Origin of the sequence: Mucilaginibacter metallidurans, assembly GCF_003286435.2 — a bacterium.
GTDB lineage: Bacteria > Bacteroidota > Bacteroidia > Sphingobacteriales > Sphingobacteriaceae > Mucilaginibacter > Mucilaginibacter gossypii.
Genome location: NZ_CP043449.1, coordinates 57672 through 173014, shown reverse-complemented (window position 1 = coordinate 173014; position 115343 = coordinate 57672). Strand labels below are relative to the sequence as shown.

The following is a 115343-nucleotide window of genomic DNA, read 5'->3' as shown; positions in this document are numbered from 1 at the left end:
GTTTTTGTAATGGGCATAGCTACCGACGAGGAAGTAAGGGAGCTAATGTACATGAAGGCCAAGCATCCGGAAGTGGAGGAAGCCCTGAAGCAACTGGAAACTGACATGGAAAAACTTGCAGGTGAAATGGCTATTGCACCGCCTCCGCATATGTGGGAAAAGATAGAAGATGAGATAGACGGCCTTATCCACCAGGGAAATCCGGCACAACCAATTAAATTCCGCACTTCAGGCGATGGCCATAATAAGCATAAAAAAACATCTCCCGAAGATCAGTTCATCCCTATTGAATCGGAATCGAACCATATGCGCCTGCATAAATCCTGGCGCTGGATCTTTGCAGCGGTGTTTGTAATAGGGAAGATCTTTTTAGGCTTCGCGATATATTTTTACCTTGAAAACCGACAAAGCCAGCAACAACTGCAGGAGTTAAAAACCGAGGTCAGGGAATTGAAGAAGAGGTAGAGATTAGAGGTTGGAGATCAGAGGTTAGGTTTTCTTTTTAAAATATTTGAGGCATCCCGCGGGATGCCTTTTTTGTTGTTTATTAGAACATCCCTTCCTAACTTTAACTTATGGAAAACGACTATCTAACCAGTGTAAAAAAGCAGTTTGCTTATTACAAATCACTCGGCGAAAAAACGTTTGAACAGCTTACCGACGAACAATTATATTGGCAATACAACCCCGAATCAAACAGCATTGCCATGATCGTGAAGCACATGTCAGGCAATATGATTTCCCGATGGACTGATATTTTTACTACTGATGGCGAAAAACCCACCCGTAACCGGGAAGCTGAATTTACCCCTTCTACCCCCACCCGCCAAACAATTACCGAAACCTGGGAACAGGGATGGCAATGCCTTTTTGATACGCTTGACAAACTAACCGCCGACGATCTCGGTAAGATCGTCTATATCCGCAACCAGGGCCATACAGCTATGGAAGCCATTAACCGGCAGCTGGCCCACTACCCCTACCATGTTGGCCAGATCGTTTTTTTAGGTAAGATGCTTTGCAATGAAAACTGGCATTCATTATCCATTCCCAGAGGGCAGTCTGAAAATTATAATGCAGATAAGTTTGCTCAGGAAAAGCGCAAGGTTCATTTTACGGACGAGAAATAGCTTATTCAACCCATGAATTAAAAACCCGTCCTCTGGGCTGTTAAAACGATATTTTTGAATGTAGAGACGCATAATTGCATCTCCTGCTTGCAATTTATGCTACCTGATACGCTTTTGAAATCGGCCTGTCCTCTGAGAGACGCAATTATGCGTCTCTACAAAATTCATTTTTAAACAATTCCCGGCATCTCACGCTTGAAATCGCAGCTTTAAACATTTTCAAATAAATTTCCGCAACCGATTAATTGCATTTATATTTGCAATCAAACGGTTGCAAAAAAGATTTTATGAGAAGAGATGTATTTCAGGCCATTGCCGATCCTACCCGCAGGGCCATCATTAGTTTGCTTGCTTTGCAGGCTATGACACCCAATGCCATTGCCGAACATTTTCAAAGCAGCCGGCAAGCTGTATCCAAGCATATTCAAATCCTGAGCGAATGCCAGCTGGTTAATCAAAAACAAACCGGCCGCGAAATTTACTATCATTTTAACGCTCAAAAAATGAAAGAAGTGGATGTTTGGATGGACCAGTTCCGTGCCCTGTGGGAAACCCGTTTTAGCCAGTTAGATAACGTGTTACAAAACCTAAAAAACAAACAGTCATGACAAATAACGAAACTGTATTCACTAAAGACCTGCAAAACAAAAGGCTTAATGTGGTAAGAACTTTTGACGCGCCACTCAATTTAGTATGGCAGGCATGGACCGAAAGTGAGATCCTTGACCAATGGTGGGCACCTCATCCCTATCGTACCGAAACCAAAACGCAGGATTTTAGGGAAGGCGGCTACTGGCTGTACCAGATGGTTGGCCCAGAGCATACTGAACATCCAACATGGTGCAAGGAAGAGTATAAAACCATCGTAGTTCCGCAAAAAATTGCCAATGCTGTTTCCTTTTGTGATGAAAATGCTGTAACCAATACCAATTTCCCTGTTATGAACTGGGAAAAGAACTTTACAGGCGAGGGTGAGCATACTACCGTTAACATCGATATCTATTTTGACAAAGTGGAAGATATGCAAACCATTGTTGGTATGGGCTTCCAGGAAGGCTTCACTGCCGGCTTAAGCAACCTTGATCATTACCTGAGCACAGCTTTCAGGATCAGGAAAGATCTGAAACCGGGCAATGCTGCAAGGGTTACCACTTATTTAAATTTCCCCGGAAACACTGAAGAGGCTTTAACCTTTTACAAAGAGGTTTTTAAGGGCGAGTTTACAGGTAAAAAACTCACGCGGTTCAGCGATATAGAGTTGCCGGCTGAGGTCCGGATGAACGAAGCTGATAAAAAAATGATCATCCACGGCGAACTTACCATTATGGGAGGCCACGTACTGATGGCTACCGACGCGCCGGAGAGTATGGGCTTTAAACTGCAGACCGGCAATAATATGCACATCAACGTTGAACCCGAAAGCCGCGAAGAAACCGAGCGCCTGTTCAACGAACTTTCGGTTGGTGGTGTGGTTACTATGCCATTGAGCGATATGTTCTTTGGGGCATACTTCGCGGAGCTTACGGATAAGTTTGGGATTAACTGGATGTTGAATTATCAGAACGTTTGAACCGGAATGTCTGAATCAGAATTTTCAGAATTAAAGAATTTTCAGAATAAGTTCAGTCTATAAAAATCAGGTATCTACTTAACGTCCCATCAGGGTCCTCTGCGATAGACCCTGATGCGTACACCATTCATGTTCGCTGTTCAATCTGCTTGCGCCCGTTTGCAACGGGCGCTTAACGTGGCTTAGCGATTGCATCGCGAATCGCATTACAAATGCGGAACCATATTAAGCACTCATCACAAATGAGCGCAAGTTCATCGGCATATCATCAAATAAAAAAATCCGAAATCCCAACTCCCAATTCCGAAATCAAAATCCTATCTTTGCCCATGCAAGAAAAAATCCTCATTCTTGACTTTGGTTCGCAATTCACCCAACTTATAGCGCGCCGTGTCAGGGAGCTCAATATTTATTGTGAGATCCACCCCTTCAATCATTATCCCGAAATTGACAGCACTGTAAAAGGTATCATCCTTTCCGGCAGCCCTTATTCTGTAAGGCAGGAAGATGCTCCTCATTTCGAGTTTGAAAAATTTCATACTACACGCCCTATTTTGGGTGTTTGCTATGGTGCTCAATACGTTGCCCATTTTCATGGCGGCGAAGTATTGCCATCAAGCACCCGCGAATACGGTCGCGCTAATCTGGAATACATTAAACAAGATAATCCATTGTTTAAGGACGTTCCCGGTGGCTCACAGGTGTGGATGTCGCACGGCGATACCATTGCTACCATTGGCGATAACTTTGAGGTAATTGCAAGTACCGATAGCGTTAAAGTTGCCGCTTACCAGGTTACCGGTACCCAAACTTACGGCATCCAATTTCACCCGGAAGTTACCCACAGTATTGACGGTAAACAATTGCTGCAAAACTTTTTGGTTGATATTTGCGGATGCAAACAAGACTGGACTCCTGATTCATTCATCGAAACCACCGTTGCCGCTCTTCGCGAAAAACTGGGCGATGATAAGGTAGTACTTGGTTTATCAGGCGGTGTTGATTCGTCGGTTGCGGCAGTATTGCTGCACCATGCTATCGGCAAAAACCTGCATTGTATATTTGTAGATAACGGCCTTTTGCGTAAGGATGAATTTGAGCAAGTGCTTGATTCATACCAACACATGGGCTTAAACATAAAAGGCATCGATGCCAAACAACGTTTTTATGACGCGCTTGCCGGCTTAACCGATCCTGAAAAGAAACGTAAAGCTATCGGCCGCGTGTTTATCGAGGTATTTGATGATGCCGCACATGAGGTACAGGATGTGAAATGGCTTGGCCAGGGCACTATCTATCCTGACGTTATTGAGTCGGTATCAGTAAAAGGCCCTTCAGCTACCATCAAGTCGCACCACAACGTTGGCGGTCTGCCTGATTTTATGAAACTTAAAGTAGTTGAACCGCTTAACACTTTGTTTAAAGATGAGGTAAGGAAAGTAGGTAAAGCTTTAGGTATCGACCCTAATATTTTAGGTCGGCACCCTTTCCCGGGCCCGGGCCTGGCTATCAGGATTTTGGGAGACATCACACCTGAAAAAGTAGCGATACTGCAGGAAGCTGATGCAATTTATATAAACAATTTACGTGCTGCCGGGGTTTACGATAAAGTTTGGCAGGCCGGCGCTATATTTTTACCGGTACAGTCGGTAGGCGTAATGGGCGATGAGCGTACTTACGAAAACGTAATTTGCCTACGTGCAGTTGAATCGGTTGACGGGATGACCGCCGACTGGTGCCATTTACCGTACGACTTGCTGGCCAAGATCAGCAACGAGATCATCAACAACGTAAAAGGAATTAACCGGGTAGTATATGATATCAGTTCAAAACCACCGGCCACTATTGAGTGGGAATAAGTGGTTACCGTTTTTTTGCATAGCCTTGCTGCTGGCCGCGTGTTCACCCAAAACGCGGCCGGTAGCAACTACCGTAAAAAAACCGACTGATACCGAAAAAAAGCCCGATAATACCTCCGAAAAACCAGTCAAAGCTCCGGAGCAAAAGGTGGCTACTATAGCCATGATCCTGCCTTTGAATCTTGAGCATTTAAATCCGGCTCAAAAATATAGCCCTATACAATTAAGCCAGGCCAATATCGCTGTTGAATATTACCAGGGATTTAAGCTCGCCCTCGATTCGCTTACTGCTTACGGAAATAATTATAGGCTACAAATCTTTGACTCGAAAGACGAAGCCATGCAGGCACATGACCTGGCTTTAAACGCGTTTATACGTTCAAGCGATTTGATAGTGGGCCCGGTTTTTCCGGATGGCGTAAAATCCTTCTCCGCCGCATTGTCATATTCAAAGGGACCAATTTTATCTCCTTTATCGCCTGCCAATCCAAGCACAATTAAAAGCAAAAATTTAATCACTGCTATTCCTCCGCTTGAATATCACGCATGGGGTGCTGCCGAATACATTAACAGAACGGTTAAACCTAAAAAAATCTTCGTTCTGCGCTCGGGCTTTAACCAGGAAAGTGATTACGCTATTAACTTTAAAAAGGCTATTGACAGCTTAAGTAAAAAGAAGGTGAAGGTCACCAACGTATATGTTATACGGGGCAAACTGAGTAGCCTGCTGCCGCAGCTATCAAAAACCGAAAAAAATGTGTTTGTGATCCCTGCAACCGATCAGGCATTTTTAGGTGTAACCCTCCGATCTTTAGATACATTGAACAAACACTATCCGGTTATGGTGTTTGGGCACCCGAGCTGGGAGAAGTTCAGTTTCCTGAAACCGCAACTTTTACAACGGTTGAATACGCATATTACCTCTACCGAAAAAATAAATTACAAAGCGGGGGCTACAATAACATTTTTACGTAACTATAGGCGTGCTTATCACGTTGAACCGACCGAATACGCCATTAAGGGTTTTGATGAAGGATTGTATTTTGGAAAACTGCTATTTATGGATAAAGGCATGCAATCCATAGAGGAAACCGATTTTACAGGCTTACACAACGGCTTCCATTTTGTCAAAAAGCCGGGGCAGGGCTGGATCAACACCCACGTAAATATATTAATGTACACTAACTTTGAGCTAAAACAGGTAGAATGAAGGCTATAAATCAGCTTAAAACGTTTCAGCGAATTTTGGGTGAATACCCTGCCGATACGCCACTAAGTAAATTTTTACCCGGCTTTTACCGGCAAAACAAACAAATGGGCTCAACCGACAGGCGGGTTGCCAACCGGTTAGTATACAATTACTTTCGCCTGGGCAGGGCATTGCCTGATGTTTCTGAAGATGAGCGGCTGCTGGTTGCCGAATTTTTATGCAATACCCAAACCAACTCTTACCTGCAACACTTCAAACCAGAGTGGGCTGTATGTGTTGGTTTTAGTGACGATGATAAATTGGCCCTTGTAAAAACCGCCTACCCTGATTTTAAACTGGCAGATGTTTTCCCATGGAGCAGCCAGCTTTCAGAAGGAATTGATAAAGAAGCTTTTCTAAAATCATTTTTTTGCCAGCCCGATCTGTTTATCCGCGTACGAAACGGCTACGACCATTTAGTTAAAGCCGAGCTAACCAAGGCACAGGTCGTTTTTAAGGATGAGGGCAACGGCTGTTATTCGCTGCCTAACGGCACACGTCTTGAAACCATATTTCCCAAACAACACTGGTTTGAGGTTCAGGACTATTCATCGCAACAAACAGGTAACTATTTTAAGCCGCAACGCTGGGACAGTTGGTGGGATGCCTGCGCAGCATCGGGAGGCAAATCGCTGTTACTGCATGAAGACGAACCTAATATTAAATTGGTAGTATCTGATATCCGCGAATCCATACTGGCAAACCTTGATGAGCGCTTTCAATTGGCCGGATTAACCAAATACCAGAAAAAAGCACTCGATCTTACCCAAAATATTGATTCAGTGATGCATGACTACGCTTTCGACGGGATAATCCTGGATGCCCCCTGCAGTGGCTCGGGCACCTGGGGACGTACTCCTGAAATGATAGCCCAGTTTGATGTGCATAAGATTGAGTTTTTCCAAAAGCTACAAAAAAGCATTGCCCAAAACGTGGTTAAATATCTTAAACCCGGCAAGCCACTCATCTATATCACCTGCTCGGCCTTTAAAGGTGAGAATGAAGATGTAGTTGATTATTTAGTAAACGAGCTTGGTTTAAAACTGGAAGAGAAAGCGGTATTAAAAGGCTATGAGCGTAAAGCAGATACCATGTTTGTGGCGAGGTTGAGCCCTTCTCCTATTGTTTAATAAAAAATATGTCATTATAAGCATAGCGCGGCAATCTCGTCGCGTTAATGACCATCATGCCAATCTAATATGCATTAGCTACGAGATTGCCGCGTCGCCCTTTGCGCACATTCCCCGGCTGCTCCTCGCAATGACATGTAGTATATATTTGATATCTATAAATGCGTATTACTCCTAAACAGCTTAATAGCTATCGCCAAAAGAATTATCCCAAAGGCCTTACGCAGCACGCTCAACCCAATCGGACCAAGCAGCCTTTCAAGCCATTTTACGTTTTTAAGTACTAAATAAACCACAAGGGTATTCAGTACAATACCTACAAGGATATTCTGCGTTTGATATTGCGATTTGAGGGATAGAAGCGTGGTCATGGTTCCGGCACCTGCTATAAGCGGGAAAGCAAGCGGTACAATGGATGCAGCCTGTGGTAACTCCTCTTTAAAAAAGTCAACACCCAATATCATTTCCATGGCTATAATGAAGATCACCAATGAACCCGCGATGGCAAATGAAGAAATATCCAGACCTATTACAGCAAGCAGTTCATCCCCTATAAAAAGGAAGGTTACCATAAGCACCAACACGGCTATACTGGCCTTTTCCGATTCGATATGACCTACGCGTTGCCTGAGCTGAATAATAACCGGTATAGCTCCCAAAATATCAATAATAGCAAAAAGGATCATCGTAACCGAAATGATCTCTTTAAATATAAACGGGTGCGGCATGGTGTCTTGAATTTATTCTTTTTTCTTTAACCGGATACTTAGCAGCAACGCAGCTAAAATATAGCATGAAGATAAGAAGAAAATAGCATGTACAGATAGCAAAGCTGCAAAGCCGGCAGTAACAGGTCCGAGGGTTTGGCCAATGGAAGCGTAAGACTGATTGATCCCCAATATTTTGCCTTGTTCTTGATGATCAATATGATCGGCAATTATTGCGTTAAGCATAGGATTACGCAGACCGTTGAACAAGCCATAAATACAAATACCTATAACAAAAGCAATAAAATGATTGGTGAGCCCGGTTACAAACATGGCCACAAAACAAAGAGATGTAGAAAGCGTCAATATCGTCGACTTTGATGAATACCATTTGGTAAACAGCGGTACACAAAGCTGCATAATAATACCGCTCACGCCGAAACCTGCGTACAGAATACCAATCTGCGTAGGGTTGATCTTTAATACATCAACAGTAAAAGTTTGAAAGGCAATAATCATAGTAAACTGCGCCATGGTGAGCATAAAGCCCGTGAACACCGCTGTGCCGATAACAGGCCGCTTAAGGGTTGTTATTAATGCCACGAATGAGAATTTAGTTTTCTCTGAATCCTTTTTTGATTTGTCGGGCGGATTAGTTTCTTTTAAAAAGAACAAACTGCAAAGCGTACCGATAAGCGAAATACCTGCCGCGAAATAGAAAGGCACTTGCATACCATAGCTGTTCAGAAAACCGCCGATAGCCGGCCCAATCACAAAGCCAAACCCAAAAGCAGAACTCAGGATGCCGAACCTCCTGGCACGGTTATCCGGTCTTGCGGTATCCGATACCATGGCCTGCGCTACAGAAACATTTCCTCCTGTAAGCCCGTCCAAAATCCGCGCTGCAAAAAGCATGATCATGCTCCGCGCTTCGGCAAACAGAATAAAGGAAATACAGGTACCTGCCAGGCTGATGACCAGTAATGGCTTCCTCCCCCATTTATCAGAAAGGGAACCCAGTACCGGTGTGGCAAAAAACTGAGCTATTGAAAAGGAAGCGGTGAGGATGCCTAACGTCTCGCCTGTTACACCAAAGGTTTTACCGTACGAGTAAAGTATCGGTACAATAATGCCGAACCCTAACGAGTTGATGATACATACAAATACTAATACCCACAGGTTTTTATCGCCCTTCATGAAGCGGTATTATTGGTTTACTGGTATAAAAAGAGAATGTAACAAAAAAGGTTCTGAAAATTCAGAACCTTTTTTGTTTATGATAATATTGTTATGATTACTCAACAAATTTAGGGTTGATAGGGTTATTAGCACCTTCAACTTTACCATGGCGTACATGTGAACGTTTGATACTGTAACCAAAGTAAACAGCAAAACCAATCAGTAACCAAACGATAAGCCTTGCCCAGTTTTCCCAGCCCTCACTGGCAATCATACACAGGCATATGAGGGCGCCAAGCGGGCAAACTATCATATAAGCCGGAGTTTTGAACGGGCGTTCAATGCCAGGGTCGGTTCTCCTTAAAATAAAGATGCCAATACATACAAGCACAAAAGCAAACAGTGTTCCTATACTCACCATATCGCCTACATATTTATCAGGAATAAAACCGGCAAACAATGATACAAACACAAAGAATAACCATTGCGATTTGTAAGGCGTACGGAATTTAGGGTGCAGCTTTGAGAATACCTTAGGGATCAAACCATCGGTGCTCATGGTGTAAAATACACGGGTTTGGCCCATCAGCATCACCAGGATCACCGAAGAGAAACCTGCAAGTATCGATACGGTAACAAATGAAGCCAACCATCCATAACCAGGCATAGCGGTTTTGATAGCGTAACTTACTGAAGCTTCTTTGCCCTGGATCAGGAAATCTTTGTACGATACTAAACCTGTTAACACGTGCGAAAACAGAATATAAAGTGCAGTACAAAACACTAACGATATCAAAATACCTTTTGGCATGTCTCTCTGTGGGTTCTTAGCTTCCTGAGCAGCAGTTGAAACCGCATCAAAACCAATAAAGGCGAAAAACACAACGCTTGCACCGCGTAATACGCCAAGCCATCCGTGGTTAAAGGTATCGGCATAGTCAACTACGCCGGCACTCACTTTAATTTTACCTGCATCGGCAGGGATGGTATATGGGGTATGGAAAGCCGGGTTAATAAAGTGCCATCCTAAACCAATGATCATCAACACAATGGCAACTTTTACAATTACGATGATATTATTCACAACTGCCGATTCTGCAGTACCACGAATCAATAACAGCGTTAACAGGAACAGGATCAGAATAGCCGGCAGGTTAACGATACCTCTTGTACCCATTTCGGCGGCGTACATACCTGCAGTGGTATTTGAGACTTCCATAAACGAGTGCGACCATGCGTATGGTATATGCACGTTAAAGAAAGTGGTTAAAAATTCATTAAAATACTGCGACCAGCCAATTGCAACTGTAGCGGCACCAAGCGCGTATTCAAGCACTAAGTCCCAGCCAATGATCCAGGCAATAAATTCGCCCATGGTAGCGTAAGAGTAGGTATAAGCAGATCCTGCGATGGGGATCATACTGGCAAATTCTGCATAGCACAAACCGGCCAGGGCGCAACCGGCGGCTGCTATAAGGAAAGAGATGGTAACCGCAGGGCCGGCATGTTCACCTGCCGCAGCTGCCGTACGAACGAAAATACCGGCACCTATAATTGCGCCGATACCGAGTGCTATAAGTGAGCCAACGCCTAAGGTTCTCTTGAGCGACTTCTCCGTCTCTGCCGAAGCAGCCATTAGTTGAGCAATCGGTTTCTTAATAAATAATTTCATTTTAAATTAGTAAGATCAGTCAAAAATTAAAAATTTACATTTCCCCAAACGTACTTAAATTTATTGAAAACATAAAGCGCCGAATGAAACAACAGTTAAGTATTAATTATCAAAATATTAAACTGTTAAATGCTATTAAATCTATAGAGAATCAGATTTTAAAGCTGAATGCAGAACGCCTAAAGCCTAAAGCTATAAATTGGTTATCCCACCGCAACTGCCACTGCCAACTGCTACTTACTGAAAAATTGCCGCTCTATACAAACTGCCACTGCCAACTGCTACTGCTACTTACTGCAAACTGCTATTCCCCTTCCCGTTTCACCAGCAACACTTCATCATTATCTAATAACAGGTAGCCATACTCATAATTAAAAAAATAGGTCGACCCGGTTTTTGTTTGATAGATACTGGTGATATGGTCGAAATCAAAACCTTTTGCAGCAAGTTTTTTACGGGTTGTTTTGGTTTTGCCGGTCGGGTTCAACTCTTCCAGCACACGGCGGTTACGGCGCAGGATATTATTGATATTACGCACCAGGTTATAGCTGTTACTGTTAAGCTGATTGTTATAATTATTGCGGCACAGATCATTACAAAACTTTTTGTCGGCACGGCCTTGTAGTGGTGTACCACAATCTAAGCATACTCTTTCCTGGTTCATGACATAAAGATAGCGATTAATTTATCCGTTTGCAAACGTTTACAAACGGATACTATCGACTATAAACGGGCATTTATATACTACTTAGACCCTATTTTCATGTTAAAATCTTGTGTTTTGTTATGCTATTTTGAATTATTAACTTGTGCTTTTATCAATTTTAGCTATAAAATGGACTTAACAGATGAACAAGTTTTAGCACAACTAAAAGTGCGTAGGGTGAAGCTAAAAATGGAGTTAGACCGGGTTGAAGTGGCGATAAAAGCGTTTGAAAATATAGGCGAGATAAACATACTGGATGCTATGCCCTACATGATGGAGGATTTAGAAGTTGATGAGGATTTGTTAATATCAACATTAATGTACAATCCTAAGATGACGGCAGAGAAGAAAGTAATATTTACTTTGAGTAAGATAGGTAAAGGTGATGCAAGTGATATAACAGAGTATATATTGAGGATTGACGGCCACATTAAAGACACTAAGAGAGCGTTTGAGCGTATCACCTATGTATGTAGCCGAATGTTTAAGAGCGGTAAGATAACCGCTGAGAGAGTGGGTAAAAAGAATGTGTATATGTTAAGATAATTTTAGTTATCAACATATTATAGATGAAAACTATTTAAAAACATATAATTTGTTGAAAACTTTTTTAAAATCTATTGATGTGGAATAGTATTTGTTTAGATTTGCATGATTAAAACTTAATCCTAACCTCTCCATGTCTGATAACGCATCAAACCAACCATCACTTGATGAAGTTGTTAATAGCTTGTCTAAAGCTGTTGTTTATTTAATTAAAGATATTACTGCTACTCGAAAAACCCTTTCCGATGGCCTCAATAAAATAGATGACAACTTTAAAGAAATCAATAAAAAAATAGACGCTTTATCAAAAGATACAGGTGAAAACTTTGTAGATGTTCACATGAACTTAAAAAGCATTAAATCTGAAATTTCTAAAATAAATAAAGTGACTGGCTATGAGGAAACAATGAAAAATCTTTCCATTGTTCATAACAAATCGAAACAGCAATAATTTATTTATTTTCGTTTTTAACTGTTTTCGTGGGTTGGGCTAATGATTGCATCATAGTATTAAAGTCAATGCCCAATCCATCCATTTTTTGATTTATCTTATCGGTTTTAGGTTTAGGCGTTTGCTTGCGTTTCTTTTGGCTCATACGTTAATACTTTGTAAGTAATCTTATAGTTAGACAAAGATATTAATTTATCGAACCTTTGCGCCTCGGTTAGTTCTCTTGAATTAAAACGGAATGCAAATTCCTCTAAATATTGGTGAACGTGTTTAGGACTGATAAAATGGTACGTACCATAGACACCACGTTTAAGCAATGACCAAAAGTTTTCAATGGTATTGGTGTGTACTTCACCCCGAACATATTCTTTAAGCATGTGCTTAATAGTTTGATGCTCGTAAACTCTATTCATAGTGTTATAAGCTACATGTTCATCTGTCATTAACTTTGTGCCTTGATGAACTGATTTAACTAAGAACGGTATAACGTTTTCATGATCCGTGGCTTTAAGTGGTTGTAGCTTTACTTTCCCTCCCCTTTCAATAGCCCCAATTACGCCAATTTTACTACTTGAACCTTTTTTCTCAATAGCCTCGGCCTTATGCTTGTGCATATTGGCAACCTTACCACCAATGTAAGTTTCATCAACTTCAACAACGGCTTTAACCTCGTTACCCTTATTATCGAATGTAGATTTGCCAATTTTCTCATTACTCTCAAATGATTTCATCTTAAAGGCATATCTAACACGCTGCATCATAAACCACGCTGTTTTTTGCGTTACGCCAATGTCACGGGCAATCTGGACACTACTAATACCTTTCCGGTGGGTTGATAAGATAAAGATAGCCATGAACCACTTGCTTAACTCAATAGGGCTGTTTTCAAATATAGTACCCTTAATAGCTGTAAACTTCTTACGGCATTTGGCGCATTTATAGCCCTTGTAAGCACCTTTTAACTCATATACTTTATCATGGCCACAATGAGCGCATTTAACATTACCTGCCCAACGTAATTGAGTTAAATACTCAATACATACAGCTTTATCTCTAAAGTGAATAGCTATATCATTTATGGTTCTAAATGGTAGTGTTTTACCTAATGGTGGGTGCTCCTGCTCCATGATAAATAGTATTGACTAATTAATTTGTATAATTTAATTATCCTACTTACCTTTGAAGTAAGTAAGAGAGCTCCCGCTCGGATTCGAACCGAGATTAAAACCGTAGCAGGGAATTGTTCTATCCATTGAACTACGGGAGCTTAACCTTGAAATCTTTAAAACCGCTTCGCTTGCATGCCTCGGAAACATCAGTGAAGCGGTTTTTTATATCACTATTTTTGTCTTTAGCTGAACTGCATCATCGCTATATTTATGTTCAGGCAATGGAAATCCTTGTTCATCTATCCATGTAGGACTACCATAAAAAGTATTGCTATTATTTGTGCCAACTTGAACTTTAACAATAGAACCATCTTTTAATAAGATGTTCTTAGCACTACTCAATGATGCTTTAACCTCTTCAACTTTAGATTTAGGCTCAAACTCCATAACTAATGAAGTCATTTCATTAATACTCAAAAACCTATTAGTTAGCTTTAAAAGGCCTGCAATCTTTTCTTTATTACTTGCATCCTTTTTATATGGACGTTCATATACCAAAGCCTCAATACCACTATAAGCAGGTATTTCTTCTTCATCCAAATTAACCCCATATAACTTTAGCATAGCATCAATATGCTTTAATTGCTCAAGGACATTTAGCCTTTGAGCCCTTAGTTCTGAAATAAATTGATTGTTGTACATAATGCCTCGGATTGATGACGTCAAATATACAGGATTGAGAAGCATAACTCCAAATTTATTTTAGAGAAAAATTAGAGGTATATTTAAATATACATAACAGGGTGTATTACGACATAATGTAACTTAATGTGCAGTAAATTAACGTAATTAGATGTATTGTAAGCTACATTTGTTCCTATAGGAATAGAGGTGACACAATACTGTCACTTGACACTTGACAAGATAAAAGTACATACTTATACTTGTTCTATCTATCATTTTAATATCACCATCTTTATCTCTATTATCATAACTGCATAAAAAAAGCCTAATTACTTAGGCTCTAATTTCTTTGTTTAACTTTATGCTGTATCTCATCCCGGAATATCCTATCACCATGTTTATTAACAACTGCTCGTAATAGTGTATCTTCCCAAAGTACAAACACACTACCAACATTACTACCAAACCTAACAGCAATAGTTTAACCTGCATCTGTATTAACCGATCCTCGGGCGTTACAATCAAATACTGCCTTGTGATAGCATAAGCCACATAAAACCACAGCAAATAGCCTATAAGCATTAGTACACGCTCTATAAGCCAATGGTAATCTAATACTATCATCACTAACTAATCTTAATGAAATTACCTAACAGCCCTAAGTACGTGCTGCCAAAGTTTATATATACACTACATACAAAGAGATTACATTCCCGGCGAATACCATACTGGCTACGGTTACCAATGTGATCTTTGAATGTATTAGGTGAGGGATTGGTGATTAAGAAAAGTAATGCAACACATATTGTTATCCATTGCTTACGGGCCAGTTCAGGTAATTTCATTTGTTGTGGTAATTGTGTGATGGTATTAATAAAAATAGGCGTAACTAATATCACGCCATCACAAGGCTTACCACGGCCTAACAAAGCAAAATGATACAGTTACGCCATAACAGCGTACTATTATCATTCTCCTTTGCTTTATTCTAACGTGTGGTAATTTAGTGAAGCAGAGAATTAAATACTACAATATTTTAATCACCACTAAAATAGAAAGAAAATTGAATTTAACAGGTATATTGTTAGCCTAAACTTTAAATCATGGGATTACCAATTAATGTAATAAGGGCTATTGTTAAGAGAAAAACGGCCAATAACCTACCATCATCCAGCCAAACAGAAATACTTATTCCAATAGAAAGTATTGCAGCCTATAAACATTTGTCGGGTGTTGATTACCAACTCTATCTAAAGAAAGATTGTGAAATTAATTTAGGATACGAAATAGAAAGTATAACAGGAAAAATTAAATCTCCTCACATTCAATTTTTATAGGTATTTCCTCAAATACTATAGCCTTTGCCTTACTTAACACTCTTTCACACTCATAAGCAGTAAGCCCGTTAAGTAGTGGTAATATGCTATTGGCTATTTTTTCAACTTTATTACTTAACTCAATAGCGCCTTGGTCTATTGTTCTAACAATTTCATTGCCCATATTTTAGCAGCATTATTACGCCTATTCAAAGCTATTACTTATTTCAACACATTTTTAACACACTACATAACAATAAACCTTTGGGTCACTATTGTATATAGCTACCTATAAACGGTTAATATCCGGTTAAATTTTCTCGCCTCCCCACCTTTGCATTGTTGATTCAAACAAACATTAAGCAATAAATATTAAAACTATGAACTCATTAAGAAACAGTGTACGCCTTGTAGGTAACTTAGGTATGGACCCGGAAGTAAAAGTATTCGACAGTAATAAAAAAATGGTACGCCTGTCCATAGCCACTAACGAAAGTTATAAAAACGATAAAGGCGAAAAAATAACCGATACCCAATGGCATAACCTGATTTTCTGGGGCACACAAGCCAAACTTGCCGAAGACCTGCTCAAAAAAGGTGATGAAGTTGCTGTGGAAGGCAAACTGGCCAATCGTAACTATACCGATAAAGATGGTATTAAACGCTACGTATCTGAAGTAATAGTTAACGAATTTTTAAAAGTGGGCGTTAAAGGCTGAAAAGCAAAGGGCGAGGCGCCTAAGACTACCGGGCATTGGCGGGTAAAGCCTGTGAACGCGGTTGGTTTGGTATCTCGAAAGGAGGAATAAATCTATTTTATAAAAGACCATGTCTTTCAAATAGTACAATCGCCAAATGGCTTTGCACTTTGTTGCTGAATGGATTGGTGCGGCCCGGCTTATGCCGACGCCCCAGCAACGCATATTGCGTGATCATTGTCGCAGCCGGTTGTTTTACATGCGACAGCAGAACAAAACACAGAACCGGCCCCTCAAGATCTTTGAAAGCAACAACATCAAACTGCGTTCGGTCAGCAGCATCAAAAAAAAGCCAGCAATGGATATGATACGGATGTTTGCTACCGGCGCAACAGATAAGGAGCAGTGAGCCCGGGAGCAGGTCAAACGCAAGAAGGAAGTATTGATCAAAGCGCTTGATGGAACTGTAGCACCATATCACCTGGTGCAACTACAAATGCAGCTTTAAGATTTCGACACCGCACGAAGCAACATCGGCCATCGACTGAATAATGAATTACGATATTAAAAGGCCGGATAAAGTTTTAGAAATAATAGTCTGTAACCTAAGTTGCCCAACTATATAGACAGCATCCAGGTTTGTTCTGCGAACACACAGAGGAAACTTATTTTATAATATACATAGCGTTAGAAAAAGAGCTTTTTCATGTGTAACATCGTTCGAAACTGCAAAATGTAAAGTTTTGCACCGTATTAAATGGTGTAATATGATCTTCGTTGATACATTTTAGTTTTTGAAAACCGTTAGACATGACCTGCTCCAGTTGCAACTTAGAATATCGGTTTACCGAAAGGCCGCTACATTTTTCAGGGCCATTCTCTGAAAATGTACCTACAACAAGGTTACGTTTAACTGCGTTGCGCGCAATGGAAATGTATGACGCAATTTGTTGCTGCGTGGTTAAAAAATGGAAAGTGGCGCGATCATGCCAAACATCATAAATTTCTGACGGCTTAAAGTCGGTGATTTCTGAAACAATCCATGTTACCAAATTGGCCTTCGGTCCAAGTCTCATCTTTGCGCGGTTTAGTGCGGCTTCGGAGATATCAAGCACCGAAATATTACGATACCCTTCATTCAAAAGATGGTCAACCAGGTTGCTGTCGCCTCCTCCAATATCGATGATTTTGGCATCTTTAGGAAGGTTGAAACTATGAATGAAATTTAATGATGTTTGTGGGACGGTTTGTGTCCAACTTACCTCATTAGATGATTTTGTTGCATAGACATGCTCCCAATGCCCTTGCCTATTTTCTTTCATAAATAATTCTGAACTTTGACAGCAAATATCGGATAATTAAAATGAAACACATTTTCTCCATCTCACTTATAAGTTTATTTTTCCTTATATCAATATCTTTCCAAACCAAAGCGCAAATATCAAATCAACCCTTAAAGATGCCCGAAATCGGATATCCCTGGAAAAAGAGTGAATTACTTGAACCCTCTGTTTTGGCTGGTGTTATACAGTCGGGAAAGGAAGAGATAGCAATCCTGAACATTGGAGCAGTTGAAGATTTGCCTGGAGCCTTACATATAGGTGCAGTGAGCGATGAACGGAACATGACAAAACTGCGGCACCTATTAGTAAACTTACCTAAGCATAAGCCTGTAGTTATTTACTGCGGGTGCTGTCCTTTTACCAAATGCCCCAACATTCAACCTGCCTATCAAGAATTGTCGAAAAATGGCTTCACTCAGATTAAAGTGCTCGATCTTCCTACAAATTTACAAACTAATTGGATTTCCAGAGGATATCCGATAGCTAAGAAACAAACGAATAAATAGCATATAAACAAAGCCCTTGCTTTATTACTAAGAGACTTGCATCATTTTTAGAGGAAACCTTATTTTAATTATAATGTATTTCCATCCATGCCGGTATTGTCATTTAACAACCTGCTCCCTGGCTAATTTCTCTATCTCGGGCAGTTGCTTCTTATATTTCCCGGCGTCCCAGTTTTTAACATAATCTTTCATTGGTGGCATCCCCATTGCTTTACGTCGCTCGTCCAAATGATCAACATCAGCAATAGGATAGATATATATCTTGCCTGTTTGTTTATCTGTAAATCCCTGGCTACCGTAAACTTGTTTCTTGCCGGTCCGCATATTGATCCTGTCTTCAAGGATAGCAAGGTTGCTTGAAAGTATTTCGCCATTTTTCTCCGCAGCTCCGATCATTTGTAAATAGTTTTGCTGCGTTTGCAAATCGGCATGTTGGATTACCAGGAACAGTGCCTGACTTCCCGTAATACCTACTTTTTGCGGCCCCAGCCAACCATACTTTGTTAGTATAGCATTTACCCTGATCAAATTTTGACTGTCGGTTTTATGCATAACTTCTTGCAGGCTATCGGCAACATTGATTTGTACATTATCTCTTTTTGCCTGCAGATATTTTATTCTAACCGACTGATCTAATTGGAAAATGGTATCCAGAACAGCCATTAAAGGTTTATTCAATTTACTGCTATCAATGGTGAATGAGGTAACCTGCGCAGCAGAAACAGCACGCACAAACAAGAAGAAACTAATGCAAATCAAATATTTCATTCTGCACAGGCGTATATCCACTCATTTGCTCATTACTTATATCTGCGTTTTACACCAGGATACGATCATGGGGTAAAGATCGGCCGTTTTTAAGTTTCTATTTTGGCGGTGTAAACGTAACAGCTCCTGATCAAATTCTCTAAAGTGGATAAAATTCCGATGCTCTACCATTAGTGCTTCGCGGCGTTCAATCACATAATCAGCTACCTGTTTATCATAATTATCAGCTATATAAAGACAAAAAGCGGCGTGGGTCATATATTCATTAAACACGCTGACAGGGTTTCCATAAAAATCGCTGCTATTACCTGTCTTGGCCCAAACAGAACGCTTTAAAAATATGCTGTCAATTTGTTTAGCGTATACACTTGTTGTAGGGTTAATATAATTATGATCTATCTCCGTAAATACAATGCCTGTCATTAAACCTTCGCGTTGTTTTTCGGAAAGGTCTTTTTCGCGGTCATATCTGTCTGTGCCGCATATAAACATCGCATTTTCGGTAAATAATTTCTGCCCATCGTAGTCATAAGTGGCATAACGCTGTGTACTGTGCGAACCGCCAATAAGCGGTGATGATACTATCCTGTATGATTGGTACTTCCGTTTCGGAAATTGGTATTCAAGCCAGGTCCACATTTGCCTCACTGGCAATAGCATTTTTTGCCGTGCAAGTTGTTGCCGGTAATAAGGTAAATTTTGCTGATAGAACTTCCTGAAATTTGACTTTGCGGCAAAATCTTCAACCAATGGCTTAAGCTTTCCAAACAGGCTGCTATCAGCAAGTTCATCACCGTAAACATAATAGTAAGGTCCGTTGAAAAGCAGTTTTGTATTTTTTGAACCATGCACGGTATCCTGGAAATTAAAAGCAAAGCTATTTTCCCGAAACTCATAGTATTTACTGCCGTAAAGGCTATCCGGAAAATTCAAGGCTTTAAACACCTTGTGATCTATATAAGGTTTAAACCAGCTTACCATCTTTTTATAGTAATCACCTTCCTTGTTCAGGTCTGTGGCTCTTTGCCCGGCAGGCGAAAGTGTCCAGATGATATTGGCCAGTTCATAAGGTTCGGGGATATCAAATTGTATATTATTAAGATTTTTTGCCATATACGCTTTCGGGAAAGAGTTAGATATCTCGTTAAAGTGAAGTCTTAAAGTGCTTTTACCCTTTGGCGATTCGAGCTTAATATACACTACCTGACCGTAGGGCAGGTTATTATGATAGTTTATCTCGACAGAATCTTTGCCGTAGTAAAAAGTAGCATATATGCCAGTTGTGGCATCAGTACCGGGGCTGGTTTTGAGGCCGCTGACGCTGTAAGCCGCTTTTCCGGGGAATTTTGAAAAACTAAGCCTAACCGAATCGTCAGGACAAAACAGGGTTTTGGGATAAGTTTCGGTTACTGCTTGTCCAAAAGCGGCATTAAAGGTCAATAATGTGATAAGTGTAAATAAAAGGCGCATAGGTTTTTGTATTAGAATCCTAATATAAGAAATCCCTACATTATTATTTACTTTAAGGTATAAAAAATACAACTACCGATTAAAAGCACTACTTACATATCAGCCTCGGAAGCCCTGATATATGCCGTTCTTTCAACAATGGAATGTATAACCCCGTCAAGTTGCTGCGATGTTGTATCAATATGCCCGATAATCTCTTTATTGAGCGGGTTTTGAAGATCTTCATTATCAAACAAATTGACTAAACCTAAGATAGTTGCAACCGGTTTGCGCAACTCATGCGAGCTGATATTGGCTATGGTTTGCAGCCTATGATTTTGTTCCCGTATGTTATCTTCGGTCTTTTTGCTTTCTATCAGCACTCTCAGAATATTTACAGTGCGTTCAATAATACTCAACTCGTCATCATTTGGCTCACGTACAGTATGGTAATAAATACCAAATACGGCCAAAACTTTGGTGTTTTTTGAACTCATTACCGGCGATGACCAGCAAGCCTTAAGGCCGTAGGGTTTAACAAGCCCCACATAATCGCCCCACAGGGGATCATTTTCGATATCGCTTACAATAACCTGCTTGCGGTGAAATGCCGACGTACCGCATGACCCTACATTTGGCCCTACTAATAAGCCTTCTAACTGATCGCTATAAGCCTGCGGGAGGCGCGGACCGGCAAGCGTATGCAATTTTTCCTGTGCATCATCAACTTCCAAAACAGAACAGATCATATCCGGGAAAATCCTTTCAATTCCCATAAGCAGTTCGCCTGCAGATTGTGCCAGTGTGTATTGCGATGCAGCATTTAACTCCAGCACCCTTTTTTCAAGCTCCAACACCCATTCCTGCATTTTTATTTCCGTTATATCACGTACAAAAACAGCCAGATGTTCCTGATATGGGTATATATTGATGCGAAGCCAGCTGTTTGAATTTGCATTTAAATATTGTACCTGTGTTGATTTTTTGCAGGTTAATGAAAGTTGAAACTCGTTCTCTACCCTTTCAGTTAAACCAAGACTTTTAATCTCCATAAAATTGGCCTGATCAAGTTCGGTTAAGCTAAGGTTAGTCATGGCCTGAAAGGCCGGGTTAAAGGAAATTATATTCCAGCTGGCATCAAGTACAATAAAACCTTCATTAAGGCTTTGAATGGTATGTTGAACAATATCATCTGCCGATTGGGCAATCATACCGGCAAGTGTATTACCGCTCGAATAAATCAGGTTATCATCCTCATTCAATATTACCGACCAGATAATACTAAAGTAACACCCGTCTTTTGCTTTAATACGGCTTTGGTAACCAACTAATTTTTTATTAAGCAGAAGACTGCCCTGTGATTCTGCCTGGCGTTCTTTATCTGCCGGATGGCACAGGGCCGCGATATTGATGCCTGTTAATTCATCATCGCTATAGTTAAGGATATTACGAAAAGCATGATTGGTATGCATGATCACGCCATTCATATCCATGACAAAAAAAATATCTTTTGAATGAGTAAAGAGTGACGTAAACCTTGTGTCCATACGCAGCAGGCATAAACATATTTATAATAACTAAGTTATAAAAAATGTTTGCAATATTATCTAATATTTCAGGGTGTACTTGCTGCTACGGGTATTATTTTCCCGTTAAAAAATTTACTCCCGGTTAAAGCAAAATCAGCGATATATTTACCCATTTCAAACGCCATTACGGGCGATTGATAACCTGGAAAAGCCTGTTCCAGCATCTCGGTTTGCGCCGATCCTAAAGCCAGGCAATTTACTTTGATCCCTTGTTCGGTTAACTCCTGTGCTAAACACTCGGTTAGCGTATGCAATGCTGATTTACTTGCTGAGTAAGCCGCCAGGCCCGGAAATTTAGCACTCCCCTGAAATCCTCCCATGCTGCCAATATTAACAATGTGCGAGCCCGCAGGCATTAAAGGCAGCAAGGCCTGGATAGCACGTACATGACCAATAAAATTGCTTTGCAGCATCTCTACAAAATCCGACTCGCGTAATTCGGTAAACGCTTTATTGATAAGCACACCTGCATTATTAATCAAAATATCAACCCGGTTATCAAAATGCGATGCGATAAACTGCTGCAAACCTTCATAATCATCATGCACTATATCAAATTTCAAGGCAAACAATTGGCAATCGGGGTTTAAACCATGTGCTATCTCCAGCAAACGTTCCAGTTTATCCTGTGAACGGGCCAGCGCTATCACCTTATGGCTGCCCGAAAGTATCAGTTCAATTACGGCTTCAAAGCCCACGCCGCTGCTGGCGCCGGTTATTATGATGTTCATATGCCCCCTAACCCCCTAAAGGGGGAATGATTATTTATTATTAATTTCATTTCCCACGCGTACTTGCCTCGTTCTTCACAATGACGCGTGATTTATCCTCTAAGATGATAAATCAACGCTAAACTACCAATTTTTGCTCAACCGGGTGCTTAATCAGGTAAAAGCCGTCACTGATGAGTTTACCATATTCGGGCTCGTTACGGCCCTTTTCTTCAAGAAAATGCTTGATCCCGGCTGCTAACACCGGGTCTACACCTTCATGGTCAAGTATTTCCAGTATCTCGAGGGCACAAAGCCAGTCGTCATGATGGTCTTTTTGCAGTTGCTGCCATACATTGCCTAAAAAGCCATAATCGCCATGATTTGTGCGGCAATTTCGTACCTGCTGGTAAAGCTTGTGCAGTTCTTTGGTTTTATGATCATGCCGGGCGTGGTGCGTTTCTGTTTTGGATTTATAAACAATGGTTTCATAAGCTTCCCTGTCAGCCGCGCCACAAAATACCGAAATGATCTCTTCGCCAACAGCCATGTCATAAACGCCCCAGGCCGGATCAAACAACACCGTTCCATTATCATCAGTAACGGTTACGTTATCAAAAGTGACCAGGCAGATTTTGCCACCCTCCGAAAGGATATTTTTAATAATGCCTTTTACGGTGATCCCGCTTTCAAAATGCAGTTCGGTTCCCAGCCCTTTTATCATACCCGCTGCTTTAAGATCATCCTCCGAAAAATCCTCCAAAGGTGTATTGTGATAGCCTTTCAATTTACCAACCGGCGAGCTGAAACCATCTTTATGATAATCTTTACCATGGCCTCTTAACTGTTTATTGCTCAGGGCCAGCGCGGTGGGGCCGGTGGTTTTTATAAAACAAGGTTTGCCGGCTGCATCTGTATTAAAATCGATAATGTTACCCGAAACCTGCAAGCCCGAACTGTAAACAGCCGTACAGATGTTCTTACTTTCAACAGCCTTGTTTAATCCGTAAGCACCACCTTTTCTGAAAGACATGGTATTGGCAAACTCTTCCAGCACGTTGATCAGGTTTTGAAAATCGGGGGTTACAAAAAGCTGGGGCTGTGGCTTGGTGATATCATAAGGATATTTAACAGCGTCAATAGTATACCATAGCTTTTGAACATCTTTATTCATACAGGTTGAACTTTCACCGATGGATGAAAGCAGGCCTGCACCATAGATTTTCGGGTGCTCCAGCGTTCCAATCAGGCCGTACTCTACCGTCCACCAGTGTAAACGGCTCAGGAGGGCCATTTCCGATGGTTCGCCCATATTCTCCTGGCAATAAGTTACCAGCTCTTCGGCTTTAAGGATTTCCTGTTCATCGGCATCGGGCATTTCTTTCAATATCGATAAAGCCCGGATAGCCTCATAAAGCTCAAAATCCTGTGCCGAAAACATGGCCTTGGCCCCTATCGATCCAAAATAGCTCAGGTATTCATGGTAATCTTTATCGGCGATAATGGGCGCATGCCCTGCCGACTCGTGGATAATATCGGGCGCCGGGGTGTATTCAATATGTTTTAACTGGCGAATGTCCGCAGCTATAACCAGCACCCGGTAAGCCTGGTACTCCATAAAGGCTGCCGGCGGAATAAAGCCGTCGACCGTAACAGCACCCCAGCCAATTTTGCCGAGGGCGTCATTCATCTCCTGTAAATCGGGAATATGTTCAATAGTTAAACCTGCTTTTTGCAAGCCGGGAATGTACGGGTAGTAAGCAACATCCTTTAGATAACTATAATTTTGGCGCATAACATAGCGCCACACCGCATGATCGATAGGCGTATAATGCTCGTAGTGCTGGTCGACAATAAATTGTTTTAAATGACCGGGCAATGCCGCAACCTGCGGATTATTAAAATCATTAAAATGGCTCATTGATAACTTGCGATTTATAATACAACGCCAAGTTTAGCAGATGGTTGCCATGAAAACAAGTTTCAGTTTATTATTCTGAAATTAAAACAGAGGCAGAATATTATTCTCCTATTGGATGATTTTCCAATTTTGGTTCTTCGCCTTTTTTAAGCCCGGCATCCAGCCGCTTAGGAGCTAATACATAATACACTCCCAATAAAGCTACGATAATTGAGATGAGGTAAAACCCCAAGCTCAAATAAACTGCCATATCTTCGGCCAGGTTAAACTGACGGGCCAGTGTAAGGAACAATGCATCGCGGACCCCTCCGCCTCCCAAACTGAACGGAATAATTGCAGCTAAAGATGAGAAAAGAAATGACAGCAGATATGGAGCAAATTTACCGTTAAAGTCCTGCGCAAGCAGTAAGCAAACAATGGCGAGCAACTGCATGCTTTGTACACCTATAGCTTTTAAATGTGCCTGTATAAAGTTGTAGGTATATTCTTTAAAAAATTTGCGGGCTACAGCGTAATAGATCACAGAACCAACCGATACTATACCAAGCGGCCAGGCCAGGTGATAGGGGAAACTTGGTATTAAAATTACCAAACCAACGACAATGGCCCCTATGGCCCAAAAGCCGCTAAGCCTGTCAAACAGGATGGCCCAGAACACTTTTTTTGTAGGCAAATGATAGCGTTTGTGCAGCAGATAAATTTTGTAACCATCGCCGCCGATACCGCCTGGCAATAGCACATTATAGCACAAGCCAAGAAAATACAGGCGCAGGTTGAAGCGCCAGTCTAACCGTAAACCAATGGATTTGAAATAGCTTAATAACCGCCATGATGAAAAAAACATCGACCCGATATAACAGGCAATAGCGGCAGCTAACCAGGCGCGGTCGGCATGGATTAAGCGATATTTAATTTTCGCAAACGGAACCTTACTGAATACATAGTAAAGCAAACCCCCGGTTACTGCTATGATAAGGATTACTTTTATAACGCCCCAAAGCTTACCTTTCCAGGTTTTGTGTTCGGCACCTTCGTCAATGATGTCTTCTGTTTGTGTCATTCGGCTGCAAAGCTATGTTATTTTTTTATTTGGATGTACGGGATAGTCAATTAACAATTTTTCTTCATTTTGTTTTCACAAACATTAAAACCAGTAAATCAGTTAATTATTACGGGCCATTCTTACCAGGATAATTCATAGCTCAAATAATTAAACCATGGCCATTGTAATCAAATATTCAACGCTGTGTAATCATAACATCAAATCGGTAAAATCCTGACAACAAAGTGTTATTTTTGCGCAAATTTTTTGGAGATGAGTAAAGTAAAAGTTGGTTTAGTACAAATGAGCTGTACTGCTGATAAAGAGCAGAACCTGCAGAAAGCAATTGTTAAAGTAAGGGAAGCGGCTGCTAAAGGCGCGCAAATAGTTTGTTTACAGGAACTTTTTACCTCGCTTTACTTTTGCGATGAAGAAAATTACGACAATTTTAAGCTGGCCGAAGCCATTCCCGGCCCATCAACCGATGAGCTTTCAAAAGTTGCTGCCGAGCTAAATGTGGTGATCATTGCTTCGTTATTTGAAAAACGTGCTCAGGGTGTTTACCACAACACCACAGCAGTGCTTGATGCCGACGGAAGCTATTTAGGCAAATATCGGAAAATGCATATTCCTGATGATCCGGGCTTTTACGAAAAATTTTACTTCACTCCCGGCGATTTAGGTTACAAAGTATTTAACACCAAATTTGCCCGTGTAGGTGTATTAATTTGCTGGGACCAGTGGTATCCTGAAGCAGCACGTATTACTGCCTTAATGGGCGCCGATATATTATTTTACCCAACCGCCATTGGCTGGGCTACCACACAAGACGAGGCCACCAACGTTGAGCAATACAACGCATGGCAAACCATTCAGCGTTCGCACGCGGTAGCTAATGGCATACACGTAGTAAGTGTAAACCGTGTAGGCGAAGAAGCCGGCGTAAAATTCTGGGGAGGTTCGTTCTTTGCCAATCCTTTCGGCGCGATCATCCATCAAACTTCACACGACGATGAAGAAGTTGTAGTACAGGAACTTGATCTGGATAAATCTGATTACTATAGGAGTCACTGGCCGTTTTTACGCGACAGAAGGATTGATTCATATCAGCCGATCACCAAGCGCCTGCTTGACGAGGACTAACCCCATATGTCATTGCGAAGAGGTACCACGAAGCGATTTCGTAGCTATGCTTAGCGAATAGGCATAACTACGAGATTGCCGCGCTTCGCTCGCAATGACATGCTGTTTATTACATTTGCATTACCAAATTATGAGCCAACAAATATCAACTATACTTACCCCCGCCTCGCAAGGCTTTTCTTTTCCCGCCGAGTGGGCTAAACATACCGCCACCTGGCTTAGCTGGCCTCATAAAGAGGCTTCATGGCCAGGCAAGATCGATACCATTTACGCACCTTATATAGAGTTCATTAAGGTAGTTACCGAAGGCGAACTGGTACGTATCAATGTAGTAAACGAGGATATGAAAGCGTCCGTAATTTTCCAACTGCAAAACGCTGGGGTTGATCTTAACAAAATAGAGATCTTTGAATTTGCGACCAACGATGCCTGGTGCCGCGACCACGGCCCGGCGTTTTTGATCAACCCTGCTACTAAACAAAAAGCCATTGTTGACTGGGGCTATAACGCCTGGGGCGGCAAATACCCTCCATTTGACCTGGATGACGTGATCCCTACCAAAATTGGTAACCACTTTGGTTTGCCGGTATTTAATCCCGGCATTGTAATGGAAGGCGGCTCGGTCGACTTTAACGGCAAAGGCACTATATTAACTACCACAGCCTGCCTGCTCAACAAAAACCGGAACCCGGAGCTTAACCAGCAACAAATTGAGAGCTACCTGCAAAATTATTATGGCGCAGAACAGATCCTTTGGCTGGGTGATGGCATTGTAGGTGATGATACCGACGGACATATCGACGATATCACCCGCTTTGTAAATGAGGATACCGTAGTTACCGTTGTGGAGGAAGATAAGAACGATGAGAATTACCACATCCTTCAGGAAAACCTTGAAACGCTGAAAACCATGCGCCTGCTTACCGGCAAACAACTTAACATTGTTGAGTTGCCAATGCCTGATGCTGTAATTTATGAAGACACCCGCTTACCTGCCTCTTACGCTAATTTTTATATAGCCAACTCGGCCGTGATTGTGCCTACATACCGTTCAAAGAATGACGATAAAGCGCTTGACATACTTACCCAATGCTTCCCCGACCGTAAAGTTGTTGGCATTGACAGCACCGACATTATCTGGGGCCTCGGCAGTTTCCACTGCCTGAGCCAGCAAGAACCGGAATAACAGCACTAAAAGCCCTCCCAGCCAGTTGGCGGGGAGGGCTTTTAGATTAAAAAGGTTGTCATACGGCCTGCAAAGCGCAGTATATAGTTTAATAGCAGGGCTTATAAGTTCTCCTCACGCCATTACACTTCCCCCACCTGTTCGTCAGAAATAACAATTCGATTTTATCAAAGCTAATCTCATTCTTCTTATCTTGTTTCTTTCATCTTGACCTCTTGCTGCTTTCTATATCTTGACTCTTGACTTCCTGGCTCTTGCCGCTCCGCTTCTTTTTCACCGCCTTTATCCCCTACTTTACCGACATCTCCCCTTACATCGCCAACAATTGATTGCTCAGCCTGCCCTGTTGCTATAGATTTGGGTAACATTAAAACTTAAAGCGATGAACAACGATATAATAAACACCGAAAACAAAAGAAATGGCAAAATCATGTTAGGAATAATTTTACTGGCAGCCGGTGGTTTATTTCTGATAGATCAGCTCAATGCCTTCCTAATTCCCGACTGGCTTTTTAGCTGGCCAATGTGGTTCATAGCATGGGGCGCTTATATGGGTGCCAAACATGACTTCAAAAAACCATCATGGATCTTTATGATACTGTTAGGCATCATATTCCTGGTAAATGATAACGTTTATAACGCCGACCGTATAACCTGGCCAATTGCATTGATGCTGCTTGGCACCTGGATAGCCATCAAACCGGCCAAACAAACCGACCGGGACTTTTGGGAAAAGAACGAAAAAGCTAAACAACATTTCGACTTTGAGCAGCCTAAAACTGAAGCTTAAACTCAATCATCCATCATATATCAAAGCCGGGGCATTTTTAAAAAGCCCCGGCTTTTTGTTATATATAAACCGCGGGCAAGTAGAGCTTATTGCAGTGTTTTCAGTGCGTATATTATAATAAATATACCCAAAAGGCATATTGCGGTGGCGGCAATTAAATTACCTATTACATCTTCTTCAGGAAAAAGAATCTGATCTTTCCCTTTTAAATACTTCATCTCTATATTTTTCCCTATCCGGTGCGTCTCACAAAAATTTGCGCCTATCTGCTTTGAGTATGTCGCCCCTTCATAAAATACTTTCATAAAGTACTTAGCTTTAGTTCCACTGCACACGCCCGGAAGCTCAATTATTTTCATTCTTACAATGCTTCCTTCATTTTGTATCTGCAACTGTGCTTTACAATTCAGCATTCCAAGCACAGATAATATTGCTATTAATATGCCTGCTGATAACGCCAGTATTTTCATCGAGTTTGACCGGATTTGAGCCCTTAATTTACCAACTTATTTACTGACATAAAACCATGGCATTTTAAAAAGTCCGGGCTTTAGATTTATGTATACAGTATCACCAACTTTGACCTGGTAATAAAGCGATTTGGATACTTCGGTTTCTTCGCTTTCTTTCGGTCCCCATTTGCTTAGTGTTAATTCATATGAAGTATGTTTCCCCGTCAATACCCTTTGGTTAAGCACCCGTGCTGTGTACACTTTTGGTTCGGCGTAATCAAAATTACAATTGATCAGGATAGGTGCTGTAAAACCATATAACAGAACAAACATCACAGCGCTGAACCAGGTAGTTCTGTTGGCACGTGCTTTTTCCTTCGCGCTCATTATTATCCCAATAAAAGCTGCGCCTAAAACAACCATAATTACGGCTGCAGACAAAAGTGCATCTGTTAAATGCATTAATTTAAAATCAACAAAAGTTCTTACCAAAAGCGCAAACGGCGGCAGTATAAGTGCAGTGTTCAGTGATGGATATACAGCCTGTTTCTTCTTATCGGCACTGTTAAGCGTAACCACATCTCTCTTTGAATAAAACACAAACATCACTACTAAAGGCCATACAATGCCTGTTAAAACAGCAAAATCATAAGGCCGGGGATATATAAACACCCAAAAGCACACAGCTGCTCCGGCATAATTAAAGTACGAGCAAAATCGCTTTAACCGTTTTAACTCGGCCAACCGTTCTTCGCCGGTGTAGCCGTAACTATCGTCGTTTTGGATCTCCTCAATTCCTATCCGTTCCTGTTCGGCATCAAGATCCTTACAATTTGCCAATATCCATTCCAATATCTCGCGATGGTCAGAAAAGTAGCTGTAATCGCTTAAAACTATTGCTTTATTTGATTTATCGACAGGCCGTATTGTTATCCTTTTACCCTGGGCGGTATCGTAACCTTTAATATCATTCGTCAACAGTTCCCGGCTGCTAAAATATCCTACTCTTTTTATACCGTTATTGGATATAATTATCTTACTTGCTTTTAATTCGAGATAACAATAAATACCCAGTGCTATCAGCGCAATACCGATTAACGACAGCCACCAACTTTTATCGGCGATAGAAGTATAAGTCAGATAAGCCCCCCGATGGTCATCGCCGCAATAAAGATGTATAAAAATATTTTCCATCCAATACTGAGGTTGTATTCCTTTTCAAACATAGTGCCGCGGATTGGGCTAAAGTCCTGTTTCATTTTAGTGATAAAGTTTAGTATGGTTATTTATAGATAAAAAACCGTCGCAACATACAAATTTTTATTTTTGCCGGATGATAAAAAATCAACCGCAACTTTTTCACCGCCAAAACATCCCCCTTCACCGATTTCTTTAAATACATCGCCAGTTTTTGTTTGGCTCAACTATAATGTTACCTTAGTTTTGGATATGATTTCAATTTGCAGATAATACAATGAACAACGATATAGAACATCCAAAAGATCCCAACAAAGGCAAGTCTGTTGCCGGGATCATTTTACTTGCTGTAGGCGGCATATTGCTGCTTCAGCAATTCCGAATTTTTTTCATACCCGCTCATCTTTCCCTGTGGCCCTTATGGCTTATTTTCTGGGGCATATATGTAGGTGCTAAACATAATTACAAAAAAGCATCGTGGGTATTGCTGGTTGCTTTAGGTACTGTATTCCTGATCACCCAAAACATTAACAACTCCGATCGGATAGTAGGCCCTTTAGCTGTAATTGGATTTGGTATGTGGCTGATATTAAGGCGCAACAAACATTTTGATCCGCAGCAATGGAAAAACGATTTCAAAGGAGAAAAATGGGCCAACTGGGATAAAAAAGAGCCCTTCCAATTTGAAAAAGCCGAAACTGTTGACTACACCGTAAAAGAAGAAGGCAGCGAGATCCCCCCGGTTGATCCCTACGCTCAAAAACAACAGCAATACAACACCAAATACTCCGGCGACGATTATATCGATACCGTATCCATCTTTGGCGGGGTTAACAAAACCATTCTTTCCAAACAGTTCCGCGGTGGCGATATCGTAAACATATTTGGCGGGGCCGAGCTTGATTTTACCCAGGCAGATATTAACGGCCGCATTATCATTGACATTACCCAGATCTTCGGCGGCACCAAAATTATTGTGCCATCAAACTGGCAGGTAGTATCTGACCTGGCAGCGGTTTTTGCCAGTGTTGATGATAAACGCATCAGGAGCACCGCAAGTGTAGGCAGCGAGAAGGTGCTGGTACTTAAAGGCGTATCCATATTCGCGGGGGTGGATATCCGCAGTTATTAATTAATCAAGGCAGCTAATTACGAAAAGCATAAAAACATGAACTGGTACGTAGCAAAATTAGTTTTCAGGGTGATAAGCGGGGATGGCGACCATCAGGCGCAATTTGATGAGCAATTAAGATTGATCAGCGCAGATAATGAACTGGTGGCTTATGAAAAAGCTAACCGGATAGGTCACGCCAACCAGGATAGCTTCAAGAATATTGAAAAGCAAACCGTTAAATGGCAATTTATTGATGTAGCCGAACTTAACCAGCTTGGCGAACTTACCGACGGCGCCGAATTGTATTACAACATACACGAAACACCCGATGCCGACCTGTACATTGCCTGGGCGCATCATAAGTCGGCCTTATTGGGCGTCAGAAATTAAACCTTAAAACCACAGAAAGCAACCGTTTTGGAAGTTCCATCAATACAAACATCAAAACTATACGCGGCATTTGTAATATGCGGCCTGGTTTGGGCTGCATTACAAACTTACATCATTCATAGTTTTGGTTTTTTATGGTTCACCGCCGCAACAGATGGCCTGTTGAGCGCCGTATTGCTTTCATGTGCCTGCTGGCTTATCAACAATAACTTACGCTACTACCAGCCGGGTAAGGGCAGCTATATTAACCTGTTTATCTGGTGCGTTGCACTCGCGGGTATCTGCACCGCCGGCTGCCGTTACCTGTTACCGTTAATTAACAGCGACACAATTTACACCGGTTTCCTGGCCCAGTCGTTAACCATCCGCTTTTTTACCGACTTTTTAGCCATCGGATGGATGGCCATGATCAGCTTGCTTTGGTTTTCGCAACTCGACCAGAAAGAAACCCTGAAACGCAAAACCGAAGCCGAGCAGTTGGCCCGCGAGGCCGAGCTTTATAACCTGCGTCAGCAATTACAACCCCACTTTCTGTTCAACAGCTTAAACTCGATTAACGCGCTTATTGGTTTTAAGCCCGACGAAGCCCGCAGGATGATCCACCAGTTATCCGACTTTTTACGCGGAACGCTTAAAAAGGATGATCAGTTACAGGTTAGCCTTACCGAGGAATTGGCGCATCTTAATTTATATCTTGATATAGAAAAAGTACGCTTTGGTCACCGTTTGCAAACCGAAATAAGCTGCGACCCCAAATGCGGAAGCGCAATATTACCATCCATGTTGTTACAGCCTTTGGTTGAAAACGCTATTAAATTTGGCCTTTACGATACCATTGGCGAAGTTACCGTGAGCATTCGCGGCGAGATTGAGGATGGCTACCTGAACTTAATGGTACAGAACCCGTACGATCCACAAACATCCAAACCAAAAAAAGGTACAGGTTTTGGTTTGCGGGGAGTGCAACGGCGATTATATTTGCTGTATGCCCGCAATGATTTAATGGAAACCCATGCGAGCGATGATCTGTACACAACCATTATAAAAATACCGCAACTATGAAGCGAGCTTTAATTATTGATGACGAACCTTTAGCCCGCATGGTTGTAAGGGAATACCTGCTTGATTTTAAAGACATTGAACTGATACAGGAATGCAACGATGGTTTTGAAGGCCTCAAAGCCATTCAGCAGCACCAGCCTGACCTTGTTTTTTTAGATATCCAGATGCCTAAAATTACCGGCTTTGAAATGTTGGAACTGGTTGAACAGCCCCCTGCCGTAATATTTGCCACCGCATTTGACGAATACGCCATCAAAGCTTTTGAAGCCCACGCGGTTGACTATTTATTAAAACCCTTCAGTAAAGAACGCTTTAATAAGGCAGTTGAAAAATTCCTGGCTTCGGCCACCCCAAAACCAGCCCCTAAACAAACGGAAGAATTGCTGGAAACCGCCGCTACCCAGTCGCCCGCCCAGCATGAGCGCATTGTGGTTAAAACCGGCACCAAGGTAAAGATCATCCCCGTTGCCGATGTTGAGTATTTGCAGGCCGATGATGATTATGTAAGTGTGATCACCAAAGAAGGCTCGTACCTCAAAAACAAAACCATGAGCTTTTTTGAGCAAACCCTTGATCCTAATTATTTTGTTCGTGTTCATCGCTCCTACATCGTAGCCATACAACAAATCACCCGTATCGACCCATACGAAAAAGATGCACACCTGGCCATACTGAAATCAGGCGCCAAAATCCCGGTAAGTAAAACAGGGTATGTGAAGTTGAAACAGGTGTTGGGGATATAGAACCAACTGCTTATAACAAAAAAATGTCATTGCGAGGAGGGACGACGAAGCAATCGCATGCTAAACAGAGCGGCTATGCATCCGTGCGATTGCCGCGCTGCGCTCGCAATGACATGGACATTATAACCTGCATTTTTAGCCAACAAAAAATCTCCCCTCCCACATAATTTCCTCCCGAAAACCCCGTTAACTATAATCATAGTTAAAAACCTAACCAATGCCTAAACCAATTACGTTGTTGTTGCTGATTCTATTATTAGCACTTCACAAAACCGAAATCCCCGACAGCAAACGGGCCACCGATGTACGTCTTAAAATATGGCCTAAACTTCAGAAAGAACTTAAAGATAAAGGCTTTGCCCCCTATGGCTCAGTGTACCTCCGTATTATCAAAGACATCAGCGTACTTGAAGTATGGGTAAAATCGGCTAATAAATACCAACTCTTTAAAACTTATGACGTATGCACATATTCAGGCGGATTAGGTACCAAAACCCGCAGCGGCGATGGTAAAAGCCCGGAAGGCTTATATACCATAGAACCCAAACAACTTAACCCGGTAAGCAACTATTACCTGGCTATTAATGTAGGCTATCCTAATGCCATTGATAAAGCTAAAGGTTATACCGGCAGCGCCATCATGGTACATGGGCATTGTGCTTCTATAGGTTGCTATGCCATGACCGATGCACGGATAGAAGAAATTTATACCCTGGTTTACGAAGCGTTTATAGCCGGCCAAAGGCAAGTTCGTGTTGATATTTTCCCTTTCCGGATGGATGATGCAAACTTAAAGCGCTATGCGGCTTACAAACAGGATGCCTTTTGGCGCAACCTCAAACCGGCTTACGAAGTATTTGAAAAACGACAGCTACCAGTTGATTATCATCTTAAAGGGAAGGAATACGCTTATTAACCGTTGATTTTTTTGATTACGCGGATGGGGCTCAAATATTTAGCTTGTGATCGGTGTTATCACAAGAAGTATTCGAAAGATTTTTAATTCCCTCCCTTCGGAGGGGTGCGGCTGGATTTCGTGGTGGGGAGGGGTTTATACGCCTTGCAACGATCAGGTATCTCGCTTTTTCTATTTCTTCCGAACACTTCTGGCGTTAACACACGCTTAATTTCAATCCGAACAAGGATTTACACTCCCCGGGGAGGAGGCTTCGGCCACCAGGCATAACATGGAGACTTTATTTACAAAATTTACATTTTTATTTACAATCCTGGTTCTTCTGACGGAGAGGTATCAAAGTAATTTCGCTGGATCAACTTTGATATGATATGAATAAGAAAAGAAACGTCTTGTCCTGCCTGATTATTCTGCTGGCAGGAGTAATTTATTTCCCTGTACAAGCCCAGCAAAAACATGCCGAAAGCGTAATCCCTTTCGCCGGACCTAACCGTATCACCCGTAATATCATACAAGATAAAAAAGGCAACATTTGGATTGCTGCATTTGATGGTATTTTTCGGTACGATGGGAAATCTTTTACCAATATCACAAGTAAAGTGACTTCGGCCCGCTTTTTTTCTGTTTTAGAAGATAAGAAAGGCAACCTGTGGTTTGGCTCTATCGGTTCAGGTGCTTACCGTTACGATGGTAAATCCTTTCGCAATTTTACAATAAAGGATGGCCTTCTCAATAATGATGTTGTAAGTATTTATGAAGATAAAAAAGGCAGCATCTGGTTCGGCGTTCGGGGGGGAACAAGCCGGTATGACGGAATATCATTTCGGAATTATATCATAAACGGATATGGGATGAATGAAGACCCAACAGGGAAAACATTTCCGGATAGGGCACCTTATGAAGTTAATTCAATTATTGAAGACAGAACGGGCAAGCTTTGGTTTGCCACAAGAGGCAACACCTTTGTGTACGACGGTAAAATATTTAACGTTTTCAGCCGTAATGGTAAACCGTTTACCAATGTTCGTTCTGTAATGGAAGATAAAAAGGGCAATATCTGGCTCGCCGGCAGTGATGGACTGTGGCGCTATGATGGTAGGTTATTTACCAATTTCACCCGGAAATTTGCGGGTTACGTTTACGAAGATAAAAAAGGAAACATTTGGACAAGTTCAGAAAGCGCTGATAACCCCAACAGGGTACTTTCTGGTTTTAGCGCTAATACAGCGGCCTGGGCGCTTTCCCGTTACGATGAAAAATCCTTGTCTGATAAAAAGCCATCAGTAACCGAAATAACTAATAAGCCAATGGTTTTTGGGATTTTAGAAGATGATAAAGGAAATATTTGGTTTGGTGCTGTAGGTGGAGTGTACCGGTATGATGGAAACACTATAACAGACTTTAAAGGGATGTAGCTGATGATCCGTCATACACCGGCAGAAGAATACATATTCAACTATCATTCCATCAGCAACACCATCAAAGCTTCTTCAACCCGCTCTTTTTCAAGCAATTGCTTAGCTTTCAAATGTAATTGTAGTTCACGGGTCCGGCTGTCGCCGATGGTGGCATCAAGTACTTCTTTTATCTCCGGGGTAAGCGCAAAGGCTTCGATAGCTTCATCGCCGGGTATAGCTTCGAGGTTACCCAATTGCCCGAGGTTGTTACCCGTAAGAACCCTTGAGTTGCGGATAGCATAAGGCAGAGCATCAACACCTATGCCCAGTTTGGTATTGGGTTTGGCTACTTTAAACAGGTTATCTTTAGTAACCCGGCAATACCAGTCGCCGCCAAGCCGGGCAACCAGGTCCATTTTGGCCTGGTTTATTTTACCATCCGCGTCTAAAACGGCATCATTAATGTGCATCATCTTGATTTCGGCGAGTACAAGATTGCCGGCGCCATGGCCTTGTCCCAATTCAACAACCTCCTTAACTACACATTCCATTTGCACATATGATTCGGCCACGCGTGGCGGTTTTACCAATTGCGATGGCACAGGTGTTAAACCCGATTTAATAAACTCATTAACGCCCTGCGGATATTCCACGCTTGAGAGCGAGGTTTGCTGCACCATATCATAATTAACAATATTGATCACGCATTCGGGCACTTCCCTGATATTTTCGAGCGTGTGTTTGGTGGTATTGTCCCTTACCCGGCGCGATGGCGAAAAAATACAAATGGGCGGATTAACGCTGAAAATATTAAAGTAACTGAAAGGGCTCAGGTTTACATTCCCGGCTTTATCAACCGTTGAGGCCAGGCAAATAGGCCGGGGCGCTATTGCAAAATTCAGGTAGCTTTGCAGTTGAACGGGAGAAAGATCGGATATGTGGATGGTGGGCATGGAGGTTGTATCATTATTTCATGTCATTGCGAGGAGGAACGACGCGGCAATCTCGTAGCCAATGCACGACGAACATGCATTGGCTACGAGATTGCCGCGCTTCGCTCGCAATGACATTTTTTTTTATTTTCTTACTTCTTCAACTTCAAGATCGAAAAATTACTATCCGCTTTTTCTATAATATTCCCCAGCATCCCTAAACCGGTAACCTCCATTTCAACCAGATCACCCGGCTGCAGCCATTGTGGTTCATAATCGGCATTATTGAGTACGCCGGCGCCATTCAGTTCAAGAAAACAGCCTGTACCAACCGTTCCTGAGCCAATTACATCGCCCGGTAAAACATCGCATCCATAGGCAGCTCGCTCAATGATCTCGGCAAAGGTCCAGTCCATATCGGCCATATTACCTGCCGATACCTGTTTGCCATTCACCACGCATTTCATCTCCAGGTTATAGGCATTCCCTGTATGACCAGGTTTTGCAGGTACTTTATATTGCTCCAGTTCGTCGGGCGTTACCAGCCAGGGACCAATCACCGTCGAAAAATCCTTACCCTTTGCTGGGCCAAGGTTCAGCAGCATTTCTTCCATTTGCAGGGTGCGGGCGCTCATATCGTTCATGATCATGTAACCGGCAATAAAGCTATCGGCTTCGGCGGCGGTAATGTTACGTCCTTTTTTATTGAGAACAACGGCAACTTCCAGCTCAAAATCAAGCTTTTGAAAATGATCGGGCATACATTCAATTTCGCCGGGGCCTTGTACAGCGTTATGGTTAGTGAAATAAAATATAGGATACTGATCAAACTCGGGTATCATATCCAGCTTACGGTTACGCCTTGCCGAAGCCACATGCTGACGGAACGCATAACCATCGCGGCATGATGTTGGGTGCGGCACCGGGGCCATCAGCTCAAAAAACAGTTCCTCTTTAGCCTCTATTTCTCCCGAACGGATATCTTCGTTAACCCGTGCAGCATGCTCCATCAGTTCGGGGCCTCCCCATAAAAACTCGTTCATATTGTCGGGGATCAGCTTATCGCAGGAGTTTAAATTGTAGATATGGCCATTAACAAAAACGCCAAGATGTTCGCGGTCTTCGGTTTTATAGGATACTAATTTCATAGAGTAGCTTAATTGGTATGATCAAAGCTAATGATTTTGGTTGAGGGTTTGTTAGATGAATGGTTGATTAAGTTGAGTTATAAAAATCATGTCATTGCGAGGAGCGGCATGGGAAAAAGCATCTGGGGCGACGTGGCAATCTCGTCGTTATGCCGCGCAATATGCAATGCCGCTGAGCATCGGCTACGAGATTGCCGCGCTACGCTTATAATGACATATCTTTTCAAATGCCCCGCAATCAACCACTCACCTAAATTTGCATCCTAAATATAATCCCCCTAACTTAGTATCATGTTACGCATACAAATGCATTTTCTGTTTTCATTGGGGTTAACCTCCATGAGCGATGCCTCATCGTTCAGAGACGCTATGCTTGCCAAGATCGTGTTGGCGCAATACTAATTCATCTGTTTTTTGTTGAAAGGTTTTAATGTAGCAAGGTTGGGTATTACCTTAAGCTAAGCACGCGCACGTGTAATTCTGTCTAAACAACGCCCATTAAACTCCTTTCATCAAAACCATCTTCATTTGCTTCTGTTCAATAAATAATAAAGTTTTAATCGGGTAAAAACAAACCTTGCAACATTAAAACCTTACAACCAATTAACATTACAAGCCATGCCTCTATATCATAGTTTAGGATCAATTCCGCCTAAGCGGCATACGCAATTCCGTAAGCCCGATGGTAGTTTATATGCCGAAGAGCTGGTATCAACCGAAGGTTTTTCGAGCCTTTACTCGCTGGTGTACCATGCCTACCCGCCCACCATTGTAAAAACCCTTGGCGACCCCTACAGCGTGGAGCCCAAAATAGCACGCGAAAAACACCTGAAGCATACCAGTCTGATAGGTTTCAATATCCAGCCCGAGGATGATTACCTGCAAAGCCGCAAGCCGGTACTGGTAAACAGCGATCTGCATATTTCGCTGGCAGCGCCGCGCCAAAGCATGACCGATTATTTTTATAAGAACAGCCAGGCCGATGAGGTAGTTTTCATTCACGAAGGCACAGGCACTTTAAAAACAGGCTTTGGTAATATCAAGTTTCAATACGGCGATTATTTGGTGATCCCCCGCGGCACCATTTACCAGATGGAGTTTGACGGCAAGGCGAACCGGCTTTTCATTGTGGAAAGCTTTAGCCCTATCCGGCCGCCAAAGCGTTACCGCAACCAGTATGGGCAATTGATGGAGCATTCGCCTTATTGCGAGCGCGATATCAAACTACCGGCCGATCTGAAAACTTATGATGAGCATGGCGATTTCAAGATCCTGATCAAAAAACAAGGCCTCATTTACCCTTATATCTATGGCACCCATCCTTTTGATTTTATTGGCTGGGATGGTTTCCATTACCCATGGGCATTATCCATCCATGATTTTGAACCCATAACCGGCAGGTTACATCAGCCACCACCGGTACATCAAACCTTTGAGGGTAACAACTTCGTGATCTGCTCCTTTGTGCCCCGCAAGTTTGATTACCATCCGTTATCTATCCCTGCACCTTATAACCACAGTAATGTGGACAGCGACGAGGTGTTATATTATGTAGATGGCGATTTCATGAGCCGCAAAAGCGTGGTAAAAGGGCAGATCACCCTGCACCCCGGTGGCATCCCACATGGCCCACACCCCGGCTCGGTTGAAAAATCAATAGGCAAAGAATCAACAGATGAGCTGGCGGTGATGATCGATCCGTTCAGGCCGCTGATGCTTACGGAGGATGCCATCAGGATAGAGGATGAAAATTATTATAAAAGCTGGCAATATTAACTACTAATACCATGTCATTATAAGCGTAGCGCGGCAATCGCACGGAGGCGTATTCGCCCTGTATAGCATGCGATTGCTTCGTCGTTCCTCCTCGCAATGACATATTTAATTCAATTAAAATGACTACTCAAACTTTAGATAAACAACCAACCACAACCGATTTCCTGCCCCTTAACGGCACCGATTATGTAGAATTTTATGTTGGCAACGCCAAACAGGCTGCCCATTACTATAAAAGTGCATTCGGGTTTCAAAACCTGGCTTACGCCGGACCCGAAACCGGAGTGCGCGACAGGGCATCGTACGTTTTGCAGCAGGGTAAGATCAGGATTGTGCTTACCACTCCCCTGCACTCTGATCACCCTATTGCCGAACATGTTAAAAAACATGGCGATGGCGTAAAAGTATTGGCCCTTTGGGTTGACGACGCCTACGATGCCTTTGAGCAAACCACCAAACGAGGTGCCCAGCCTTACCAGCAACCGCAAACCCTGACTGATGAAAACGGCGAAGTACGAACCAGCGGCATTAAATTATACGGCGAAACGGTGCACATGTTCATTGAACGTAAAAACTACAAAGGCTTGTTTTTACCGGGATATCAAAAGCTGGAAAATAATTACAATCCGACAGATACCGGTTTGCTATATGTTGACCATTGCGTAGGCAACGTTGGCTGGCATAAAATGAACGAATGGGTTAATTTTTATGAGGAAGTATTAGGCTTCCGTAATATCCTCACCTTTGATGATAAAATGATCTCGACCGAATATTCGGCTTTGATGAGTAAGGTGATGAGCAACGGGAACGGCTATGTAAAATTCCCGATCAATGAACCTGCCGAGGGTAAAAAGAAATCGCAGATTGAAGAATACCTTGAATTTTATGAGGATGAAGGTGTACAGCACCTGGCCCTTGCAACGCATGATATTGTAGCCACCGTTACCGAGCTGCAGAATCGTGGCGTTGAGTTCTTAACTGTTCCTTCAACCTATTATGATGACCTGATCGACCGCGTTGGCCACATTGATGAAGACCTTGAGCCATTAAAACGCTTAGGTATATTGGTCGATCGTGATGACGAAGGGTATCTGCTGCAGATCTTCACCAAGCCTGTTGAAGACCGGCCAACCCTGTTCTTTGAAATTATTCAGCGCAAGGGTGCCAAATCATTCGGTGCCGGTAATTTTAAAGCCCTATTTGAGGCCATTGAACGTGAGCAGGAAGCAAGGGGAAATCTTTGATTGATATCGGATTTCGGAATTTAGATTTCGGATTTTTAATATTGAAATTATGATTTGGAGCCGGGCGGTTGCCCGGCTTTTTATTTGCCAGCATTATTTATATTTGATATAATCAATAATTACTTTTATGAAGAAAGCTTTACTCATCATTGCCGCTGTTGCATTAAGCTTTAACTGCTTAGCTCAGAATACTGCTACTTCAAAACCTGTTTACGATGCTGTCCTGGCCAAAAAGCTTGGGGCTGATGATTACGGCATGAAAAAGTATGTAATGGCCTTTTTAAAAGAAGGGCCAACTCAACTCAAAGATTCGGCGGCTAATATGCAGCTGCAAATGGCGCACCTTAAAAATATTGGCCGGCTTGCTGCCGAGGGTAAGTTAGTTGTGGCCGGTCCGTTTCTGGATAACCAACCCTTACGTGGCATCTTTATTTTTAATGTAGAAACCGTAGAAGAAGCCCAAAAACTCACCGAAACCGATCCAGCCATCAAAGCAGGAACTTTAGTTATGGAGCTGCACCCTTTTTATTGCAGCGCGGCGCTGATGCAGGTAGTGCCTATTCACAATACCCTCCAAAAGAAAAGCATGACCAATTAAATGGATGACGTACTATTTGTACTTGAACAGCTTAAAAAAAAAGCTGATGCTGCGTGCTTAAAAGGCATGGCCCGTTTTGGTATTGATAATTCGAGGGCTTTAGGGGTAAAATTGCCGGAGATCCGCAAACTGGCTAAGATCATTAAAAAAGATCATGAGCTGGCTTTGGCACTTTGGGATACACAAATACATGAAGCCCGGTTACTGGCCTCCATGATAGCCGATCCTAAACAGGTTACCCCCGAACTAATGGACAGCTGGACCGGCGACTTTTATTCATGGGATATTTGCGACCAGGTTTGCGGTAATCTTTTTGACCGCACCCCATTTGCCATTGATAAAGCTGTTGAATATAGCAGTCATGAGCAGGAATTTGTAAAACGTGCCGGTTTTGTTTTAATGGCCGAATATGCAGTTCATAATAAAACGGCGCCCGACGAAATATTTACAAACCTGTTTCCTATTATGGAGCGGGAAGCCTGGGATGACCGGAACTATGTTAAAAAAGCTATTAACTGGGCTTTACGCCAAATAGGCAAACGGAATAATATATTAAAAGTTAAAGCCATTAACACTGCACAAAATATTTATGGCCAGCCCAGCAAATCAGCCAAATGGATTGCAAAAAACGCGCTTCATGAACTAATAAGCAAATAATGATTTAATATTTTTCTACAAAGTTAAACTCCGGCAAATTGCCTGTAAAATAGGACATTATAATAACCAATAATAGTTCACCCATATTTATTAACTTAGTACCCGCTATTTTTTACAATTAAATTACATCAAACAATTTCATGAAGAATACCTTCATTTTTCAACACAAAAAATAGAGTCTGAGCATATTTTTGTAAAATATTACTTCAATTAGTAGTAGATATAGTCAAATATTCTCCAAACCGTAAATACCAGTAAAAGAATACATTATAAAGTATCAAAAATATTATATTTGAAGCCGGGCAAATGTGGAATAATGATTGAGAAGAAGCCACGACACACAACTAATGGTTATAAATTATAAAAAGTTCAAATCATGGCACACGTTTTAATCATATGCACGTGTCAAAAACAAATTGAATTAGTGAACAGATTGTTGATATGAGTTTTTTTGAAAAGGGTAAACTTTCCGGCGATGATGTACATCTTACCCTTTGATCAATGATCTGGATACGGGGATCTGGAAATACAATTTCAATACAAGGGAAGTAAAATGGTCAACGGGCTTCTATACACTGTTAGGCTATCAAGTGAATGAAATTGAATGTGATGCTTATACTTTTTTTGAACATCTGCTTTACCACAGCGATAAACCGTTTTTTTTTCAACGCCATTAACAACAGGATAACGGAAGACACACCGTCGCTTCAATTACGTTTTTTAACAAAAAAAAACGGGTACCAGTGGTTTGAAACCGCTATCAGGAAACTGGACGATGAGCATGGCTGTATGGTTTACGGCTCGCTTATAAACATCAACCGTTACAAACAAGACTACTTATTATCAGCAAATAACCAAATCACCAATGATGATGCCTTTAAAACAGCACGCTTAGGCATCTGGGAAATTGACCCTCAAAACCTCAATACCATTGTGCTGTCAAAACAGGTATATGACTTATTTGATCTTCAAAATCATTTAAAACTGAGCGTTGAAGAGTTTATTAGTTTTTTTGAGCCTCCGTACCGGCCTGTTTTACAAAATGCTATTAACCATACCGTTGAAGATAGCAGGCCTTTTGATATTGAATTGCTTTTACGTTCGGCCAAAAACAATATGTTATGGTTAAAAGTAAAGGCTGTACCAGTGATTGATCACCTGGGCAAATGCACATCTGTTAAAGGGGTTATTCAGGATATCGACAGCGAAAAAAGAAAGTTGCTGAAACTTGAACAGTCGATAAATTTACTGACCGACCAAAACCGCCGCCTGCAAAACTTCGCGTACATTGTTTCACATAATCTTCGTTCGCATACGGGCAACCTTCAATTTATGGTAAACCTGTTTGAACAAACCGAAACAACTGAAGAACGGGAGGAGATCTTTTCGCATATTAAAACCATCAGTGACAGCCTGGATCTGACCATCGAACACATCAACGAAATAGTTAAGATTCAAACTGAAATTACCAAAGAGCGGAAGATGGTTGAGTTGGAGCCGATGTTCAAAAACATTTGCTCGGCACTAAAAAATAATATTGAGACCATAAACGCCCACGTAGAGAGTGACTTTACGCAATGCCGCGAGATCAGTTATATACCGGCTTACATGGAAAGTATTTTACAAAACCTGCTTACCAACTCTTTAAAATACAGTCACCCCGACAGGCAGCCCGTTATAAAATGCTATACCTTTACAGAAGGGAAACATATTTATCTCATTTTTGAAGATAACGGCATTGGTATCGATCTTAACCGTTATGGCGATAAGATTTTTGGCATGTATAAAACATTTCATCAAAATACGGATGCCAAAGGCATTGGCTTATTTATAACCCGTAACCAGATTGAAGCATTAGGCGGAAGCATTAAAGTTGACAGTACAGTAAACGTTGGCACAAAATTTACTATCAGATTGGTATAATTAAAATTACCAAGAGATGATTGCAGAGCGAAGTCCGGCTAACACCTGGATTGTGGATGATGACAGTATTTACGTTTACGGCCTAAAAAAATTAATAAGCATAAAGGAGCTGAATACCCAATTAAGCCATTTTGTAAATGGAGAAGAAGCCATTTACGCATTGAAAAAAGCAAACGAAGATCATAACCTACCCGATGTAATATTACTGGATATTAATATGCCGGTTATGGATGGTTGGGAGTTTATGCATGAATTTGCGAAAATAAAGCCCCAAACGGGGAAAAAGATCGCTATTTATATCGTGAGCTCGTCAGTTGATCTTAACGATATCTATCGGGCTAAAAATATTTCTGAGGTTTCTGACTATCTGTTCAAACCTGTAAGAATAAATCATTTAAAAGAGGTTTTTAACAACGTTTAACTATAAGTCACCGAGCAAGAAAAAATAAATACGGAACCTAAAAGGCTCCGTATTTATTATTGCTTCATTAATACCGAAGTAGAAATAAAGTATTGGGAGGTATCTTTAAATGTAAGCTGAACTTTTCCGCCTACATTGCTCACCACGCCGTATGAAACAGATTTATTGGACAAAGTAAACTTTATCCGGTTACCGCTTTGCACCCAGGAACCTGAAGCAGATGCCCCCTTTTGCCCAATAATAGTGTAACTATTATCAGTCCTTGAAACATAACAATCTTCAGCGCCTACGTAAGCGGCTGTCCATGTGCCATCACCTTTCAGGTTAGTTTGGTTATCACTTATGCATGGAGATACAGCGTTTGTATAGGTATCTGAGTGACCGGTGGTGATGTTTATATTCGTTTCTGATATCAGCGAATACTTACCTGCATAAGCATTTACAGGTTCACCCTTTTCTTTTTTGCAGGCATTACCCGCAAGTAATGCTACTGTGGCCAGGCTTAAAAAATATATTTGTTTTTTCATAAACACAGGAAACAACCGTATGCTATTATTCAATATAGCTTTCCAGTATTTTAAAGCCGCCTGTTGTTTCCAACTCAACTTTATCGATGCTTTTCGGTAAAAGAATACATTCGCCCATTTTAACCGCGTATGCCTGGTTGTTATATTTTACAGTATAACCGCCTTCAACACAAACATGGATCACAAATGAATCAAGTGCCGAATAGTCTTTCGATGTACTTTCGTCAAAATCGAGCACATTGGTAGTAAAATAAGGGCAGGTAACCAGTTTTACAGTCTCGTTCTTTTTAGGTTCGTATTGGGTTTTATATTCGGGATAATGCTTGTAATCAATAGCGGCAAGAGCTTCTTCGGTATGTAACTCGCGTTTATTGCCTTTATCATCAACACGGTCAAAATCGTAAATACGGTAAGTAATATCAGATGTTTGCTGAATTTCGGCAATCAATAAACCTTTGCCAATAGTATGCACCCTGCCTGCGGGTAAAAAGAAAACATCATCAGCTAATGCATCCTCTTTGTTAAGGATATCCATGATATGACCGCTGTTTAAAGCATCAACATATTTTTGCTCGGTCATTTCCTGGTTAAAACCGGTAATCAGTGTCGAACCCGGATCGGCTTCAATGATATACCACATTTCGGTTTTACCAAATGAGTTATGGCGTACTTTGGCCAACTTGTCATCGGGGTGTACCTGTACTGAAAGATCATCATTGGCATCAATAAATTTCACCAATAACGGGAAGATGTTGCCAAAGTGATCATAAACCTTTTTACCAACCAGCTCATCTTTGTATTGCTCTAACAAGTCGGCCAGTGATTCACCTTCTAAAGCGCCCGAAGCTACAACCGAAACATCAGATTTTACGCCTGATATTTCCCAGGTTTCGCCGCAGTTGGGCAGGCTGCCAAAATCTTTATGCAAATAGGTTTTTATTTTTTGACCGCCCCATATCTTGTCTTTATATATGGTTTCAAATTTTAATGGATATAATGCCGACATAGTGTTATGTATTTTTGCCCGCTAAGTTAGGAGTTAAATAGAAAATTGAAAATGCTAAATTGGTTTACTCACCTTATTGCAACAAAAAAGCCCATACTATAATGTATGAGCTTTCTCTTATTTAAATCGCTGGCAATTATTTACCTAAGCGTTTTTTCAGGTTTTCGTCAATTGCAGCCAAAAACTCTTCGGTGTACAGGTAATCGGTACCATGCTCCACTTTTGGTTTAATGGTGATGGCCAAATCTTTGGTCATTTTGCCGCTTTCAACGGTTTCAATACAAACTTCTTCCAAAGCCTTGCAGAAATTGATCAATTCTGTGTTCTTATCCAATATGCCACGGAATTCCAAACCTCTTGTCCAAGCAAAAATAGATGCAATTGGATTTGTCGAGGTTGGCTTACCGGCCTGGTGATCACGATAGTGACGGGTTACAGTACCATGGGCAGCTTCAGCTTCCATTACAGTACCATCAGGAGTAACCAGGGTTGAAGTCATTAAACCTAATGAACCAAAACCTTGTGCTACAGTATCTGACTGTACGTCGCCATCATAGTTTTTACAAGCCCAAACAAAGTTACCGTTCCATTTAAGGGCCGATGCAACCATGTCGTCAATTAAGCGGTGCTCATACGTTATACCGGCTGCTTCAAACTTTTGTTTGTAATCATTTTGATAGATCTCTTCAAAAATATCTTTGAAGCGGCCATCATATTTTTTAAGAATGGTATTTTTGGTTGAAAGGTACAAAGGCCAGCCTTTCATTAAAGCCTGGTTAAAGCAGGCATGCGCAAATCCTTTGATAGACTCATCGGTATTGTACATCGTTAATGCAACACCATCACCTTTAAAGTTAAATACCTCGTATGATTGCTCGGGGCCGCCATCTTCAGGAGTAAACTTAACGGTTAATTTACCTTTGCCTTTGGTTAAGAAATCGGTAGCACGGTACTGGTCGCCAAACGCGTGACGGCCAATGCAGATAGGTGCTGTCCAGTTAGGTACCAGGCGGGGTACATTGGACATAACAATAGGCTCACGAAAAACAGTGCCGTCCAATATGTTACGGATAGTACCGTTTGGCGATTTCCACATTTGTTTTAACCCAAACTCTTTCACCCTTGCTTCGTCGGGAGTAATAGTAGCACATTTAATACCAACGCCGTATTGTTTAATTGCGTTAGCTGCGTCAATAGTTACCTGGTCGTCGGTTTGGTCGCGGTACTCTATACCCAGATCGTAATATTTAATATCAAGATCAAGGTACGGGGTAATCAATTTGTCTTTAATGAATTTCCAGATTATTCGGGTCATTTCATCGCCATCCAGTTCAACTACCGGATTCTCTACTTTTATTTTTGACATGCCTGATGTGGTTTTTGTTATACAAACGGCCCAAATATATAAAATTGACTTTATCAATTTTATCAAATAACGCAATGAAAAATTATAGATTTCGTTATAATGACAATTATTAGTACCGGCATTGTTGTTTTTATAAACTTTGGTGCTATTTTTATAAAATAAAACGCTTACCATAAAACAAGCTCCTTTTATACAGGTGCTGCCGTTTATTTATGATAAAATCCATACTAAAAGCCTCCATTATAATCCTGCTGTGTTCTGTATCTTTTTTAGCTAAAGCCCAAATAGGCTTTGATTATGCACAATATGACGTTGGCTTTGCCGCGGGCATCAACCAGGCCAGTTCTACCGATGTGCAAACCCTAAAAACAACACCTTCCATAAATCTTAACTTTACTTACAATCAAAGCCCGTTTGTAAATTATGTATTTAATGTGGAGGTAGGCCGTTTAAAAGGCGGTTCGCCGGCTACAAGTACACAAAGGCAATTTGAAAACCATTTCAGTGCTTACTCTTTCAGGGTGCAGGTACAGGCAGGCGAATTAATTGACTACTCGAGAAGTGCTGTAGCCAATGCTTTTAAAAACCTTTACCTGTCATCGGGCTTAGGATACATTAATAATAATGTTGTAGACAGAACACAAGATGCGCTTTTATTAGAGCAGGGCCTGGAATTACCATACGAACGCAAAACAAATGAAATATTTATACCACTAAGGCTGGGTTATGAGTTTAAGCTGTTTAACAGTTACAACCAGCCTGCAGTTAAAATTGACCTGGGTTACCAATACAATTTTATTATGGGCGATAATCTGGACGCCTACGTTGCCGGCGCTCATAACGACGCGTATTCGCAGGTTACTTTAGGTTTTAAATTTGCCATTGGTGGTGTTACATCTTACCGGAAACAGATCCATTATTAAGCTTAGGCTAAATCTTTTTTGATTGATTTGCTTTTTGGCAGGATTTTTACTGCGTATATTTATATAATAAAAGCACAAACCTATGAACTACGATCAAATAGACGATGCAGGTTTCAATGATGATCTGCCTGATCGCGACGAAAACCTGAAAGATGAACTGGGCGAAACCATTGATAAGGAAGACCTGAGTTATAACCCGGACGATAATAGCTACGAATACGATGTTAAAAGCGATGACCCGGATTATGACCATCCCGATCCGTATCACACTGCCGCAAAAAACGGCGAGGATTTTAACTCCACCTATGACGAAGCAAACCCTTACGATGTCGACGGCGAATTTGACGAAGACCGGTCGCTTGAAACCGATGTAGATGAATTGGGAATGCACATTGACAACGGAGAAAGTGTTGAGATTGATCCCGTTGATGCCGCACTTTCTCATACTCCCGAAGACGACCGCGACGACCTTGACGAAGAGGGATACCCCAAAAATGACAGGGAACCCCTGAGATAATTTATTAACTGCGGAGCTGTGGGTTTTTAATTAAGCCCGCAGCTCAGCATTCAAAACCAGGTTAATCAAAATCAAGATTAAACCGGCTCTTCAATTCCAGCAACTGCGGGTTGCGGGCTGCCATATGCTGAAACTTTTCGGGCGCGGTATAAGGCTTACGTACTACCTTTTGTTCGTCAACCCGGGCATTTACCTCGATAGTAAAATTTTTTAGTGTACTGCGCAGATAATTCAACATAACGGGCTTTTCATCCCTGAAAATATTTTCCTGCACCATATTGCCTACTATTACTTCAAAAACATAGGGCTTTAGCATGCGCGGCGCGCCCGCTGTAAGAACGGTTAACAAAGTTTTTTTACCCTCTTTTTTTGCGAATGCAGCAAAATCGCTCCAGCATTGCAAAAAGGCGTCCATGGTAAAATCCTCTTTATCCTCTCCTTTTAAATATGGGTCCTCTTCTTCAAGCAATTCTTCCTGCGTTTTAACTTCACCGGTTAATGAAGGGGTGAGCGTACTTCGCAAAGGCATTACTATCTTAGGCTTTTCAGCAGGCGACGTTATTGTTTCTTTTACCTGTACAGATGGCGTTACAACCTCTTTTGGTGGGGCACTGTATACCGGTGCGGCTTCGCTCACTATAGATACAGCAGGGCTTGCCTGCGCTCCGTTAACAGGCGTTACTGTTGAGGTATCAGGTTTTTTTTTTAGTCCCCGTCGGTCGCGGAAGTTACAGTGAGTGGTGTGGTTGCCAGGTTAAACACCGATGGCAGGTGGCACATCTTGAGTAATGCCAGTTCAACCTGGAGCCGTTGATTTTTGCTGAGCTTATAACTAATATCGCACTGGTTGGCTATATTCATGGCCGAGAGCAAAAACGACACAGATGCCTGCTGCGATTGCTGCAGGTATTTTGTTTTAATGCCTTCACTCACCTCAAGCAGCTTTAATGTCGATTGATCCTTCCCCACCAACAGATTTCTGAAATGTTCAGAAAGCCCGGCTATAAAATGCGCGCCATCAAAACCCCGCGAAAGGATCTCGTCAAAAAACAATAATACTTTAGCGGTATCTTCCTTAAGCAGGCTCTCGGTTATATTAAAGTAGTAATCGTAATCAAGTATGTTCAGGTTATCGATAACCGAACGATAAGTAACTTTGCCACCAGAGAAGCTTACAATCTGATCAAACATCGAAAGCGCGTCGCGCAAACCGCCATCGGCTTTCTGGGCTATGATATGCAGGCCGTCGGGCTCATAACCTATGCTTTCCTTGCCGGCAATTGATGCCAGGTGGTTGGCCGTATCCTCAACCCTGATGCGGTTAAAATCAAAGATCTGACAACGGGAAAGAATAGTTGGAAGAATTTTATGTTTTTCGGTTGTGGCCAATATAAATATGGCATAATGAGGTGGTTCCTCAAGTGTTTTCAGGAACGCGTTAAAAGCGGCCTGCGACAGCATGTGCACCTCATCAATAATATAAACCTTGTAACGTGCCGCCTGGGGCGGGATCCGTACCTGCTCAATCAAACTGCGGATATCATCAACAGAGTTGTTTGAAGCAGCGTCAAGCTCATGAACATTAAAAGAGTTTCCGTTTTCAAAAGCCTTGCACGAAGCGCATTCACCGCAGGCTTCGCCATTGGGCTTCAAATTGGTACAGTTAATGGTTTTAGCCAGGATCCGTGCACAGGTAGTTTTACCCACACCACGCGGGCCACAGAACAAAAATGCCTGTGCCAGCTGGTTATTTTTTATAGCATTTTTGAGCGTATTCGTTATATGCTGCTGACCAACAACGGTTTCAAAAGTAGCCGGGCGATACTTACGGGCCGAAACAATGAAATTATCCACAAGTGCTAAGGTAGTGAGAAATTAGATTTGGTGAAAGAGCGGTTTTGCTAATTTTTTTACACTCCGGTCTCTTCACCATGTTAAACCCGGCATTATTACATAAATGTTTTTGACACCTTTAAAATAATACCAAACGAATTGTAAAGCAGGCCCCCATGATCATATGCCAGATCATATCCAACAGAATAACCATTTTTTAACGCCCTGATTCCCTCAAAATAGGTTGAGTATTGGTGCACCTTTTTAAATGCCCCATAATTGGCAGGGATTCGTATTTTGCCTCCAACCGATCTATACAGTTCAGTGCCATTATCATAAGTTCCCATATTTTCTGAATAGGAAAACTTGCCTGTATAAAGCCAGTTAAAGGCATAAAACTGCACACCGGTATGCAACGCTAAAACCCTGTTATTTACAAAAAATTGCTTGTTATTACCTATTTGGCTCTCTCTTACATCATTTACTGTAGTTATAAAAGGGGTACCCAATCCAACTTCGTTATATGACCATCCTTCTTCGTACTCATAATTGTTGTAATAATTTTCAGCACCTGATTTTGTTTTCTTTGAATCGGCCTTACCAGCCTGGTTCGCTGTGTATAAAAATTCAAATAAAAACTTCTTCCAGTAAAAATGATCCGAGTTTGGCTTGTTATTAACCAAAGTAATTCCGTTTAAGCCATCTGTGACATTAGCTAATGACCTTAAGGCACCTATATCATAAAAATTTTGGCGATATACTGATACCGTGACCCCATCAAATCTATATTCAGCGCCCATGTCTAACGAACCTAAATGATTGCCAACTTTACTTCCCTGATATAATTTACCGGTAAGCACATACCAATACGTTTCGGATCCCGACAATTGAAAACGGCTAAACACACGTTTTTCATTTCCCCATAAGGCTTCATGATTATAGCCCGCCTGAAACTTAAATCTCCATGATGGCTTGCCTATTTTAACATACAGTGTATTTTCCAGATAATAACCTTTGAAATCTGTTGGCCTTTCACCAGTTCTAACTTTAACATTTCCTAAATAACCACTTGCTAACGTCCCCTTAACTGCAAATAATTTCCCGAAAAATGGAATACTATAATAGTTGGGTATGCTTAAACTAATCTTGGGTACACCTAAGGCATTACCTGAAATCGAAAATGACCCGGATGAAAGGGTCGAATCAACAATCCCCACAATATCCTTTGAACGGCCAGCTTTCAATTCAAAAATACCAGCGTGGGCCTTTACAAATCCCTCAACTAAAATAAACTTGCTATTATTTCCGGCATTTCCTCTACCTTCAAAGGATGCGGCCCAGTCGTAAGTTTTTGTTGTATCATAATCTTTCCGAATTTTTCCGATTAAGCTACCGGACCCACCCGATAACGGAATACTGCCAAACTGATTTGCCCTTAACCAAAATGGAACTGAATTATTGGTAGTGACAATGCCCTGGGCCTCCAGGCTAATATGCACATCCTGATTTTGTGCTTTTGCTAAAAAAAAAGATAATAATATCGGCAATAAGACGACTAATTTTTTCATAACAGACAGTTTCGGCTAACGATTAATTTCAAATAACGAAAAATGATAATTTATTAAAAATAATATTATTTTTTTATTAAAATTACATTTATAATACCATTACTAATACAAAAACAATTGTAATGTAGCAAATAAATTACATCATTCGCATTTTAACTTGAAATTAAATTTAACTATATGTTTAACCATATGAGATTCAGGTAGAAAAAAATTAAATCATGGAGAAAAAAACAGACACAAAAGAATATGTGCTATGATTGTTACGCAATTTTGTTTTAACTCAATTTGGGAAACAAATTGCCCTGATCACCTTTTAAGGCAACAACGGAAAATAAACAGGAATAAGCAAAAAAGGAACTTAATATGTCGCGGTCAAACAAACAAGAATTAACACATAATATATTAAATATCATCATCAGGCAAATGATCATCATCTTCGGGGTCGGGCTCACCAATACTGCCGTCAACCTGTATTTCATGCAGATCTTCTTTATCCTCAAGGATATCATCAAAATCTTCATCTTCCTGGTCGTCCCAGTCGCCTTCAAGGGGATCATCCCCTCCGCCATACATTAAGATCTCATCGAAAGTAAGCGGATTGCTTGTTCCTTTTTCGGCTTGAATAGTTGCGGGTTGCATAGCTTATGAGTTTTTAAGTAAAACCATAAGCTATGCCATAAGTTTTAGAAAAAATATTGTTTTTATCAACACAATTTCTCCCTTGTTTACAGAATATCTATCGATACTATTTCCTTTACAGTATAATACCCCTTGGCTTGCGGCAGATACACTTCCATATCCTTCCAGGTTATCTGGAGTTTTTTACCGGCAAGTTTAGCCGGTGAAGCATCTATAAATTTCTCAGACCCGGAAAACTGCCTGAGCCATATAAATGATTTTTCGGCCGCTGCCTTATCTGTTATAACAATATAATTAAATCCCTTTGTATCAATCCGTTTAAATACGCCGCTAGTAACCTGGGTACCGGTATCCTCAGCATCATCATCCTTTCCCATTTTCATGGCCAGTTGCATAAAAGATCCACATTTTTGCTTCATCAGGTTTTTACCGATCTCCACGCCTACCTTACTCATTGCCGGTTCATCGGTTACCTCAACATTTTGCTCTTTGGCTACATCCATTAGCAAGTCGGCATGGTTTTCAAAACACTTTTCAAAAGCATCATTGGCAGCCTGTTTGGTAGATATCTTTGCCACGTCAATTTTGGACAGTTCCTTGCAAAGCGAATCAAGCAGGCGTTGTTGCGCGGCCCCTATTGTTTGTGCTTTTATTGCGCTGGTTGTTGTTAAAAAAAATGCGATAAAAAGGAGCAGGTTCTTTTTCATAATAATAATTTGACTGCTAATATAGCGCTGCCGGGCTAATTTGCTGTTATACACGTAGCATTTCATCTAAAAACATTTGATTGTTTCAATAATTACCCCTACATTTGCAGCCCCGTTATAGCGGGTAAATAATTAAAAATCAAGTATAATGCAACAGTACGAAATCGTGATCGTTCTAACCCCGTTGCTTTCAGAAGAGACTGCTAAAGAGGCAAATGCCAAATACAGCAAAATTCTTACTGATGGCGGAGCCGAAATTGTCCAGGAGGATAATTGGGGTTTGAGAAAATTAGCGTACCCAATCCAAAAGAAAACTACAGGGTACTATCACTTAACTGAATTTAAGGCTCCGGGTGAATTAATTAACAAATTGGAGATAGAGTTAAGGCGCGATGAGCGTGTTTTGCGTTTCCTGACCATTGCTTTGGATAAACATGCCATTGCTTACAATGACAAAAAACGCAGTGGTGCTTTTAACAAAAAACCAGCAGCTAAAGCAGAGGAGGCAGCAAACTAATGGCTAACGAACAAATTAAATACGTTACCGCTCCAAAAGTGGAGGATAACCGTAAAAAATACTGCCGTTTCAAAAAGAACGGTATCAAGTATATTGATTACAAAGACGCAAACTTTTTATTGAAGTTCATTAACGACCAGGGTAAAGTATTACCACGCCGTTTAACCGGTACTTCATTAAAGTTTCAGCGTAAAGTGGCACAGGCTGTTAAACGCGCACGTCACATCGGTTTATTACCTTACGTTACAGATTCATTAAAATAATAGGAGATTTAAGAAATGGAAGTTATTTTAAAACAAGATGTAAAAAACCTGGGTGATAAAGACGATATCGTAAATGTGAAACCAGGTTATGGCCGTAACTACCTTTTACCAAAAGGCTACGCCATATTAGCTACCGAAAGCGCACGTAAAGTTTTAGCCGAAAACCTTAAACAAGCTCAATTTAAGCAAGAAAAAATCCGCAAGGATGCTGATGCTATTGCAGCACGTTTAGAAGGTGTTAAACTTAACATTGGTGCTAAAGCCGGCGAAACAGGCAAAATCTTCGGTGCTATCAATACTATCCAAATTGCTGATGCATTGAAAAAAGAAGGTTTTGAAGTTGACCGTCGTCGTATCACTTTTGACCAGGAGCCAAAATTTGTTGGTGAATACGTAGCCAACATCAACCTGCACAAAGAAGTTAAAGTACAGGTTCCGTTTGCAGTAGTAGCGGAATAATTATATTTCGGAATTCGGAGTTTCGATTTCGGATTTCTGGAAAAAATTTAGAATTTTAGAGGGTGTTTTGCTAAAGCAAAGCACCCTCTTCTTTTATCAGGAAATATTTTATAACAGTGTTTAAATTCTTCGGCAAAAACAACCAAAAATCAACGTCGGGCAAACGGAATTCAAAATCGGATTCAAAGTTTTATGGCATCCCTAAATTGATATTCAGGATTTTTAAACTGATATTCATCCTGTTTTTTGGTTTAAGCCTTTTGGGTGTAATTGGTTACCGTTTTATAAACCCTCCTTTTACCTGGTTAATGATCGAACGCGGCTTCCAGCGTAAATCGGCAGGTAAGGAATGGAAGATAGATAAAAAATGGAAAGATTTTGACGAGATCTCCGACAATATGAAACGCGCCGCCGTTGCTGCCGAAGACCAGACCTTTTTAGAGCACCACGGCTTCGATTTTAACGCCATCGAAAAAGCCATCGAAAAAAACTCGCACAGCAAAAAACTGATTGGCGGCAGTACTATATCACAGCAGGTAGCCAAAAATGTTTTCCTTTGGGAAGGTCGTTCCATACTCCGTAAAGGTATCGAAGCTTATTTTACCATATTGATAGAAACCTTTTGGAGCAAAAAACGCATCATGGAGGTTTACCTGAACGAGATTGAAATGGGCGATGGCATATATGGTGTTGAGGCTGCTTCGCAGGCTTATTTTCACAAACCAGCCTCCGATTTAACCCGGCAGGAAGCTGCCGCCATAGCGGTGATTTTCCCAAGCCCGCTAAAATGGTCGGCCACCAACCCAACCAAATATTTAAGGCACAGGCAATACCTTATTATGAAAAATATGAAAAGGCTGGGGCCGTTGGATTTTTAGCCCCCTTGCCCCCTAAGGAGGGAATGAAAATTCCTTTCCCGGCATTCCTTTTTTATTTCAGCAACGCTGTAACCTTTTGTAAATTAAGACTATCTTAATTTATATAACCACACGCCATGTTGAAACAAAGTATCAAGACCAGCCTCTATCTACTTGCTTTTATCTTTTTCGCAAACATTGCTGCAGCGCAGGTTAAAAGCGATACCCCTGCCCCTTTTACGGACAAAGACATGGTGCAATGGGACTATCACTCAACAGTTATTGGTGAAGATTATACCATCTACGTACACTTCCCTCCGGGATACGATACCACCAAAACAAAATACCCGGTATTATACATGACCGATGGCGACTGGAACATGACCGTTGCCATGAACTGCTTCAACATGCTCCGGCAGGATTATGAAACCACTGAAGCACTCATTGTAGGCATTGGTTACGGCAGCCAACCAAACCAGCGCAGCCGCGACTTGAACCCGGCAACCGGAGGGCCAAAATTCATTAGCTTCATTGAGCAGGAAGTAATACCATTTATACAAAGTAAATACCGCGTAACCGATAATAAAGCACTATACGGTTATTCGTTTGGTGGCATGTTCACTACCATGGTACTGTTTGAGCATCCAAATCTATTTAATATGATCTTTATAGGGGCACCCGGCAATGCAGGAAATGAACTCATCCCTTCGGCTAAAAAATACTTTGCCAATAATCATGACATTAACTGCAGGGTGTTTTTAGGCGTAGGTTCTTTTGAGCTCTTAACCAGCAAAAATATTCAGGATTTTAAAATCTACATGGAAAACCAGCTTTGTAAAGTGCTTGATATTTGTACCGCAATCACCCCAAATGCCGGGCATGGGGCAGCATTGGCGCAAGTAATGCAAAACGCAATAAAATTTGCCTATTGTAAACAGCATAAGGCTATTGATATACCTGCAAAGCAACTGGAACAATATGCAGGTAATTACCAGATAGCAGGCGATGAAAAAAACAAATTCAAGACTTATGTTGCTGAAGGCAAACTATACTTCGTCCAAAATGATGCAATACCTATGGTAATTGTACCATATGCAAAAGCATCATTCTTTATGTACGAAAATGAACGGGCCGATATTACATTCCATACAGAAGGCAACAAAATGTACATGGTTTTCAGCTTTCCAAATGAAAAACCAACCCGGCTGGATAAAATAAACTAAACCTATTCTGCACCGTCCAGCAGTGCCGTTAAATCTGGATGATACACAGGAGTTAAGAACTCGGTGACGGTAAATTCAGCAAGTTTATGCTTGTAAAAGGGATCTTCGGTAATGATCTTCTCTATTTGCTCCCTTGAGCCTGCAAAGGCCAGGATTACCCCACCCGTGCGCGGCACCTTAGGCCCCCAAACAACAAACACCTTTTCATCATAATATTCATTAAGATGCTTCAGATGGACCTCCATATAAGCATCAATCTCTTCAAGGGGCGCTATATACTTAAGATCGATGAAAAACATAAGCGTTAAGTTTTAATATTCGGTATTGGGAATTTATTTGTACTTCCAATGTCTTGATTTACCTTCAGTAAGCCATTCGGCGGCAGTTTCCATACGCTTAAGCCGGGTGGCCTCGGTTTTGGCCTCGGTTATCCATTCAATATACTCCTTTTTCTGCGAGTAGCTGAACTGGTTAAGGTTTAGCCAGGCTTGCGGATGGGCTTCTAAAAATTTCACGAAGTAGTCAGGTACCACCAACTCGTCGCGTTGGGCGGGCGACTTCTTTTGGGAAGCCGGCCTGGGTTTATTATCTTCATTTAGGGTCATCGCCTGCTGTATAAACGCTATAAGTACTTCCTTTGGAGGAAGGTCATCAATACTGGTCAGGCGGCCGAAGCTACCTGCAGCCTGATCGGCCAGGCTCAATATCTTTTGTGGGTCGTATAATAACGATGCCTTCCAAAAACCAAATGCGCAATGTTGTTTAAAAGCGGCCATATTGCAAACCACACCTTTATAATCAAAAAAAGGCATGCTCCATTTCATGGTTTCGATTATCACAGGCGAGGCTTCATGCACCAAAGCTCTCAGATAGTTTAAAATTGGCTTTGCAAATTCGGGTGATTTTTCGATGTAGGCATCAACCCGGCTATCGTAATGTTCCATAATTAAAGTTAGCGATTACAACAACTCCGGCAAAATGGATTTAAATACGCCCTGCCAAAACCGGGCGTGGACAAGCTCCTGCAAAAAAAAACCCGCTTCAAAAAAAGCGGGCCTTAAAAAAAATTATAAAACTATCCCTCCCCCTTTAGGGGGCCGGGGGGCTTATGAATCAATCTTAGCGTATTTAGCGTTGCGCTCAATGAACTCGCGGCGTGGGGCAACTTCATCACCCATCAGCATACTGAAGGTATGGTCGCACTCGGCGGCGTTTTCAATGGTAGCGCGTTTAAGCGTACGGGTTGCCGGGTTCATGGTAGTATCCCAAAGCTGGATATCGTTCATCTCACCCAAACCTTTATAGCGTTGCACGTGCACACTGTCTTCCTTGCCGGCACCTTTAAGGCGCTGAATAGCGGCATCGCGCTGTACGTCGTTCCAGCAGTATTCATACTCCTTACCTTTTTTAACCTGGTAAAGCGGCGGCGAAGCAATATATACATAACCGGCCTCAACCAGCTCCTTCATGTAACGGAAGAAGAAGGTAAGGATCAGCGTGGTAATGTGCGAACCGTCCACGTCGGCATCCGTCATGATGATGATCTTATGGTAACGGAGCTTGGTTAAGTTAAGGGCTTTATCATCTTCAGGCGTACCGCGGCTTACGCCCAAACCGGTAAACATGTTCTTGATCTCTTCGTTTTCGTAAATCTTGTGCTCCATGGCTTTCTCCACGTTCAGGATCTTACCACGCAATGGTAAAATAGCCTGGTACTCGCGGTTACGGCCCTGTTTGGCGGTACCACCCGCCGAGTCACCTTCGACAAGGAATAACTCACAAAGGGTTGGATCGCTGTTGGCACAATCAGACAGTTTGCCCGGTAAACCCGAACCTGTCATTACACTCTTACGCTGTACCATTTCGCGCGCTTTACGGGCAGCGGCACGGGCAGTAGCGGCAAGGATTACTTTATTTACAATCAGCCGGGCTTCTTTAGGGTTCTCTTCCAAAAAGTTACCCAAAATTTCACCCACAGCCACGTCAACCGCACCCATCACCTCGTTGTTACCCAACTTACTTTTGGTTTGGCCTTCAAACTGAGGCTCCTGCACTTTTACTGATATAATAGCAGTTAATCCTTCGCGGAAGTCATCACCGCTGATCTCAACTTTTACGTTTTTCAGCAAGCCCTCTTTATCTGCATAGGCTTTTAAGGTACGGGTTAAACCGCGACGGAAGCCTGCTACGTGCGTACCACCCTCAATGGTGTTGATGTTATTTACATACGAAAAAACATTCTCGCTGTAAGTATCATTATACTGCAGGGCAAGCTCAACCGGGATACCGCCCTTATTACCATCTACATAAATGGGCTCAGGGATGATCGATGTACGTGTTCCGTCCAAAAACTTAACAAACTCGCGCAAACCACCTTCTGAGAAAAACTCTTCGCTACGGAAAGTACCATCTTCCTGGGTTTCACGCTCATCGGTTAAACTCAGGCGAATGCCTTTGTTCAGGAACGACAGTTCACGCAAACGGGCAGCAAGCGTATCATATTTATACTCGGTAGTGGTAGTAAAAATTTCCGGATCGGGCTGAAAGGTTTGGATAGTACCCGTTTTATCAGATACGCCAATTTCCTTAACGTCAAACATCGGCTTGCCGCGTTCGTATTCCTGGGTAAAGATCTTGCCTTCACGGTGCACAAGGGTCTTCACATGGGTTGATAATGCGTTAACGCAACTCACACCCACACCGTGTAAACCGCCGGATACTTTATAAGTATCCTTATCAAATTTACCACCGGCGTGCAAAACGGTCATTACAATTTCAAGCGCCGATTTACCCTCTTTTGTATTGATACCCGTAGGGATACCACGACCGTTATCTGATACGGTTATGGAATTGCCAACATGTATAGTAACTTTTATATCATCGCAATAACCGGCAAGGGCTTCGTCGATAGAGTTATCAACTACTTCATATACAAGGTGGTGCAAACCTTTAACACCTGTATCGCCAATGTACATCGACGGACGCTTGCGCACCGCCTCTAAACCTTCTAAAACCTGTATGTTATCTGCTGAATAATTGGATTTATCCTGAATTTCTTCGCTCATATTTATTTAATGAAACAATCTTCAAAATTACATAAAATACCCCAAATTAACGATTATTTGTGGATAAAAGTACAGTTGTGGAGAGTTGTCAGAATCAGGATTTGCAGGATTTTAGAATTGTCAGAATACTTTGTCTGAACTCGAGTTTTGTAGAATTTAGAGGATTGGTTGTATTTCCAACTCTGGCAATGCATTAATAGTTTTAAAGAATCCAGTTCATAAGTTCCGAAATCAAAAATCCGATATTCAAAATCATTAATGGCGTTGCCTTCGGCCGGGCTATCCGCTCATACGCCTGCAGGCATTATGCCATGCCGGTATCCGCTTCTATCCCCTAACGCAAAATGCCGTAAAACGAGGACTGTAGTGGATAAGAAAGACTTTGCCGTTTACGGCTTTGCCCGCAAAATTTAAATCATCCGGCCATCATAATAAATCCCATCTGCATATTTATAATTTGAAATTTGCACATCTGCTTGCCCCCAAAATCACTGCATCTAAAATTAGGATACTTGCAATGAAAGATTATCTTTGTCAAAATTTTATAATATTTTTCAGATTGACAGAAATGAAAACCAGTGCTTCAGTTTTAACCAAACTTACTTTAGGATTAGCAATTGCAGGTAGCGTTGCGGCCTGTACTCAAAATAAAACCGCCGATAAACCGGCTGCTGCAACCACAGCAGCTCCTGATAAAGAAACTATTGTTTATGTAAACTCCGACTCTTTATTAAACAAGTACGATTACTTTAAGGATATGTCAAAACGCCTTGAAGAAAAAGGCAAAGCATCACAAACCGATCTGCAAAACCGCGGTCAGGCTTTTCAGCGCCAGGTTGCCGAATACCAGAAAAATCAGGCTACCATGCCGGCCGATCAACGCCAGGCTACCGAGCAACAGTTACAGCGTAAACAACAGGAATTACAAGGCTACTCTCAAAATGCAGGTGCCGAATTCCAAAACGAGCAAGCCTCTGAAAATGCTAAACTGTATGATAAAATTGCCGACTTTGTAAAGGGTTATGCTAAAGAAAAAGGCTACAAACTGGTGTTAACCTATTCAAAAGCTAATCCAACCGTATTGTATGGTGATCCATCGTTAGATGTTACCGTTGACGTTGCCAAACGCCTTAACGAAGCTTACGCTAAAGACAAAAAATAATATCCTGATTTGAAAATTTGATGATGTGTCAATTTGAAAATTATTGATCGCATTCAAATTATCAAATTGACACATTTTCAAATTAAAACCTCAGGGAATGATGATTTGAAAATTTGATGATGTAGTAATTTGAACATTACAAGTCATTTTCAAATACTCAAATTGACACATTTTCAAATTAAAACCTCAACTTCGGTTGAGGTTTTTTAATTTAGGGCAATATGGAAAATACGGCACACGAAAAATTTATGCGCATAGCCATTGAACTGGCCGAAGACAATGTAAAGCGCGGAATGGGCGGGCCTTTTGGGGCCGTAATAGTTAAGGACGGCATGATCATAGCCCGTAGCGCCAACCGTGTTGTACCCACTAATGACCCTACCGCACACGCCGAAGTCTCGGTGATCCGTCTGGCCTGCCAGGAACTGGGAACATATAATTTATCAGGCTGCGAAATTTATACCAGCTGTGAGCCCTGCCCAATGTGCCTGGGCGCTATTTACTGGGCACGTATAGATAAAATTTATTACGCCAATACCAAAGCCGATGCCGCCGCGATAGGTTTCGACGATCATTTTATTTATGATGAACTGGGCTGCACCATGGAAAAACGCAAGCTTCCTTTTGTCCAAATCCTTCGTGATGAAGCGCTAACTGCCTTTAAACTTTGGGAAACAACCGAGCATAAAGATCATTATTAAATCGCCCCTCTAAATCTCCCCTAAAGGGGAGACTTTTAAAATACATTACCCGGCTTTCAGAAGCCCTCTCCCTTTAGGGGAGGGTTGGGTGGGGCTATTCCTCTTCTTTTTCTTCAAAAAAATTATCTTTCAGGTCATCAATCTCGCGCCTGTCGGCCTTAGTGGGACGGCCCGTGCCACGATCACGCTTCAGTATCGGGGCATGGAACATTGATTTAAAGGCCTGGGTTTGTTCAACAGGGGTTATATCCTCGTAAAAATTAACAGCGGTTTTGGCGTCTACCCGGTTTTCCAACAAGCCGGTTACTTTTACAACCTTGCGTTCAATGCCTTTTGCTACCTGGTAAACATCGCCAATTTTCACCTCGTATGACGGCTTGATGTTTTTACCGTCCAGCTTGATGCGGCCGGCCTTACAGGCATCAGAAGCCAGTGTACGGGTTTTAAACACGCGGATGGCCCACAGGTATTTATCTATTCTCAGTTTCTCTTTTTCGGCCATAATATTCAATTGCTTTTATACCGATTATCCGGTCGGCCGGCTAATTTACCAATATCATTTTACGTACAAATAAAAGCATCCCTGTTCGGGAGATGCTTTACAGCTGAAACGCAACTTGCCACGCCGCTATCCCGACGGTGGTATAAGTATAAAGCCTCAAATTTACGGCTTTTAAAACGGCTTTGCCAGAGATTATTGTAGTTATCAAAAACCTTTTATGATCCGGTACTTTTTACAACTTACTTGGCAGGTCTTTTTTAATGAACTTATGATAAAGGTATTCGGCATAACCAACGCTAACATAATCAGGAAATTTCCAGTGTGGATAATAGCGCCTTTGGATGTATTTGAGAAAGCTAAAAAACAAAACCCCAAAAATAAGCAGCAATGCCAGGCCAAGTAAAATAATGGCAATCAGTACAAATGGGGTCATACCTGGGAATAATTTGGTAATAGTAATAAATTAAAAGGTTAAAACAATTATACCAATACTCATCCAAGGTAACAGATTGATATAATAAGCAGTTATACGATAAGTAAAGTACTAATGTTTACTGCTTTATAAATTTATTTACCAGCAACACTAACAAATAACAATAAATAAGCGCTTTTTTAAAATCAAGTTATTACCCAAAAATCCTATTATCCCCCCCCGGAATTATACCTATAAGCGCCCGTTGAAATAAAAAAAGTAAGCCTCCCGACACTCGCTGTCCGGAAGGCTTTTGACACCTAATTAGTTTAAACGTTGGTTTCCGTTTATGTAAAATTAAAGTTTCCTTAATGTGTTTTTATGTCGTATCAGCTAATTGTCCGCATATTGTATAAATGTGTAATATCAAACACATAAAGGCCCAAATACTATACGCAACTTGTTATTATACTCAAAGCTTTCTCAAAGAATCCATAATATTTTGTCAAGGCCTTTCCTGCGCTTAGTTGTAATTAATCTTTCAACTCCCGCCAGTCTTTCATGACATTCAATCTTTTAAAACATATTTCCTTAAAAATCCTTTAATTTGCCAAAAGTTTAATTTCACCAATGCAAGATCTTAAAAAACTGATTGAAGAGGCCTGGGAAGACAGGAACCTGCTGAACTATAATGAATACACCAACGCCATTGAAACCGTTATTGACCGTTTGGACAAAGGCGAGATCCGTGTGGCCGAACCCATTGGCACACGCTGGCATGTAAATGAGTGGATTAAAAAGGCGGTTGTTTTGTATTTCCCGACCAGGCAAATGGAAGAAGTTAAAACCGGCCCTTTTGTTTTTCATGACAAAATGAAACTCAAAACTGATTACAAACAAACCGGCGTTCGCGTGGTACCTCATGGTATTGCCCGTTACGGTGCCCACCTGGCTAAAGGTGTTATCATGATGCCATCGTACGTAAACATTGGCGCTTATGTTGATGAAGGCACCATGGTTGATACCTGGGCTACTGTTGGCTCATGCGCGCAGATTGGCAAACATGTACACTTAAGCGGTGGTGTTGGTATCGGTGGTGTATTGGAGCCTCTGCAAGCCGCCCCGGTTATTATTGAAGATAACTGCTTTATTGGTTCACGTGCCATTGTTGTTGAGGGCGTACATGTTGAACATGAAGCTGTATTAGGTGCAAACGTGGTATTAACCGCATCAACCAAAATCATTGATGTTACCCACAGCACCCCGGTTGAATATAAAGGCCGCGTACCTGCCCGCTCGGTGGTAATTCCGGGTTCATATACCAAAAAGTTTGCTGCCGGCGAATACCAGGTGCCTTGTGCCCTCATCATCGGTACACGTAAGGAATCAACCGACAAAAAAACGTCATTGAATGACGCCCTGCGTGAAAACAACGTAGCGGTGTAATTTTAGATATGAGATATCAGATGTGAGATATGAGATTTTGCTTGGTAAAGATTCCGGCAATACCTTTATTTCACATCTGCTATATTCCTCTGAGAATGCAGCATTTCTCACGTCTCATATCTCAAATCTCATATCTAAAACATGAAGATAGGATACGATGCTAAACGGGCTTTTTACAATAATACCGGCTTAGGTAATTACAGCCGCTGGTTAATTAAAGGCATAGCGTCGCTCAATCTATCCAACCTTTTATATTTATATACGCCAAAGGCCAAAGCCAATCCACGGCTTAATTTTATTGGCGGTTATCCCAATATCCGCACTGTTACCCCAAAAAGCAAATGGTTTACTTCATGGTGGCGTAGTAAAGGAATTATCAAAGATTTAAAACGTGATGGTATTGAATTGTACCATGGTTTAAGTCACGAGTTGCCTTCGGGAATCGAACATACCGGCATTAAGTCGGTTGTTACCATGCATGACCTCATCTTCATGCGTTATCCGAAACATTTTGGTGCGGTTAATTACCGTATTTACCTCGCTAAGGTTAAACATGCCTGCCGCGTCGCGGATCAAATTATCGCCATAAGCCAAAAAACAAAGGATGACCTTGTCGACCTGCTCAGCATCGCCCCCCAAAAAATAGAAGTTGTTTACCAGGGATGTGACCCTTCATTTGCAATTGAACAAACCGCCGCGCAAAAATCGGCAGTAAAAGAAAAATATAACCTGCCCAACCGCTTTATTTTGAGTGTTGGCACTATTGAAGAACGCAAAAACCTGCTGCTAACCGTTAAGGCTTTAAAAAATGTGGATGACACAACGCTGGTAGTAATTGGCAAAGAAACCCGATACACAGAATTGGTTAAAACATATATAACAGCTAATAACTTAAACCACCGGGTAATATTTTTAAAAGACGTTACCTTTGCAGAGTTACCTGCTGTTTATCAGCTGGCATCGGTATTTGTTTACCCGTCACGGTACGAAGGATTTGGTATACCCGTGTTAGAAGCTTTAAACTCCGGCACGCCGGTTATAGCAGCAACAGGCTCATGCCTTGAAGAAGCAGGCGGGCCAGGCAGCCTTTATGTGAACCCTGATGATGATACGGGTCTTGCCGAAAAACTAAACCAGGTGCTTAGTGATGATGGCTTAAGGCAAACCATGATCACTAAAGGCCGCGCTTACGCAGCTAATTTTACCAATAATATACTGAGCCTGCAATTAATGCAGCTTTACCAAAATATTTTGAACCATGCTTAGAGACGAAGTAGCCAAGGCTTTTAAAATTGTACAAGAGGGTGGCATCATCCTTTACCCTACCGATACCATTTGGGGCATAGGCTGCGACGCCACCAATACCGAAGCCATTCAAAAGATCTACCGCCTGAAACAGCGCGATGAGGCCAAAAGCATGATCATTTTGCTGGATACCGAAAACAAGCTGGAAAGCTATATTAGCGAAGTAAACCCGCTGGCTTTTGAACTGATTGAATATGCCGAGAACCCGTTAACACTGGTAATGCCGGGCGCCAAAAACATTTCTCCGGCATTAATTGCCGCCGATGGCAGCGTGGGGATCAGGGTTGTAAAAGACACCCCTTTTTGCCAGCAATTGATCCAGCGTTTACGCAAACCATTGGTGTCAACATCAGCTAACATCAGCGGAAAACCTTCGCCGCAGCATTTTTCGCAAATAGACCAGGAAATTATTGATGGCGTTGATTATGTTGTTGATTTGGAGCAGCATAGCAAGGAGATCAAAACACCATCAACCATCATGAGGCTGGCCCCTGATGGCAGGTTTGAGTTTTTGCGTCGTTAACGAGAGATTATAGGTTGAAGATTAGTGATTAGTTAAAAAGGTATTTTTGAAGATATGTTTTAACAGAAACATTTTTATAAAATCTTTTGTGTAACCCCTCTACATATTCAATATACTGACTATCAATTATTTAAATCAAAATAATTAAAATTGTGTTAACCCTGTTAACCCCCTGTCGTGCAGAAAGCCGGAAGTATGAGGTCCAAAGTCTGAAGTCTGAAAGTTTTGTTTATTAAGTGGAAAGATACTTAAGACTTTCCACTTACTACTTTCGACTTTACCGGGGCATTTTACCAATTAATCTTACCTTTGTACCCTTATTAGCGTTTTTAAAGCATCCAACTATGCAGCAACACCTCAGGCATCCCGTATTTTCTGTTATATCCCATTTAGCGGGCGAACAAAACGTACAGGCCTTTGCTATAGGTGGTTTTGTGCGCGATATTTTCCTGAACCGCCCGTCGAAAGATATTGATATCGTGATTATTGGCAATGGGATAGCCTTTGCCGAAGTTGTTGCCAATACACTTAAAGTTAAACTGGCGGTTTATAAAAACTTCGGTACGGCCTCGCTCAAATACCGCGATCTGGAGATAGAGTTTGTTGGCGCCCGCAAGGAATCGTACCGTCGCGACTCGCGCAAGCCAATTGTGGAGAATGGCACTTTGGAAGATGATCAGAAACGCCGCGATTTTACCATCAACGCGCTGGCCATTTCCCTCCACCCGGATACTTTTGGTGAGTTGCTTGACCCCTTTAACGGTATTGCCGACCTGGAAAACAAGCTGATCCGTACGCCGCTTAATCCTAACGAAACTTTTTCTGATGATCCGCTGCGCATGATGCGGGCCATCAGGTTTGCTACCCAGCTTAATTTCAGGATTGATGATATCGCTGTTGAAGCCATTAAAACCACTGCCGACAGGATCAGTATCATATCGCAGGAACGGATTACCGATGAACTGAACAAGATCATCCTATCGCCGGTACCATCAATAGGCTTTAATTATTTGTTTGATACCGGACTGCTGCATAAGATCTTCCCGCAAATGGTAGCCCTTTACGGAGTTGATTATGTAGATGGCAAAGGCCATAAGGATAACTTTTACCATACCCTTCAGGTACTTGACAACATCTGCGAAACTACTGACGACCTGTGGTTACGCTGGGCTGCTATACTGCATGACATAGCAAAACCCGCCACCAAACGTTTTGAGCCCAGCCACGGCTGGACTTTTCATGGTCATGAAGACCGGGGCGCACGCATGGTGCCCAAGATCTTCACCCAGCTTAAGCTGCCGCTTAATGAAAAAATGAAGCAGGTTCAAAAGTTGGTGCAGCTGCATTTAAGGCCCATCGTACTTTCACAATCCATAGTTACCGATTCGGCAGTGAGGCGTTTGCTTTTTGAGGCAGGAGACGATATTGAAGCACTGATGTTGTTGTGTAAAGCAGACATCACCACCAAAAACGAATATAAGGTTAAAAAATATCGTAACAATTTTGAGCTTGTTCAACAAAAATTAAGAGACGTTGAGGAGCGCGACAGCATCCGTAACTGGCAGCCGCCGGTTACCGGTAACGATATCATGACCATATTTGGGATAAAAGAAGGCCGCGAGGTAGGAATAATCAAAAATCAGATCCGCGAAGCCATATTGGAAGGCGAAATTCCCAACAATCGTGAGGCCGCGTTAACCTTTACAATCAGCAAAGGCATTGAAATTGGCTTAAAAGTTGTGACTACCCCAAATTAAATTAAAACATTATTATTTTTGTCCAAAATCTACAATAAACAATGGCAGTATACAGGTTCAGGGTTACTTTTGAAGACTACGATGACGTTACGAGAGAAATTGATGTAAAATCAAATCAAACTTTCGAAGATCTTCACCGCGCAATTCATCAGTCAACCGGGTACAATCCGGAATTTTCTTCATCATTTTATATCAGTAATGATCAGTGGACCAAAGGTGAAGAAATAACTTACCTGCCTAACCAAAGGCGTATTGACCGTGGTGTATCATTAATGAATAAAGTAAAGCTGTTGAGTTTTATTGATGACCCGCACCAAAAATTTTACTATACATTCAATTTCGATCGTCCATTTGATTTTCATGTGGAACTGATGAAGATCATTTTAGATGAAACACCGGGCACAACTTACCCTGCCGTTGTAAAATCAGTTGGCGAAGCGCCTAAACAATTTGGCAATGCATTTAACGCTACCGTTTTACCGCCTGTTACCGAAGACTTCGACTTTTTGAACGAAATGGCCTTTAACCCGGAGGACGCCGAAGATTTTTCGGAAGTTACAGATACCGATGATCTACCGGAAGAAAAACACAGCGGCGGCGAAGAAGAAGAGGAGGAAGATGAATTCGGCAATGAATTTAGCGATGACGAAGGCTTTGATGATGATGAAAGGCCTGGCCGCGGCAGTAGCGACGATTATTAATCATAAAAAACGAGTATATAAATTATATACTCGTTTTTTATGTCAGGCCGCCTCACTTGTTTTGTTACTTTAACCAGCTCATAATAATTTACCCCCATTTATCAATGAATAACAAAAATTACTATGCCATAATTATGGCCGGAGGAATTGGAAGCCGCTTTTGGCCGATAAGCCGTACATCGCACCCCAAACAGTTTATCGATATACTTGGTACCGGTAAAACCTTAATACAAAATACCTACGAGCGTTTCCTGAAAGTTTGCCCTAAAGAAAATATTTACGTTGTTACTAACGAAAACTACACCAAACTGGTAAAACAACAATTGCCCGATATGGAGGATCAGCAGATCCTTACCGAACCGGTAATGCGAAACACCGCTCCTTGTGTTGCCTATGGTTGTTTTAAAATTGAAAGCCTTAACCCGGATGCCGCTATTGTTGTAGCCCCTTCCGATCAGCAGATCCTGGATGAAGATGCTTTTGTTGCCGCTATCGAAAAATCATTGCAAACCGCCGCTTCAAATGATTATCTGATAACCCTGGGCATTAAACCATCAAGGCCCGATACCGGTTACGGATATATTCAATACACTGATAACGTTATCAACGATGAGTTTCATAAAGTAAAAACCTTTACCGAAAAACCCACTCTTGAAATAGCTAAAACCTTTATTCAAAGCGGCGACTTTTTATGGAATGCCGGCATCTTTGTTTGGTCGGCCAAAACTATTGTTAAGGCCTTTAATCAGTACCTGCCCGAAATGCACGAGATTTTTGCTGATGCGAAGCCGGTGTACAATTCGGATAAAGAGAAACCTCACGTTCACAATGTATACCAGCAATGCGTTAATATCTCGATAGATTACGGCATTATGGAAAAAGCAGATAATGTATATGTATTGCCTTCGGATTTTGGTTGGAGCGATCTGGGTACCTGGGCATCAATATATGACCTTGCCGAAAAGGATTATGTAGGTAATGCCGTTATCCCTGCCGAAAAAGTGATCATGTATGACTCTTCAAACTGTATGGTAAACGTGCCGGGCGAAAAACTGGTAATATTGCAGGGGCTGCATGATTATATCGTGGTAGAATCGAACAACTCCCTGCTCATTTGCCCCCGCGACCAGGAACAGAACATCAAGCAGGTTGTGGCCGATGTAAAGAACAAGTTCGGGACGAAGTATATTTAGTTACCCACATTTTTGATATGAGTAAAGCTTAGGCTTATGAACATGACGCAGGCTAATAAAACCCTCATTGTAGTTGCCGGCCCCACTGCAGTAGGGAAAACAGCTGCAGCCATTAAGTTAGCGCAACAGTTCAATACTGTAGTGGTTTCTGCCGATTCGAGACAATTTTTCAGGGAGATGAGTATTGGTACTGCCAAGCCTGATGAAAGCGAGTTGGCTACGGCCAAACACTACTTTATCAATTCGCACTCCATAACAGAAAGTTTTTCTGTTGGCGATTTTGAAAAGCAGGGGCTTGCGCTTTTAGATGAACTTTTTAAAGTACATGATAAGGTGATCCTGGCGGGAGGGTCAGGTTTGTACATTAAAGCTATTTGTGAAGGCTTTGATGACTTGCCCGTAGCCAATAATTCGGTACGTGAAAAACTAAACCAACAACTGGAAAGGGAAGGAATTACAACATTACAAAAACAACTACAACAGGTCGACCCGGATTATTATACCCAGGTCGACCTTAATAATCCTCAGCGTATCATCAGGGCGTTGGAAGTATTTGAAACCTCAGGTAAACCATTTTCATCTTATCGCAACGCTACTGTAAATAAAAGACCTTTTAATATTATCAAACTGGCGCTTGATATGCCCCGCGGAAAATTGTATGAACGTATAAACCTTCGCGTCGATCTGATGGTTAAACAAGGCCTTATTCAAGAAGTAAAAAGCCTCCTGCCCTACCGGGAGCTTAATGCTTTAAATACAGTGGGGTATTCAGAGCTATTTGATTACTTCGATGGTAAAACCAGCCTCGATGAAGCCCTGCTGCTTATAAAACAAAATACCAGGCGCTTTGCAAAAAGGCAGCTTACCTGGTTCAGAAAAGATAAAGATTTTGTTTGGTTTGATGCCGGTGCTCCCGATGTTATTGACCAGATGCTCAAAGCCATTGAAACTTCCGCATAATTATTTTATTGCGGCAGCAGGCTTTGTAAATATTTGCCGTAACCACTTTTGATATACTTGTTAACTAACAGCCGCAACTGATCGTCATTGATAAACCCACGGCGGTAAGCAACCTCTTCAATACATCCGATTTTTGTTGACTGGCGTTTTTCGATCACGCGCACATATTCGGTAGCGTCGCTCAATGAATCAAACGTACCCGTATCTAACCAGGCTGTTCCCTTATCCATAACGCCAACATGCAGGTTACCCTGTTCAAGATAAAACTTGTTAACATCGGTAATTTCATACTCACCGCGGGGTGAGGGTTCAAGATCTTTAGCAATTTGAATTACCGAATTATCATAAAAATAAAGGCCGGGTACTGCAAATTTCGATTTTGGCTGCAAAGGTTTCTCCTCAATTGACAAGGCCCTGAATTCGGCATCAAACTCAACCACACCGTAACGTTCAGGATCGGCCACATGATACGCAAAAATAGCAGCGCCATCTACATCGTTAAAACTGCGGATCAATTCGTTAAATCCGGTACCATAAAATATATTATCGCCCAATATCAAAGCTACTTTATCATCGCCTATAAATTGCTCGCCAATAACAAAAGCCTGGGCAAGTCCATTAGGCTTTTCCTGTATAGCATATTCAAATTTACAGCCTAACTCTGTGCCATCGCCCAGCAACCGTTTAAAACCGGGATTATCTTCGGCTGTAGTAATGATCAGAATTTCTTTGATATCCGCCTGCATCAAAACCGATAATGGGTAGTATATCATTGGCTTATCATAAATAGGCATCAGTTGTTTACTGATTGCCCTGGTTATAGGATAAAGTCGGGTGCCTGACCCTCCTGCTAAAATAATGCCTTTCATATTTGATTATACTAATTTTTAAATAAACATCCCGAAGTTAGTATATAATAATGCTTCCGTAATATCAGGGCCCATTATTGTACTGTTGAACAATGCTATCAGGTATAAAGTTGGTATTTATTGTTCAATATGCAAACTTATATTTTATCTGATTATTTTGAACATAAACCATGTACCAGGCAACAAGCCTTTTTCAAAGGCAAAATCCACAGGGCTGACGTATAAGAAACGGTAAAAATGAGTAGTGTTACCAACAAAATGTTGGTAAAGAGGGAATAAGTTTAAATGTTCGGGGGGGGGGTAAAGCCTTTTAGAGTTTTTTCTTTGTAAAAAGAATATGACAACCTCACTCCATGATCATTTCAGATGGATACCCGATCCGCGCACGGGCAATAATAAGAAACATAATTTACTGGAAGTAATAATCCTATCGGTATTGGCGGTTGTATGCGGTGCGGAAAGCTGGTACGAAATGGAGGAGTTTGGCAAGGAAAAAGAAGACTTTTTAAAACAGTTGCTACCGCTTGAAAATGGCATACCGAGTCATGATACGATCAATCGCGTTTTTATGATGATCGATGCGGATGTTTTTGAACGCTGTTTCCGCGCCTGGACGGCGGAACTTGGCCAGAGCCTTCAAACAACAGGTACATCTGGCGAAAGGGAACTGATTGCTATCGATGGAAAGAGCGTCTGCAATAGCGCCTGCAAGCATCAGGGATTGGGGCATTACATTTGGTAAGTGCCTGGTCAGGCCGTAATCAGTTGGTACTTGGGCAACAAAAGGTGGCTGACAAGAGTAATGAGATTAGTGCCATCCCGGCATTACTATCTTTATTGAACATTAAGGGGGCAGTAGTCAGCATCGATGCGATGGGCACCCAAAAAGCAATCGCTGAAAAGATTATCGAAAGTCAGGGGATTATATCCTGGCCCTGAAGCAAAACCATGAAACGTTTTATGACCAGGTAACCAACCAGTTTAACTTCAGGGAAGACAGTTACAGCCAGCATCTGGATAAAGGGCACGGGCGGTCTGAGATCAGAACCTGCAAGGTCATACATGAACTTAACTGGATTGACGAAAAGGAAAATTGGAAAGGAATAAAGAGTATTATCAAAATCACCTCCGAACGCATAATTGGGGACAGCCGTACTACACAAAATCGTTATTACATCTCCAGCCTTCAGGCAGACGCTGCCTATTTTAACAAAGCCATCCGCACACATTGGGGAATAGAAAACCAGTTGCACTGGCAACTGGATGTTGGTTTTGCCGAAGATTATAATACCACACGAAATAGTCAGGCTGCACAAAATCTTGCTGTAGTCAGAAAGATAGCTTTAAATATTCTAAAGGCTGACAAAACCAGCAAAGCCAGCATAAAGGCCAAAAGAAAAATGGCTGGGTGGAATCACAAGTTTCTCCTAACACTTATAGCTAACAAAAATTTCTAATGCGTCGGCCCTGGCAAAATCCATTTAATACCCTCAACATTAGCATAAAATTGTTATTATTGCAGTTTGAACGTTAAAAACTACTATTTAGGTGGATTTAGCGGATTTTCATTGTTAACATGCATAAATATTATCTTACTCATCTGCAGGAATTAGAATCAGAGGCCATTTACGTTATCAGGGAAGTGGTTGCACAATTTGATCGTCCTGCCATCCTGTTTTCGGGCGGGAAAGACTCTATTGTTGTAACGCACCTGGCAAAAAAGGCATTCTGGCCCGCTAAAATCCCAATGCCCCTAATCCATATTGATACCGGTCATAACTTTCCTGAAACTATGGAGTTTAGGGATAAGCTGGTTGAAAACCTTGGCGTACAACTTATTGTAGGGTCGGTTCAGGAATCAATTAACAAAGGCCGCGCAGTTGAGGAAAGCGGTATCAACGCCAGCCGAAACGAGTTGCAGATAGTAACCCTGCTTGATACCATCGAAAGCAATAAGATAGATGCCGCTATCGGCGGTGCACGCCGTGATGAAGAAAAGGCCCGTGCTAAAGAACGTTTCTTCAGTCACCGCGATGAGTTTGGCCAGTGGGATCCTAAAAACCAACGCCCCGAGCTCTGGAATATCTTTAACGGCCGCAAGCGCATGGGCGAACACTTCCGTGTGTTCCCGATCAGTAACTGGACCGAAATGGATATCTGGAACTACATTCTGCAGGAAAATATAGCCATACCTTCATTATACTTTGCACACCAGCGTAACGCTGTTTACCGCGATAATACCTGGCTGCCTGCTTCAGAGTTCTTGCAGCTTAGGGAGGGTGAAACTATCGAAAACAAACTCATGCGTTTTCGTACACTGGGCGATATCACAATCACCGGCGGCATCGAATCAGACGCCGATACACTGGAAAAGATAGTTGCCGAAGTATCAGCAACCCGCAGCACCGAACGAGGCAACCGAAGCGACGATAAACGCTCGGATACATCAATGGAAGACAGGAAAAAACAAGGTTATTTTTAAATTTGATTCAATGAGCCTTCAGGCAGTCAAGCCGGGAGCAAAACATACCACCACAATGGAATTATTACGTTTTACTACAGCAGGTAGTGTTGACGATGGGAAAAGCACCCTTATAGGGCGCTTGCTATACGATTCGAAATCCATCTTTGAAGACCAGATGGAGGCTGTAAAACAATCGAGCGAACGAAAAGGGCTTCAGCATGTTGATCTTTCATTATTAACCGACGGTTTGCGTTCGGAGCGCGAGCAGGGCATTACCATTGACGTGGCCTACCGCTATTTTGCCACACCCAAACGTAAATTTATTATAGCCGATACCCCCGGCCATATCCAGTATACCCGCAACATGGTTACCGGCGCTTCAACCGCAAACCTTGCCCTGGTACTCATTGATGCCCGCAAAGGCGTGGTTGAGCAAACCTGCCGCCACTCATTTATTGCATCACTATTAAAAATACCACACATTATTGTTTGTGTGAACAAAATGGACCTGGTTGATTACAGCGAAGAGGCTTTTAACAAAGTAGTTGAACAATATGAAGCTTTTGCAGCAAAAATTGATGTCACTGATATCCGTTTTGTGCCTATCAGCGCTTTAGCCGGTGACAATGTGGTTAACGATTCGGAAAACATGCCATGGTACAAAGGCGAAAGCCTGTTACATACACTGGAGACTATCCATATTGCCAGTGATGAAAACCACTCTGATGCCCGCTTCCCGGTGCAAACAGTGATCCGTCCTCATGCGGATGAATATCATGATTACCGCGGTTATGCCGGCCGGATAGCAGGCGGTATTTTCAGGCCTGGCGATAAGATCACCGTATTGCCATCAGGATTAACATCAGCCATAAAATCTATCGATACTTATTCGGGTCCGGTTGAGGAAGCTTTTGCACCAATGTCGGTTTCCATTACTTTGGAGGATGATATTGATGTAAGTCGCGGCGATATGATTGTAAAAGATGACAGCGAACCGCAGGTGAGCCAGGACCTTGACGCCATGATTTGCTGGATGGCAACCCGCAGCCCGCGCCCAGGCGCTAAATATCATCTCAAAACCACCACCCGCGAGGTAATGTCAATCATTAAGGAAGTTTATTATAAACTTGATATCAATACGCTTGAAAAACAGGAAGAAAATACTGATATTAAGATGAACGAAATGGTGAAGATCCGTTTACGCACTACTCAACCCGTAGTGTTTGACGAGTATCGCAAAAACCGTATTACCGGCTCATTGATCCTGGTTGATGAATCAACTAATGAAACGGTAGCAGCAGGGACATTCCTGTAAGCTATTTGGAAAAAAGCTAAAAAATGCCAGGTTTGTAAGAAAAGCCTGGCATTTTATTTTTTTAAACCATTGTTTATTGTACGGCGGCCAATTTTTTAATACAAGCTTTTAAGCTGTCGCGCCAGTAAGGGATCTCTATATTAAACGTAGCTTTGATCTTAGCCTTATCCAGTACCGAATATGCCGGTCGTTGCGCATTCGTTGGATATTCTGATGTGCGTATTGGGAGTACTTTAACATCAGTACCTGAAATATCAAAGATGCCTTTGGCAAAGTCATACCATGAGGTTACCCCTTCATTGCTGTAATGATAAATACCATATGCTTTTTTGCCCGCTGTTATGATAGTTAAAATTGCTTCTGCCAGGTCAATAGCATATGTGGGTGTGCCCACCTGGTCTGCAATCACCTTAACCTCATCACGGTCGGCCCCAAGCCTTAGCATGGTTTTTACAAAATTGTTGCCATACTCGGAGTATAGCCAGCTTGTACGAATTGTATAGTGTTCATCAAGAATTTCCGCAATTGCCTGTTCGCCCTCCAGTTTGGTAAGGCCATATACACTGATAGGCTCAGCAATGGCTTCTTCTGTGAGTGGCAATGCCACGTCTCCCTTAAAAATAAAATCAGTTGAGATCTGCACAAGGGTAGCACCATATGCTTTACAATGCGTGGCAAGATTTGCGGCCCCTGTTTTATTGATCGCCCGGGCCAGGTCAACTTCGTCTTCCGCTTTATCAACAGCGGTATAAGCAGCGCAATTGATAGCAAACGTTGGTTTATATTTTTCAAAAACAATATCCAGCAAATCTCCCCGCAGAATGTCCGCCTCTTCTTCGGGCAGGAAATGGATATAATCTATTTTCCTTTCGCCTGCAACTTTCTTTAAGCAATTACCTAATTGCCCTGATGCTCCAAATACGATGATATTTTGCATTTTTTAGAAGTGTTATTTTTTGATTAAACCAGGATAAAAATTAGAACCCAAAATCAGGAGCATCCTTTAAAAAGGGCAGTTCAAGGTCTTTGTCCGATACCAGCACATCGCTCCCGCTGAGCTGCCAATCAATATTTAAATCAGGATCGGCATAATGCAGACCACTTTCTGACTCTTTGTTATAGTAGTTATCACATTTATACTGGAATACAGCTTCATCGCTCAATACAGTAAAGCCATGGGCAAATCCACGGGGAATAAAAAATTGCTCGTTATTCTGTTCGGTTAAATGCACTCCATAATATTGCCCATAAGTTGCCGACCCTTTGCGCAGGTCGACAGCTACGTCCAATACTTCGCCTTTGGTTACCCTAACCAACTTAGCTTGCGAAAACCGACCTTTTTGCAAGTGAAGGCCACGTAATACACCTTTCGTTGAATAGGATTGATTATCCTGTACAAAATTGACATTGAAGCCTGTAGCATCAGCAAACCGCTGTTGATTAAACGATTCAAAAAAATAACCGCGGTCATCATTAAAAATACGTGGTTTTATTAATAAACATCCCTCAAGCGGGGTTGGTATTATAGTCATATGTTTCACTTATAAACACAGTAATGTGTGGTCATTATAATTTGGTATAATTGACAAAACACATTAAAATTTATGCAATATTAATTAATAGATCTATAATCAAAGCCGATAATTATTCAAAAAGTCTTTTAAAGACTTAAATAAAACCCTGGTTACATCAATAATAGTTATACTTCTTACGATGGCAAAAAACTTAAGTTTCTCATTATAGCAAAAATTATGCTGCCGCAAATGTTAAAAAAAAGTAGTTAAGTTACGTTAATTTGCACCGTTTTCTTAATCAGGCTACAGTAGACTGCACGAAATACTTAAATAACATTCATAATTAATTCATACAAAAATCGTTTATTACGTCTTAAATAAAGGCATTTACAAAAGAAAAAGGATTAACAAATAATTAATTGATAGCATGCAAATAAATAAATATCGTTCCCACATAATTATCTCATTACTTAGTCTTTTTTTGTTGTTCTTCTGTATCAATCTTTATTTCAAAGAGCGAGAGGTTCAACAACAGCGCACAGTAGCTGACCCTGAATTAAAATCAGCAGACAACGAGGTTAACTCAAAGGATGACAAATTAAGTGCAACCACACCAGAACAAAAACAACCAGAACAAAAACCTATCCGCAATGCCATCGCAAGCCTGGCAAAAAAAGAAGATATTCAGGATAGTTCAGATCCCAGCACCCTGAAAAAACTTTTAATAAAAAAAGGCATTTATTTTGGCGATTTTTTGGGGAACGAAGATGTTGAACTCGCAGCTCCGCGTCCGGCGAACTTCTTAACACAAATTAACCAGTATTTTAATCTGTATACCGTGCCTGCCTGGTTTCATCATGTGGAACTCAAAAACGGCCAGTATGATTTTAGGGGCATTGATGAAGTTGCAGACTTTGCTGTAGCGCATGGCGCCAAAATACAAATGCAAAGCCCTGTGTGGTGGTATGTGCCTGATTGGGTAAAAAAAGGAAACTTTACGCCCGATGAGCTTAAAAATATCCTAAAAAATCATATCCAGGCTGTAATGCGCCATTATAGGGATAAATATCCGGGAGCCGTGCTTTCATGGGCCATTGTTAATGAATCGATGAGTGACAGCCCCGATTTTAATCCAAAATATTCGTTGCCAAACGGCCTTAGAAGTAACTTACCAATATGGAATGTAATTCACAAGCCCGGTTCAAATGACCCTACTGATTATATTCAATTAGCATTTGAATGGGCGCACGAAGCCGATCCTACAGCGAAACTTTATTGGACGGAATTTAACGTTGAATACAAAGGTTTTAAAATGGACAGATGGTTTAATATCGTTAAACAACTAAAAGATAAAGGCGTTCCTATTAATGGCGTGGGGTTCCAAACTCATTTGTATCAGGGATATAACCATCCATTTAGTGAGTTAACTGAAAACATGGACAGATTTGCAGCTCTTGGCCTTACAAGCGAAATAACTGAGTTAGACGCAATTATGTCAACTACATCACCGGTAGACCCACCTTTATTCAGGCCAACAATTATCGGTTCACCAACCCAGGTTGACTTTGATAAGCAAGGAAAATTATTTGCCGGCGTAATTTCAGCCTGCATTAAAGCCCAAAAATGCGATGCTATAATATTATGGGGCGAATGGGACCCAACCAGCTCCACAAATACCCAATACAAAAACAAATTAACAGGAGTTCCCCTTGGCAAGATGCACGCAAATATATTAGATGATAATTTGAAGCCTAAACCGGCGGTTGCCGCTATGGTTAATGCTGCCCGGCAACTCATATCTAAATAACTTATTACCTCAGAAAACGCCTCACGAAATCGTGGGGCGTTTTAGCAAATTTTGGAGACATTATTATAATAGCCCTCCTAATAACAAGTCCCGAAAGCCACCAAAATCTTCAAAAAAAAAGTTTGCCCTGTAAAAAGGCAAACTTTTTTTGAAATAACTGCCGCAAGCGGCATATAGTTAAAGCGCGTTATAAAACGGAATCATTTAACGTTGAGCAAATTCACCCTCTTTGCTCAAAAAATCCTGGTAAGCAAATTTAATTCCATCTTCCAGGCCGGTATGATATTTCCATCCGGCTTCACTCAACTTGGTTACATCCATTAATTTTCTTGGTGTACCATCTGGTTTAGAAACATCAAAAGTAATCTCACCTTCATAACCGATAATTTTTTTAACAAGCAATGCCAAATCTTTTATAGATATATCCTCACCCGTGCCAATGTTAACAAGACCGGGTTCATTATAGTTCTCCATTAAATAATAGCATGCTTCGGCAAGGTCATCGGCAAATAAAAATTCCCGTTTTGGAGAACCCGTCCCCCAGATGGTTACAGACGGCGCTTCCTGCTCTTTGGCTTCATGAAACCTACGTATCAGTGCCGGCAAAACATGCGAATTTTGAGGATGGTAATTATCATTAAACCCGTATAAATTTGTAGGCATAACTGATATGTAATTACAGCCATATTGAGCCCTGTAGGCATCGCACATCTTTATTCCGGCAATTTTTGCAACTGCATAAGGCTCATTGGTTTCTTCCAACAAACCCGTTAATAAGTAATCTTCTTTTAATGGTTGAGGAGCAAGTTTAGGATAAATACAACTTGAACCAAGAAACATCAGCTTTTTTACATCATTCAAGTATGATTGATGGATGATGTTGTTTTGTATTTGCAGATTATCGTATAAAAACTCGGCGCGGTAAACATTATTGGCTACAATACCTCCTACTTTTGCTGCAGCCAAAAAAACGTAATCTGGTTTTTCCTGTTCAAAAAAATCAGCTACCGCTTTTTGGTCTCTTAGATCAAGTGCAGATGAACTACGGGTAACAAAGTTAGTAAAACCCTCCTTTTCGAGCTTTCGCTGAATGGCTGAACCAACCATCCCCCTGTGACCGGCGATGTATATTTTACTTGATTTATCCATATTATTCAAATTGGTTTTTAATGCTGTATCCTGATTCTTTCAATAATTTTTCCCTTCTGAATAAATCCACATCAGCCGCAACCATTTCTTTAACCAATCCCTGCAGGTCATATTTAGGAGCCCAACCTAATTTTGTTTTAGATTTTGTTGGATCGCCGATAAGTAAATCAACTTCTGTCGGGCGGAAATACGCTTTGTCGACCGCTACTACTTCCTTACCAATTTCGATCTGAAAATCAGGGTTATTACAGCTAACAACATATCCAACTTCGTTAACACCTTCACCTTTAAATTCAATCTCGATACCAACTTCAGCAAATGCCAGCCTTACAAATTCGCGAACCCTGGTAGTTACCCCAGTAGCGATGACATAGTCTTCAGCAACTTCCTGCTGTAATATAAGGTACATGGCCTCCACATAATCCTTAGCATGTCCCCAGTCCCTTTGAGCATCCAGATTGCCCAGAAATAATTTATCCTGTAACCCCATAGCAATTTTTGCAGTTGCGCGGGTAATTTTACGGGTCACAAAAGTTTCACCACGCAATGGGCTTTCATGATTAAATAAAATACCGTTGCAGGCGTAAATTCCGTAAGCTTCCCTATAGTTTACAGTTATCCAATACGCATACATTTTTGCAACTGCATACGGAGAACGAGGGTAAAATGGAGTGGTTTCTGATTGAGGAACTGCTTGTACCAGTCCATAAAGTTCCGATGTTGAAGCCTGGTATATCTTAGTTTTCTTTTCAAGCCCTAAAATCCGGATTGCTTCAAGCAATCTTAAAGTACCAATACCATCAGCATTAGCTGTATACTCGGGAGTATCAAAGCTAACCTTAACATGCGACATAGCCCCAAGATTATAGATCTCATCGGGCTGTACTTGCTGAATAATGCGGATAAGGTTAGTACTGTCGCTAAGATCACCATAATGTAGGATCATATTTTTATTATCATCGTGCGGATCCTGATATAAATGATCAATCCTATCTGTATTAAATAACGAGCTGCGGCGTTTTATACCGTGTACCACGTATCCTTTTGACAATAGTAGTTCGGTTAGATAGGCACCGTCCTGGCCTGTTATCCCTGTGATTAAAGCAATTTTCTTCATTATATTTTCTTTTATTAAATACTACAAACGGAATCTCTATTTCCATAATTTCTGTTAGGCAACTATTAATTAAAATTAAACAGTTAAGCAAAAGGAAACCGGCTACGAAGGAATAACCCTCCTTTTAAATTTGATCATAAATATTTCGTACAAAAAAATCGGCCCATAATATAAGTAACGTCTCCATAAGCGCCTTGGCTCCTTCAATAATCTCAGCAGCCATTCCATTCCCAGGTTAATTGCAAGCTTACCTGGTCGTTTTACCGTTCCTGCATAAAAATCAAATACTGCCCCTATCGAGCAAATTACATTTGCATCAATTTGATCTTTTAAAGCATAGGCCCATTTTTCCTGTTTTGGGGCTGTCATACCAACAAATAGTACATCCGGCTTAAAATCATTTATGGCTTTAAGCATTTCCTTATTATCGCTGTCGCTAAATTGCGGTTTATACGGGGGCGAATATGACCCAACTTTAATATTAGGATACTCATCATTTACCCGCTTTATGATTTTTCCTAAAGTTTCATCTGTTGCACCGAGATAGAAACATGAACCATTATTCAAATTTGCCTCATTTAACAAATAGCTATGTATATCGGCTCCTGCAATTTTCTTTATTCGTTTCCCGGTCAGCAATCTTGTAGCCCAAACAATAGCAACACCGTCAGGCAGCAGTATTTCAGATTTTTTAAGAGATTCTTTAAAATCAACATCTTCTTTAGCAATACAATATGAATATTGATTAATGGTTGAAATTAAGGCTTTCTCTTTTATAGAAACCTTATTCAATGAGTCAGCATAAACAGTATAGCCAAGACAACTTATAGTGTTGAATATATTTTTCATATGGTATTTATTTTCATGCAGCTATTTTTTATTACTAAAGGCCGCCTTATTTGATTAAACTTTTAACAAATTTAATTTAAAACACTGAAAATATTGAAATTAAAGCATTGTAATTTACGATAAATTATCTTTTTTGCAATTGCCAATGTAATAAATCTGTTAACTACTTATGCCCCGTAAGGTGTTATCCTTTATTTCTTGAGGGAAACAATGAGTAAAAATCAATTTTTTCAAATATTTGCAAATTCCCGCCAATTGTGGCATCCTTAATTATCCGTCCATCTTGCTCAAACGCCTTCCGAGACAATTTATAGGCAAATTCTTCGCTTTGCAAATCCGGCGCAAACCATGTCATTCCAGGTTTATAATACCCTTTTATAAAATGATTGTCTTCTTTTCCTGTACTTTTAATAGTTGCCCCTGATTTTGCATTGGTATTATATGAGTGATCTTTTCCTATAATATATAGCTCGTTAAACCCCATATAAAACGCCAGCTGCATTGCCATATAAGTAACTGACTGGCCGGTACCATATCCTTGCCTGGCGATGTTTGTAGAAAATTCAGGTGTTAATTTATCTTTTATAAAGTGTTGATTTTTTCTTTTTGAAAACTTGTGTCTATAATCCCAATTGAAAAAACATGGCAACTGTAAATTATCATAGTCATCAATAAATTGAGATAACTGGGCTTCTATATCGATACACGCTAAATATGTAGGCGAAAAACCAGTTTCTTTTTCCATTAAATAAATCCGGTTTAAGCCTATAGTATATTCATTTTTCAATAGTGAAAAATCGATATGCTTCAAACTTGGGCCATTGGCAATTAAAAAACACCGTTTACCGGCATGTATATTTTTAAATTGCTCAATACCGCTCCTGTTTGCTTTTGTGAATGGAAAAGGGGCAGCCCAAATAACTTTTTGAGGTATATCAGCAATCCTTCTCCAAATCGCTTTACTTATCCGTGATAGGGTAACATCGCTCCTTTTCAGGGTTAATAAACGTTTAATATTTCCTAATGCCATAATGTTTGATCAAGCTGTAATTATTTTTTCAGTGCTTAAGACTCGCGCTTTTTTGCCAAAACTGTTACAGCACCACCATTTCCATCTTCCACAAATAAAGGGGCTACAATTACCCATTCAAATGCATGATATGCTTCATTTAACGCCATATCCTCTATTACAAGAATACTTTTCTTATCACCGCCCGGGCAAAGAAACTGCCTGTGGCTTTCCCTTCCCTGTGGCCGGAACTTCCATGAAGTAAGGGATATAAAATCAAAGCCTACGCATCTTAGTTCAGGGTATTCGGTTCTGAAGTAATCTGCCAGTTCCGGCGCCAACCCAGGGTTATCGTTCCAGTACTTATCGTCATTCCTGTAATTTTCAAATCCAGTACGTATCAGCAAAAGCTCAACATCTTTATTAATTGGTGGTAAATTTTCAAAATCACTGATGTTTATCAATTTTGCCTCGCTGCAAAGGATCTCTACCGTAACAACGTTTTTATAAAAATATTCTTCCAGGGGTATTTCAAAAGTCTTTTTTCCGTCCTGGCAAAAATGAAAAGGCGAATCGATATGGGTACCTATATGGTTATTTGAAAATATCCAACAAACCGTATTTGCTGTTTCACCTTTTAAAATTGACGAATTATCCCTTATAAATATACGATCCTTATTTCCGTACGACGGCGTATTTTGTGAGATAATATGTGAAAGGCGGATATTCATAAGGATAGATTTATTTTAAACATGAAATTTGGGCAGCAACAATGTTGGTTAATATATAGCACCTGTTAACAGATTACCAACACACTAAATAGCTACCTTAATAGTAATTTTTTTAATAAACTCTGGCTGATTAACGTAATGCTGAGGGCCGTGTCCGTCTTCGGGAAACATTATAGCAAATATTCCGTTCCCTATATCAACATGCGTACCCTGGCTTGATGGATCTTTATAAAAGGTACGGTCATGCTCTTCGCTATACGGAATATTTACATTCATACCTTCAATTGGCGACCATTTAACCCTTTCAAGGCCCCTTATAGGATATTGAATGTCAATAACGTGTTTATGAGCTTCATATCCCCTTTCAAAGTTTTCAACGGTATTATATTCGCTAACAATCGCTTTTACGTTATTGTTAATTTTATAAACACCAACTTCAATATCAGGAGTGGCATTTTGTAAATATTGAAGACCAGCATATATATCCTCAGAAATGCCTTTATATGTATCAATATTCTTTAATTTATCAACTATCATTGTATAATTAGTTTAATTCGTTTGTAAAATACTCGTTTAGCCATCCAACAAATTGTTCATCCATCGGCCTTAAATCTTTGAATATTTTGCCGTAACCTTTATTAAGGATCAAGCCCAATGTTTTACCTACGTTCTTTTTGTCTTTGCTTAATGCCACCGTAAATTTATCAAGCGAGATATCAGTAATAGAAGTTCCCTCCCATACTTGTTTTAATAACTCCCTTATGTTTTGACGCACCGAATTATCAATGTATCCAAGCTTTACTGATACAAAATTGGCCATATCCATACCGTAACTTACAGCAATTCCGTGAGGTATCCGATAATTAGTTAATGATTCGATAGCATGCCCGAATGAATGCCCGTAATTAAATACAAGGCGTTCGTTTTTGTCAAATTCATCCCGCTCAATGTAGCCTTTCTTTATTTCCAGGCTTCTGTTAATGATACCGGCTAAAACTTTTTTATCTGTTAGGGCCTGCGCATATTCATTTTTAAACCTTGTAAAATCCTCTTCGCCCGATACAATGAAATAGTGGCACATTTCGCCCATTCCTGATTTCAAATCCCACAATGAAAGGGTATCTAAAAATTCAAGGTTAATAAATATTTGGTTAGGCGGATAAAAACCTCCCAGCTGATTTTTATATTGATTAAAATTGATAGAGGTTTTACTTCCTATGCAGCTATCGCCCTGGGCAAGTAATGATGTTGGGAAAAAATACCAATCAACCCCACGGTACATAATTGACGCTATAAACGCTGTAGCATCCTGCGTTATACCGCCGCCAATGGCAATCAACCTATGATTTTTTCTGAACCCATTATCTATCAGGCTTTCAATTATAGGCATTACCCCCTGGTAACTCTTAACCTTTTCGGAGGCATCAATGCCAATGTGCCAATACAAATCAAGTACAGGCTGAAGCAGATCTTTATATAGTTCCTTTATTTTGTTATCAATGATAATTACGTCGCCTTCTTTGAGTTCCTTAAGTAAAACTCCTTGCGTATCATCTATAAACTGAACACCGTAATCGTGAACAATTGATTTTATTTTAAAATTATACATTGGTATATCCTCCGTCAACAATTATATTTTGACCTGTTAAATAACTATTTAAATTGCTACTTAAAAAAAGTACAACGTTAGCAATTTCCACAGGTTGAGCCATCCTGTTCATCGGGATAACTTCAGTTAGTTTTTTCAAATCTTCGGCCGAGTTTGTGGTAGCTGTCAGTTCTGTAAGCGTAAAACCGGGCCCAACTGCATTTACCAGGATATCATACTTACCCAATTCAATTGCCAACGTTTTGGTAAGCCCAACAATGGCATTTTTGTTGGTGGTGTAAACAGAACGCCCCGGCCTGGTAATAGCACTCCAGATAGAGGTGATATTAACAATGCGGCCATAGCCGTTTTTTTTCATCAGTTTGCTAACTTCACGGCAAAGCACGTACGGTCCCTTTACGTTAACATTATGCAGCAAATCAAAATCGGCATCGGTAGTATCCACGTTGAGCGCAACCTTGTTAATCCCCGCATTATTGATAAGCACATCTATCTTATCTAATTCATTCAGTTTCAACAAAAACTTTTCAACCGATTCCGGACGAGTGAAATCAAGCTGTAAATAACTGATCCTCTTAACGGTATTTTCATTATTTAACCGCTCTATTTCGGAAGCATTGGTTCCGGTTAAAATTACCGAACAACCGGCTTCAAGAAAGCGTTCGGCTATTGCGTTGCCAATGCCCCTTGTACCGCCGGTTATAAGTGCCACTTTACCAGTCAGATCAATCTTTATGTTAGATATGCTATCCATAAAGAATAATTAGTTAGCAGTAAGTGCTAAAAATTCCTCGTCGGTTGAAAGGTAGTTTACTATTATATGATTTAAGATCATATGCACATCTTCAATCGGGCCGTAATCTCCTTTAGGGTTTGGTGTATACAGTGGTATAGATGATATTTCATTTAATTTTCCACCCAAAAAGCCTACGAATGCAATTGTAGTACCGCCTAATTCATTAGCAAACTCGGCAGCTTTAACCAAATTTGGTGAATTTCCACTTGCCGATATAGCGATCAAAATGTCGCCTGAAACAAACTGACCGCGCATTTGCTCAACAAAAACATCGTCAAAGTTATTATCATTACCTATTGCGGTAATCATAGGTACGTTATCGGTTAAAGCGATAATCTTAGGGCGGAACTTTGAGAAATAACGAACAAAGAACCTGAAGTCGGCCTGCATGTGAGATGCTGTAGCAGCGCTCCCGCCATTACCAACAACATAAATGGTATTGCCGTTTTTAAAGGCAGTGATCATAGCAGTAATTACCTGCTCAAGTTTTGTAACTTCAATTTTATTTAAAATATCAGTCAAACGGGCGATATAATCACCCAGATAGTTTTTAACTTTCTCTTGTCTTTCCATTGTAATAGATTTTTATCTTATTGTTACTAATTAAAATTCTTTTTGTTCGTATACTTTATCTATGATACGCATGAGTTTGTAAGCATCCTCCGAATTACCGATGGCTATCGGCTTATCAGCAGTAATTGAATCAAAAAAATGATCCATTTCGTAACGCCAGCTGTTGTTATCAACATACTTGGTTACTATTTCATCTTTCCAGGTAGCCGCAGGCGCCGTCGACCTGTTTTTGGCAATGGAGAGTGTTTCTTCGCCATATGACATTGATGATGTTATAAGGCCGTTTAATACCATATAACCTTTTTCAAGGAATATCTCTAACGAAAACAAATGGCGCCATTGCGACATGGTAGAGTGTAATGAAGCTACTTTGCCCGTTGCCGATTCTTTAAGGATTACAAAAGCGTTATCCTCAACATCCATGTGCCAATAAAGGTTTGAAACCTCTGCTTTAACAACATCAAAATCACCTGAAAGGTACAGGAACAAGTCAAGCATATGAATACCCTGATCCATTAAGATACCACCGCCGGCTAATTCCTTTTTAGCCCTCCATTGGTTAAAATAATCGCTGGTTACACTTTTTCCGTAACGGCCACGTAACCATAATACTTTTCCATATTCTCCGCTGTCAATCAGCTTTTTGATATGCATAACGCTATCATGGTGACGGTGATTAAAACCGTACATCAATTTTTTGCCGCTGGCTGCTTCGGCCTTTTGTATCTCTAATATATCAGCACCGGTAAACGCGGGTGGTTTTTCGCAAAAAACATGCTTTCCGGCATTCAGGGCCCGTATGGTTAAATCTTTGTTTAAAAAGTTGGGGGTGCAAACTATGATCGCATCTATATCTGCATGATTTATAATTTCCTCATGGCTGATATTGGGGATACCTTTTATTTCAGTTTCTCCATTGGGCTCAGATACAGCTACTACAACGCCTTTTTTAATTTCATCGATAGCCTGGTGCCGGATTTTTCCCATTACACCATAACCTATTATACCAATTTTGTAATTCATAGTATGTATTATTTTAGTGCGTTAATTAAGTTTTTAACAGCGTCAATTTCCATTAATAGTTTTCCTTCTTCGGCGTATGAACCAAGGTGAGGGGTAAGCACTACATTATCCAGATCGCATAAAGGGCCTGAATATGGCTCAGAAGAGAAAACGTCAATAGCTGCTCCGGTTAATTTATTAGCTGAAAGGGCGTTATATAAAGCTTCTTCATCAACAATACCACCGCGGGATATATTTACCAGGAACGCGCCTGTTTTCATCAAATCAATCTCTTTAGCACCTATTACCGCAGATCCGTCTTCATTGCCTGGTACATGAATTGTAACGACATCGGCTTTGGTTAACAATGTATCAAAATCAACCAATTCAACTCCGTTATCTGTTGCCCAGGCAGCATCAGCGTAAGGGTCATAACCAATTACCGGGTTCCCTATCCCCCTGAACAGTTGCGATACCAGTTTACCAATACGTCCTAAACCTACAACTCCAACAACTTTATTAAGAAAAAGGTTGCCTACCTGCTTTTTCCATACTTTATTTTTAAGATCAGCATGAGCCTGTGGTATTTTTCGCAATAATGACAGTGTCATAGCCAGTGTCAATTCTGCAACTGCCCTGGTTGGGCCATCGGGGGTATTGGATACAATAATCCCTTTTTCGGCTGCGTATTTTAAATCTACGCTATCCATGCCTATTCCAACGCGGCTAATACATTTCAACTTAGGCAGCGCATCCATTACCCTGGCGGTAAGTGGTTCTACACCGGCTACTATACCAATGCAGTCTGCGGCCAACTCTATAACTTCATCTTCTGTTAGCTTTCTGCCGTAAGGGTTATTGATTACTTCATAACCATTTTGGCGAAGCAGCTCTACAGGTTCATTTCCAACTTGGCCAAAAGACGAGGGCGAGGTTAATATTTTCATAGTATAAATTATCGTTCTTTTATTACAATTGTTATGTTGACAAAATGCAATGGTGTCCTTAATTACTTGCTCCAGTACTTGGGCGTTGCATTTTGGGTTGACTGATATTTCCTGGCAATTAATAGCGCTTCGGCAAGCCTGAAATCTTTTTCCTCGCTTACCTTCACAGCTACCAATGGGTCAAGCGGCCAAAAAAGCCTGTTCACCCCAAAATATCCGCTTCGGTTGTTTTCGTATAGTTTTCTAAAAACATTTGCGTTCCATACAGTTACAGCCCAATTACATATTGTAATCACCCTATTATTCTGCGACGGGGCAAGCGGGCCGTCAACTACAATGTTTATCGGTTCATTATCAACAAATGACTGCATTTGTGTTTGTGTACATCCAATAAGGGTGTCTGCATCTGATGCCGAATATGCCTCGAGCGCACCTTGGATATCAGCTTCCCGGATCAGAGGACAAACAGGATTAATAAGCACCAGTGTATCCGGATTTTTGGCATTAATAAAATCATAAGTAAAATCTTCGCCAGTTGCGTCGTCTCCACCCAATAATGCGGGACGCCGGTATACTTTACAATTTAAACTTTCAGCTATTGCCGCAAGTGAATCATCATCGGTGTTCACATAAACCTCATCCAATAGGTTACAACTTAAAGCACTTTCAATGCTATAGGCAATCATTGGTTTACCATCCATGTACCTAAGGTTTTTTGACTGTACCCTTTTACTTCCTCCTCTTGCGGGGATATGAGCTATTACTTTTCCTAATTTCATAGAATGAGATTATAATATTATTAACGACTGACTTTTAAATCAGATTATCCTTATTTTGATTGTTGCTTTATTGCGGTTAAACTTTTAGCAACAAATATTGATGCCTTCGCAGCTTCAATAGTGTATAATACCATGGGGTTGCCATTTATTAATTCAAAATTTTTCAGCTACCATTTCACTACCCGGCATTTCTACAACGTATTCTATCTTAAATTGAATCAACTAAATATTTTATATTTTTAACATAATTATCAAACTCAGCAAAAGAACTTACACTTGCTTTAAGCTTGTCTTTGTCATAGTTTGTGTTTAACATGCTATTAATTTTGGCGGTTAATGCTTCTTTATCATCAAAGTTGATAAACTCAGCTCCCTTATTTACTTCTCTCAATACCGGAATATCAGAACATAACGCCGGTGTACCAACATACTGTGCCTCTATAGGTGGTAAGCCATACCCTTCAAATGACGAACTGTAAATCAACAGTTTTGAGGAAGCTAAATGCTTATATTTTTCGGACTCAGAAATACCCGATTTAAAAACCAACTCGATACTGTTTTCTTTTGCCTGATTGATCAAAGCCTGATATATCTGCGGATTTAACTTTGCCGGATTACCAATAACAAGTAAAATATACCCGGCAGGTAAAGCATTTATAATATCGTTAAGCACATTTGAGTTTTTGTGCTTTTCTCCAAAACGTCCGAAATAAATAACCTGGTTTCTTTTTTGAGTATCGATAAAACCATCTGCAACCTTTGAGTTAATACTAAGATACAGTTGTTTAAAACTTAAGTTAGGATTAAATCGGGCATAATATTCTGCAGCATACTTTGTTCCTTCCTTCGTAGTTGACAGTATCGCATCAACTGACGGCAAAATCTTATTGCTATATTTATAAGCACTCTCCGGCCTGCTTTGCGGGGTTAGTTTATTAATCCAGTTTGGACTTTCGAAATCAAGAAACCACAACTGACATTTGGAAGCACTTTGAAACTTCTTAACAGTTGGATAGAAAAAGAACCTATCAAACACGATAGATTTTTTTGAAGCCAGGTGCGGAACAACCAGTAATAAGTCGTAATTATTTACACGCGGAAAATTAAAATACTTACTCACTTTTAAGTGCAAATTTTCGCTTCCGGGGTAAATGTTAAAATCATCAAAAAACACCGGCGCTAAATTGGTATAATAATCAACCGTATAACCGTTTGCAGCAAAGCCATGCGCCATCATCAGCGCGTGGATTCGCCCTCCAGAGTAGTTGTTCTTATAATTTAATGCAAATACAGCTACCTTCATGATTTAATAAGTTGCGTTTCTGCCTGACTATCTAACATTATCTTTTTTAACCGGGCTTTTTCATTAACTATGTAAAGGCATATTGAAAAGCAGATAACGCCCGCAGCATAAGAAAATGGCCAGCTGAGTAAACTCATCAAGAGTATTGTTATTAAGAAAAAAAACTCAGTTGTTTTCTTTGACTTTCGCATGGTCTTGTATATCAGGGAAAAATATACACATAGATAAATTAGTCCAAAGCGTGCATAATCTCCTATGAAACCTACATCGGATAAAAAATACCCTTCAGATGCACCTAATCGCGTTACTTTGGCGCCATATGCCGAACTGGCATCATACTGTCCATTTCCAAACAATACCTCCGAAATATTATCGGAGAAATTAAACAAGAAATAATTGGCGGCCTTTACCCTGATGTAGCTATCGCCCTGATGTATCTGATCGGCTGTTAAAGCCGTTATCTCTTCATAATACTTAGTTGGGATTAAGAAAATAGCTGCGACAAATAAAAGGAACATTACCACTATTGCCCTTGCTTTTTCTTTAGAGTTGATAAATAAAAGGAATATACCAACGGCACAAGCAAACAATATATAGCGCGACCCCTGTAAAAACAAGCCTGCCGTTAAAAGAATAACTAATGCGAATTGAAACACCTTAAATCCCTGGCGGATCATTCTGTCAATCAGGAAAAACAGTCCCAGATATATGTATTCCTGTCCGTCGATTCTGAAACGAACGGTTGATCTTTCAACGAGAAAATTGGAACTATTTACAATTTCAATTGGATAAACTATTACCTGTATGATTACTACCAAAGAAACCAATGATGCCAGTATCAGTATGATGTTATACATCATATCTATATCCGGCTTTGTTACCAACAGATAAAAATATAACAAATAAAAGTACATAAACCGCTGTTCAAGAAAAGTAGTCGCGAAATCCTGATCATGAAACATTATAGCATTGAACGCACTGATAAAAACACAACCAAGTATAAAAAATATCGGTCTTTGAAAAATGGTAAGTTTTAACTTATTCAAATTGGCTAACACAGTACCAAATAAATAAATTATAACCAGCGCCTGACTTACGGCAATAACATTCACGCTAAAAAAGATCAACCTGAAATAGCCTGATCCCATAAAAAGTATAAGCGAAAGAAAAATAGTTTTTAATTTCATCTATTTACCGTTTACCCCCCAACACTGCCATCTACGCACTGTTATATTAAAAAAACTAACCACAGTTATTGATTTTCTCGTTTAAAAAAAGCCTTAATGCTACCATTATTAAAGTACAGTATCACAAAGAATATCAATGCACAAACTCCTATTCTCAAGATCAAGCTATTATCTGGTATAAATATACCAATAGCTATTACCGCAAGCGAAGCGATTGAAGGCTTTATCATAACTGAAAACGTTAGCTTCAATGATCTGTAGAAAACAAAAAACAATAATGGCGTAATAATCAAATATGATAAAAAATATGCCAGCGCTTCGCCTTTTGCCCCATAGTACGACCCAAACCACAACACAGGAGTACATAATATAGCGTTCGCTATACCGCATATCGACAAAATCCTTTGTTTATCCGCTGCCATCCAAAGTGTTCCGACCAAACCCTGGATAGTAAATAAGAAAACAAACCAAATTTGATATTTAAAAATAAAAATAGCGGGCAGATAGTCCTTTCCGAATACAATGAGGATTATCTCCTTACTAAAAATTGAAAAGAATACGCATATCAGCAATAAAATATTAATAAACAACGGCATCAATTGCTGAATCTTATCTTTAAAACGTTCGGCATTGTTAACCCATAACACACTTACGTTAGGAAAAAAAGAAGAAAGTGCAAGAGTTGTAATTAATTTTACGGGCTGCGTAAGCCTGTTGCTTGTATTAAAGTATCCTAACTCCGCATTACTACTATTTATTTTCAAAAAGTTGTTTGCCAAAAAGTTTATCGGAAGATTTACCACGATTAGTATAAAGTATGGCAAAGCCTGACCAAAAATGTTTTTCACGGTCGCCGTAAAATCAACTATCTTGTTATCTAACAATTTAGCTTGTTTTAGTGCAAAGTAGGCAACCACTATGTTTATAAACAACACTATAGTGTAAGTGATAAACATAGTTTGATAAGTAAACAATTTATTACTTATGACAAAAATGAAAACTACCCAAATGGCTAATGTTATTGATTTTAACACTCCGGGATAAAGCATTCTTTGATGAGCCATATAAACAGCTTCAGAAGTATCCCAAAAGTTCAACGACATTATATTAATACTTAAAATAACAAACGTAAACGCATCATAAGGAGATACCAACCAGCTGTACAGGCCTAATAAAATAATAGATCCAATAAATCCTATGCCCTGCAGGTAAATACCAGCCCAAAAAATGGTATTTGATTGATTCAGATCTCTGGCTATATTCCGAATTAAAATATTCTTAATCCCGATAGAAGCTATGGTAGCAAATAACTGTCCCTGCACAAGTAAGTAACTAAATTCACCAAAGCCTTCTGATTTTAATCTCCGGGCTATATAAATTAAGCTCAGAAGGTTAAAAACCTGATAAACCAGGTTACCAAAAACCAACTCGCTAAAGTTTTTTACAACTTTTAAGGTGCCTACTTTTTTAAACTTCGCTACTAAACTAACCATTATCAAATTAAAATCTTTTTTCAGGCTGTAAAAATGGGATGGATCATCGCCCTACCTATTCACTATATCTTTTTAAACAACCCCACCATTAGCCCTTTTATATATACACCAACCTTATCAGGAAAATAATCTCTGAAAATGTACCTGTATACAAATTTAGGAAGCATCCATAATTGCTTGCCAATGCCATAAACCAGGTTTTTGGCGGTTCCATGTTTCTTAATCAGATAGAAATAATTACGTGCAGTATAAAACAACGCTTCATTTGATGGGAACCGCCTTCCTTTCTCACCCGCGCCATCTTTCCATATATGTTCATGCCAGCAATGAACATCAGTGGTAACCGCTATCTTAATACCATGTTTGACTGCCCGGTAAAATACATCTGTTTCGTCGCCGTATAAAAATATCTTCTCATCGTAAAGACCAACTTTTTCCCAAAACTCCTTTTTAACCATATACATTCCTCCACAAACAAAAGTCACCTCTTTATAAGCCGGGATAGAAGCATCAAGTTTAGATCCTACATAATGTTTCTTTATCACAAAATCCTTAGTTGAAATCTCACCTCCGTATTCGCGAATTATGGGCGATCTTTTTTCATAAAAAATCACCGGGCATATAACTCCATATTCAGGCTTTTCTTCCATTATTTCAGCCATACGGGTAAGGCTGCCCTTTGGAAGGTACATATCCTGAATTATAAAAATGATGTGCGTACAATCCCGGGTCATGGCATATTTTATCCCGGCATTGAAGCCACCTGCTACACCACCATCTTTCTCAAGCTCAATAATTGTTGAATTTGTGTAATAGTCCCTAACTTTCTTTTTATAGCCGGGTTTTGAACCGTTATCAACAATTACGTGTTCATACACTTCATCTTTAAACTCATTATAAAAACTGCACCACTGGTCAAATTGATAATCTTCATCATGAGCCGTTGTAACAACAAGGATTTTATTCATAAAATAATTTTTCTATTATTAATAAGGATATTTTGAAACAAACATTAAATATTATTAAAGCCAAACAAAGATTGTATTAAGCAACTTCTGCCGCTTGTAAACACGGTTAAACTTTTTCCCATAAACCCGATTCTGCATTATATTTTTTTATGATTTTGGCAGGTGCGCCGGCAATCACACAGTAATCAGGATACTTTCCACTTACAACGCTATTAGCGGCAATTACACAATGCCTGCCTGTTTCGGTGCCCGGAAGTATAACCGAGTTGTTATAAACATAAGTTTGATCACCCAACTTTACCGGAAAGGTTTTGAGTTTAGTTTTATTTATCGGAATGTTAATATCATCATGCGGATGTATTATATCAGTAATCGTTACGTTTGATGTGACAATTACATCGTTACCAATAACTATTGAATCTGCACAGGTAATATGGCAGTTTGGATGAATTTGAGAATTATCACCTAAAACTAACTTAGGTTCAAATTCCACTCCCGCATAACGTGGCAAAAGTTCTATCCGGCTGTTAGGTAAAAGAATTGCATTATTTCCTAATGTAATTCCTTTAGCAAACACTAATATATTTTGCTTAAAAACTATGGCCTTTTTGCCAACACCGTTAAAAAAAAACTTTAAATAAAATTGTGTAAAAACGTGACGATATGTTCTTCTGATTAACATTAACCTGGAAAAATAATCCATTTTGATTAGTGTCTTGAGATATCGGAAAATCTTTTGCAACATACGTTGTTACGTTAATAGAACTGAATTTTAAATGTTAATTTGTAACCAGGCAATACGTTATTTAAGCAGATTAAATATCCTCGAAATTTCGGCTCTGATAGATTCTTTACCGGACAAACTGAATCCCGATTTTGTAATCATATCCGTACTTATCGAAACCTGATTTGCTTCTAAAGGCTGATCAGATTTTATTACCAGTTTGCACTCTTCATTGTACTTATCCTCATAAATCTCTTTTACTATTCCAGCGATCTCAACTATGGTAAAATTGTTTCCGGATGCTCCATTAACGATTGTATTTTCATAATCAGCAAATGATTCGCAGAGCATAATAGTAACGTTTGAAAGATCATTCAAATCGATAAAGTCCCTTGTTTGCTTTCCGGAACTCATTAATGTGATAGTCTTCTTTTCAACCGCTTCTTTGCAAAAACAATTAGGTACAAGTGTCCATCTATCAATATCTTTATTAACCGGGGCACCATAAATATTAGTAGGCCTCACAATAATGTGCTTTATTGAAGTTGTCCGGCTAAACATCTTAACATAATCTTCGGCCTGCATATGAGTTATCGCATAATCATTTACAGGCTCAAGCACCGTTTCTTCATTCATTACTCCACTTACCTTTCCATATACCTGGAAAGTTGAAAAGTAAATGAACTTGTTTATGCCGTTGGCCTTACACAGATCAAGACAGTATTTAGTACCCAATACTGTAGTGAGCATAGCTGTTTTAGGATCCAAAGAATCAATATCATTCGCGGCAGCCAAATGGATAAACACGTCATATTGATGCTTAAGTTCTATTTTTATTGGCTGCGTAATGTCCGCCTCATAAAAATCAATTTTTTCTGACTGAACAGAAAGATTGTTTTTTCTACCCAATACCCCTACCGCTTCGCTTTTGTCAATTATTTTATTTAATAAATTTGATCCGATATAGCCTCCGCCTCCGCTTATAAGTACTTTCATAGGTATGCTTGATTATTTTTTTATAAAATCAGGATGAGAATTATCTTTTTCAGAAATTATCGGATCGGTTATGCCCCAGTTAATACCAAATAACGGATCATTCCACCTTATGCCCCTTTCGCTGCCAGGAGTATAGAAGTTTGATACCTGGTAAAAGATCTCAGAATTATCCTCATTTGTAAGATATCCGTGCGCAAATCCTTCAGGTACATATATCATCTTGTAATTGTCTCCCGTTAATTCAACCGATATATGTTCGCAATAAGTAGCTGATTCAGGGCGGATATCAATAATAACATCAGTTATGGCGCCTCTTATACAACGTATAAGTTTGGCTTCTTCAGCGCCGTCAATTTGGAAGTGCATCCCCCTAAGTGTGTTTTTGTGTATTGATTTAGAAAGATTGCTTTGAACCATGTTATATTTCAATCCCATCTTTTTAAACTCATCAGCACAAAATGCGCGGGCAAAAAAACCGCGGTCATCCTGCCTTAAAGAAAGGTCAATTATGTAAGCTCCTTTTAATTTTGTTTCAGTAAATATCATTTTTCTATTATTATATATAAATAACTATACACTTAACCTAAAAAATAGCGCTCAATTTGTTTATAGCTAACCTCTTTCATATCCATATTATCGCGGTAAGCCTTGGTCCACTCAACGATATTTCCTAACGCGGTTTCTATTCCCCATTTAGGATACCATCCGAGCAAAGTTTTGGCTTTTGAGCAATCCAGTTTTAAATAATTGGCTTCGTGTGGGTTATTGCCGGTGTCCAATCCAAACTGAGCACCATCACCCCATAGTGAACATATCTTATCAATGATCCAGCCTACATTCTTCGCGTCAGAGTCATCAGGGCCAAAATTCCATCCTTCAGCATACTTAACACCATCCTGATACAATTTTTCGGCTAACGTTAAATAACCTGAAAGCGGCTCAAGAACATGTTGCCATGGCCTAATGGCATTAGGGTTTCTTATTACAACTTTTTCGTTATTAGTGATAGCACGAATAAAATCAGGTATTAAACGATCAACTGCCCAATCGCCACCGCCAATCACATTCCCAGCCCTGCCAGATGCCACGCCAACTCCATGTTGGCTATATGCCTCCGGGTTAAAAAAAGAATTTCTAAAAGATGATGTCACTAATTCCGAGCAACCTTTGCTATTTGAATATGGATCATAGCCGCCCATCGGTTCATCTTCTCTGTATCCCCAAACCCATTCTTTATTTTCATAGCATTTATCAGTAGTTACATTAACTACCGCTTTTACACTTTTTGTGTTCCTTATAGCTTGTAAAAGATTTACGGTGCCCATCACGTTAACCTCGTAAGTTTCTACAGGGTTTTTATATGATTCTCTTACCAGGGGCTGCGCAGCCATATGTATAACAACTTCAGGTTGCACCTCATCCATAAATTTCGCCAGGGCATTATAATTCCTGATGTCATTTATTTCAGAAGTTACAAGTTCGTTCACACGAGCGATAGAAAACAAACTCGGAGTTGTTGGAGAAGGCAGCGAATAACCGTAAACTTTGGCACCTAATCTATTAAGTACTAAGCATAACCACGAACCTTTAAAACCAGTGTGCCCGGTTACAAGCACTTTCCTGTTTTTATAAAAGCCGTTAAACAAATTTTCCATAGTGTATTTTTAGTATAAGTACTTATTCTATTATAGAAAAAACTACCATTTAATCCATGAGGCGGTACCTGAAGCAATCATTTCTTCGAGCTGCGCTTTATCTCTCACGGTATCCATAGGTTTCCAGAAACCGTGATGTTTGTAGGCGAACAATTGGCCGTCTTTCGCAAGATTCTCGAGTGGTGCCCGTTCAAATATTGTAGTATCATCTTCAAGATAATCGATAACTTCAGGCTGACATACAAAGAAACCACCATTACTCCATCCTCCATCGCCTTTCGGTTTCTCCTGGAACGACAAAATCTTTTGGCTATCATCAAAGTTTATCAAGCCAAAACGGCCTTCGGGTTGTACAGAAGTGAGCGTTATTAATTTGCCGTGAGATTCATGAAAAGCTACCAGTTCGTTTACATCGATGTCGGCAACACCGTCACCATAGGTTAGCATAAATGGTTCGCCGTTTAGGTATTCTTTTACACGTTTTAAACGGCCACCTGTCATTGTTTCTAAACCGGTATCAACCAATGTAATATTCCATGGCTCAGCTTTGGTATCGTGAACCTTTACATCGTTATTTGCCAGGTTGATTGTTACGTTGGATTTATGCAGGTAATAATTGGCAAAATATTCCTTTATCAAGTAGCCTTTATAACCGAGGCAAACAACAAAGTCTGTAAACCCGTAGTGAGAATAAATTTTCATTATATGCCATAATATTGGCATACCCCCGATTTCAACCATTGGTTTTGGCTTAAGTATCGTTTCTTCTGATAATCGGGTTCCTAATCCACCAGCTAATATTACTACTTTCATGCTTAATTATTTAATATTATAAATTGTTTATATGGCTTTTATTTTTACTTGTTCCTCAGTTTTTTTTTTATTATCCACCTCTGCTTTCTTTCCCTTTAACTTTTTGGCTAATTCTCTACCGTAATCATTTATCGGGGTTTCCACATATCTATAAAACACATATGACAAGCCCAGTGTTAATGGTATAAGCAACACCCATATTTCAAACAGTTGCCATTTTTGCAACAGCAAATAAGTAACACTTAATAATAGTAAGGGATGAATCAGGTACAGGCTATATGATATCTGGCCTAATCGAAGCCAAACAGAATGTAATAACCTTCGTTGAAACAAACTATGAAATGACAAGATGATAAAGGCCAAACTTGCAAACATTTGCACCTCATAACTTATGCTATCAACTATGTAATACAGGGCAGGCACCGGTTCAATAAAATGCTTTAGCCCATCAATACAGTAAAGGATAACCATAATAAAGAACAAAACACAGGCAGATAAATTTGAATAGTTATTTATTTTATTAACCCAAAATGTCAGATACTTATTTAAGTAAGCACCCAAAATAAAAGGAGACACATAATGTAAAACTTTTGCATCATAGATAATCTTGGGTTATCGCTTAATAAGGAAAAAGAAAAATGCGATACTAAGATTACTACTATTAAAAACACCGCGTTTTTATATCCATTATTGAGCCGGTCCATCAATAAAATAAAAAGCGGTAATAATATAGATATCTTTATTTCAATTATTAAACTCCATAATGTAGTATCAACATTGTGCGTACCGCCTTGTAAAAAAAGAAATTTAATAAAATTGATTACAGAAACGGGGTGCTCCCACATTTTTTTAAACCAAAAGCTAATTTCAGGGTGGCTGCTAATACCCGGGGTGTAAAAAAGCTTTCTTAAAATTATTGAGAGTACAATAACGATAATAAAAGGCACCCATAATCTAAAAAATCTCTTTACTAAATATTGCTTAAATAACAGATAATTAACTCTGTTAAATAGTGTTCCTGATAAAACAAACCCGCTTAGTATGAAAAAAAAAACAACGGCTTCATTACCAGCTTTAAAGAACGCTAACGGAGTATAGGTAAGGATATATGCCCACTTTGAGGTGCTATACATAGTGCCCGCATCGGGCACTCCCCAGTAAGTAGCCGCAAAGAATACCGATGAGATCGATAGCAAATGCATCAAAAAAACCTGAGAACTCGCAATCCCTCTTAGTGAATCAAGCTGCTCATACCTATTCCCTGCCATAAAAAATAAATTTTAGTTATCAATAATTCGATGCTGATTATTGTTAGATAGTACTATGAGATCAACTAAATAGTTGATCTCATAATGCTATTTCTTCTTCTTGATGAAGTCAAAAAAGCCCTTTTTTGAGTTTCCCTGATCTATATAATCACCATAGCCATAACCGTAACCATAGCCGTACCCGTAGCCGTAACCATAACCATAGTACCCGCCTTTCTTAGTCTCGATATCATTAATGACCAAATAAGCTTTTTTCATTTTATTTGATACAACAAGATCATTTATAAGACCTAATTGAGCTTTTAAAGTATAACGCTGCCGTACTATATACAAAGTGAGGTCGGCATATTTCTCAATTAACAATGCATCAGAAACCAAACCTACTGGGGCGCTATCTATAATTATATAATCAAATTTTTTCTTTAATTCTTCAATCATAGTACCAAGCTTGGCGCTGAGTAGTAATTCGGACGGGTTTGGAGGAATGGCGCCTGAACTAATGATGAAACAATCTTCGCTAAACCATGTAGGTTTAATAATTGCGTCAACTTCAACTGTGTTTGATATAGCGTAATTCGTAAACCCGTAACTATTATCAATCCCTATGTTTTGAGACAGCTTTGGTTTACGTAAATCCAACTCTATAAAAACAACCTTTTTGCCACTCAGAGCCAATACACTACCCAGGTTCAATGATATAAATGACTTCCCTTCACCACTCATGCTTGATGTTACCATTATTACCTGTGGTTTGTCAGCATTTAACAAAAACTGAGAATTTGTTCTCAATCCTCTAAACTGTTCGGAAATGATAGATCTTGATTTATTGGTAACCACTAACGATTGTTCTTCGTCATTATGGCTAATTTCTCCAACAACCGGTATTTTAGTATGTTCCTCAACGTCATATTTGGAAATAATTTTGACGTTCAACATTTCCCTTATCCCCAGAAAAACTAACGGACAAACAAAGCCCATTATTAAACATAATACAAAAACCAGTGATATTTTTGATTTATCAGGCTCATAGCTGCTTTTAGCCGGGTCTACTACCCTTGCTGTTGAAATGGTTGATGTTTTAGATATTGCTGTTTCTTCCCGTTTTTGCAATAAGTAAACATACAGGTCCTGCTTAACTGTTTGCTGTCTTGTATAATCTAAGAATATTCTTGCCTGTGCGGGCACATTTTCTATTTTATTTAAAGAATTATTGCTTTGATTTTGAAGATTGGCTCTGCTTACGGTTAACCCTTTTAAGTACGAATTGATATTTTTCAGTACGATAAGGCGTAGGCTCTCAATTTGACTATCAAGAGCTTGTATATAAGGGTTTTTTTCGGTGCTTGCCAAACTTTGGCGCTCGCGATCAAGCAACAATTCATTATAGCGTCCTACAACATCAGAGATAGTCTGATTATCAGATCCCAAGGCTGTAACAGGGATAACCTTTTTGTTATTTGGATTATTCAGAAACTTCAACAAATCCTGAACTACCGAGATTTGTACATCAAGTGCGCTGATCTGTTTTTGGAAATCGCTTGCAGATCCTATCAAAGCTTTTGATTGTTCATCAACATCGGCAATCTTATTTGTTTTTCGGAATTGCTCAAAACTCTGTTCTACTCCTTGCAATTGCTTGCCTACCAATTCTAACCGTTCGTCAATAAATGTAAGGGTACTATCAGCAATCTGAACCTTATTATCCCTGTTGGCTTTCAGATAAATCTCCATCATTTTATTCAAGATGGCCTCACCCTTTTTTGAATTGGGATAATCTAAAGATAGATTGATCGTAGTGGTCGTTTTACTGGACAAACTTACCTGTACACCTTTAGATAGAGCTTCAACAGAAGACTCGACAGACGCAATATCCACAACGTAACCGATCTTGTCCACCGGGTTTCCCGTCGGATTGAAAACAATATCATATTGCGGTAAACTTACTTTCTGACCATACTTAGCATTTATATCGATATCTTCAACGCTGTTGTGTATATGTATCAAATCATTTTTAACTGTTACATTATACCTTCTGAGATCAATAGAATCGCGTTTATTGGTAACATCAATCGTGAAAGGAGCTTCGTCAAAAAGCTCGGTTTTCTTAATTCTCCCATTTAATCTAATTACAACGTTTAAATTCAACGCCTTTACTACGTTGCTTACGATGTGCCTTGAGTTCAATATTTGAACTTCATTTTCTGCGTTATTAGGGATACCGAATAAAGATGATATATCAGTTAAATTACTTAAGCCGCCTGCGGCAGAACTGCCTCCCCCTGTTTTATCTTCAGGCTCAACTATCATTAAAGCATTAACTTTGTAATTAGGAGTGGCGTATCTTTTGTAAACTAACCCCACAGCGCCAAAAACCACTATACAAATCAAAAACAGTGGCCAGTTTGTGATAACCCTTGCAATGTATTTCTTATAATCAATACCTACTTCTTCCTGAGATTTTTCAAGACTTTGGTTATTTAAATTCATTCCTGAATATTATTTTCTTGTAAATAAAACGATTAGTACTGACAGTAAGGACCCAACTAAGGTGTAATATCTTGCTTGTGAAGCATCGGTTGTTGAAACTTTACCTGGTCCGGGTTCTACATAAATTATGTCATTTTGATGCAGATAAAAGTAAGGAGAACTCATTATGTCGCTTTTTTTCAGATTAAAACGATATGGAGTTTTAGTACCATCTTTATTTTCACGTATTAATAATACGTTATCCCTTTTTGCGAAAATTGTTAAATCACCTGCCAAAGCGATAGCGTCGAGCACACTTACCTTTTCATTTGGTAAAACATACATTCCTGGTTTGAGTACTTCCCCAGTTACACTTACTTTGAAATTTGCATAACGCACTATTACTGTAGGCTCTTTGTAATATTTTACGGCCTCCGCCTTTATTACTTCAGTAGCTTCAGATGTAGTATAGCCGGCAACTTTAATTTTCCCGAGTATTGGAATGGTGATAAAACCATCTTTATCAACTAAAATACCTAACGATGGTTGCTGACTAACACTCGACAAACTTGTAGGATTTAATGAGGTGCCCGTACTTGGAAACGGAAGATTGCCAACATTAATAGCTGCAGTATTTTGAGGATCGATAGTCTGGACAACAATTGTTAGGATATCATCGGGTTGAATTACCGGAGGTTGATAATCTGCTTTAGAGATCGTTTTCATCTGACCGGAGTCAGCAAGATCTTGAAAATATTTTACCTTTTTGGCCGAATTGCAAGAAAGCAGCCCCGCAGAAATGAATAAAATGAACAGAATTAAAAATGAATTTACAATATGGGATTTTCTCATAGAATTTAGGAATTCATGTCTTTATAGGTATAAGTTGTAAAACGTTGCAATATATACACTTTTTTCTCAAATACAACACTTTATTATTAAATTTTTCACAAACAAGGCTTAAGCATAACTTTTCCTTAACCAAAATGGCATTTTAATATAATATTATTAATTATGCTTGTCCCATTGTACCACCAAAATTCATCGGAAAACCCGGATGATCAGGCTGTACTTTGATACGGCCGTTAATGGCTTCATACTTTTCAATATTATCTTCCAAGGCCGAAAGAAGGCGTTTGGCATGCTCGGGGGTTAATATGATCCGCGATTTTACCCTGGCTTTGGGTACGCCTGGCATGACCCGGATAAAATCCAATACAAACTCAGAGTTTGAATGAGTAATGATAGCCAGGTTTGAGTAGATACCTTCTGCAATTTCTTCTGAAAGCTCAATGTTGAGCTGATTTTCGTTCTGTTCTTCCATCCTACTAAAATAACAAAAAGACGTTCTCCATAAACAGCCTTTTTTTGAGGTGATTATTGAGCCTTGTTTTACTTTAGATAACTTGGATCAACCCCATATTGACCTTGCGCAAGGTCGAACGTAGAACAGAGATGTTTTACTTTTGTTTTAACAATTTAAAAAAAAGACAAAAAAAAGCCTCCCGGATAACCGGGAGGCTTAATAAATTATTTAAGTAGCTGGCAATTAAGCTTCCAACTCTTCTGCTTTTGAAGCCATCAGGCGGTCAAACTCTTCCTGTGAACCTACACGGATATTCTCGTATTCGCGTAAACCGGTACCTGAAGGTATTAAGTGACCTACGATAACGTTTTCTTTCAGGCCAAGCATGTTGTCTTTTTTACCTGCGATAGCTGCTTCGTTCAGTACTTTGGTAGTTTCCTGGAACGACGCTGCCGAGATAAACGACTTGGTGCCTAACGACGCCCTGGTGATACCTTGCAGTATCGGGCTCGATGTTGCAGGAATAGCGTCACGCACTTCAACCAGTTTAAGGTCGCGGCGTTTCAATACCGAGTTCTCATCGCGTAAGCGGCGTAATGAAACTATCTGACCAGATTTCAGTGTAGTTGAATCACCCGGATCAGTAACAACTTTCTTGTCGTAAATTTCATCATTCTCGGTCATGAAATCCCAACCGTCAACAGCTTCGCGCTCTAAGAAACGGGTATCACCCGCGTCTTCGATAGATACTTTCTGCATCATCTGGTGAACAATAACCTCAAAGTGCTTATCGTTGATCTTCACACCCTGTAAGCGGTAAACTTCCTGGATACCGTTAACAAGATATTCCTGCACTGCAGCAGGGCCTTTGATAGCAAGGATATCCGCCGGAGATATCGAACCATCTGATAATGGCATACCAGCTTTAATAAAGTCATTATCCTGTACAAGGATGTGTTTTGAAAGTGGTACAAGGTATTTTTTAACCTGGCCATCTTTTGATTCGATGGTGATTTCGCGGTTACCGCGTTTCACGCCACCTAAAGTTACCACACCGTCAATTTCAGTTACTACAGCAGGGTTTGAAGGGTTACGTGCTTCAAATAACTCGGTTACACGTGGTAAACCACCTGTAATATCTCGTGTTTTACCGGTTGAACGTGGGATTTTAGCAATAACCTGACCGGTTTGTAACCTGTCGCCTTCATCAACAGCGATGTGTGCACCTACCGGAATGTTATATCCTTTAATGATGTTACCTTTATTATCAGCAATCTGGATAGCAGGGTTTTTAGTTTTATCCCTTGTATCGATGATCACTTTTTCGCGGTGACCGGTTTGCTCGTCAGATTCTTCACGGAAAGTGATACCTTCCAACACTGCATCGAACTGGGCAATACCCGCAAATTCAGAGATAATTACCGCGTTGTACGGATCCCATGAACAGATACGATCGCCTTTGGTGATCTTGTTGCCATCTTTTACATACAGGTATGAACCGTATGGAATATTATTGGTAACAATTACTTTATTGCTTCCGGCTTCGATAATACGGAACTCGCCCGAACGGCCTAATACCACATCAACAGCGCCGTCTTCGGCAGTTTCATAAGTAACGGTACGTACGTTCTCAAACTCGATGATACCATCAAACTTAGCGTTGATCTGAGATTCAGCAGCGATGTTTGACGCGGTACCACCCACGTGGAATGTACGAAGTGTTAACTGTGTACCCGGCTCACCGATTGACTGTGCAGCAATTACACCAACAGCCTCGCCTTTTTGCACGCGTTTACCGCTTGCAAGGTTACGGCCGTAGCACAATGCACATACACCACGTTTACTTTCGCAGGTTAATACCGAACGGATCTCGATACCTTCTAACGGAGAATTCTCGATCTTTTTAGCTACCTCTTCGGTAATGTCCTGGCCAGCTACTGCTAACAGTTCGTTAGTGATAGGGTCATGAACATCATGAAGCGTAGTACGACCTAAAATACGGTCATATAAAGGCTCAACAATATCCTCGTTATCTTTCAGTGCAGTTGTGTAGATACCTCTTAAGGTACCGCAATCAACCTCACCAACAATCATATCCTGGGCAACATCATGCAACCTACGGGTTAAGTAACCAGCATCCGCTGTTTTTAACGCCGTATCTGCCAAACCTTTACGGGCACCGTGGGTAGAGATGAAATACTCCAATACCGACAAACCTTCTTTAAAGTTTGAAAGGATCGGGTTTTCGATGATCTCACCACCCGAACCTGATTTTTGAGGCTTAGCCATCAAACCACGCATACCTGCAAGCTGACGGATCTGCTCTTTAGAACCACGGGCACCTGAGTCAAGCATCATGTAAACAGAGTTGAAGCCCTGGTTATCGTTGCTCAGGATGTCCATCACGTTAGCAGTTAAGCGGTTGTTGATACGTGTCCAGATATCGATGATCTGGTTGTAACGCTCGTTGTTGGTAATGAAACCCATGTTGTAGTTGTTCATTACCTCATCAACCTGTTTAGAAGCGGTTTCGATCAAAGTAACTTTCTCAGCAGGGATATTGATATCCTTCAGGTTAAATGATAAACCACCCTGGAACGCCATTTTAAATCCTAATTCCTTAATATCGTCAAGGAACTGGGCAGCACGCGCCATACCGGTAATTTTCACTACTTCACCAATGATATCACGAAGTGATTTTTTGGTAAGCAGTTCATTGATATAACCTACCTCAGTTGGTACATGCTGATTAAACAACACGCGGCCTACAGTAGTATCAATAATTTTGTTTACGATTTTGCCATCGCGTTCTTTAACTAAAGCTTTAACTTTAATGAACGCATGCAGATCAAGTTTTTTCTCGTTATAAGCGATAATTACTTCTTCTGCAGAGTAAAAAGTTAAGCCTTGTCCTTTAACCACGCGCGTTTCATCAGTTTTACGGCCTTTGGTTATGTAGTACAAACCAAGCACCATGTCCTGAGATGGTACAGTAATAGGCGTACCGTTAGCAGGGTTAAGGATGTTGTGCGAAGCAAGCATCAGGATTTGGGCTTCCAAAATTGCCGCGTTACCAAGTGGTACGTGAACGGCCATCTGGTCACCGTCAAAATCCGCGTTGAATGCTGTACAGGTTAATGGGTGCAATTGGATCGCTTTACCTTCAACCAGTTTTGGCTGGAACGACTGGATACCCAACCTGTGCAGCGTAGGCGCACGGTTTAGTAATACAGGGTGTCCTTTCAATACGTTTTCCAAAATGTCCCAAACTAATGGGTCTTTACGGTCAACAATCTTTTTAGCAGATTTTACTGTTTTAACCACACCACGCTCAATCATTTTACGGATGATAAATGGTTTAAACAGCTCGGCAGCCATATCTTTTGGTAAACCGCATTCGTGTAATTTAAGGTTAGGACCTACAACAATTACCGAACGGGCAGAGTAATCCACACGTTTACCTAATAAGTTTTGACGGAAACGACCTTGCTTACCTTTCAGGATATCTGAAAGTGATTTCAAAGCACGGTTACCTTCAGTTTTTACCGCGTTAACTTTACGTGAGTTATCGAATAACGAATCTACAGCTTCCTGCAACATACGTTTTTCATTACGTAAAATCACTTCTGGTGCTTTAATCTCAATTAAACGTTTTAAACGATTGTTACGGATAATAACACGACGGTAAAGGTCGTTCAAATCTGAAGTAGCGAAACGGCCACCTTCCAGTGGTACCAACGGACGCAACTCAGGCGGGATAACTGGAACGATCTTTACAATCATCCACTCAGGGTTATTCTCGATCCTGGTTTTTGCATCACGGAAAGCCTCAACAACCTGTAAGCGTTTTAAGGCTTCATTTTTACGTTGCTGAGAAGTCTCGTTTGCTGCCTGGTGACGCAAGCTGAATGATAATTCGTCAAGGTCAAGGCGTTTCAATAACTCTTCCAAAGCCTCGGCACCCATTTTGGCAACAAATTTCTGAGGATCTTTGTCGTCAAGGTACTGGTTTTCTTTTGGAAGGGTATCTAATACGTCAAGGTATTCTTCTTCAGTAAGGAAATCCATTTTGTTGATTCCGTCTGCTTCTTTAATACCCGGTTGGATAACTACGTAACGCTCGTAGTATATAATAAGGTCGAGCCTTTTTGTAGGCAAGCCTAATAAATAACCAATTTTGTTTGGCAATGAGCGGAAGTACCAGATGTGTGCAACAGGCACCACCAGGTTGATGTGGCCCATGCGCTCACGACGTACTTTCTTTTCGGTTACTTCAACACCGCAACGGTCGCACACGATACCTTTGTAACGGATACGTTTGTATTTACCGCAATGGCACTCATAATCCTTAACCGGACCAAAAATACGCTCGCAGAACAAACCATCACGTTCAGGTTTGTAAGTACGGTAGTTAATGGTTTCCGGCTTTAAAACTTCACCGCTTGAACGCTCAAGGATAGACTCAGGAGAGGCTAAACTGATGGTAATGGTGGTAAAGTTACTTTTGATTTTATTATCCTTTTTGTAAGACATAGTCTACTTTGATTTTTTAAAGGTAATTTTTTTGGCGAAAGGTAAAAGGCGAAAGGTAAAAGGTTTCGGAACCTGTCCTAACCTTTCACCTTTGGCCTTTAAGCTTTAACCTTATTCTAATGTGATATCCAAACCTAAGCCGCGTAACTCGTGAACCAATACGTTGAATGATTCAGGAACTGATGGCGTTGGCAGGTTTTCACCTTTAACAATAGCCTCATATGTTTTGGCACGGCCGATAACATCATCCGATTTAACGGTTAATATCTCCTGCAAAATGTTTGATGCACCAAATGCTTCCAGTGCCCAAACCTCCATCTCACCAAAACGCTGACCACCGAATTGTGCTTTACCGCCCAATGGTTGCTGAGTTATCAATGAGTATGGACCGATTGAACGGGCGTGCATCTTATCATCAACCATGTGACCTAATTTCAGCATGTAGATAATACCTACAGTAGTTTGCTGATCAAAACGATCACCTGTTAAACCATTGTATAAGTAAGTACGGCCTGATTCAGGCAAGTTGGCTTTCTTAATCCACTCTTCCACTTCTTCGTGGCTTGCACCGTCAAAGATTGGAGTAGCAAATTTAACACCAAGCTCTTTACCGGCCCAGCCTAATACGGTTTCATAAATCTGGCCCAAGTTCATACGTGAAGGTACACCCAGTGGGTTCAACACAATATCAACCGGTGTTCCGTCTTCAAGGAAAGGCATGTCTTCGTCACGTACAATACGAGCAACGATACCTTTGTTACCGTGACGGCCTGCCATTTTATCACCCACTTTAAGCTTACGCTTTTTAGCGATGTAAACTTTAGCCATTTGCACGATACCTGATGGAAGCTCATCACCCACGCTGATAGCGAATTTATCACGACGGTAAGCACCTAACTCTTCATTGTACTTAATGTTGAAGTTATGAAGAAGGATCTTGATCTGATCGTTTTTATCATCATCAGTAGTCCATTTCGTTGGGTTAATGTTATCGTAATTAAGCTCAACTAATATCTTTTGGGTGAATTTAACACCTTTAGGAACCTGTAACTCTTTGTAAACGTTATAAACGCCTTGCGAAGTTTTACCGTTAACGATCTCAAATAACTTTTCGATCAAAGTATTTTTCAGATCTTTCACAGCTTTATCATGCTTGTTATCCAATTTCTCTAACTGTGCTTTTTCTTCAGCTTTTGAAGTTTTCTTAGCACGAGAGAACAATTTGGTATCGATAACAACACCGGCAATTGACGGCGGGGTTTTCAATGAAGCATCTTTAACGTCGCCGGCTTTATCACCAAAGATAGCACGTAACAGTTTTTCTTCCGGTGATGGGTCTGATTCACCTTTAGGGGTGATCTTACCAATCAGGATGTCGCCTTCTTTAACCTCGGCACCTACACGGATGATACCGTCTTCGTCAAGGTCTTTAGTTGCTTCTTCTGATACGTTAGGGATATCTGGTGTTAACTCTTCCTCACCTCGTTTAGTGTCACGAACTTCAAGCTCGAACTCTTCAACGTGGATTGAAGTAAAGATATCTTGTGAAACAACACGCTCAGAGATTACAATCGCATCCTCAAAGTTATATCCCTGCCAAGGCATGAACGCTACTTTAAGGTTACGGCCTAATGCAAGCTCGCCATTTTGCGTAGCGTAACCTTCGCAAAGTACTTCACCTTTTTCAACCCTCTGGCCTTTTTTAACAATAGGCTTAAGGTTCATGGTGGTGCTTTGGTTGGTTTTCTTAAACTTGGTTAAGCGGTAGCTTTTGCTATCTCCTTCAAACGAGATCAAACGATCAAGTTCGTTACGGTCATATTTAATACGGATTTCGTTAGCATCAACATACTCCACCACACCATCGCCTTCGGCGTTGATCAGGGTACGGGAGTCTTTTGCCACACGGCCTTCCAAACCGGTACCAACAATCGGCGCTTCCGGACGTAACAATGGTACGGCCTGGCGTTGCATGTTTGAACCCATCAATGCACGGTTAGCGTCATCATGCTCTAAGAACGGAATAAGCGAAGCCGCGATTGAAGTGATCTGGTTTGGAGCAATATCCATCAAATCCAGACGCTCCGGCTCAATAACCGGGAAGTCACCTTCGAAACGTGCTTTTACACGCGGCAATTCAAACTCACCTTTATCATCGTATACAGCGTTTGCCTGGCCAATGGTTTTACCGTCTTCATCTTCAGCAGATAAATAGATAACCGGCTCGTCAACCATAACTTTACCTTCAACTACACGTTTGTACGGAGTTTCGATAAAGCCTAAGTTGTTGATCTTAGCGTGTACACAAAGTGATGAAATCAAACCAATGTTCGGACCTTCAGGAGTTTCGATAGTACACAACCTACCGTAGTGGGTGTAGTGAACGTCACGAACCTCGAAACCTGCACGCTCACGCGACAGACCGCCGGGGCCTAAGGCTGACAGACGACGCTTGTGCGTGATCTCTGCCAGTGGATTGGTTTGGTCCATGAACTGTGACAACTGGTTTGTTCCGAAGAACGAGTTGATCACAGATGATAATGTACGTGCGTTGATCAGGTCGGTTGGGGTGAACACCTCGTTATCACGAATGTTCATACGCTCACGAATGGTACGGGCCATACGTGCCAAACCTACGCCAAACTGAGCATAAAGCTGCTCGCCAACGGTACGCACACGACGGTTTGACAAGTGATCGATATCATCCACCTCAGCTTTTGAGTTGATTAATTTGATCAGATATTTAACAATCGCGATGATATCCTGCTTGGTTAAAACCTTAGTTTCTTCCGAAGTGCTCAATTTTAATTTACGGTTGATGCGGTACCGGCCCACATCACCCAGGTCATATCTTTTATCTGAAAAGAATAAACGATCGATGATACCACGAGCTGTTTCTTCATCAGGTGGTTCAGCGTTACGTAACTGGCGGTAGATATGTTCAACCGCTTCCTTCTCAGAGTTGGAAGTATCTTTCTGTAAGGTATTGTATATAATAGTATAATCACCGCTGGTTGAAGCATCTTCCTTGTTAAGGATGATGGTTTTAACACCAGAGTCGATGATCATATCAATATGGTCATCTTCCAGTAAGGTTTCACGCTCAAGGATGATCTCATTACGAGGAATAGAAACTACCTCACCGGTATCTTCATCCACAAAGTCTTCGATCCATGTTTTAAGTACCCTTGCAGCAAGCTTACGGCCAATATATTTCTTAAGGCCTGATTTGCTTACTTTAACCTCGTCGGCCAGTTCAAACAGCTCTAATATATCTTTATCAGAGTCATAACCAATGGCACGAAGTAACGTAGTAACCGGGAATTTCTTTTTACGGTCAATGTAAGCATACATTACGTTGTTAACGTCTGTAGCAAACTCAATCCATGAACCTTTGAAAGGAATAACACGGGCCGAGTATAATTTTGTACCGTTGGTGTGGCGGCTCTGACCAAAGAACACACCTGGCGAACGGTGTAACTGTGATACAATTACACGCTCGGCACCATTAATAACAAATGTACCTTTTGGCGTCATGTATGGGATAGTACCCAGGTACACGTCCTGTACAATTGTTTCAAAATCTTCGTGCTCCTCATCATTACATGACAGGCGAAGCTTTGCTTTTAATGGTACGCTGTAAGTTAATCCGCGTTCGATACACTCTTGTATATCATAACGGGGCGGATCAATAAAGTAGTCAAGAAACTCCAGGACAAAGATGTTTCTTGAATCTGAAATAGGAAAGTTTTCGGCAAACACTTTAAACAGCCCTTCTTTATAACGGTTGTCGGAAGTGGTTTCCAATTGAAAAAATTCCTGGAAAGATTGTAACTGAACATCCAGAAAATCAGGGTAATCAAGTACCTTTCTACTGGTTGCAAAGTTTACTCTTTGATTATTATTGTTTGCCAAGGTATTTAAATTTTAGTTATTAATTTTTGTAGATGTGAGACTTGAGACATGAGATCTGAGATATGAAATAGCGATTTGAAAAATCTCAAATCTCATATCTAATATCTCACATCTAATTCAAAACCTTTATAAACAGCAATAGACCCCGACCGTTTATGGTCGGAGTCTTGATGCTATATTTCAGTAGGTTAAATTACTTAACCTCAACTACTGCTCCGGCTTCTTCTAATTGTTTTTTCAAAGATTCAGCTTCTTCTTTAGTTACACCAGTTTTAAGTTCTTTTGGTGCACCGTCAACAAGATCTTTAGCTTCTTTCAAACCAAGGCCAGTTAAGTCTTTTACTAATTTAACAACTGCTAATTTAGCGCCACCTGCTTCTTTCAGGATAACGTCAAATGCAGTTTGCTCAGCAGCAGCTGGAGCAGCATCGCCACCGTCAGCAGCAGGAGCAGCAACTGCTACAGCAGCAGCAGCAGGCTCAATACCATACTCATCTTTTAATATTTGAGCTAATTCGTTTACTTCTTTTACTGTTAAGTTTACCAACTGTTCAGCAAACGCTTTTAAATCCGCCATTTTATTTAAATTTTTACTTTTAATGCTTTTTGTTTGTTATCGTCGAACTTTTGTGAGGCGTTCGTTAACCTCTTTCTTGTAATGTTTTTACAAGGCCTGCAATTGTAGTTCCGCCCGATTGTAGTGCAGAAAGTACGTTTTTGGCAGGTGATTGTAGTAAGCCAACTATCTCGCCGATCAGTTGTTCTTTTGATTTCAGTTTGGTTAAAGTATCTAACTGGTTATCACCTATAAATACTGCCGAATCAATATAAGCTGCTTTTAAAATTGGTTTTTCACCTGTTTTCCTTAATTGTTTGATCAACTTTGCCGGAGCAGTTGCTGACTTTGAGAAAAGGATTGATGATGAACCTTTTAATACATCATATATAGGGCTGAAATCGCCGCCTGCAGCTTCCATAGCTTTTTTGATCAAGCTATTTTTGGTTACCTGCATCGTAATGTCGTTTTCGAAACATTTACGGCGGATGTTGTTGATCTTGGCTACAGTTAAATCAGAGGTATCAGTGATATAAAAATTACCATACTCTTTGATTTGCTCAGTTAGGGCTACAACAAGGTCGTATTTTTCTTCTTTATTCATGATTAGATCCCCGCTACTGATTTAGTTTCAACTGTAATTCCAGGCGACATAGTTGAAGAGATATGAATGCTCTTGAAATATGTTCCTTTTGCTGCAGAAGGTTTTAATTTAGAGATTGTTTGCAATACTTCTAATGCATTCTCATAAATTTTATCTGCAGAGAAAGATGCTTTTCCTATTGAAGTGTGGATGATACCGGTTTTGTCAACCTTGAAATCGATTTTACCACCTTTTACCTCAGTTACAGCTTTACCAACTTCTGGGGTAACTGTACCTGATTTAGGGTTTGGCATAAGGTTACGCGGGCCTAAAATACGACCTAAACGACCTACCTTCGCCATAACACTTGGCATAGTAATGATAATATCAACATCAGTCCATCCGCCTTCAATCTTGGCAATATAATCATCCAAACCTACGTAATCTGCACCTGCGTCTTTAGCTTCTTGTTCCTTATCAGGAGTACAAAGAACTAATACACGTACAGTTTTACCGGTTCCATGAGGTAATGTTGCAATACCACGTACCATCTGATTGGCTTTACGTGGGTCAACACCTAAACGAACGTCTATATCAACTGATGAATCAAATTTAGTAAGGGTTAATTCCTTTACCAATGCAGATGCATCCTGTAATGTGTACGATTTGTTTGCCTCAATTTTGGAGAGTGCCACTTTTTGATTTTTTGTTAATCTTGCCACTGTCTTTAAACTGATTTGTATAAATTAATTAATTCCAGGGAGCTGTACCTGATACGGTAATTCCCATGCTGCGGGCAGTACCTGCCACCATTTTCATGGCCGATTCAACTGTAAACGCGTTCAAGTCAACCATTTTATCTTTTGCTATAGTCTCAACCTGTTCCCAGTTAACACTGGCAACTTTTTTACGGTTAGGCTCAGCAGAACCACTCTTTAAACCGGTAGCTTCCAATAACTGGATAGCAACGGGAGGGGTTTTGATGATAAATTCGAATGATTTGTCAACATACACAGTAATCAAAACAGGCAATACTTTTCCAGCTTTGTCCTGGGTGCGTGCATTAAATTGTTTGCAAAACTCCATGATGTTCACACCTTTTGCACCCAATGCAGGGCCAATTGGTGGTGATGGGTTTGCGGCGCCGCCTTTAACTTGCAGCTTAACCATTGCACCGATCTCTTTTGCCATTTTAATTTACTTTAATTATAAACTCAATGTTAGTAAGTGGAAGCTAAGTAACATTTAAGATTGTGTCGATTTCGGATTTGGGAATTTCCATTTCGGATTTAACTCCCGCTTCTTTCATCTTATATTTTAAATTCAATAATTTCGAAATCGAAAATCCGACATCCGAAATTATTTGAAAACTATTCTTTCTCTACCTGCATGTAATTCAATTCAAGCGGCGTACGGCGCCCGAATATCTTTACCATTACTTTCAGTTTCTTTTTTTCTTCGTTAACCTCTTCAATAACCCCGCTGAAACCGTTGAAAGGCCCGTCCATAACTTTAACGGCCTCACCAACATAATAAGGTACATTCATGGTTTCGCCCTGTGCGCTCATCTCGTCAACCTTACCTAAAATACGGTTAACTTCTGACTGGCGAAGCGGTATAGCATTTCCGGCTTTATCGCCCAGAAAACCTATAACACTGTTTATATTTTTAATGATGTGTTCAGTTTCGCCATCTAAAACAGCTTCCATAAGCACATAGCCCGGAAAGTAGTTACGCTCTTTCGCGATCTTCTTTCCATCACGCATCTGGTAATACTTCTCCGTAGGTATTAATACTTGTGGTACCAAATGACTAATGCCCAAACGGCTAATTTCGGCATCTATGTATTGTTTAACTTTCTTTTCCTTACCACTAATAGCCCTAACTACATACCATTTCAATTGATCACTCATCTCCGTCTCCCCTGATATTATGTTAGTGATGTGTAAAACAGTTTAAGCAAATAATTAATGATCTGGTCCATACCTAAGATAACCAGCGCAATAATTATAGCGGCAACCAATACCAAAACAGCGCTGCTTTGAAGCTCGCGCCATGTAGGCCAGGTAACCTTTTCGGTTAACTCGATGTATGACTCTTTAATATATTCAGCTACGCCTGCCATTTTTATATTGTGCTTAAGCACGGGAACAAGGATTCGAACCCTGATCAAAGGTTTTGGAGACCTCTATTCTACCGTTGAACTATTCCCGTGTGTTATTTATAATAAGAAAACATAAGTTTGCCGTTGAAGGCTAAACTTATGTTTTCAAATTAACCTTTTTATTGAAATATTATTATTTCAAGATTTCAGTTACCTGACCAGCACCTACGGTACGACCACCTTCACGGATAGCGAAACGCAAGCCTTTTTCCATTGCGATAGCGTTGATCAGTTTTACAGTGATAGTAACGTTATCACCTGGCATAACCATTTCTACACCTGGTTCTAATGAAATCTCACCAGTAACGTCAGTGGTACGGAAATAGAA

At 40.6% G+C, this 115343-nt stretch carries 119 protein-coding genes, 2 tRNA genes and 1 pseudogene (2 of these 122 cut by a window edge); 49 read left to right on the top strand and 73 right to left on the bottom strand.

Features of this window, described 5'->3' with window-relative positions; translation table 11 throughout:
• The 7 genes from DIU38_RS00890 to DIU38_RS00860 all read left to right on the top strand — a co-directional run.
• On the top strand, nt 1–465 hold the 3' portion of the coding sequence (locus DIU38_RS00890; protein WP_112653584.1) for a hypothetical protein. The gene continues 33 nt to the left of window position 1, outside the view; only the last 465 of its 498 coding nucleotides appear in the window; its start codon lies beyond the left edge, outside the window; the stop codon is at nt 463–465.
• 110 nt (nt 466–575) lie between these two features.
• Nucleotides 576–1130: a DUF1572 family protein gene (locus DIU38_RS00885; protein WP_112653583.1), complete on the top strand. Its 555-nt coding sequence runs from the start codon at nt 576–578 to the stop codon at nt 1128–1130.
• Nucleotides 1131–1417: 287 nt separating this feature from the next.
• Nucleotides 1418–1738, top strand: a complete 321-nt coding sequence (locus DIU38_RS00880; protein ID WP_090528388.1) for an ArsR/SmtB family transcription factor — start codon at nt 1418–1420, stop codon at nt 1736–1738.
• Nucleotides 1735–2700 (top strand): SRPBCC domain-containing protein, encoded by a 966-nt coding sequence (locus DIU38_RS33715; protein WP_112653582.1) that lies wholly within the window; start codon nt 1735–1737, stop codon nt 2698–2700. The genes DIU38_RS00880 and DIU38_RS33715 overlap by 4 nt, the downstream gene beginning before the upstream one ends.
• Nucleotides 2701–3029: 329 nt before the next feature.
• Entirely contained in the window at nt 3030–4559 is a 1530-nt protein-coding gene (gene guaA, locus DIU38_RS00870) for a glutamine-hydrolyzing GMP synthase (RefSeq protein ID WP_090529629.1), read from the top strand.
• Entirely contained in the window at nt 4516–5769 is a 1254-nt protein-coding gene (locus tag DIU38_RS00865; protein ID WP_146750442.1) for an ABC transporter substrate-binding protein, read from the top strand. Before guaA ends, DIU38_RS00865 begins: the two co-directional genes overlap by 44 nt.
• Nucleotides 5766–6938, top strand: a complete 1173-nt coding sequence (locus DIU38_RS00860) for an RsmB/NOP family class I SAM-dependent RNA methyltransferase (RefSeq protein WP_112653580.1) — start codon at nt 5766–5768, stop codon at nt 6936–6938. The genes DIU38_RS00865 and DIU38_RS00860 overlap by 4 nt, the downstream gene beginning before the upstream one ends.
• A gap of 155 nt (nt 6939–7093) precedes the next feature.
• Here the strand turns inward: DIU38_RS00860 and DIU38_RS00855 are convergent, their stop codons facing one another.
• From DIU38_RS00855 to DIU38_RS00840, 4 genes are all read right to left on the bottom strand, one after another.
• A complete protein-coding gene (locus tag DIU38_RS00855; RefSeq protein WP_090528400.1) occupies nt 7094–7666 on the bottom strand; it encodes a MarC family protein in 573 nt (190 codons plus the stop codon).
• A 12-nt stretch (nt 7667–7678) separates the two neighbouring features.
• Nucleotides 7679–8842, bottom strand: a complete 1164-nt coding sequence (locus tag DIU38_RS00850; RefSeq protein ID WP_112653579.1) for an MFS transporter — start codon at nt 8840–8842, stop codon at nt 7679–7681.
• A 97-nt stretch (nt 8843–8939) separates the two neighbouring features.
• The gene (locus DIU38_RS00845; RefSeq protein WP_112653578.1) at nt 8940–10496 is read right to left on the bottom strand and encodes an amino acid permease; all 1557 of its coding nucleotides are present in this window, start codon (nt 10494–10496) and stop codon (nt 8940–8942) included.
• A 304-nt stretch (nt 10497–10800) separates the two neighbouring features.
• Nucleotides 10801–11160, bottom strand: a complete 360-nt coding sequence (locus DIU38_RS00840) for a hypothetical protein (RefSeq protein ID WP_112653577.1) — start codon at nt 11158–11160, stop codon at nt 10801–10803.
• Nucleotides 11161–11331: 171 nt separating this feature from the next.
• Here DIU38_RS00840 and DIU38_RS00835 point away from each other — a divergent pair, with 171 nt between their 5' ends.
• Together DIU38_RS00835 and DIU38_RS00830 are read left to right on the top strand one after the other, a co-directional pair.
• Nucleotides 11332–11748, top strand: a complete 417-nt coding sequence (locus DIU38_RS00835; RefSeq protein WP_112658804.1) for a hypothetical protein — start codon at nt 11332–11334, stop codon at nt 11746–11748.
• Between the two features lie 133 nt (nt 11749–11881).
• On the top strand, nt 11882–12199 hold the full coding sequence (locus DIU38_RS00830; RefSeq protein WP_022833677.1) for a hypothetical protein: 318 nt from the start codon (nt 11882–11884) through the stop codon (nt 12197–12199).
• A gap of 113 nt (nt 12200–12312) precedes the next feature.
• Here DIU38_RS00830 and DIU38_RS00825 read toward each other — a convergent pair whose 3' ends face one another.
• The 3 genes from DIU38_RS00825 to DIU38_RS00815 all read right to left on the bottom strand — a co-directional run bounded on the left by DIU38_RS00825 (nt 12313) and on the right by DIU38_RS00815 (nt 14010).
• The gene (locus DIU38_RS00825) at nt 12313–13326 is read right to left on the bottom strand and encodes an IS1595 family transposase (protein ID WP_112658802.1); all 1014 of its coding nucleotides are present in this window, start codon (nt 13324–13326) and stop codon (nt 12313–12315) included.
• Between the two features lie 68 nt (nt 13327–13394).
• Nucleotides 13395–13466, bottom strand: a tRNA-Ser gene (locus DIU38_RS00820).
• A gap of 64 nt (nt 13467–13530) precedes the next feature.
• Nucleotides 13531–14010 carry a hypothetical protein gene (locus tag DIU38_RS00815; RefSeq protein WP_022833680.1) on the bottom strand — a complete coding sequence of 160 codons (480 nt, stop codon included), beginning with the start codon at nt 14008–14010 and terminating at the stop codon, nt 13531–13533.
• Nucleotides 14011–15095: 1085 nt separating this feature from the next.
• On the opposite strand from DIU38_RS00815, the gene DIU38_RS00810 reads away from it, so the two are divergent.
• Nucleotides 15096–15329, top strand: a complete 234-nt coding sequence (locus tag DIU38_RS00810) for a hypothetical protein (protein ID WP_112683133.1) — start codon at nt 15096–15098, stop codon at nt 15327–15329.
• Here the strand turns inward: DIU38_RS00810 and DIU38_RS00805 are convergent.
• Nucleotides 15301–15492 (bottom strand): hypothetical protein, encoded by a 192-nt coding sequence (locus tag DIU38_RS00805; RefSeq protein ID WP_112658800.1) that lies wholly within the window; start codon nt 15490–15492, stop codon nt 15301–15303. The genes DIU38_RS00810 and DIU38_RS00805 overlap by 29 nt on opposite strands.
• 196 nt (nt 15493–15688) lie before the next feature.
• Here DIU38_RS00805 and DIU38_RS00800 point away from each other — a divergent pair, with 196 nt between their 5' ends.
• Nucleotides 15689–16027 carry a single-stranded DNA-binding protein gene (locus DIU38_RS00800; protein WP_112657835.1) on the top strand — a complete coding sequence of 113 codons (339 nt, stop codon included), beginning with the start codon at nt 15689–15691 and terminating at the stop codon, nt 16025–16027.
• Between the two features lie 136 nt (nt 16028–16163).
• On the top strand, nt 16164–16415 hold the full coding sequence (locus DIU38_RS00795; protein ID WP_112657833.1) for a hypothetical protein: 252 nt from the start codon (nt 16164–16166) through the stop codon (nt 16413–16415).
• A 295-nt stretch (nt 16416–16710) separates the two neighbouring features.
• Here DIU38_RS00795 and DIU38_RS00790 read toward each other — a convergent pair whose 3' ends face one another.
• A complete protein-coding gene (locus DIU38_RS00790) occupies nt 16711–17328 on the bottom strand; it encodes a class I SAM-dependent methyltransferase (RefSeq protein WP_112657831.1) in 618 nt (205 codons plus the stop codon).
• Between the two features lie 41 nt (nt 17329–17369).
• Here DIU38_RS00790 and DIU38_RS00785 point away from each other — a divergent pair, with 41 nt between their 5' ends.
• Nucleotides 17370–17855 (top strand): rhodanese-like domain-containing protein, encoded by a 486-nt coding sequence (locus DIU38_RS00785; RefSeq protein ID WP_112657829.1) that lies wholly within the window; start codon nt 17370–17372, stop codon nt 17853–17855.
• Nucleotides 17856–17954: 99 nt separating this feature from the next.
• Here the strand turns inward: DIU38_RS00785 and DIU38_RS00780 are convergent, their stop codons facing one another.
• From DIU38_RS00780 to DIU38_RS00755, 6 genes are all read right to left on the bottom strand, one after another.
• Nucleotides 17955–18623: a DUF6624 domain-containing protein gene (locus tag DIU38_RS00780; protein WP_146750276.1), complete on the bottom strand. Its 669-nt coding sequence runs from the start codon at nt 18621–18623 to the stop codon at nt 17955–17957.
• A gap of 36 nt (nt 18624–18659) precedes the next feature.
• Nucleotides 18660–20093 (bottom strand): DUF4932 domain-containing protein, encoded by a 1434-nt coding sequence (locus DIU38_RS00775; RefSeq protein ID WP_146750277.1) that lies wholly within the window; start codon nt 20091–20093, stop codon nt 18660–18662.
• A gap of 92 nt (nt 20094–20185) precedes the next feature.
• A complete protein-coding gene (locus tag DIU38_RS00770) occupies nt 20186–21619 on the bottom strand; it encodes a PAS domain S-box protein (RefSeq protein ID WP_112657823.1) in 1434 nt (477 codons plus the stop codon).
• A gap of 68 nt (nt 21620–21687) precedes the next feature.
• The gene (locus tag DIU38_RS00765; RefSeq protein WP_112657821.1) at nt 21688–22392 is read right to left on the bottom strand and encodes an SDR family NAD(P)-dependent oxidoreductase; all 705 of its coding nucleotides are present in this window, start codon (nt 22390–22392) and stop codon (nt 21688–21690) included.
• A 118-nt stretch (nt 22393–22510) separates the two neighbouring features.
• Entirely contained in the window at nt 22511–24292 is a 1782-nt protein-coding gene (locus tag DIU38_RS00760) for an aromatic amino acid hydroxylase (RefSeq protein ID WP_112657819.1), read from the bottom strand.
• A gap of 100 nt (nt 24293–24392) precedes the next feature.
• Nucleotides 24393–25352, bottom strand: a complete 960-nt coding sequence (locus DIU38_RS00755) for a lysylphosphatidylglycerol synthase transmembrane domain-containing protein (RefSeq protein WP_112657817.1) — start codon at nt 25350–25352, stop codon at nt 24393–24395.
• Nucleotides 25353–25607: 255 nt separating this feature from the next.
• Here DIU38_RS00755 and DIU38_RS00750 point away from each other — a divergent pair, with 255 nt between their 5' ends.
• Nucleotides 25608–26477: a carbon-nitrogen hydrolase gene (locus tag DIU38_RS00750; protein ID WP_112657815.1), complete on the top strand. Its 870-nt coding sequence runs from the start codon at nt 25608–25610 to the stop codon at nt 26475–26477.
• Nucleotides 26478–26607: 130 nt separating this feature from the next.
• The gene (locus DIU38_RS00745) at nt 26608–27663 is read left to right on the top strand and encodes an agmatine deiminase family protein (RefSeq protein ID WP_112657813.1); all 1056 of its coding nucleotides are present in this window, start codon (nt 26608–26610) and stop codon (nt 27661–27663) included.
• Between the two features lie 188 nt (nt 27664–27851).
• Here DIU38_RS00745 and DIU38_RS00740 read toward each other — a convergent pair whose 3' ends face one another.
• Nucleotides 27852–28031, bottom strand: coding sequence for a hypothetical protein (locus DIU38_RS00740; protein WP_112657811.1), 180 nt, complete (start codon nt 28029–28031; stop codon nt 27852–27854).
• Nucleotides 28032–28045: 14 nt separating this feature from the next.
• Between DIU38_RS00740 and DIU38_RS00735 the strand changes: the two genes are divergently transcribed.
• Nucleotides 28046–28453: a LiaF transmembrane domain-containing protein gene (locus tag DIU38_RS00735; RefSeq protein WP_090528441.1), complete on the top strand. Its 408-nt coding sequence runs from the start codon at nt 28046–28048 to the stop codon at nt 28451–28453.
• Between the two features lie 86 nt (nt 28454–28539).
• On the opposite strand, the gene DIU38_RS00730 is transcribed toward DIU38_RS00735, so the two are convergent.
• The 3 genes from DIU38_RS00730 to DIU38_RS32865 all read right to left on the bottom strand — a co-directional run bounded on the left by DIU38_RS00730 (nt 28540) and on the right by DIU38_RS32865 (nt 30329).
• Nucleotides 28540–28923, bottom strand: coding sequence for a hypothetical protein (locus DIU38_RS00730; RefSeq protein WP_112657809.1), 384 nt, complete (start codon nt 28921–28923; stop codon nt 28540–28542).
• A gap of 36 nt (nt 28924–28959) precedes the next feature.
• Nucleotides 28960–30099, bottom strand: coding sequence for a hypothetical protein (locus DIU38_RS00725; RefSeq protein WP_149354007.1), 1140 nt, complete (start codon nt 30097–30099; stop codon nt 28960–28962).
• Nucleotides 30100–30191: 92 nt separating this feature from the next.
• Nucleotides 30192–30329 carry a hypothetical protein gene (locus DIU38_RS32865; RefSeq protein WP_167516053.1) on the bottom strand — a complete coding sequence of 46 codons (138 nt, stop codon included), beginning with the start codon at nt 30327–30329 and terminating at the stop codon, nt 30192–30194.
• A 50-nt stretch (nt 30330–30379) separates the two neighbouring features.
• Here DIU38_RS32865 and DIU38_RS00720 point away from each other — a divergent pair, with 50 nt between their 5' ends.
• The 6 genes from DIU38_RS00720 (at nt 30380) to DIU38_RS00695 (ending at nt 35742) form a co-directional block, all read left to right on the top strand.
• On the top strand, nt 30380–31234 hold the full coding sequence (locus DIU38_RS00720) for a LiaF transmembrane domain-containing protein (protein ID WP_112657805.1): 855 nt from the start codon (nt 30380–30382) through the stop codon (nt 31232–31234).
• Between the two features lie 36 nt (nt 31235–31270).
• A complete protein-coding gene (locus DIU38_RS00715; RefSeq protein WP_112657803.1) occupies nt 31271–31606 on the top strand; it encodes a DUF4288 domain-containing protein in 336 nt (111 codons plus the stop codon).
• A gap of 27 nt (nt 31607–31633) precedes the next feature.
• Nucleotides 31634–32668: a sensor histidine kinase gene (locus DIU38_RS00710; protein WP_243770595.1), complete on the top strand. Its 1035-nt coding sequence runs from the start codon at nt 31634–31636 to the stop codon at nt 32666–32668.
• The gene (locus DIU38_RS00705) at nt 32665–33411 is read left to right on the top strand and encodes a LytR/AlgR family response regulator transcription factor (protein ID WP_112657801.1); all 747 of its coding nucleotides are present in this window, start codon (nt 32665–32667) and stop codon (nt 33409–33411) included. Before DIU38_RS00710 ends, DIU38_RS00705 begins: the two co-directional genes overlap by 4 nt.
• Nucleotides 33412–33628: 217 nt before the next feature.
• On the top strand, nt 33629–34327 hold the full coding sequence (locus DIU38_RS00700; RefSeq protein ID WP_112657799.1) for a L,D-transpeptidase family protein: 699 nt from the start codon (nt 33629–33631) through the stop codon (nt 34325–34327).
• Nucleotides 34328–34698: 371 nt separating this feature from the next.
• Nucleotides 34699–35742, top strand: coding sequence for a ligand-binding sensor domain-containing protein (locus DIU38_RS00695; protein WP_112657797.1), 1044 nt, complete (start codon nt 34699–34701; stop codon nt 35740–35742).
• A 44-nt stretch (nt 35743–35786) separates the two neighbouring features.
• Here DIU38_RS00695 and DIU38_RS00690 read toward each other — a convergent pair whose 3' ends face one another.
• Together DIU38_RS00690 and DIU38_RS00685 are read right to left on the bottom strand one after the other, a co-directional pair.
• Nucleotides 35787–36677: a flavin reductase family protein gene (locus DIU38_RS00690; RefSeq protein WP_112657795.1), complete on the bottom strand. Its 891-nt coding sequence runs from the start codon at nt 36675–36677 to the stop codon at nt 35787–35789.
• Between the two features lie 131 nt (nt 36678–36808).
• On the bottom strand, nt 36809–37804 hold the full coding sequence (locus tag DIU38_RS00685; RefSeq protein ID WP_112657793.1) for a fumarylacetoacetate hydrolase family protein: 996 nt from the start codon (nt 37802–37804) through the stop codon (nt 36809–36811).
• A gap of 618 nt (nt 37805–38422) precedes the next feature.
• Here DIU38_RS00685 and DIU38_RS00680 point away from each other — a divergent pair.
• From DIU38_RS00680 to DIU38_RS00655, 6 genes are all read left to right on the top strand, one after another.
• The gene (locus DIU38_RS00680) at nt 38423–39580 is read left to right on the top strand and encodes a homogentisate 1,2-dioxygenase (protein WP_112657791.1); all 1158 of its coding nucleotides are present in this window, start codon (nt 38423–38425) and stop codon (nt 39578–39580) included.
• 119 nt (nt 39581–39699) lie between these two features.
• A complete protein-coding gene (gene hppD / locus DIU38_RS00675) occupies nt 39700–40824 on the top strand; it encodes a 4-hydroxyphenylpyruvate dioxygenase (RefSeq protein WP_112657789.1) in 1125 nt (374 codons plus the stop codon).
• 127 nt (nt 40825–40951) lie between these two features.
• Nucleotides 40952–41422, top strand: coding sequence for a YciI family protein (locus DIU38_RS00670; protein WP_112657787.1), 471 nt, complete (start codon nt 40952–40954; stop codon nt 41420–41422).
• Entirely contained in the window at nt 41423–42079 is a 657-nt protein-coding gene (locus tag DIU38_RS00665) for a DNA alkylation repair protein (RefSeq protein WP_112657785.1), read from the top strand. It abuts the gene before it with no gap.
• A gap of 609 nt (nt 42080–42688) precedes the next feature.
• Nucleotides 42689–44002 carry a sensor histidine kinase gene (locus DIU38_RS00660; protein ID WP_167516052.1) on the top strand — a complete coding sequence of 438 codons (1314 nt, stop codon included), beginning with the start codon at nt 42689–42691 and terminating at the stop codon, nt 44000–44002.
• 16 nt (nt 44003–44018) lie between these two features.
• Nucleotides 44019–44423: a response regulator gene (locus DIU38_RS00655; RefSeq protein ID WP_112657781.1), complete on the top strand. Its 405-nt coding sequence runs from the start codon at nt 44019–44021 to the stop codon at nt 44421–44423.
• Nucleotides 44424–44479: 56 nt separating this feature from the next.
• Here DIU38_RS00655 and DIU38_RS00650 read toward each other — a convergent pair whose 3' ends face one another.
• The 3 genes from DIU38_RS00650 to DIU38_RS00640 all read right to left on the bottom strand — a co-directional run bounded on the left by DIU38_RS00650 (nt 44480) and on the right by DIU38_RS00640 (nt 47322).
• Nucleotides 44480–44950 (bottom strand): hypothetical protein, encoded by a 471-nt coding sequence (locus tag DIU38_RS00650; protein WP_112657779.1) that lies wholly within the window; start codon nt 44948–44950, stop codon nt 44480–44482.
• Between the two features lie 25 nt (nt 44951–44975).
• Nucleotides 44976–45956, bottom strand: a complete 981-nt coding sequence (locus DIU38_RS00645) for a type I phosphomannose isomerase catalytic subunit (protein WP_112657777.1) — start codon at nt 45954–45956, stop codon at nt 44976–44978.
• 136 nt (nt 45957–46092) lie between these two features.
• On the bottom strand, nt 46093–47322 hold the full coding sequence (locus DIU38_RS00640) for an NADP-dependent isocitrate dehydrogenase (RefSeq protein ID WP_090529643.1): 1230 nt from the start codon (nt 47320–47322) through the stop codon (nt 46093–46095).
• A gap of 212 nt (nt 47323–47534) precedes the next feature.
• Here DIU38_RS00640 and DIU38_RS00635 point away from each other — a divergent pair, with 212 nt between their 5' ends.
• Both DIU38_RS00635 and DIU38_RS00630 read left to right on the top strand, forming a co-directional pair.
• The gene (locus tag DIU38_RS00635) at nt 47535–48245 is read left to right on the top strand and encodes a hypothetical protein (RefSeq protein ID WP_112657775.1); all 711 of its coding nucleotides are present in this window, start codon (nt 47535–47537) and stop codon (nt 48243–48245) included.
• A gap of 82 nt (nt 48246–48327) precedes the next feature.
• On the top strand, nt 48328–48762 hold the full coding sequence (locus DIU38_RS00630) for a hypothetical protein (RefSeq protein WP_112657773.1): 435 nt from the start codon (nt 48328–48330) through the stop codon (nt 48760–48762).
• Nucleotides 48763–48823: 61 nt separating this feature from the next.
• Here the strand turns inward: DIU38_RS00630 and DIU38_RS33710 are convergent, their stop codons facing one another.
• The 5 genes from DIU38_RS33710 to DIU38_RS00605 form a co-directional block, all read right to left on the bottom strand.
• Nucleotides 48824–49399, bottom strand: coding sequence for a hypothetical protein (locus DIU38_RS33710; protein ID WP_149354005.1), 576 nt, complete (start codon nt 49397–49399; stop codon nt 48824–48826).
• 68 nt (nt 49400–49467) lie between these two features.
• Nucleotides 49468–50616, bottom strand: a complete 1149-nt coding sequence (locus tag DIU38_RS33705) for a DNA polymerase III subunit gamma/tau (protein ID WP_149354004.1) — start codon at nt 50614–50616, stop codon at nt 49468–49470.
• Nucleotides 50617–50711: 95 nt separating this feature from the next.
• A complete protein-coding gene (locus DIU38_RS00615) occupies nt 50712–52163 on the bottom strand; it encodes a capsule assembly Wzi family protein (RefSeq protein ID WP_112657769.1) in 1452 nt (483 codons plus the stop codon).
• 402 nt (nt 52164–52565) lie between these two features.
• The gene (locus DIU38_RS00610; protein ID WP_090528506.1) at nt 52566–52802 is read right to left on the bottom strand and encodes a hypothetical protein; all 237 of its coding nucleotides are present in this window, start codon (nt 52800–52802) and stop codon (nt 52566–52568) included.
• 86 nt (nt 52803–52888) lie between these two features.
• On the bottom strand, nt 52889–53509 hold the full coding sequence (locus DIU38_RS00605; RefSeq protein WP_146750278.1) for a hypothetical protein: 621 nt from the start codon (nt 53507–53509) through the stop codon (nt 52889–52891).
• A gap of 148 nt (nt 53510–53657) precedes the next feature.
• Between DIU38_RS00605 and rpsF the strand changes: the two genes are divergently transcribed.
• The 5 genes from rpsF (at nt 53658) to DIU38_RS00580 (ending at nt 56828) form a co-directional block, all read left to right on the top strand.
• Nucleotides 53658–54026, top strand: coding sequence for a 30S ribosomal protein S6 (rpsF, locus tag DIU38_RS00600; RefSeq protein ID WP_090528512.1), 369 nt, complete (start codon nt 53658–53660; stop codon nt 54024–54026).
• On the top strand, nt 54026–54289 hold the full coding sequence (gene rpsR, locus DIU38_RS00595) for a 30S ribosomal protein S18 (protein ID WP_022833472.1): 264 nt from the start codon (nt 54026–54028) through the stop codon (nt 54287–54289). The genes rpsF and rpsR overlap by 1 nt, the downstream gene beginning before the upstream one ends.
• A 15-nt stretch (nt 54290–54304) precedes the next feature.
• Complete coding sequence (gene rplI / locus DIU38_RS00590) at nt 54305–54748, top strand: 50S ribosomal protein L9 (protein WP_091166691.1); 444 nt, start codon at nt 54305–54307, stop codon at nt 54746–54748.
• A gap of 206 nt (nt 54749–54954) precedes the next feature.
• The gene (mtgA, locus tag DIU38_RS00585) at nt 54955–55626 is read left to right on the top strand and encodes a monofunctional biosynthetic peptidoglycan transglycosylase (protein ID WP_218117281.1); all 672 of its coding nucleotides are present in this window, start codon (nt 54955–54957) and stop codon (nt 55624–55626) included.
• Between the two features lie 116 nt (nt 55627–55742).
• Nucleotides 55743–56828, top strand: a complete 1086-nt coding sequence (locus DIU38_RS00580; protein WP_112657765.1) for an alpha/beta hydrolase — start codon at nt 55743–55745, stop codon at nt 56826–56828.
• A gap of 2 nt (nt 56829–56830) precedes the next feature.
• On the opposite strand, the gene DIU38_RS00575 is transcribed toward DIU38_RS00580, so the two are convergent.
• The 3 genes from DIU38_RS00575 to gyrB form a co-directional block, all read right to left on the bottom strand.
• A complete protein-coding gene (locus tag DIU38_RS00575) occupies nt 56831–57127 on the bottom strand; it encodes a YciI family protein (protein WP_112657763.1) in 297 nt (98 codons plus the stop codon).
• A gap of 33 nt (nt 57128–57160) precedes the next feature.
• Entirely contained in the window at nt 57161–57772 is a 612-nt protein-coding gene (locus DIU38_RS00570) for a YdeI/OmpD-associated family protein (RefSeq protein ID WP_112657761.1), read from the bottom strand.
• 162 nt (nt 57773–57934) lie between these two features.
• A complete protein-coding gene (gene gyrB, locus DIU38_RS00565) occupies nt 57935–59893 on the bottom strand; it encodes a DNA topoisomerase (ATP-hydrolyzing) subunit B (protein ID WP_091166682.1) in 1959 nt (652 codons plus the stop codon).
• A gap of 568 nt (nt 59894–60461) precedes the next feature.
• Here gyrB and DIU38_RS00560 point away from each other — a divergent pair.
• Nucleotides 60462–61055 carry an OmpH family outer membrane protein gene (locus DIU38_RS00560; RefSeq protein WP_112657837.1) on the top strand — a complete coding sequence of 198 codons (594 nt, stop codon included), beginning with the start codon at nt 60462–60464 and terminating at the stop codon, nt 61053–61055.
• 221 nt (nt 61056–61276) lie between these two features.
• Nucleotides 61277–61756 carry a nucleoside deaminase gene (locus DIU38_RS00555; protein ID WP_090528535.1) on the top strand — a complete coding sequence of 160 codons (480 nt, stop codon included), beginning with the start codon at nt 61277–61279 and terminating at the stop codon, nt 61754–61756.
• A 94-nt stretch (nt 61757–61850) separates the two neighbouring features.
• Here the strand turns inward: DIU38_RS00555 and DIU38_RS00550 are convergent, their stop codons facing one another.
• On the bottom strand, nt 61851–62258 hold the full coding sequence (locus tag DIU38_RS00550) for an RNA-binding S4 domain-containing protein (protein ID WP_112657759.1): 408 nt from the start codon (nt 62256–62258) through the stop codon (nt 61851–61853).
• 232 nt (nt 62259–62490) lie between these two features.
• Nucleotides 62491–62691: a hypothetical protein gene (locus tag DIU38_RS00545; RefSeq protein ID WP_149354003.1), complete on the bottom strand. Its 201-nt coding sequence runs from the start codon at nt 62689–62691 to the stop codon at nt 62491–62493.
• A gap of 609 nt (nt 62692–63300) precedes the next feature.
• Between DIU38_RS00545 and DIU38_RS00540 the strand changes: the two genes are divergently transcribed.
• The 7 genes from DIU38_RS00540 (at nt 63301) to miaA (ending at nt 70555) form a co-directional block, all read left to right on the top strand.
• Nucleotides 63301–64116, top strand: coding sequence for a 2,3,4,5-tetrahydropyridine-2,6-dicarboxylate N-succinyltransferase (locus DIU38_RS00540; RefSeq protein ID WP_112657755.1), 816 nt, complete (start codon nt 63301–63303; stop codon nt 64114–64116).
• A gap of 141 nt (nt 64117–64257) precedes the next feature.
• Nucleotides 64258–65382, top strand: a complete 1125-nt coding sequence (locus tag DIU38_RS00535; protein WP_112657753.1) for a glycosyltransferase family 4 protein — start codon at nt 64258–64260, stop codon at nt 65380–65382.
• Nucleotides 65375–65944, top strand: a complete 570-nt coding sequence (locus DIU38_RS00530; protein ID WP_112657751.1) for an L-threonylcarbamoyladenylate synthase — start codon at nt 65375–65377, stop codon at nt 65942–65944. Before DIU38_RS00535 ends, DIU38_RS00530 begins: the two co-directional genes overlap by 8 nt.
• A 344-nt stretch (nt 65945–66288) precedes the next feature.
• Nucleotides 66289–67701 (top strand): CCA tRNA nucleotidyltransferase, encoded by a 1413-nt coding sequence (locus tag DIU38_RS00525; protein ID WP_112657749.1) that lies wholly within the window; start codon nt 66289–66291, stop codon nt 67699–67701.
• 41 nt (nt 67702–67742) lie between these two features.
• Nucleotides 67743–68402 (top strand): IS1096 element passenger TnpR family protein, encoded by a 660-nt coding sequence (locus DIU38_RS00520; protein WP_112657747.1) that lies wholly within the window; start codon nt 67743–67745, stop codon nt 68400–68402.
• Nucleotides 68403–68506: 104 nt separating this feature from the next.
• Nucleotides 68507–69595, top strand: a complete 1089-nt coding sequence (locus DIU38_RS00515; RefSeq protein WP_149354002.1) for a mannose-1-phosphate guanylyltransferase — start codon at nt 68507–68509, stop codon at nt 69593–69595.
• Nucleotides 69596–69637: 42 nt separating this feature from the next.
• Nucleotides 69638–70555 (top strand): tRNA (adenosine(37)-N6)-dimethylallyltransferase MiaA, encoded by a 918-nt coding sequence (gene miaA, locus DIU38_RS00510; RefSeq protein ID WP_112659172.1) that lies wholly within the window; start codon nt 69638–69640, stop codon nt 70553–70555.
• A 5-nt stretch (nt 70556–70560) separates the two neighbouring features.
• Here miaA and rfbA read toward each other — a convergent pair whose 3' ends face one another.
• Entirely contained in the window at nt 70561–71424 is an 864-nt protein-coding gene (gene rfbA, locus DIU38_RS00505) for a glucose-1-phosphate thymidylyltransferase RfbA (protein ID WP_090528569.1), read from the bottom strand.
• Between the two features lie 337 nt (nt 71425–71761).
• On the opposite strand from rfbA, the gene DIU38_RS00500 reads away from it, so the two are divergent.
• From DIU38_RS00500 to cysN, 4 genes and pseudogenes are all read left to right on the top strand, one after another.
• Nucleotides 71762–72166, top strand: coding sequence for an ISAs1 family transposase (locus DIU38_RS00500; protein WP_149354001.1), 405 nt, complete (start codon nt 71762–71764; stop codon nt 72164–72166).
• A pseudogene (locus DIU38_RS00490) lies at nt 72160–72881 on the top strand (ISAs1 family transposase). The gene DIU38_RS00500 and the pseudogene DIU38_RS00490 overlap by 7 nt, the downstream one beginning before the upstream one ends.
• 119 nt (nt 72882–73000) lie before the next feature.
• Entirely contained in the window at nt 73001–73906 is a 906-nt protein-coding gene (cysD, locus tag DIU38_RS00485; protein WP_090528572.1) for a sulfate adenylyltransferase subunit CysD, read from the top strand.
• A 10-nt stretch (nt 73907–73916) separates the two neighbouring features.
• Nucleotides 73917–75203: a sulfate adenylyltransferase subunit CysN gene (cysN, locus tag DIU38_RS00480; RefSeq protein WP_112652831.1), complete on the top strand. Its 1287-nt coding sequence runs from the start codon at nt 73917–73919 to the stop codon at nt 75201–75203.
• Nucleotides 75204–75276: 73 nt separating this feature from the next.
• Here cysN and rfbD read toward each other — a convergent pair whose 3' ends face one another.
• Nucleotides 75277–76140: a dTDP-4-dehydrorhamnose reductase gene (rfbD, locus tag DIU38_RS00475; protein WP_112652830.1), complete on the bottom strand. Its 864-nt coding sequence runs from the start codon at nt 76138–76140 to the stop codon at nt 75277–75279.
• A gap of 40 nt (nt 76141–76180) precedes the next feature.
• On the bottom strand, nt 76181–76735 hold the full coding sequence (gene rfbC, locus DIU38_RS00470; RefSeq protein ID WP_112652829.1) for a dTDP-4-dehydrorhamnose 3,5-epimerase: 555 nt from the start codon (nt 76733–76735) through the stop codon (nt 76181–76183).
• Between the two features lie 409 nt (nt 76736–77144).
• Here rfbC (DIU38_RS00470) and DIU38_RS00465 point away from each other — a divergent pair, with 409 nt between their 5' ends.
• A complete protein-coding gene (locus DIU38_RS00465) occupies nt 77145–78524 on the top strand; it encodes an endo-1,4-beta-xylanase (RefSeq protein ID WP_112652828.1) in 1380 nt (459 codons plus the stop codon).
• Between the two features lie 204 nt (nt 78525–78728).
• Here DIU38_RS00465 and fcl read toward each other — a convergent pair whose 3' ends face one another.
• The 36 genes from fcl to tuf form a co-directional block, all read right to left on the bottom strand.
• On the bottom strand, nt 78729–79673 hold the full coding sequence (fcl, locus tag DIU38_RS00460) for a GDP-L-fucose synthase (protein ID WP_112652827.1): 945 nt from the start codon (nt 79671–79673) through the stop codon (nt 78729–78731).
• Nucleotide 79674: 1 nt separating this feature from the next.
• Nucleotides 79675–80790, bottom strand: coding sequence for a GDP-mannose 4,6-dehydratase (gene gmd / locus DIU38_RS00455; RefSeq protein WP_090528591.1), 1116 nt, complete (start codon nt 80788–80790; stop codon nt 79675–79677).
• 102 nt (nt 80791–80892) lie between these two features.
• The gene (locus DIU38_RS00450; protein ID WP_090528594.1) at nt 80893–81639 is read right to left on the bottom strand and encodes a WecB/TagA/CpsF family glycosyltransferase; all 747 of its coding nucleotides are present in this window, start codon (nt 81637–81639) and stop codon (nt 80893–80895) included.
• A 184-nt stretch (nt 81640–81823) separates the two neighbouring features.
• Nucleotides 81824–82669: a 6-hydroxymethylpterin diphosphokinase MptE-like protein gene (locus tag DIU38_RS00445; RefSeq protein WP_112652826.1), complete on the bottom strand. Its 846-nt coding sequence runs from the start codon at nt 82667–82669 to the stop codon at nt 81824–81826.
• A gap of 35 nt (nt 82670–82704) precedes the next feature.
• Nucleotides 82705–83379: a cyclase family protein gene (locus DIU38_RS00440; protein WP_112652825.1), complete on the bottom strand. Its 675-nt coding sequence runs from the start codon at nt 83377–83379 to the stop codon at nt 82705–82707.
• An 84-nt stretch (nt 83380–83463) separates the two neighbouring features.
• Nucleotides 83464–83916: a YhcH/YjgK/YiaL family protein gene (locus tag DIU38_RS00435; RefSeq protein WP_112652824.1), complete on the bottom strand. Its 453-nt coding sequence runs from the start codon at nt 83914–83916 to the stop codon at nt 83464–83466.
• Between the two features lie 7 nt (nt 83917–83923).
• On the bottom strand, nt 83924–84988 hold the full coding sequence (locus tag DIU38_RS00430) for an AroB-related putative sugar phosphate phospholyase (cyclizing) (RefSeq protein ID WP_112652823.1): 1065 nt from the start codon (nt 84986–84988) through the stop codon (nt 83924–83926).
• Nucleotides 84981–85742, bottom strand: a complete 762-nt coding sequence (locus DIU38_RS00425; protein ID WP_112652822.1) for an SDR family NAD(P)-dependent oxidoreductase — start codon at nt 85740–85742, stop codon at nt 84981–84983. The genes DIU38_RS00430 and DIU38_RS00425 overlap by 8 nt, the downstream gene beginning before the upstream one ends.
• Nucleotides 85743–85751: 9 nt before the next feature.
• Nucleotides 85752–86357, bottom strand: coding sequence for a D-sedoheptulose-7-phosphate isomerase (locus tag DIU38_RS00420; RefSeq protein ID WP_090528613.1), 606 nt, complete (start codon nt 86355–86357; stop codon nt 85752–85754).
• Between the two features lie 30 nt (nt 86358–86387).
• A complete protein-coding gene (locus DIU38_RS00415; RefSeq protein ID WP_090528616.1) occupies nt 86388–87380 on the bottom strand; it encodes a Gfo/Idh/MocA family protein in 993 nt (330 codons plus the stop codon).
• An 8-nt stretch (nt 87381–87388) separates the two neighbouring features.
• The gene (locus tag DIU38_RS00410; RefSeq protein ID WP_112652821.1) at nt 87389–88306 is read right to left on the bottom strand and encodes a phosphoglycerate dehydrogenase; all 918 of its coding nucleotides are present in this window, start codon (nt 88304–88306) and stop codon (nt 87389–87391) included.
• A gap of 62 nt (nt 88307–88368) precedes the next feature.
• Entirely contained in the window at nt 88369–89085 is a 717-nt protein-coding gene (locus tag DIU38_RS00405; protein ID WP_112652820.1) for an acylneuraminate cytidylyltransferase family protein, read from the bottom strand.
• 208 nt (nt 89086–89293) lie between these two features.
• Nucleotides 89294–90388 (bottom strand): glycosyltransferase family 4 protein, encoded by a 1095-nt coding sequence (locus tag DIU38_RS00400; protein ID WP_112652819.1) that lies wholly within the window; start codon nt 90386–90388, stop codon nt 89294–89296.
• Nucleotides 90385–91575: a hypothetical protein gene (locus DIU38_RS00395; RefSeq protein ID WP_112652818.1), complete on the bottom strand. Its 1191-nt coding sequence runs from the start codon at nt 91573–91575 to the stop codon at nt 90385–90387. The genes DIU38_RS00400 and DIU38_RS00395 overlap by 4 nt, the downstream gene beginning before the upstream one ends.
• Nucleotides 91576–91640: 65 nt before the next feature.
• The gene (locus tag DIU38_RS00390; RefSeq protein ID WP_112652817.1) at nt 91641–93068 is read right to left on the bottom strand and encodes an oligosaccharide flippase family protein; all 1428 of its coding nucleotides are present in this window, start codon (nt 93066–93068) and stop codon (nt 91641–91643) included.
• Nucleotides 93069–93130: 62 nt separating this feature from the next.
• On the bottom strand, nt 93131–94036 hold the full coding sequence (locus DIU38_RS00385) for a glycosyltransferase family 2 protein (protein WP_090528633.1): 906 nt from the start codon (nt 94034–94036) through the stop codon (nt 93131–93133).
• A gap of 106 nt (nt 94037–94142) precedes the next feature.
• On the bottom strand, nt 94143–94739 hold the full coding sequence (locus DIU38_RS00380; protein WP_167516050.1) for an acyltransferase: 597 nt from the start codon (nt 94737–94739) through the stop codon (nt 94143–94145).
• 99 nt (nt 94740–94838) lie between these two features.
• A complete protein-coding gene (locus DIU38_RS00375) occupies nt 94839–95756 on the bottom strand; it encodes an NAD-dependent epimerase/dehydratase family protein (RefSeq protein WP_112652815.1) in 918 nt (305 codons plus the stop codon).
• A gap of 12 nt (nt 95757–95768) precedes the next feature.
• Nucleotides 95769–96302, bottom strand: coding sequence for a dTDP-4-dehydrorhamnose 3,5-epimerase (gene rfbC, locus DIU38_RS00370; protein ID WP_112652814.1), 534 nt, complete (start codon nt 96300–96302; stop codon nt 95769–95771).
• A 32-nt stretch (nt 96303–96334) separates the two neighbouring features.
• Nucleotides 96335–97411, bottom strand: coding sequence for a CDP-glucose 4,6-dehydratase (gene rfbG / locus DIU38_RS00365; RefSeq protein WP_112652813.1), 1077 nt, complete (start codon nt 97409–97411; stop codon nt 96335–96337).
• Between the two features lie 42 nt (nt 97412–97453).
• Complete coding sequence (rfbF, locus tag DIU38_RS00360) at nt 97454–98224, bottom strand: glucose-1-phosphate cytidylyltransferase (protein ID WP_112652812.1); 771 nt, start codon at nt 98222–98224, stop codon at nt 97454–97456.
• A gap of 27 nt (nt 98225–98251) precedes the next feature.
• Nucleotides 98252–98800, bottom strand: coding sequence for an acyltransferase family protein (locus DIU38_RS34325; RefSeq protein WP_167516049.1), 549 nt, complete (start codon nt 98798–98800; stop codon nt 98252–98254).
• Nucleotides 98770–99426, bottom strand: coding sequence for an acyltransferase family protein (locus DIU38_RS34765; RefSeq protein WP_407716491.1), 657 nt, complete (start codon nt 99424–99426; stop codon nt 98770–98772). The genes DIU38_RS34325 and DIU38_RS34765 overlap by 31 nt, the downstream gene beginning before the upstream one ends.
• A gap of 153 nt (nt 99427–99579) precedes the next feature.
• The gene (locus tag DIU38_RS00345; protein WP_112652810.1) at nt 99580–101979 is read right to left on the bottom strand and encodes a GumC family protein; all 2400 of its coding nucleotides are present in this window, start codon (nt 101977–101979) and stop codon (nt 99580–99582) included.
• Nucleotides 101980–101988: 9 nt separating this feature from the next.
• On the bottom strand, nt 101989–102810 hold the full coding sequence (locus tag DIU38_RS00340; RefSeq protein ID WP_112652809.1) for a polysaccharide biosynthesis/export family protein: 822 nt from the start codon (nt 102808–102810) through the stop codon (nt 101989–101991).
• A gap of 160 nt (nt 102811–102970) precedes the next feature.
• Entirely contained in the window at nt 102971–103282 is a 312-nt protein-coding gene (locus DIU38_RS00335) for a DUF3467 domain-containing protein (protein ID WP_090528662.1), read from the bottom strand.
• Between the two features lie 225 nt (nt 103283–103507).
• Entirely contained in the window at nt 103508–107797 is a 4290-nt protein-coding gene (rpoC, locus tag DIU38_RS00330) for a DNA-directed RNA polymerase subunit beta' (protein WP_112652808.1), read from the bottom strand.
• 111 nt (nt 107798–107908) lie between these two features.
• A complete protein-coding gene (rpoB, locus tag DIU38_RS00325; RefSeq protein ID WP_091166600.1) occupies nt 107909–111712 on the bottom strand; it encodes a DNA-directed RNA polymerase subunit beta in 3804 nt (1267 codons plus the stop codon).
• A 193-nt stretch (nt 111713–111905) separates the two neighbouring features.
• Nucleotides 111906–112289: a 50S ribosomal protein L7/L12 gene (gene rplL / locus DIU38_RS00320; protein WP_022833154.1), complete on the bottom strand. Its 384-nt coding sequence runs from the start codon at nt 112287–112289 to the stop codon at nt 111906–111908.
• Between the two features lie 64 nt (nt 112290–112353).
• Nucleotides 112354–112872, bottom strand: coding sequence for a 50S ribosomal protein L10 (gene rplJ / locus DIU38_RS00315; RefSeq protein ID WP_090528670.1), 519 nt, complete (start codon nt 112870–112872; stop codon nt 112354–112356).
• 2 nt (nt 112873–112874) lie between these two features.
• A complete protein-coding gene (gene rplA / locus DIU38_RS00310) occupies nt 112875–113573 on the bottom strand; it encodes a 50S ribosomal protein L1 (RefSeq protein WP_090528673.1) in 699 nt (232 codons plus the stop codon).
• A gap of 28 nt (nt 113574–113601) precedes the next feature.
• Nucleotides 113602–114042, bottom strand: a complete 441-nt coding sequence (gene rplK / locus DIU38_RS00305) for a 50S ribosomal protein L11 (protein WP_090528676.1) — start codon at nt 114040–114042, stop codon at nt 113602–113604.
• A 179-nt stretch (nt 114043–114221) separates the two neighbouring features.
• A complete protein-coding gene (nusG, locus tag DIU38_RS00300; protein WP_091166597.1) occupies nt 114222–114764 on the bottom strand; it encodes a transcription termination/antitermination protein NusG in 543 nt (180 codons plus the stop codon).
• Nucleotides 114765–114781: 17 nt separating this feature from the next.
• Nucleotides 114782–114976 carry a preprotein translocase subunit SecE gene (gene secE / locus DIU38_RS00295; protein WP_090529653.1) on the bottom strand — a complete coding sequence of 65 codons (195 nt, stop codon included), beginning with the start codon at nt 114974–114976 and terminating at the stop codon, nt 114782–114784.
• Between the two features lie 18 nt (nt 114977–114994).
• Nucleotides 114995–115065: transfer RNA gene (locus DIU38_RS00290), tRNA-Trp, on the bottom strand.
• 83 nt (nt 115066–115148) lie between these two features.
• On the bottom strand, nt 115149–115343 hold the final stretch of the coding sequence (gene tuf / locus DIU38_RS00285) for an elongation factor Tu (protein WP_091166595.1). It continues 993 nt past the right edge of the window; the window shows 195 of its 1188 coding nt (coding positions 994–1188); the start codon falls outside the window, past its right edge — the gene reads right to left on this strand; its stop codon occupies nt 115149–115151.

What these genes read in the sequence shown, in the direction of transcription:
- rplI (WP_091166691.1), top strand. Translation starts at nt 54,305, where the DNA reads ATGGAAGTTATTTTAAAACAAGATGTAAAAAACCTGGGTGATAAAGAC.
- DIU38_RS00450 (WP_090528594.1), bottom strand. Translation starts at nt 81,639, where the DNA reads ATGAAAAATATATTCAACACTATAAGTTGTCTTGGCTATACTGTTTAT.
- DIU38_RS00790 (WP_112657831.1), bottom strand. Translation starts at nt 17,328, where the DNA reads ATGAAAGAAAATAGGCAAGGGCATTGGGAGCATGTCTATGCAACAAAA.
- DIU38_RS00780 (WP_146750276.1), bottom strand. Translation starts at nt 18,623, where the DNA reads ATGAAATATTTGATTTGCATTAGTTTCTTCTTGTTTGTGCGTGCTGTT.
- DIU38_RS00730 (WP_112657809.1), bottom strand. Translation starts at nt 28,923, where the DNA reads ATGAAAATACTGGCGTTATCAGCAGGCATATTAATAGCAATATTATCT.
- DIU38_RS00400 (WP_112652819.1), bottom strand. Translation starts at nt 90,388, where the DNA reads ATGAAGGTAGCTGTATTTGCATTAAATTATAAGAACAACTACTCTGGA.
- DIU38_RS00640 (WP_090529643.1), bottom strand. Translation starts at nt 47,322, where the DNA reads ATGTCAAAAATAAAAGTAGAGAATCCGGTAGTTGAACTGGATGGCGAT.
- DIU38_RS00685 (WP_112657793.1), bottom strand. Translation starts at nt 37,804, where the DNA reads ATGAAATTAGTATCCTATAAAACCGAAGACCGCGAACATCTTGGCGTT.
- DIU38_RS00385 (WP_090528633.1), bottom strand. Translation starts at nt 94,036, where the DNA reads ATGAATAAAATCCTTGTTGTTACAACGGCTCATGATGAAGATTATCAA.
- DIU38_RS00615 (WP_112657769.1), bottom strand. Translation starts at nt 52,163, where the DNA reads ATGAAAAAATTAGTCGTCTTATTGCCGATATTATTATCTTTTTTTTTA.
- DIU38_RS00880 (WP_090528388.1), top strand. Translation starts at nt 1,418, where the DNA reads ATGAGAAGAGATGTATTTCAGGCCATTGCCGATCCTACCCGCAGGGCC.
- DIU38_RS00830 (WP_022833677.1), top strand. Translation starts at nt 11,882, where the DNA reads ATGTCTGATAACGCATCAAACCAACCATCACTTGATGAAGTTGTTAAT.
- DIU38_RS00725 (WP_149354007.1), bottom strand. Translation starts at nt 30,099, where the DNA reads ATGGAAAATATTTTTATACATCTTTATTGCGGCGATGACCATCGGGGG.
- DIU38_RS00750 (WP_112657815.1), top strand. Translation starts at nt 25,608, where the DNA reads ATGAGTAAAGTAAAAGTTGGTTTAGTACAAATGAGCTGTACTGCTGAT.
- DIU38_RS00680 (WP_112657791.1), top strand. Translation starts at nt 38,423, where the DNA reads ATGCCTCTATATCATAGTTTAGGATCAATTCCGCCTAAGCGGCATACG.
- rfbF (WP_112652812.1), bottom strand. Translation starts at nt 98,224, where the DNA reads ATGAAAGTAGTAATATTAGCTGGTGGATTAGGAACCCGATTATCAGAA.
- DIU38_RS33715 (WP_112653582.1), top strand. Translation starts at nt 1,735, where the DNA reads ATGACAAATAACGAAACTGTATTCACTAAAGACCTGCAAAACAAAAGG.
- DIU38_RS00540 (WP_112657755.1), top strand. Translation starts at nt 63,301, where the DNA reads ATGCAAGATCTTAAAAAACTGATTGAAGAGGCCTGGGAAGACAGGAAC.
- DIU38_RS00395 (WP_112652818.1), bottom strand. Translation starts at nt 91,575, where the DNA reads ATGAAATTAAAAACTATTTTTCTTTCGCTTATACTTTTTATGGGATCA.
- DIU38_RS00465 (WP_112652828.1), top strand. Translation starts at nt 77,145, where the DNA reads ATGCAAATAAATAAATATCGTTCCCACATAATTATCTCATTACTTAGT.
- DIU38_RS34765 (WP_407716491.1), bottom strand. Translation starts at nt 99,426, where the DNA reads ATGCATTTGCTATCGATCTCATCGGTATTCTTTGCGGCTACTTACTGG.
- cysD (WP_090528572.1), top strand. Translation starts at nt 73,001, where the DNA reads ATGCATAAATATTATCTTACTCATCTGCAGGAATTAGAATCAGAGGCC.
- DIU38_RS00375 (WP_112652815.1), bottom strand. Translation starts at nt 95,756, where the DNA reads ATGAAAGTACTTATAAGCGGAGGCGGAGGCTATATCGGATCAAATTTA.
- rpsR (WP_022833472.1), top strand. Translation starts at nt 54,026, where the DNA reads ATGGCTAACGAACAAATTAAATACGTTACCGCTCCAAAAGTGGAGGAT.
- DIU38_RS00425 (WP_112652822.1), bottom strand. Translation starts at nt 85,742, where the DNA reads ATGGATAGCATATCTAACATAAAGATTGATCTGACTGGTAAAGTGGCA.
- rfbC (WP_112652829.1), bottom strand. Translation starts at nt 76,735, where the DNA reads ATGACTATAATACCAACCCCGCTTGAGGGATGTTTATTAATAAAACCA.
- DIU38_RS00695 (WP_112657797.1), top strand. Translation starts at nt 34,699, where the DNA reads ATGAATAAGAAAAGAAACGTCTTGTCCTGCCTGATTATTCTGCTGGCA.
- DIU38_RS00580 (WP_112657765.1), top strand. Translation starts at nt 55,743, where the DNA reads ATGTTGAAACAAAGTATCAAGACCAGCCTCTATCTACTTGCTTTTATC.
- DIU38_RS00785 (WP_112657829.1), top strand. Translation starts at nt 17,370, where the DNA reads ATGAAACACATTTTCTCCATCTCACTTATAAGTTTATTTTTCCTTATA.
- DIU38_RS00335 (WP_090528662.1), bottom strand. Translation starts at nt 103,282, where the DNA reads ATGGAAGAACAGAACGAAAATCAGCTCAACATTGAGCTTTCAGAAGAA.
- gmd (WP_090528591.1), bottom strand. Translation starts at nt 80,790, where the DNA reads ATGAAGAAAATTGCTTTAATCACAGGGATAACAGGCCAGGACGGTGCC.
- nusG (WP_091166597.1), bottom strand. Translation starts at nt 114,764, where the DNA reads ATGAGTGATCAATTGAAATGGTATGTAGTTAGGGCTATTAGTGGTAAG.
- DIU38_RS00715 (WP_112657803.1), top strand. Translation starts at nt 31,271, where the DNA reads ATGAACTGGTACGTAGCAAAATTAGTTTTCAGGGTGATAAGCGGGGAT.
- DIU38_RS00835 (WP_112658804.1), top strand. Translation starts at nt 11,332, where the DNA reads ATGGACTTAACAGATGAACAAGTTTTAGCACAACTAAAAGTGCGTAGG.
- DIU38_RS00635 (WP_112657775.1), top strand. Translation starts at nt 47,535, where the DNA reads ATGATAAAATCCATACTAAAAGCCTCCATTATAATCCTGCTGTGTTCT.
- DIU38_RS00390 (WP_112652817.1), bottom strand. Translation starts at nt 93,068, where the DNA reads ATGGTTAGTTTAGTAGCGAAGTTTAAAAAAGTAGGCACCTTAAAAGTT.
- rfbC (WP_112652814.1), bottom strand. Translation starts at nt 96,302, where the DNA reads ATGATATTTACTGAAACAAAATTAAAAGGAGCTTACATAATTGACCTT.
- secE (WP_090529653.1), bottom strand. Translation starts at nt 114,976, where the DNA reads ATGGCAGGCGTAGCTGAATATATTAAAGAGTCATACATCGAGTTAACC.
- DIU38_RS00745 (WP_112657813.1), top strand. Translation starts at nt 26,608, where the DNA reads ATGAGCCAACAAATATCAACTATACTTACCCCCGCCTCGCAAGGCTTT.
- DIU38_RS00840 (WP_112653577.1), bottom strand. Translation starts at nt 11,160, where the DNA reads ATGAACCAGGAAAGAGTATGCTTAGATTGTGGTACACCACTACAAGGC.
- DIU38_RS00865 (WP_146750442.1), top strand. Translation starts at nt 4,516, where the DNA reads ATGATATCAGTTCAAAACCACCGGCCACTATTGAGTGGGAATAAGTGG.
- rpsF (WP_090528512.1), top strand. Translation starts at nt 53,658, where the DNA reads ATGCAACAGTACGAAATCGTGATCGTTCTAACCCCGTTGCTTTCAGAA.
- rfbD (WP_112652830.1), bottom strand. Translation starts at nt 76,140, where the DNA reads ATGCAAAATATCATCGTATTTGGAGCATCAGGGCAATTAGGTAATTGC.
- rpoC (WP_112652808.1), bottom strand. Translation starts at nt 107,797, where the DNA reads ATGTCTTACAAAAAGGATAATAAAATCAAAAGTAACTTTACCACCATT.
- DIU38_RS00815 (WP_022833680.1), bottom strand. Translation starts at nt 14,010, where the DNA reads ATGTACAACAATCAATTTATTTCAGAACTAAGGGCTCAAAGGCTAAAT.
- DIU38_RS00530 (WP_112657751.1), top strand. Translation starts at nt 65,375, where the DNA reads ATGCTTAGAGACGAAGTAGCCAAGGCTTTTAAAATTGTACAAGAGGGT.
- DIU38_RS00520 (WP_112657747.1), top strand. Translation starts at nt 67,743, where the DNA reads ATGGCAGTATACAGGTTCAGGGTTACTTTTGAAGACTACGATGACGTT.
- DIU38_RS00740 (WP_112657811.1), bottom strand. Translation starts at nt 28,031, where the DNA reads ATGTTACCCAAATCTATAGCAACAGGGCAGGCTGAGCAATCAATTGTT.
- DIU38_RS00670 (WP_112657787.1), top strand. Translation starts at nt 40,952, where the DNA reads ATGAAGAAAGCTTTACTCATCATTGCCGCTGTTGCATTAAGCTTTAAC.
- DIU38_RS00610 (WP_090528506.1), bottom strand. Translation starts at nt 52,802, where the DNA reads ATGCAACCCGCAACTATTCAAGCCGAAAAAGGAACAAGCAATCCGCTT.
- DIU38_RS00770 (WP_112657823.1), bottom strand. Translation starts at nt 21,619, where the DNA reads ATGGACACAAGGTTTACGTCACTCTTTACTCATTCAAAAGATATTTTT.
- DIU38_RS00825 (WP_112658802.1), bottom strand. Translation starts at nt 13,326, where the DNA reads ATGGAGCAGGAGCACCCACCATTAGGTAAAACACTACCATTTAGAACC.
- DIU38_RS00775 (WP_146750277.1), bottom strand. Translation starts at nt 20,093, where the DNA reads ATGCGCCTTTTATTTACACTTATCACATTATTGACCTTTAATGCCGCT.
- DIU38_RS00560 (WP_112657837.1), top strand. Translation starts at nt 60,462, where the DNA reads ATGAAAACCAGTGCTTCAGTTTTAACCAAACTTACTTTAGGATTAGCA.
- DIU38_RS00700 (WP_112657799.1), top strand. Translation starts at nt 33,629, where the DNA reads ATGCCTAAACCAATTACGTTGTTGTTGCTGATTCTATTATTAGCACTT.
- DIU38_RS00645 (WP_112657777.1), bottom strand. Translation starts at nt 45,956, where the DNA reads ATGTCGGCATTATATCCATTAAAATTTGAAACCATATATAAAGACAAG.
- cysN (WP_112652831.1), top strand. Translation starts at nt 73,917, where the DNA reads ATGAGCCTTCAGGCAGTCAAGCCGGGAGCAAAACATACCACCACAATG.
- DIU38_RS00765 (WP_112657821.1), bottom strand. Translation starts at nt 22,392, where the DNA reads ATGAACATCATAATAACCGGCGCCAGCAGCGGCGTGGGCTTTGAAGCC.
- DIU38_RS00430 (WP_112652823.1), bottom strand. Translation starts at nt 84,988, where the DNA reads ATGTATAATTTTAAAATAAAATCAATTGTTCACGATTACGGTGTTCAG.
- DIU38_RS00665 (WP_112657785.1), top strand. Translation starts at nt 41,423, where the DNA reads ATGGATGACGTACTATTTGTACTTGAACAGCTTAAAAAAAAAGCTGAT.
- DIU38_RS00575 (WP_112657763.1), bottom strand. Translation starts at nt 57,127, where the DNA reads ATGTTTTTCATCGATCTTAAGTATATAGCGCCCCTTGAAGAGATTGAT.
- DIU38_RS00720 (WP_112657805.1), top strand. Translation starts at nt 30,380, where the DNA reads ATGAACAACGATATAGAACATCCAAAAGATCCCAACAAAGGCAAGTCT.
- miaA (WP_112659172.1), top strand. Translation starts at nt 69,638, where the DNA reads ATGACGCAGGCTAATAAAACCCTCATTGTAGTTGCCGGCCCCACTGCA.
- DIU38_RS00445 (WP_112652826.1), bottom strand. Translation starts at nt 82,669, where the DNA reads ATGGCATTAGGAAATATTAAACGTTTATTAACCCTGAAAAGGAGCGAT.
- DIU38_RS00605 (WP_146750278.1), bottom strand. Translation starts at nt 53,509, where the DNA reads ATGAAAAAGAACCTGCTCCTTTTTATCGCATTTTTTTTAACAACAACC.
- DIU38_RS00420 (WP_090528613.1), bottom strand. Translation starts at nt 86,357, where the DNA reads ATGGAAAGACAAGAGAAAGTTAAAAACTATCTGGGTGATTATATCGCC.
- DIU38_RS00660 (WP_167516052.1), top strand. Translation starts at nt 42,689, where the DNA reads ATGCTTATACTTTTTTTGAACATCTGCTTTACCACAGCGATAAACCGT.
- rplK (WP_090528676.1), bottom strand. Translation starts at nt 114,042, where the DNA reads ATGGCAAAAGAGATCGGTGCAATGGTTAAGCTGCAAGTTAAAGGCGGC.
- guaA (WP_090529629.1), top strand. Translation starts at nt 3,030, where the DNA reads ATGCAAGAAAAAATCCTCATTCTTGACTTTGGTTCGCAATTCACCCAA.
- DIU38_RS00535 (WP_112657753.1), top strand. Translation starts at nt 64,258, where the DNA reads ATGAAGATAGGATACGATGCTAAACGGGCTTTTTACAATAATACCGGC.
- DIU38_RS00500 (WP_149354001.1), top strand. Translation starts at nt 71,762, where the DNA reads ATGACAACCTCACTCCATGATCATTTCAGATGGATACCCGATCCGCGC.
- DIU38_RS00805 (WP_112658800.1), bottom strand. Translation starts at nt 15,492, where the DNA reads ATGGGCAATGAAATTGTTAGAACAATAGACCAAGGCGCTATTGAGTTA.
- DIU38_RS00340 (WP_112652809.1), bottom strand. Translation starts at nt 102,810, where the DNA reads ATGAGAAAATCCCATATTGTAAATTCATTTTTAATTCTGTTCATTTTA.
- rfbA (WP_090528569.1), bottom strand. Translation starts at nt 71,424, where the DNA reads ATGAAAGGCATTATTTTAGCAGGAGGGTCAGGCACCCGACTTTATCCT.
- DIU38_RS00810 (WP_112683133.1), top strand. Translation starts at nt 15,096, where the DNA reads ATGGGATTACCAATTAATGTAATAAGGGCTATTGTTAAGAGAAAAACG.
- DIU38_RS00655 (WP_112657781.1), top strand. Translation starts at nt 44,019, where the DNA reads ATGATTGCAGAGCGAAGTCCGGCTAACACCTGGATTGTGGATGATGAC.
- gyrB (WP_091166682.1), bottom strand. Translation starts at nt 59,893, where the DNA reads ATGAGCGAAGAAATTCAGGATAAATCCAATTATTCAGCAGATAACATA.
- DIU38_RS00435 (WP_112652824.1), bottom strand. Translation starts at nt 83,916, where the DNA reads ATGATAGTTGATAAATTAAAGAATATTGATACATATAAAGGCATTTCT.
- rfbG (WP_112652813.1), bottom strand. Translation starts at nt 97,411, where the DNA reads ATGGAAAATTTGTTTAACGGCTTTTATAAAAACAGGAAAGTGCTTGTA.
- fcl (WP_112652827.1), bottom strand. Translation starts at nt 79,673, where the DNA reads ATGGATAAATCAAGTAAAATATACATCGCCGGTCACAGGGGGATGGTT.
- DIU38_RS00545 (WP_149354003.1), bottom strand. Translation starts at nt 62,691, where the DNA reads ATGACCCCATTTGTACTGATTGCCATTATTTTACTTGGCCTGGCATTG.
- DIU38_RS00850 (WP_112653579.1), bottom strand. Translation starts at nt 8,842, where the DNA reads ATGAAGGGCGATAAAAACCTGTGGGTATTAGTATTTGTATGTATCATC.
- DIU38_RS00515 (WP_149354002.1), top strand. Translation starts at nt 68,507, where the DNA reads ATGAATAACAAAAATTACTATGCCATAATTATGGCCGGAGGAATTGGA.
- DIU38_RS00735 (WP_090528441.1), top strand. Translation starts at nt 28,046, where the DNA reads ATGAACAACGATATAATAAACACCGAAAACAAAAGAAATGGCAAAATC.
- DIU38_RS00690 (WP_112657795.1), bottom strand. Translation starts at nt 36,677, where the DNA reads ATGCCCACCATCCACATATCCGATCTTTCTCCCGTTCAACTGCAAAGC.
- DIU38_RS00855 (WP_090528400.1), bottom strand. Translation starts at nt 7,666, where the DNA reads ATGCCGCACCCGTTTATATTTAAAGAGATCATTTCGGTTACGATGATC.
- DIU38_RS00405 (WP_112652820.1), bottom strand. Translation starts at nt 89,085, where the DNA reads ATGAAATTAGGAAAAGTAATAGCTCATATCCCCGCAAGAGGAGGAAGT.
- DIU38_RS00795 (WP_112657833.1), top strand. Translation starts at nt 16,164, where the DNA reads ATGGCTTTGCACTTTGTTGCTGAATGGATTGGTGCGGCCCGGCTTATG.
- DIU38_RS00415 (WP_090528616.1), bottom strand. Translation starts at nt 87,380, where the DNA reads ATGAATTACAAAATTGGTATAATAGGTTATGGTGTAATGGGAAAAATC.
- DIU38_RS00705 (WP_112657801.1), top strand. Translation starts at nt 32,665, where the DNA reads ATGAAGCGAGCTTTAATTATTGATGACGAACCTTTAGCCCGCATGGTT.
- DIU38_RS00440 (WP_112652825.1), bottom strand. Translation starts at nt 83,379, where the DNA reads ATGAATATCCGCCTTTCACATATTATCTCACAAAATACGCCGTCGTAC.
- DIU38_RS00755 (WP_112657817.1), bottom strand. Translation starts at nt 25,352, where the DNA reads ATGACACAAACAGAAGACATCATTGACGAAGGTGCCGAACACAAAACC.
- DIU38_RS00555 (WP_090528535.1), top strand. Translation starts at nt 61,277, where the DNA reads ATGGAAAATACGGCACACGAAAAATTTATGCGCATAGCCATTGAACTG.
- DIU38_RS00630 (WP_112657773.1), top strand. Translation starts at nt 48,328, where the DNA reads ATGAACTACGATCAAATAGACGATGCAGGTTTCAATGATGATCTGCCT.
- rplJ (WP_090528670.1), bottom strand. Translation starts at nt 112,872, where the DNA reads ATGAATAAAGAAGAAAAATACGACCTTGTTGTAGCCCTAACTGAGCAA.
- DIU38_RS00570 (WP_112657761.1), bottom strand. Translation starts at nt 57,772, where the DNA reads ATGGAACATTACGATAGCCGGGTTGATGCCTACATCGAAAAATCACCC.
- DIU38_RS00760 (WP_112657819.1), bottom strand. Translation starts at nt 24,292, where the DNA reads ATGAGCCATTTTAATGATTTTAATAATCCGCAGGTTGCGGCATTGCCC.
- hppD (WP_112657789.1), top strand. Translation starts at nt 39,700, where the DNA reads ATGACTACTCAAACTTTAGATAAACAACCAACCACAACCGATTTCCTG.
- DIU38_RS00550 (WP_112657759.1), bottom strand. Translation starts at nt 62,258, where the DNA reads ATGGCCGAAAAAGAGAAACTGAGAATAGATAAATACCTGTGGGCCATC.
- rplL (WP_022833154.1), bottom strand. Translation starts at nt 112,289, where the DNA reads ATGGCGGATTTAAAAGCGTTTGCTGAACAGTTGGTAAACTTAACAGTA.
- DIU38_RS00885 (WP_112653583.1), top strand. Translation starts at nt 576, where the DNA reads ATGGAAAACGACTATCTAACCAGTGTAAAAAAGCAGTTTGCTTATTAC.
- DIU38_RS00845 (WP_112653578.1), bottom strand. Translation starts at nt 10,496, where the DNA reads ATGAAATTATTTATTAAGAAACCGATTGCTCAACTAATGGCTGCTTCG.
- DIU38_RS00800 (WP_112657835.1), top strand. Translation starts at nt 15,689, where the DNA reads ATGAACTCATTAAGAAACAGTGTACGCCTTGTAGGTAACTTAGGTATG.
- DIU38_RS00860 (WP_112653580.1), top strand. Translation starts at nt 5,766, where the DNA reads ATGAAGGCTATAAATCAGCTTAAAACGTTTCAGCGAATTTTGGGTGAA.
- DIU38_RS00380 (WP_167516050.1), bottom strand. Translation starts at nt 94,739, where the DNA reads ATGGATTATTTTTCCAGGTTAATGTTAATCAGAAGAACATATCGTCAC.
- DIU38_RS00345 (WP_112652810.1), bottom strand. Translation starts at nt 101,979, where the DNA reads ATGAATTTAAATAACCAAAGTCTTGAAAAATCTCAGGAAGAAGTAGGT.
- DIU38_RS00410 (WP_112652821.1), bottom strand. Translation starts at nt 88,306, where the DNA reads ATGAAAATATTAACCTCGCCCTCGTCTTTTGGCCAAGTTGGAAATGAA.
- DIU38_RS00650 (WP_112657779.1), bottom strand. Translation starts at nt 44,950, where the DNA reads ATGAAAAAACAAATATATTTTTTAAGCCTGGCCACAGTAGCATTACTT.
- DIU38_RS00525 (WP_112657749.1), top strand. Translation starts at nt 66,289, where the DNA reads ATGCAGCAACACCTCAGGCATCCCGTATTTTCTGTTATATCCCATTTA.